Consider the following 115,343-nt stretch of genomic DNA (forward strand, 5'->3'; position numbering starts at 1 on the left):
AGCTCGGCTTCGATGCGCTTGAGCTGGTGCCGGGCCATGGCCAGATTGGACCGGTCACGGTCCAGGACGAGGTAGAGGAACAGCCCGCTGCCGCCGCGCCCCTTGAGCAGCCGGATGAGGTGGTACTGGCTGCCGAGCGTGATCAGGACGTCCTCGATCTCGCCCTTCAGACCCAGGTGCTCCATGGTGCGGACCTTGGCGCGGATCACATCGGTGTTGCCGGCCGCGGCGACGTTCAGGTCGAGGTCCTTGCCGCCGCCGAGCGTGCCGAGTGCCATGCCGCTGGTGTAGTCCACGACGGCGACCCCCAGCGCCCCCTCCACCGCGGTCATCGTCTCCTTCATCGAGATCTCCACATTCGCCATGGCGTTCTCCTGCCGGTTGCACGGGTCCGGGCTCCTCCGGCCCCGTTGGTCCACCGACCGTACGGAGCCCGTCCCCCGACGGGGTGACACGCTCCGGGACTGGACCAAGGAGCTTCGGAAGACGAAGACCTCCGCACCTTTCTGATCGCACAGATATGTGAATTGAGCGGATCGACAGGGGTACGCGGCGACCATGCGGTTCCTCGATCGACGGCAGGCCGGACGGAAACTGGCCGACCCGCTGCGGGCCCGGCAGGAGCGCGGCCTGCTGCCCGACCCCGTCGTGCTCGCCCTGCCGCGCGGCGGCGTCCCCGTGGCCGCGGAGGTCGCCCGGGTGCTCGACGCCCCGCTGGACGTACTGGTCGTACGGAAGATCGGCGCTCCCTTCCAGGAGGAGTTCGGCGTCGGCGCGATCACCGGCGACGACGAGGACGCCCACTTCGACGAGGACGCCCTGGCCGCGCTGGGCCTGAGCGCGGCCGCGCTCACCCCGGTCGTGGAACGCGAACGCGCGGAGCTCCGCCGCCGCGAACGGTTGTACCGGCACGGCCGCCCCGCCCCCGACCTGCGGGAACGCACCGTGATCGTGGTGGACGACGGGCTCGCGACCGGGGTCACGGCCCGCGCCGCCCTGCGCTCCGCACGCCGCCGCGACCCCCGGCGGGTCCTGCTGGCCGTGCCGGTCGGTGCGCGGGAGACGGTGGATCTGCTGCGCGCCGAGGCCGACGACGTGATCTGTCTGCATCAGCCGGCCCACTTCACGGCCGTCGGCCTCTGGTACGACGACTTCCAGCAGCTCTCGGACGCCGACGTGCTGCGAGCCCTGCAGACGGCGGCCGAGCGCTGAGCGGCCCACTGAGCGCCGCGCCGTCGGACGTCCGCGGAGACGTACTGTGTGCTCGCCGGGTCAGTTCTGTGGCAGCCACTTCTCCAGGGCGTCGATCAGACGGTCGAGCGCGGGCTCCTCGGTGGAGCGGTCCGTCATGACCGTACGGCCGTCGAACCGGAGCGTGTACTGGAACAGGTCGGCCGCCCCCATGTTCATCGTGAACGACGGGACGTCGTCGAGCGCCGGATCCCCGAGCAGCGTGCGCAGCTTCGTGAACTGGGCCGCGGTGGTGCGGTGCACCGCGGACTCGCCCTTGTCGGAGGTGCGGACGGTGCCGTCGCCCCGGAGGATCACCTCCTTGTTCACCCCGGCGAAGCCACCGCTGACGGTCATGACGACCAGCTTCTGATCCGGTCCGGTGACGGGCACCGGCGACGGACTCGCGGACGCCGGAACCGACGGGGATGCGGAGGCGGACGCGGAGGGCGTGGGCGGGCCGGCGGGGGACGAAGGGGACGCGGTCAGCGTGGCGCGTGCGGTGTCCGTCGGCTTCTTCGTGTCCCCGCCGTCCCCGCCGTCCCCGGGGGAGCAGCCGACCAGGGCCAGCACGCCGGCCGCGCACACCATCGCCGAACTCCGAGCGAGCACTGCGCACTCCTCGCGTGTCGATGCCTGAGTAACCGTCATATCAGAGTGCCATGCTGTGCGTTCCGCCGTCTCCCGGGAGGAAGCATGTCCCAACCGTCCGTTCTCGCCGCACTGGTGTCCGCGCTGCGCGGTGGGTCCATCGAAGTCGTCGACCTCACCTCACCGCTGTCGTCGTCCACGCCGGTGATCCAGTTGCCGCCCGAGTTCGGCCAGACGGCGGTGTTCGAGCTGGAGGAGATCAGCCGGTACGACGACCGGGGGCCGGCCTGGTACTGGAACAACTTCCGCAGCGGCGAGCACACCGGCACCCACTTCGACGCCCCGAACCACTGGGTGACCGGCCAGGACCTCGACGACGTGGCGTCCGTGCCGGCCGGCCGGCTGATCGCACCCGCCGCCGTGCTCGACTTCGCCGCCGAGGCGGCCGAGAACCCCGACTTCCTCGTGGAAGTGGAGCATGTGAAGGCGTGGGAGGCCGAGCACGGACCGCTGCCCGAGGGCGGCTGGCTGTTGCTGCGCACCGGCTGGGACGCCCGCGGCCACTCCCAGGAGGCGTTCCTCAACGCGGACGGGACCGGCCCGCACACCCCCGGCCTGTCACCGGAGTGCGCCCGCTGGGTGGCGCAGGAGTCGCCGGTGATCGGCCTCGGAGTGGAGACGGTGGGCACCGACGCCGGACGCGGGCACTCGTTCGACCCGGCGTTCCCCTGCCACTCCTATCTCATGGGCAGCGACAAGTACGGACTGACCCAGCTCCGGAACCTGGCCGCGCTCCCGGCCACCGGCAGCGTCGTCATCGCGGGCCCGCTGCCCATCGTCACGGGATCCGGCGCGCCCGCGCGCGTGCTCGCCCTGGTGGAGCGCTCATGAAGGTCGCCGAAGCCGTCGGCCGGGCGCTGTCCGCGGCCGGGGTCCGCCAGGTCTTCGGCGTGGTCGGCTCGGGCAACTTCCACCTGACCAACGCCATGGTCGCCGCCGGGTCGAGCTATGTCGCCGCACGTCACGAAGGCGGCGCGGCGACGATGGCGGACGCGTACGCGCGCGTGAGCGGCACCCTGACGGCACTGAGCGTCCACCAGGGCCCCGGGCTGACGAACGCCCTGACGGGGATCGCCGAAGCGGCCAAGAGCCGTACGCCGCTGCTCGTCCTGGCGGCGGAGGTGACCGAGCCGCGCTCCAACTTCCACATCGGCCAGGAGGCCCTGGCGCGTGCGGTGGGCGCGGCGCCGATGCGGATCACCTCGGCCGAGGACGCGGTGGAGCAGGCCCTGGCGGCGGCGCGGCGCGCGGTGCAGGAGCGGCGCACCGTGCTGCTCGGCCTGCCCCTGGACGTACAGGCCCTGGAGGCGCCGGACGGCGTCCCGGCGCAGCCCGGGCCACTGCCCGCACGGGCGCCGGTCGAACCGACGGCGGCCGATGTGACGGCACTGGCGCACCTCCTCGAAGGGGCCCGGCGGCCGGTGTTCGTGGCGGGCAGGGGCGCCCGCTCGCCCGGCGCCGCGGACGCCCTGGAGGCGCTGGCCGACCACTGCGGCGCGCTGCTGGCCACCTCCGCCGTGGCACGCGGCCTCTTCCACGGCAACCCGTGGTCGCTCGACGTCTCCGGAGGCTTCGCCTCGCCCCTGGCGGCCGAGCTGATCGGGGCCTCGGACACCGTCGTGGGCTGGGGCTGCGCGCTGAACATGTGGACGATGCGGCACGGCGCCCTGATCGGCCCCGGCGCGACCGTGGTGCAGGTCGACGACGAGGCGTCGGCGCTCGGCGCGCACCGCAAGCTGGGGCTCGGCGTCACCGGCGACGTGGAACTCACCGCGCGGCGGGTGCTGGCGGCGGGCGGCGAGAGGCGGCAGGGCCGCCGCACCGCCGACGTCGCCGCGGCCGTCGCGGCCCGGGTGCGGTGGCGGGACGTGCCCTACGAGGACCTGAGCGGCGGGGGCCGGATCGACCCCCGCACGCTGAACATCGCGCTCGACAACCTGCTTCCCGCGGAGCGGGTCATCGGCGTGGACTCCGGCAACTTCATGGGCTACCCGGTCATGTATCTGTCGGTCCCGGACGAGAACGGCCTGTGCTTCACCCAGGCGTTCCAGTCGATCGGCCTGGGACTGGCGACCGCGATCGGCGCGGCCCTGGCCCGGCCGGACCGGCTCCCGGTGGCCGCACTCGGAGACGGCGGCGCGCTGATGGGCGCCGCGGAACTCGACACGGTGCGCAGGCTCGGACTGCCGATGGTGGTCGTCGTCCACAACGACGACGGCTACGGAGCCGAGGTGCACCACTTCGGCCCCGACGGACACCCCCTCGACACGGTCGAGTTCCCGGAGACCGACATCGCCGCCGTGGCCCGCGGGTACGGCTTCGAGGCGGTGACCGTGCGCGAGCGGGCCGACCTGCGGGCGGTGCAGGACTGGCTGTCCGGTCCGCGCTCGGCCCCGCTGCTCATCGACGCCAAGGTGGTCAAGGACCGCGGGTCCTGGTGGCTGGAGGAGGCGTTCCGCGGGCACTGACCACCGTCAGCTCAGACCACCGTCAGCTCAGATCACCGTCCCGACGGCGTAGAGGCTGGCCATGCCCGCGTCGGTGAGCACCCCGAGGCGGCCGCCGACCCAGGTCAGCGCGGAGCGCCGTACCGAGTGCTCGATCGGGAAGCGGAGGAGGGGGTGCAGTTCGGCCAGGTCGAGCACATGGACCTCGTCCCGGTGCGAGACGGCCAGGCGGCCGCCCTCGGCATCGATCGCCAGATCGCCGCGCGCGGAGTCGAACGGCAGCGTCCGGTCCGTGGGGTGCGTCCCGTCGGTGAGGTCGAGACAGTGCCAGCGCCAGGTCCCGTACCGGTCCTGGGCGATCAGTCGCGTGCCGTCCGGTGTGAACAGCAGCTTGGCCACCATCGCGAACTCGCCCGACCAGGTGTGCCGCACCCGGCCGTCGGCCACCTCGCGCACGACCACCTCGCCGGGCCGCGCGCAGTACGCGAGCAGGGCGCCGTCGGGGGAGAGGGCGCCTTCCATCTGGAGCGAGTGTCCGCCGTGCGTCGTCGCCGGGACGGTCTCGCGGAACAGCTCGCTCCCGTCGGTGAGTTCGGTGACGACGACATCGGGCTCGGCGTACCAGACGGCGCGGGTGCCGGCCCCGCCAAGGAAGCTCACCGGGTGCGGGTTGTGGGCGGTCAGGGCCTCGAACTCGCCGAACGGGACCGGCCCGGCGAAGATCTGGTGGTCGCCGCGCACCAGGAGCCGCTTCAGCTCCGGAACATGACGAACCTGCCAGGCCAGCCGGCCGGCGGGCATCGACACGCTGTCGGCCAGACCGCCGTCCTCGTCGACCAGGAACAGCCGCTCACGCTTGTCGGTGTCGTCGAACCGGTTGCACAGCAGCCGTCCCTCCACCGCCTCGGCCACCATGGCGCCGGTGTAGGCGGGGCCCAGATACCGGTGCATGACCGGTTCTCCCGGGGCGGCCGTGGGATCGCTGAGCACGAACCCCTTGCGCAGCCTGGCCCACTCCTGCTTCAGCGCGTACTCCGGCCCGGCCCCCTCCTTCCTCGTCCGCCGCTCCCGGCCGGCGGAACCGGCGCGGGTCTCGACGAAGCCGTCGGCGCAGTGGCTGGTCCAGGTCCGGCCCGTGGCCGGGTCGTTGAGGTGTCGTGTGCGGGGCATGTCTCGATCCTTCACCGAAGCGGGCGGCTCCGACGCGCAGTTGTGTCAGAAGTGTTGACCGGGTCTCTGGAAACGTTTTAACTTCACCTCACTCGGCCCTCGAGGGGAGGAGACTCCGTGGCGACGTTGCTGCGTGAGAACCCCAGTAAGACGGAAGAGAGTAGCTCGTCCCGCCGTTCGATGCGACGGCGAAGTGAGCGGAAACGTTTTCAGGAACGGCGCAACCGGACCCTGTTCCTGCTCATGCTGCCGGGGCTCGTCTACTTCCTGGTGTTCCACTACGGCGCGCTCGCCGGGAACCTCATCGCCTTCAAGGAGTACGTGCCCTTCGACGGCGTCTGGGGCAGCCCCTGGGTCGGACTCGGCAACTTCCGGCGGATGTTCGAGGACACCGGGTTCTGGGACGCCGTCCTCAACACCCTCTGGATCGCGGTTCTCCAGCTCGTCTTCTACTTCCCGGTCCCGCTCGCCCTCGCCCTGCTCCTGCACACCCTCACCTGGAGCACCGTCCGCCGCTTCGTGCAGTCGGTGGCCTATCTGCCGCACTTCATCTCATGGGTGATCGTCGTCGCCCTGTTCCAGCAGGTGCTGGGCGACACGGGCCTGGTGAACGGCTATCTCGGCGACGCGGGCCTCAGCACCGTCGACATCATCGGCAACCCCGACGCCTTCCGGCCGCTCGTCGTGGCCCAGGTGATCTGGAAGGACGCCGGCTGGGGCACGATCATCTTCCTCGCCGCGCTCTCCCAGGTCGACGAGCAGCAGTACGAGGCCGCCGCCATCGACGGGGCCGGCCCCTGGCGGCGGTTCTGGCACATCACCCTGCCCGCCATCCGGCCAGTGATCGTGCTGCTGCTCATCATGCGGCTCGGCGACGTCCTCTCCGTCGGCTTCGAACAGATGCTGCTCCAGCGCGACGCCGTCGGCCCGCAGACCGCCGAGGTCATCGACACCTTCGTCTACTACCGGGGCATCGTCGGCGGCGACTACGGATTCGCCGCCGCCGCGGGCCTGTTCAAGGGCGTGATCGGCGCCCTGCTCGTGTACGCGGCCAACAAGGTCGCCCACCGCCTCGGCGAACAGGGGGTCTACCGTTGAGCGCCCATGTCCGGCCCGGCTGGATGGAGAAGCCGCGACCGCTGACCCAGGCCGCGAAGGCCGTCGCCCTCACCGCGGTCGTCCTGCTGGTCTGCGTGCCCTTCCTGGTCATCCTGTCCACCTCGCTCGCCGCCCCGCGCGAGGTCGTGGCGAACGGCGGCTGGGTGCTGTGGCCCGAGCACCCCACCCTCCAGGCGTACCGGGACATCCTCGACGGAGGCATCGTCACCCACGCCCTCGCCGTCAGCGCCGGGGTCACCGTCGTCGGCACCGCGCTCAGCCTCGCCTGCACGGTCGCCCTCGCCTACGCCCTCTCCCGCCCCGGGGTGTTCGGCGGCCGCCCGGTCCTGCTGCTGATCCTGTTCACCTTCCTCTTCCCACCGGGCATGATCCCCGGCTTCCTGCTGGTCAAGGAGCTGGACCTGCTGGGCAGCTACGGCTCGCTGATCCTCCCGGTGCTGGTCAACGTCTTCAACCTGGTCGTCCTGCGCGGCTTCTTCCAGGGCATCCCCGAGGAGCTGTACGAGGCGGCCCGCCTCGACGGCGCAGGGGACTGGCGGGTGCTGTGGTCCATCGTGCTGCCGCTGTCGAAGGCGGCGCTCGCCGTCGTCGGACTGTTCTACGCGGTGGCCTACTGGAACTCCTGGTTCTACGCCTCGCTCTACCTCGAGAGCGACCAGTGGCCGCTGCAACAGGTGCTGCGCACCTACGTCGTGGCCGGCTCCGGCCTCACCGACACCACCACCGGCGAGGCCACGGTCAACGCGCCGCAGACCATCCAGATGGCCGTGCTGGTGATCGCCACCGTGCCGATCCTGCTCGTCTACCCCTTCCTCCAGAAGTACTTCACCAAGGGCGTCCTCACCGGCGCCGTCAAGAGCTGAGCGACACCACCGCATTCAAGAGCCGCACGCAGAAAGGTCATTCGTCATGCCCAGCATGTCCCGACGCACGCTGCTGCGATCCATGACCGCCGGTGGCGCCGCCGTCGCCGTCCCCGGTCTGCTCACCGCCTGCTCCACCGGTTCGGACGACGGAGACGTCTCCAACGCGGGCAAGGAACTGAACCCCTGGCCCGCCTACGCGGCGCCCGCCGGACCCCGGCCCGACCTCGCCCCCACCGCAGCGGGCGTCCAGGCCGGCTTCACCTCCTACCCCTCCTCCCTGGTCACCTCGGTCGCCCGGACCCCCGGCGACGGCTCCACCGTGCGGGTCCTCACCGTCACCTTCGGCACCCCGCCCAAACCGGCCGCCCGGAACCAGTACTGGCGGGCCGTCGAGAAGGCCCTCGGTGTGAAGATCGAGTTCACCGTGGTCCCGCAGGCCGACTACCAGAAGAAGATGGCCACCGTCATGGCCGGCGACCCCGACTCCCTGCCCGACGTCATCAACGTCTTCACCGGGGTCACCCTGCCCCGCGAGGCCCAGTTCGTGCAGCGCAGAGCCGAGGACCTGACCCCGCACCTCTCCGGCGCCGCGGTCCGGGACTACCCCAACCTCGCCGGCATCCCCACCCACGCCTGGCACGACATGGGCCGCATCGGCGGACGGCTCTACGGCATCCCCCTCGAACGCCCGGTGCCCGGCTCCACCCTCTGGCTCAACCAGGGCGCGTTTATCGAGGCCGGCATGAAGAACGGCTGGACCTCGACGGACTTCACCGCCGTGGCCAGGAAGGGCACCCACGGCAAGCGGTACGCGCTCGGCGCCTCCGTCGGCTCCCTCTTCGGCAACGCCGTCCACGCCGCCGCCCACAACGCCCCCAACGCCTGGGCCGTCGACAAGAACGGCACCTTCCACCCCCACTACACCGACGACCGCTACAAAGCCGCCGTCGCCTTCCAGGCCCAGCTCCGCAAGAACGGCTCCTACCACCCCGACGCCACCTCGATCTCCTCGGTGGACCTCAGCACCCTCTTCCTCAACGGCACCGTCGCCTCCCTCCAGGACGGCTTCGGCGCCTACCAGAGCCGCTACCCCGACGCCGAGGGCCTGCTGACCCCGGCGCCCGCCCTCCCGTACAGCGTGGACGGCACGCCCGGCGGCATCGTCGCCGCCCGCCGCTCCTTCGGCTACACGATCCTGAAGAAGGCGGGGAAGGAACGCATCCAGCTGCTGCTGCGCCTCCTCGACCACCTCGCCGCCCCCTTCGGCACCAAGGAGTGGGAACTCGTCCACTACGGCCTCGAGGGCGTCCACTTCACCCGCGGCAAGGACGGCTCCCCGCAGCCGACCGAACTCGGCCAGGTGGAGAACGTCTCCAACCTGCCGTTCCGCTACCTCGCCGAGGGCCCCCAGGTGCTGTTCCTGCCGGGCCTGCCCGACGCCGTACGAGCCCTGCACACCTGGCAGCAGGCCGTGGTCCCGGTCGCGATCCGCAACGCCTCCTTCGGCCTGAAGTCCCGCACCGAGACCTCCCAGGGCGCCACGCTCAAGGCCCTGATGGACGACACGATCACCGCCGTCGTCGCCGGCCGCGCCCCGATGTCGGAGTACGACGAGGCGGTACGGACCTGGCGCTCCCGGGGCGGCGACAGAATGGCCGGGGAATTCGCCGAGGAGTACGACGCCGACACCTGAGTCGGCGGCAGCGGCGGACCTGGACACGGCCGAGGGGAACGGGGAGCGACATGACGGCACAGGGGCGGGTGACCATCCGAGAGGTGGCCGAACGGGCGGGCGTGTCCGTGGCCACGGTCTCCCGCGTGCTCAGCGGCAACTACCCGGTACCGCCCGCCACCCGCACCCGGGTCCTGCGCGCCGCCCGGGCCCTCGACTACGTCGCCAACGCACACGCGCGTGCCCTCGTCGGCGGCGGCCGCAAGACGGTCGCCGTCGTCGTGCGCCAGGTCACCAGCCCGTTCTACGCGCAGGTCGCCGAGGGCGTCGAGGCGGAGGCCGCCGTCCACGGCCGGCTCTGCCTGGTCGGCACCACCGGCGGCGACCCGCAGCGCGAACTGGAGTTCGTGCAGCTCATGCGGGAGGAGGGGGCCCGGCTGGTGATCCTGGTCGGCGGGGTCGTCGAGGACGACGCCTACCGGGAGCGCGTCGCCCACTACGCCCAGGCCCTCGACTCCGCCGGCGCCCGCCTGGTGCTGTGCGGACGCCCCGCGCCCGACCCCGACATCCCCGCACTCGTGGTCGAGTTCGACAACGAGGCCGGGGCCCACGCCATCACCGGGCACCTGCTCTCGGCCGGCCACCGCAGAATCGTCTTCCTCGGCGGACTGCCCGGCAACACCGCACTGGACGCCCGCGTCCACGGCTACCGGGCCGCCCTCGCCGAACACGGACTGCCGCCCGAGGCCGCCCATGTCGTCGACTGCGGCCTCGGCCGGGCCGCAGGCCTGCGCGCCATGGCCCGACTCCTCGAGGAACGCCCGGAGTTCACGGCCGTCTTCGCAGGCGACGACATGGTCGCGGCCGGCGCGCTGCGCGCCATCGCCGAGGCCGGACTGCGCGTCCCCGACGACATCTCCGTCGTCGGCTACAACGACATCCCGCTCGCCGAGGACTTCAACCCGCCCCTCACCACCGTCCGCACCCCCGCCGAGGAACTCGGCCGCGCCGCCGTGCGCATCGCCCTGCGCGACCCCGAACACGCCGCCGGCACCCACCATCTGCTCGGCACCCACATCGTCGTACGCGACAGCGTCGCCGCGCCCCCACCCGGGCGCGCCCACTGACAGACGGAGGTACCGCCCCCGTATGACCGCGCCGCATCTGTCGGCCGACGCCGGCCACCTGCCGCCCCCCGACCCCGACCTGTCCCCCCGCACCGGCTACACCCGCGCCCACTGGGAGGCCACCGCCGACCGGCTGCTCGCCGCGCTCCGGCCGTACGCCACCCCCGGCCTCGCCCAGTACCGGCTGCCCGGCCGCACCGGCCACTCCGGCGCCTGGTCGGACGGCCTGGAGGGCTACGCCCGCTCCTTCCTGCTGGCCGCCTTCCGCATCGCGGGCTCGCACGGCGCCGTCGGCCCCGACCTCGTCGAGCGCTACGCCGCAGGGCTCGCCGCAGGCGTCGACCCCCGCCATCCCGAGCACTGGCCGCCCATCACCGACCGGAGCCAGCCCATGGTCGAGGCCGCCTCCGTCGCCATCGCCCTGCACGAGACCCGCCCCTGGATCTGGGACCGGCTCGACGACACGACAAGACAGAGAGCGGTCGACTGGCTCGGCGGCTTCGTCGGCGCCACCGTCAACGACTCCAACTGGCGGCTCTTCCAGGTCATCGCCGAGGAGTTCCTCGCCTCCGTCGGCGCCCCGCACGACCGCGCCGAGATCGACGCGGGCCTGGACCGCCTCGACGACTGGTACCGGGGCGGCGGCTGGTACACCGACGGCGACGGCCGCAAGTTCGACTACTACAACGCCTGGGCCCTGCACCTCTACCCCGTCCTGTGGGCCCGGGTCGCGGGCCCCCGCGCCGACCCGGCCCGCGTCGCCGTCCACCGCGCCCGACTGCGCGAGTTCCTCGGCGTCCACCAGTACTTCTTCGGCTCCGACGGCGCCCCCGTCCACCAGGGCCGCTCCCTCACCTACCGCTACGCCGCCGCCGCACCGCTCTGGGCGGGCGCCCTCGCCGACGCCACCCCACTGCCGCCCGGCCGCACCCGCCGCCTCGCCTCGGGCGCCCTGAAACACTTCACCGACCACCGAGTGCCCGACGAACGGGGCCTGTTGAGCCTCGGCTGGTACCGCCCCTACCTGCCCGTCACCCAGCCGTACTCGGGACCGGCCTCCCCGTACTGGGCGAGCAAGGCCTTCCTCGGCCTGCTCCTGCCCGCCGACCACCCCGTCTGGACGGCACGCGAGGAAGCGGGCCCCGTGGACACCGCCGACCGGCAGCTCTCCCTGCCCGCACCGGGCTGGCTGCTGCACTCGACGGCCGCCGACGGGATCGTCCGCCTGGTCAACCACGGCAGCGACCGCCTCCCGCCCCCGCCCGCCGCCTCCGACGACAGCCCCCACTACACGGGCTTCGCCTACTCCACCGCGACCGCGCCCGAGACCCCGCCCCCCGGCGAGGAACCGGGCCCCGACAACCGCATCGCCTTGCTGACCCCCACCGGCCCCTCTCGGCGGGGCCGTATCCACCCGCTGTACGCGGACGGCCGGCGCGCGGCGTCCTGGCACACCCCGCTCGGCGGCCCGGACGGCGACGAGCGCCCGCACCTCACCACCGTGAGCGTGGTGCACGGACCGTGGGAGATCCGCGTGCACCGCGTCGACGCCCCGGCGGGCACGCCCGTCCGGGCCGGCGGCTGGGCCGTGGCCTGCGACGACGCCCCGCCCGCCGGGCAGACCGGCCGGACCTGGGCGGTGGCCCGCCGGGCCGACGGACTGACCTCGGCCCTCGTCGGCCTGCTCGGCTGGGACGCCGCCGTCGCCGAGGTGGCACAGGCCCGCGGCCACAACGCCCACGGCGACCACTCGGCCGTCCCGGTCCTCACCGCACCGCACCCGGGGGGCACGCTGCTGCTGGCGACTCTGGTGGTCCTCACCGCCGACCCACTGGTCTCGGCGGACGGTCCGACGGGCGCGAGCGCGGTCCTCGCCCCCGACGGCGGCGTGCGGCTGCGCTTCCCGGACGGCACGACCGAGAACGACATATATTTTGCGGCCCACGGGACCGGCTACCGGACAAAACGCGCGTATTAATATGCCGTGCTATACTCGTTACTAGTTGCAGTTGTGGTTCCCGAAACTTCAAGTGCCTCGGCGACTGGATGTCGTCGGGCACTTTTGTATCTCCGGTGCTTATCCGGACGGGGTTCATTTGTGGCAACGCAGGGGTTCACACAGAGTGAGCCCGCGGGCACTGCCCCGAAGGAGATCTGACATGGCTACTGGCACCGTCAAGTGGTTCAACGCGGAAAAGGGCTTCGGCTTCATCGAGCAGGACGGCGGCGGCCCCGACGTCTTCGCCCACTACTCGAACATCGCCGCCCAGGGCTTCCGTGAGCTCCAGGAAGGTCAGAAGGTGAACTTCGACGTCGTGCAGGGCCAGAAGGGCCCGCAGGCGGAGAACATCACCCCCGCCTGACGCGGAACAGCATGAAGCAGCCGGGGCCCCCACCCAGTGGGGGCCCCGGCTCCTGCTTTCCCATTAATCCGCTGGATTCTTGTCAGTTTTGCATTCGGCTCGTTCTTGCAATTCATCCGACGCGGTCCTGTCGGGAATTCCTCGATGCGTGCCCTGTCGAGGAAGGTTCGCCATGAGCCGTTCAACTCGCACGAACGACCGTAATCGTCCGCAAGGGGAGTTCGCGCTTCCCGTCACCCTCACCCCGGCGCTCCCCGCGGTGGCTGCCTTCGGCGAACTGGACATGCCCGCCGAGCTGTTGGAGATGCTCACCGGTCACGGCCTGACGGAGCCCTTCCCGATCCAGGCCGCCACCCTGCCGAACTCCCTCGCCGGGCGCGACGTCCTGGGCCGCGGACGCACCGGATCGGGCAAGACCCTCGCCTTCGGCCTCGCGCTTCTCGTGCGCACCGCCGGGCAGCGCGCCGAGTCGCGCAAGCCGCTGGCCCTGATCCTCGTGCCCACACGCGAGTTGGCCCAACAGGTCACCGACGCGCTCACCCCGTACGCCCGGCTGCTGAAGCTGCGGCTGGCCACCGTCGTCGGCGGAATGTCGATCGGCAGGCAGGCGAGCGCCCTGCGCGGCGGCGCCGAGGTGGTCGTCGCGACGCCCGGCCGGCTCATGGATCTCGTCGAGCGCAAGGACTGCCGTCTGGACCGGGTGAAGATCACCGTCCTGGACGAGGCCGACCAGATGGCCGACATGGGCTTCATGCCCCAGGTCACCCAACTGCTGGACCAGGTACGCCCCGACGGTCAGCGGCTGCTGTTCTCGGCCACGCTGGACGCCAACATCGACCTCCTGGTCCGCGGCTATCTCCACGACCCCGTCGTCCACTCGGTCGACCCGTCGGCGGGCGCGGTCACCACGATGGAGCATCACGTGCTGCAGGTGCACGGCGCCGACAAGTACGCCACCGCCACCGAGATCGCCGCCCGCGACGGGCGTGTGCTGATGTTCCTGGACACCAAGCACTCCGTCGACCAGTTCACCCGGCACCTGCTGGGCAGCGGCGTCAAGGCGGCGGCGCTGCACAGCGGCAAGTCGCAGCCCCAACGGACCCGCACCCTGGCCCAGTTCAAGGACGGCCATGTCACGGTGCTGGTCGCCACCAACGTCGCCGCCCGGGGCATCCACATCGACGACCTCGACCTCGTCGTCAACGTCGACCCGCCCGCCGACCACAAGGACTATCTGCACCGCGGCGGCCGTACCGCGCGTGCCGGCGAGTCCGGCAGCGTCGTCACGCTGGTGCTGCCCAACCAGCGTCGGGACATGGCCCGTCTCATGTCCGCCGCGGGCATCCGCGCGCAGATCACCCAGGTCCGCTCCGGCGAGGCCGAACTGAGCCGCATCACCGGCGCCCAGGCTCCTTCCGGCGTCCCCGTCGCCGGCAGCGCGCCGGTCACGGAGCGCCCGCAGCGCGGCGGCGCCCCCTTCCGGGGCATGGGCACCCGCCCGGGGCGGGCAGGCCGCGCAGGCGGCGAATCCCGCCGGGCCGCCGAGGCCCGCCAGACGGCAGAGGCCCGCAAGGCCGCCCGGATCCGCCGCGGCGCATAACCGCGCACGGCGTCCTGCTGCCGCCAACGGATCCGACAGCGGCTCTACTGGGCAGGCCGGAGGCTCGCCGGCCCGGAGGCTCGCCGGCCCGGAGGCTCGCCGGCCCGCCGGGGCGCGGGGCCGCGGGGCCCGGGCGGCCGGGGCTGTTCGCTGTGTCCTCCGCGTGCCTGGCGTATGGACCGTCGACGCCACCCCCATCGCCCCGTGCGGCGGCCGTGACCGCGTCGCCGCTTGCGGCTGGCGCGGGGAGCGGGCAGGGTTCCGTGCCGTGGCCACCTTGCTGATCGTCCATCACACCCCCTCGCCCAACTGCCAGGCGCTCTTCGAAGCGGTCGTCTCGGGGGCGACGGCGCCGGAGATCGAGGGCGTCCGTGTCGAGCGGCGGGCCGCGCTCGCCGCGACGGCATCCGACGTCCTGGCCGCGGACGCCTACCTGCTGGGCACCCCGGCCAACCTCGGCTACATGTCCGGTGCGCTCAAGCATTTCTTCGACCAGGTCTACTACCCCTGCCTCGACACCACCGGGGGCAGACCGTTCGGTTACTACGTGCACGGCGGCAACGACGTCACCGGCGCGGTGCGCGGCATCGAGGCCGTCACCACGGGCCTGGGCTGGCGACGCGCCGCCGAGCCCGTCACCGTCACCGGTGAACCGGGCAAGGCGGAGCTGGCGGCCTGCTGGGAACTGGGCGCGACGCTGGCGGCCGGCCTGATGGACTAGCCGGTCTCAGTTCCACAGCGGGTACGTCACGACCTGCCCGAACTGCTCGGGCCTGGCTCCCGGGTAGGTCAGGGTGATCCGGCTGTAGTGCTGCACCTGCGGGTTCTTCTTCCACGGCTGCGGCCGGTCCAGCTTCACCACGACGGCGTAGGGGTGGAATTCGCCCGCCGCGCAGTAGGGATCGCAGTCGTTGACGACGTTGACCCCGGTGGCCCGCGCGGACTCCGCGCCCCAGCTGTCCCAGTGCAGCGAGACAAGACGGCTGTTGCCGTCGCCGCAGGCCAGGATGAAGTCGCCGGGCCGCACCTGGGCCTTCCAGAAGCAGTCGACCAGAACGGGCGTCGTGGCCTGCCGCACCACGGCCTCGCGCGCCGTGGGCGGCGACGCGGCCGGAACGGCCGAGGCCGAGCCGACGGCCGCCGTGAGGCCCAGCGCCGCACAGAGCATGACCACTGTTCTCGTCGTGTGTCGCATCTTCGCTCCCGCCCGCCCGACCAGGGGCCCGTCGGTGTGCCGTGCCCCGAAGAAGTTCTCTACCGACGCTACGACGACGAGCGGAAGGGGACCACTCGAACGGGCCAGAGCCGAGCTACGGGACATCCGCCCGCGCCGCACGGTTCACTTCCGTCCCGCCGGAGTCGCCCTCTCCCCGGCGGGACTCCGTCACCACCACGACGATGTCGTCCGCGTGGCTCCAGACCCGTCTCTCGGCCTTGGCGGGGTTGAGCCGGACCCCGTGGTCGCGGGGCGCCGCGGCGCGGTCGTGACGGCGGTAGCCGATCGCGCACTCGCCCAGATCGCGGGCGGCCGCCACGATCGTGGCGAAGGACGCGGGTGCGTCCGGCAGCACATAGCGACGCGCCGGACGCAACCGCAGCGTGCTGCCGCCGGCCGTGAACAGTTCCTCGAACACGCCGGCCAGGTGTCTGTTCTGGGAGACCTGCGCCATGAGCAGCCCCGTCAGCTGCCCGCCGACGACGACCTCCGAGCCCGGTCCGAGCGGGGCCAGCGCCCGGTTGCGCTCGTCGGCGAGTTCCGCGACCACCGGCACTGCCCGCCCGGCCTCCTGCGCCAGCGACCGCAGGATCAGCAGCACGACCAGTGTGCGGTCGTCCGGCCGGTCGCCGCACGCACCGGTCGCTGCCCCTGCCCCCGCCCCGGTCTCCGCCCCGGTCTCCGACCCGCTGTCCGGCCCGAGCACGATGACCCGGTCGTAGGAGCCGGGGTCGAGGCCGCGCAAGGACTCGGGGTCGGTCGGATCGGCGGTCTCGAAGGTCACCGTGAGCCCGTCGGCGGACGCCGGATCCTTGCGCGGTTCCGGCACCGGTGCCGGCCGCGCCGACTGCACCTGGTCGGCCGCGTCGGTGACAACGTGCAGGACCGCGCCCGGCCGCGCACCGCGACGCAGCTGGTCGACCAGGTACGGCGCCCGGCGGTTCCAGCCCAGCAGCAGGAACCGCGACGGCTCGTCCGCGCCGGAACCGTGCTCGGCGATCAGCATGGGATCCACCAGATCCCGGCAGTCCTCCCACCGTGCGGTGCCGTCGTCCGGCGCCACGACGACGAGGCTGTCCCCGGGAGCGACGACGGTCTGCGGCGGCGGGTTGAGCAGGGGAGTGCCGTCGGCGCGCACCAGCCCGGCCACGGCGGCGGTCGCGCAGTCGAGCAGCACATCGCCGAAGCGGCGGCCCGCGAGCCCGTGACCGGCGGTGAGGTAGAACTCGTCGCCGTCGAAGTCGAGGAGCTCGCGCAGCACGGGCGTGAGGCCCGGGTGGAGCGCGGAGTGCGCGATCAGCCCGGCCGCCGTCCGGTCGGACTCCAGCACGATCCCTTGCGGGCCCGCGGCCAGCCGGGCCGCGGTCCGGTACCGCTCGTCCCGGACGCAGGCGACGACGGCCGGGCCCGCCTTCTCGCCGAGGACCGCGCGCAGAGCCAGCAGCGCCCGGACGCTCTCGGCGTCCCCGGCGGGCTGCGCGCCCGGCAGGACCAGCACCGCGTGCGCCGCGCCAGGACTGACCAGCCCGAGCGCCTCGGGGTCGGCGGTGGAGCCGCTGCGGCAGATCAGCCGGGTGGCGCCGGTGGGCCCGAGCACGGCCGACAGCGCCTCCTCCATCTCCGTCTTGTCCCGGTCGGCGAGCACCACGACCGCGCCCCACCGCTGGTCGACCCGCGCTGCGACCAGCTCGCCGACCACTGTGAACACCTGTTCCGACCAGCCGAGCACGACCGAGTGCCCCGTCTCCACCACGGTGGAGCGCCCTCTGCGCAGTTCGGTGAGCCGGTCGGTGAGGCCGGTGGTGATCAGACCGATCAGCGTCGACACGTACAGCAGGGCCACCAGACCGAGCAGCACGGACAGCAGCATCCGCAGCGGGGCCCCGGTCACCGCGCCCAGCCGCAGCGTCTCGCCGCTGACCCGCCACACCGCGGCCAGCCGGCCGGACAGCGAGCGGGGCGAGGCCGGGTCCGTCCACACCATCAGCGCGCTCGCCGGAACGACGATGCCCAGGCACGTCACGGCCAGCCATCCGACCAGCCGACCGGTGCTGCGGGCCAGTGTGTTGTCGAACCGGTAGCGCAGCCGCTCCCGTAACGAAACCGGCCCCTGCCGCTGCCCTTCCACCTGCGTCCCCCTGTTCTGCCGCCGACTCCCGTCGCCGTCTGAACTCGCAGGGTGCGGCGCGCAGTGCCGCGACACGCCGTCGAGGTATCCGCATTCATCCTTTCGGGGAAGGGGCCGCGCGCAGCTGCGGCTGAAAACGTGCGCCGAGCAGGGCGAATCCCCAGAAGGTCATGGTCAATTCAAGCCGATGTTTTGGCATTCCCATGACAAACCTGTGCACCCGGTGCCACGCTGCTGCCGAAGTTCACCATTCCTTCACACCCGCATCATGCGGGGCATCCCCCCATTCACCCCCCACCTCCTTCCACCCGCCTGCCGTGCAGCGCTCCGGACCGGCCCCACCCCGTCGGTCCGCCCCCACCTCGGCCGCCATCACCGGCCGACCGTCGCACTGAAGGAGAACCCGTTGCCCCGGCGACCCCGTCCCACCATCCGGCGCAGACGCGCCACCGCCATCGCACTGACGGCCATCGGCACCCTGTTGGCCCTGGGCGCCCCCACCGGCACCGCCGGCGCGGTGCCCGCCGACCCCGGCCCGTCCACCCTCACCGCCACCCCGCGCGCCGGCGCCGCCGCGACGCCCCTGTCACCGGCCCTGCGCGCCTCACTGATCAAGAGCGCGCAGAGCACGTCCGGCGCCACGGCCCAGCGCCTCGCCCTCGGCGCCCAGGAAAAGCTCGTCGTGAAGGACGTCGTCCAGGACGCCGACGGCACCACGCACACCCGCTACGAGCGCACCTACGCCGGACTGCCCGTCCTCGGCGGCGACCTCGTCGTCCACCTCAAGAGCGGCCGGACCACCGTGTCCAAGGCCACGGACGCGACGCTCGCCCCGGCGTCCCTCACCCCGAAGCTCTCCGCGTCGAGCGCCGGCGGCAAGGCCCTCGCGGCCGCGAAGAGCGCCGAGGTCACCGGCGCCGCGGCCGAGCGCGCGCCCCGACTCGTGGTCTGGGCCGGCCCGACCAGGTCCGTCCTGGCCTGGGAGACGGTCGTCGAGGGCGTCCAGCAGGACGGCACCCCCAGCGAACTCCAGGTCGTCACCGACGCGAGCACGGGCAAGCAGCTGCTCGCCGCCGAGAAGGTGCACACCGGCACCGGCACCGGCCAGTACAGCGGCACGGTCCCGCTCGGCACGACCCTGTCGGGATCGACGTACCAGCTCGTCGACCCCGCCCGCGCGAACCAGCGCACCTACGACCTCAACCAGGGCACCTCGGGCACCGGCACCCTCTTCACGGACGACAACGATGTCTGGGGCGACGGCACCCCGGGCAACCGGCAGACCGCCGGTGTCGACGTGGCCTTCGGCGCCTCCGCCACCTGGGACTACTACAAGGACGTGTACGGCCGCAACGGCATCCGCAACGACGGCGTCGCCGCCTACAGCCGCGCCCACTACGGCAGCAACTACGTCAACGCGTTCTGGCAGGACAGCTGCTTCTGCATGACCTACGGCGACGGCTCGGGCAACACCCACCCACTGACCGCCCTCGACGTGGCCGCCCACGAGATGAGCCACGGCGTCACCGCCGCCACCGCCAACCTCACCTACTCGGGTGAGTCCGGCGGCCTCAACGAGGCGACCTCCGACATCTTCGCCGCCGCCGTCGAGTTCCACTCGGGCCTCGCCGCCGACCCCGGCGACTACCTCGTCGGCGAGAAGATCGACATCAACGGCAACGGCACCCCGCTGCGCTACATGGACAAGCCCTCCAAGGACGGCTCCTCGCGCGACAGCTGGAGCTCCACGCTGGGCAGCATCGACGTCCACTACTCCTCGGGCCCCGCGAACCACTTCTTCTACCTGCTCTCCGAGGGCAGCGGCGCCAAGACCGTCAACGGCGTCGCCTACGACAGCCCGACCTCCGACGGCCAGGCCGTCACCGGCATCGGCATCGAGAACGCCGCCGCCATCTGGTACCGGGCGCTGACGACGTACATGACCTCGTCGACCAACTACGCGGGCGCGCGTACCGCCACCCTCCAGGCGGCGACCGACCTGTTCGGCGCCTACAGCCCCACCTACCTCGCCGTCGCCGACGCCTGGGCCGGCATCAACGTCGGCAGCCGGATAGCCCTCGGCGTCAACGTCGCCCCGATCGCCGACCAGACCAGCGGCGTCGGCCAGGACGTCAGCCTGCAGGTGGACGCGTACACCACCAACAGCGGCTCCGGCCTCACCTACGAGGCGACCGGGCTGCCCGACGGCCTGAGCCTCAGCGCGAGCGGGCTGATCTCCGGCACGCCCACGACCCTCGGCACCAGCGACGTCACCGTCAAGGTCACCGACAGCACGGGCGCGTCCGTCACGGAGGCCTTCAGCTGGCGGATCGCGTACGTCTACGCCACGAGCACCCGGGTGGACATCCCGGACAACGGCGCCGCCGTGGAGTCCCCGATCACCATCGCGGGCCGTGACGGGAACGCCTCCGCCACCGCCTCGGTGTACGTCAACATCGTCCACACCTACCGCGGTGACCTGACCGTCGACCTGGTCGGCCCCAACGGCACGGTCTACTCGCTCCTCAACCGCACCGGCGGCTCCGCCGACAACGTCGACCAGACCTTCACGGTCGACGCCTCCGCCCAGCCCCTCAACGGCACCTGGAAGCTGCGGGTCCAGGACCGTGCGTCGATCGACGTGGGCTACATCCAGCGCTGGCAGCTCACCCCCTGATCGCAGTCCGTCCCACAGCGCCGCCCGGGCCCGCCAGGCCCGGGCGGCGTTCGTCAGGCACCCGGGGGCACGCACGACAGGCGGGGCCGGAGGGCTGCGGGACTCAGGCCCGCCTGGGCGCGGGGACGACCCCGCCCGCGAGCTGGGCCAAGGGCGTGCCGTGCGCCCACAGTCGCAGCCGCGGGCCGTCGATCAGATACGTGTGGGCCTCGCGCGATGCCCACACCTCGTCCCGGTGGGTGAACGTGCCCCGGTGCACCACCAACCGCAGCGGGGGACCGGTCCGGCCCCGCGCCAGCACCCGCGCCCGGCAGGAACAGGCCGACTCCTCGTCGGGCAACGGCTCGGCCACCGGACGGAACGCCACGTCGAGCAGCCGCCCCCGGCCGTCGCGGGCGGCGAGATGAAGGGCGTCGTGCCGCGACGGCGGCAGCACCCGCCAGCCGTCCCGCCGAAGCATCCGGGCCACGGCGACCACCAGCGCGGGCATGTCCAGCTCCGCCAGCTCCTCGGCGGTGTAGTAGCCGCCCCGCCGCCGGTTCGGCCGCCGGGACCGACGGAGCAGAACGACGGCCACGACCGTGAGCGGCACGAGGAGCAGCGCACAGGCCGGCCCGCCGAACCTCCGGGAGACCAGCGCGAGTCCCGCGACCGCGCCGCATCCGACGACGACCAGAGCGGCGAGGGCCGGCAGCACCTCACGCAACCGGGGCCCGTAGCGCCCCGCCGCGCGCAGCTCACGCACCGTCCGACGGCGCCGGTCCCCCGCCGACTCGCCGCCTTGCGCCTGCGCCTCCCCCTGCTCCCGCGTGCGTGCCATCAGGGTCGGCTCCCCCCAGCCCGTGCACAACGACGTGTACCGGGTGGATACCCGCCCCGACGGGGATTGCGCCCGTACGCCGCTTTTCCGCCACGGCCTTGGCCGAAGATGCCCCCGCCGGGCCGCGCGGCGGGCCGTTGTCAGTGGTGGGTGACAAGCTGCTGGTCATGGACGAGGTTGAGTTCTTGCGGGGCCGGGTCTACGGCGCCGATCACGACGACGCGGGTCCCCGCCCGGACCGCGTGTACGCCCAACTGGTGGGCGGCCCGCTGGACGGGCTGCTGTTGGACGTCACGGACCGCTCCGCCCACGAACTGCGTGAGGTGGCGCTGACCACGGAGATAGGCCGCTACGGGCCCGGCGGCCGCGCCCTGTACGAGCGACGCGGCGCCGACGACCGCCGTTTCGACTGGCGGGGCGACATCCCATGAGCGGCCGTGGATGCGGCCGCGTCCACGGCCGCGGCGGTGACTGTGATCGTGGCCGTGGCCGTATGCGGCGCTACTTCAGATAGGGCCCGTCGACGCCCACCTTTCCGGGTCCGTTCAGCACGTACACCCGCAGGTTGCCCTTGCCGGGAGCGGACACCGTCAGGGAGCCGTTCGAGACGCTCTTCACATCACCGGTGACGGCGTCGGTGTAGGTGCCGTTCGGGATGCCGGTGAAGCTCGCCCCGCCGGTCACGGTCACCAGGGCGAAGCTGTCCGTGCTCCCGCTGGTGTAACGGCGCTTGAACGCCATACCGCCGCTGATCCCGTCGGTCGAGTACTGGCCCATCTGCAGGGCCGGCACCGCACGGCGAATCTGGTTGAGCCGCTGGAGGTGCTTGACCAGCGGCTGGGCGAGGGTGGTGGCCACCGTGCCGCTCGCACTCGCGACCGTGCCGAAGTCGGACGCCGTGACGGAACCGGCCAGCTGATCGCCGAAGTACGCGCGCCCGGTGGACGCCAGCGGACAGCTCGGCCCGCAGTCGATCTGCTTGCCCTTCTGGAACTCGATCTCCGAGCCGTAGTACAGCGTCGGAATGCCGCGGAAGGTCCACATCAGCGCCATGTTCTCGGCCCAGGCGTCGGTGCCGCCGCTGTAGCGCGTGCTCGACTTGTTCGGGCCGTAGTCGTGGCTGTCCACGTAGACCACGTTGTAGGTGGCGTCGTTGACGCTGTCGTCGGAGTCCTTGCCGTTGCTGAAGGCGTTCTGCGCGTCGCCGAAGTTCATGTGCATGCGCATGTCGATGATGTTCATGCCGGAGAACTGGCTGCGGTCGGGCGTGTGGTAACTGTTGCCGCTCAGGAAGGCGTTGGCCGAGGTCGGCTGGTTGCCGGTGCCCAGGTTGTTCTCGTAGGTGAACTGTTCCAGGGCCGCGACCTCGTCGTCCGCGCTGTACTCCTTGCGCTCCTTCCATGTGAAGAACTGCGCCGAGTGGTTCACGGACCCGCGGTTCCACTTGTCGTTGACGAACGCGCCGACCTCGCCGAAGACGAAGAAGTTCCGCGCCGCGTCCGCGCCGAACCGGGCTGTGACCCGCTCGTAGACGGCGGGCAGGAAACGACGGTTCCAGGTGACGCGCGGGATGTGCACGGCCGTGTCGATCCGGAAGCCGTCCACGCCCATGTCGATGTACTTGTCATAGGCGCCGATGAGGTAGTTCTGCACGGGCGTCGACTCCGTGTCGAAGTCGGCGAGATCCTCGTGCAGCCAGCAGGACCGGGAGTCCTCGCCCTCCCAGTTGCCGATCCAGCACCGGTGGTAGTACGCCTTCGGGAACATGCCCGAAGTGGGGCTCGGCCACTGGCAGTTGTAGAGGGTGTACCCCTCGGCGCTCTTGCCGCCCGTGGGCGTGCCCCAGTTCAGGCAGGTGTTGCCGGTCGGCTCGGCCGTCGACCACAGGTCGCCGTTGTAGTACGACTTCCCGGACTTGGGCTCCACGGTCAGGCCGTCGTACTCGAAGCCCTCGGCCTTCTCGTCGTAGTACCAGCTCCACTGGGTGTCCCGCACGCCGTACACGGTGGGGGTGAACAGGCCCTTGGCGCCCCAGCGCGAGCTGTGGTTGTAGACGACGTCCTGGTAGATCTTCATGCCCTTGGCGTGGGCCGCGTTGATCAGGTCCTGGTAGGAGGCGCCGGCGGACTCCAGACGCGGATCGACCTTGTAGAAGTCGTAGCCGTGATAGCCGTGGTAGTCGTAGTCCGAGCGGTTGAGGACGACCGGCGTGATCCAGACCGCCGAGAAGCCGAGGGCCTTGATGTAGTCGAGTTTCTCGACCAGGCCCTTGAAGTCCCCGCGGAACATCGGGTCGTTGTTGGCCGCGTTTCCGGACTTGGTGTGCTGGCTGCCGCCGCGGTCGTTGCTCGTGTCGCCGTCGTAGAAGCGGGCGGTGAGGACGAAGTAGATGGGGTCCTTGCGCGGATCGGTGCCCAGCGGGGTGCCGGACGCGGGGGCCGGGTCGCGCTCACCGGTCGTCGCGGTCGCCGCGGCGGAGGCCGTCGAGGTGTTCCCGGCCGCGTCGACCGCCTTCACCGTGTACGTGTAGGCGGTCTTCTCCTCAAGGCCCGTGTCGGAGAACACCGTCGAGGCGACATCCGTGACCACGGTTCCCGAGCTGCCGCCGGTACGTGTGACCTGGTACTTCGTCACGCCCTTGTTGTCGGTGGCCGCGGCCCAGCCGACCACGACGGACGTGCCGGTGGCGGAGGCCGTGACACCGGTGGGCGCGGTCGGCGGTTCGGTGTCGGGCGGCTCGGTCGCGCACGGGTTCGCGGCGCCTGAGGTGACCGTGCGGTCCTTCACGGTCGTGGTGCCGAGCGGGATCGTGTAGTCGGCGCTGTTGTTGTTGTCCCAGACGCCGTTGCCGTTGTTGAAGGCGGCCTTGAGGGACGTGGCCGTGCCGATGTCCAGCGTCCGCTTCCACCAGCCGGTGCAGGCGCTCTCCATGCCGACGCCGGGGACGGTGGTCCAGGAGCCGCCGGCCGGCGCGTAGTGGATGTTGGCGGTGGTCCAACCGGTCGCCGCCGTCGAGTAGTAGACGGTCGCCTGGTTGCCCGATCCCGAGCCGGTGTCGGCGCACGGGTCGCTGTGGGCGATCACCCCGTCCTTGACGGTGATCGTCCCGGTACCCAGCGCGTAGTTGTTGCCGCCGTTGTTGTCCCAGGTGCCGCTGCCGTTGTTGAACGTGGCCTGCAGACCGGCGGCGGAGCCGAGATCGACGCTCTGCTTCACCCAGTCGGTGCAGGCGGTCTCCATCAGGACCCCGGGGACGGTGGTCCAGGCGCCGCCGTCGGGGGCGTAGTGCAGGTAGGTGGCCGGCCAGTTCTTCGTCTTCGTGTAGTAGAAGACGGTCGCCGTGTTCGACGCGGCGGCGGCGGTCGGCTGCAGGGAAACGGGTTCGGTTTCGGACGGTGCCGCGACCAGTGCGAACAGCCCGGCCGCCGCCAGGGCGGCGGCGAGCGGACGTGGCGGCCTGCGTCTGCGGGATGTCTTCGGTGCGCGCCTCATGGCCTCTCCCGGTACGGGCGGTGAAGGAGGGAGTCGCCTTGAAAGCAGAACCGGCAACTTCCTGAAAGGGCTTGCGAACGGAAGTTACAGGGACATGACACCGACGTAAAGGGATCCCGCAGCCGGGGGAGCGGGCGGGTAGGGCGTGCCTTTGGCGCGAGAGGGTGATCAAATGTGCGAATGTCGACCGGATTCACGCCTGCCACGCCCGCCGCACGCGCAACTGCCGCACCCGAAGCCCGTCATGGCTGGGGAAAACTCCTGATCGGCCTCTTCCTGTTGAATCGCGCGACGCGCATTCCGGCCGCGATCGACGGCACGTTGGGGGCGAGTCCGTCCGGCTGGTGGATCGTGCTGTGGGAGGTGCTCGGCCTGGTGCTGGCCGCCTTCGCGGTGAGCGAGTGGGAGATCCTCGAGTCGACGGCCTGGCGTATGCCTGTGTCCCAGTGGATCTGCATGGCCGTTTTTCATATCGGACTCATTGGTTTCTTCGTGTTTCTGATGATCCGCCTGCTCTAGCCTGACCCGCGGCGCGGCGGATCTTTGTTCGATCGCACGAACATGACTTCGACAGGGTTACTTCTGTCGTCTGCGCTTGATAGGAAACTTTCCTGTCAGTCAGAACTCGGTCGCAACACGGAAGTCACCCCACCCCCCACTCCTCGTCTGGAGCCCCTGTGGCGCACATATCCCGGCCGGTCGACGGCCCCACCCCCACCCACGCCTCCACCCGCACCTCCCGTCGGGTCTTCCTCGCCCTGACCGGAGCCGTCGCCGGCGCCCTGGCGGCCGTCCCGCTCCTGGACGCGCAGAGCGCGGGCGCGGCGACCTCCGCAAAGGCGAAGGGCCTCGACGATCCGGCGAAGAAGGAGATCGCCATGAAGCTGGTGTCGAGCGCGGAGAACTCCTCGCTCGACTGGAAGGCCCAGTACCAGTACATCGAGGACATCGGCGACGGCCGCGGCTACACCGCCGGCATCATCGGTTTCTGCTCCGGCACCGGCGACATGCTCGACCTCGTGGAGCTCTACGCCGCCCGCAAGCCCGGCAACGTCCTTGCCGAATACCTGCCCGCCCTGCGCGCGGTCGACGGCACCGACTCGCACGCCGGCCTCGACCCGAACTACCCCAAGGACTGGCGCAAGGCCGCCCAGGACACGGTGTTCCAGCAGGCCCAGAACGACGAACGCGACCGCGTCTACTTCAACCCGGCCGTCAGCCAGGGCAAGACGGACGGCCTGGGCGTCCTGGGCCAGTTCGTGTACTACGACGCCATCGTCATGCACGGCGACGGCACCGACCCGACCAGCTTCCGCAGCATCCGCAAGCGTGCGCTGGCCAAGGCGAAGCCGCCGGCCCAGGGCGGCGGCGAGACGGCGTACCTGAACGCCTTCCTCGACGCCCGGGTCTGGGCCATGAAGCAGGAGGAGGCGCACAGCGACACCAGCCGCGTCGACACCGCCCAGCGCGTGTTCCTGGCCAAGGGCAACCTCAACCTCGACACGCCGCTGGACTGGAAGGTGTACGGCGACAGCTACCACCTCGGCTGAGAGCGCCGCCGCGTCACTGTGACATGCCTGTGACGCGGACTTGTGGCCTCCGTCACGGCTGGGGAGCTCGCCTTCCGTCCAAGATCGGCGCATGCCGCGACGCACGACACCGATCGCGCGGCGCCCGACGGAAGGTGTGCCCCAGCCGTGTTGGCCCTGTCAGGAATGGCAACCTTGTTGGCGGTCCCCGTCTGGTGCATCGCGATCGTCGTCAAGCTCGTCTCCGTCGCCCTGCCCGGCAGGCGGCCGGACTGGGCCGTGGACCTGCTGCGCTGGTCGGCGAAGATGGCCGCAGTGGCGGCCGTCGGCTGCTACCTGCTGGGAGCCGGAGCGGTGGCGTTCGCCGAGCACGAGTCCCGGTCCGGCGCGGACTCGTCCCCCGCACCCGCCTGCCGCGGCGAGGAGGTGCCGGCGGAGATCCGCCGACACCTCGTCACGCACCGGGCCTCCTACTTCCCGCCGGGCTTCGATTGTGTACTCGACGACGGCACCACCTACGAGAGCAGCGGCGGCTACGACCGGACGAACGCGCTCATCGTCGTCTTCGCCGGCGGAGCCGGCGCCCTCGCCGCGGCGGCCGGGTACACGAAGGCGCGCCGGGCCCGGACGCCGGCCGTGACCGTGGCCGTGTGAGCGGCGCCCCTGAGGTCAGGGCAGCAGCGGCAGCGTGGAGCAGTTGGAGTTCGCGGGCTTGCCGTCGAGCCGGTCGGTCAGCCAGGAGATCGCATCGCCCTGGTCGACGAGCAACGGCGTGAAGTGGTTGATCAGGGCCCGGCCCAGGGGCAGCAGGATCACCGGCTTGTAGGTGACGTCGGCGCCCTTGGCACACCAGGCCACGGCGAGGGCGCGGGCCTGTGCGTGCGGCACCAGGTCGTCGGCGGTGCCGGTCGCCACCCGTACCGGAGACGTCGGTTCGAGGGCGCCGATGCGCTGGTCGGCCAGGAACGCCTTGAGCGCCGGCTCCGACCGGACGACGTCGCTGATGGACTGCCCGTCCGTGGTCCAGGCGGTGCTGTGCGCCGAGTTGTAGGCGAGCAGCGCGTCGCCCACGCACATCGTCGACAGGTCCTTCAGCGCGGCGCGGCCCGCCGCGTTCAGGTGGGCGTCGGCGATCGGCTTCAGGGCGGGGTCGGACTCCAGGAAGCCGTTCACCGACCAGCCCAGCGCCCCGGCCAGGTCGCTGCCGTCGATGGCCTCGGTGACGGCCGCCAGATCGGCGGGCGGCGCCCCGGCGTAGGTCCCGGAGAGGGTGACGTCGGGGGCGTAGGAGGGCTGGAGTTCGGCGGCGGCGGCCGTGGCTCCGCCGCCCTGGCTGTAGCCGAACAGCGCCACCTTGGAGCCGGCCGTGAGCGACGTCCCGTCGAGGGAGCGGGTCGCGCGGACGGCGTCCAGGACGGCGTGGGCCTCGTCCACCCGGTTGACGTAGGTGTGCAGCCGATCCGTCGCGCCCAGCCCGGTGTAGTCCGTGACCGTGACGGCGATGCCCCGGGCGAGGAGGCGGTAGATCGCCAGGGTCTCGTAACCGACCGACAGGGTCTCCCCGTTGACGAGGAGCGGGTGTTCGAGGCCGAGGGAGGCGGCGCACTGGTCGCCCTGGCCCATGGTGCCGGGCGCGACGACGACCAGCGGCCGCGGCCCGCTGCCCGTCCAGCGGGCCGTCGGTTCGAGGTACGCGCCGGTGACCGCCATGGGCCGGCCGGCGGAGTCCGTGGACTTGTACATCAGGCGGGTCGCGGTGCCGGGCAGCGGTCCGTCGATGCCCGGGAGGCTCAACGCGAGGGGGAGCGGTTCGGACCGGATCAGGGCGCCGTCGGCCGTCGGAAGCGAGGCGGGCGGGTTGTAGAACGTGGGGATGGTGACGCCGCGCGAGACGACGGCGTCCGACCGGGTCGTCGCGTCTGCGGGTACGGCGGTGACTCCGAGGCAGGCGGCAGCGGTGACGGCTGCGGCGAGCAGGCGGGTGGGGGTGGGCATGGCGGACCTCCGGTGAGGGGGAGGCCGAGCCTTCGTCTGCGGCTCGGGTGGCGGACGGCCCGGTGGGGTACGGACCGTGACGACCGAGCGGCGCAGAGCCTCGGTCGTCCACCGCTGCCCCGCACCGCTCTTAGACGAACTGTCAGGACCGTAACGGGGGGTGGGTTACCTCGGGTAGCGGTCGGTAGGTTACGGTTCAGTAATATGACTGATCGGTAACGTGGCGTCCGCCTGCGTCAACGAGCCCGTCCAGGCGGTGTGGTTGACTCTGCCCGTGCTGCACGAATCGGTTTTCCGCACCACGGACCTACCGGTGGACGCGCGGTTCGAGGCGTGGGCGGAGCGCATGGGCGGTACCCACGCGCCCATGCAGCTCACCAGCGAACGCACCGCGGACTACCGCGGCCACCAGCGGGTGATCGGGCTGGGCGACGACGTCACGGTCTGGCCCGCCACCTTCGACCACCTGGTCTTCCGCCGCACGCCGAAGCTCGTCCGGCAGTCCGATCCCGAGACGTACCACCTGTCCCTCCTGCTGAAGGGCGAGGGGGCCGCCGACTGGGGCAGGGAGCAGGCGGCCTACCGGATCAACGACTTCCACACCAACTCCTCCTCCCGGTCCTGGGACATCGCCACCGGCCCCGACCCGGTCACCGTCGTCGGCCTCGAGATCCCCCAGTCCCTGGTGGTCGTGCCCGGCCACCGCGTCGACCGTTTCGTCGGGGGCCGCGTCTCGGGTCAGGAGGGCATCGGCGCGCTGCTGGCGCAGTTCCTCCTCCAACTGGTCGCGGACACCTCGCCCTACCAGCCCTCGGACGCGCCCCGGTTGGGAACGGTGGTCGTCGACCTCGTCACGGCCGTCTTCGCGCAGGCGGTGGACGCCGACCTCCGGCTCCTGCCGGAGACCCACGGCCGCACCCTCACCCTCCAGGCCAAGTCGTACATCCGCCGGCATCTGAGCGACCCGGAGCTGACCCCCGCCAGGGTCGCCGCCGCACACCACATCTCCCGCAGCTATCTGTACCGCCTCTTCCAGGCCGAAGGCCTCACGGTCGCCTCCTACATCCGGGACCAGCGACTGGAGAAGGCCCGCCGCGACCTCGCCGACCCCCGGCTGCACGCCGTGCCCATCCACGCCGTCGCCGCCCGGTGGGGCTTCCCGCGCGCCGCCCAGTTCACCCGGGCGTTCCGCACCGCCTACGGCCTCCCGCCCAGCGAACTGCGCGAACAGGCGCTGACCGAGGCGTAGGTCGTCTCCGCGAAGTCCCTCCCCCCCCAGGGGTGCCCCGGCCCCGCGACGCCCGGCCCGGCACGGACACGACCTGGTGCGGCGGTGTGGACGCTCTGCCAAGTAGCCGTGGACGGTACGCCAACGACACAGCGGGCGTCTCTCCTGCACCATGAAGATCACCGCGGCGCATGCCGCGAGAACGCGGGCCGTGCCAGGACGACGGGGGAGTCCTGGCACGGCACGGACGCCCCGCCGCCGCACACCGGCCGCGGACGAGCGAGCGCCGCGGATGATCGAGTGGTGACGGTCCGGCCGCGGGCGTACCGTCAAACGGTGGACCCGACAGTGGGCACAGCCGTCCGCTGACCTCTCCAAGGGCCCGCCCCCGAGCGGGCGACACGCCATGAGCAGCCTTCCGCAGCCGACTTCAGCGACCCAGGCCTCCGCCCGACAGGGTGGTGGCGGGAACGCGATGGCGCTGCTCGTCATCGCGTCGTGCCAGCTGATGGTGGTCCTGGACATCACCATCGTGAACATCGCGCTGCCGGACATCCAGCGCTCCCTGGACTTCTCCACCACCAGCCTGGCGTGGGTGGTCAACGCCTACACACTGACCTTCGGCGGCCTGCTGCTCCTCGGCGGCCGGGTCGGCGACATCCTGGGCAGACGGCGGGTGTTCATCTTCGGAGTGCTGCTCTTCGTGCTCGCCTCCCTGCTCGGCGGCCTCGCCCAGAACGAGGCCCAACTCCTCGCCGCACGCGCCCTGCAGGGCGTCGGCGGAGCCATCGCCTCGCCGACCGCGCTCTCCCTGGTCAGCACGACGTTCCAGGAAGGCCCCGAGCGCAACCGGGCCTTCGGGGTCTTCGCCGCGGTCTCGGCGGGCGGCGGCGCCATCGGCCTGCTCGCGGGCGGGATCCTCGTCGAGTACCTGAACTGGCGGTGGGTGCTCTTCGTCAACGTCCCCATCGGACTGCTCATCGCCTTCGCCACGCCGCGCTACATCAGGGAATCCGAACGCCACCCCGGCCACTTCGACATCGCGGGCGCGCTGACCTCCACCGTGGGCATGGTCCTGCTGGTGTACGGGTTCATCAGAGCCGCGCAGGAAGGATGGCGGGACGCGCTCACGGTGGCGTCGTTCGTCGCGGCCGTCGTCGTCCTCGCGGTGTTCATCCTGGTCGAGCGGCGGTCCCGGCAGCCGATCACCCCGCTGCACATGTTCGCGGACCGCAACAGGGCGGGCACCTACGGCATCATGCTGTGTCTCGCCGCCGCGATCTTCGGCATGTTCTTCTTCCTCACGCTCTTCGTGCAGAACGTGCTCGGCTTCAGCCCGCTCGCGGCCGGGTTCGCCTTCCTGCCCGTCAGTGCGGTCATCGCAGTCGGCGCCGGCCTCGCCTCACGGTTCCTGCCCACGTACGGCCCCAAGCCCTTCATGGTGGTGGGCGCGATCCTCGCAGCCGGAGGCCTGTCCTGGCTCACCCTGACCGACGTCGACTCCACGTACGCGGGGAGCGTGCTGGGCCCGATGCTCGTCTTCAGCCTGGGCATGGGCATGGAGTTCGTCTCGCTCACGCTGATGGCGCTCTCCAACGTGTCCCCGCTGGAGACCGGCGCGGCCTCCGGACTCCTCAACGCCACCCAGCAGGTGGGCGGTTCGCTCGGTCTGTCCATCCTGGTCACGATGTACGGCACGGCCAGCCGCAACGAGGCGGAGAAGCAGATCCCCGACTTCCTGGCCCAGGCGACCCCGGCCGAGCGGCTGGAGTTCCGACGCACCGGGCTGCTTCCCGACCCCTGGGCGGACGAGGTCCTCACCGCCGGCGTCTCGGCCGCATTCGTCATGGCGGCGATCTTCACGGTCCTGGCCGCGCTGATCGCGGTCGTGGTGATCCAGGTCCGCCCCTCGGACCTGGAACGCCTCAAGGGCGGCACGGTCCCGGGCGCAGGCTGACACGTCGTAGATCTTGACCCTGGTCGGAGCCGGGGCTTAGCGTTCCCGCGTTCACCCATGATTGAAACGATTCAAATCATGCAGGACCACCGGGGGGCGCTCATGCAGCAACCGTTCGCGCAGGAACCGTCCGCGCAGGAACCGTCCGCGCAGCAGCCGTTCGAGCGGGAACCGTTCGAGCGGGAGCTGTTCGCCCAGGGGAACGGCGTGTCGCGTCGGGCGGTCCTCGCCGCCGGGGCGACGGCGGGCATCGCGGCCGGGACCGTCGGAGCCCTGGCGTCCGGGACGACCGCGGCGGCCGCGCAGTCCGCCGCCGACGCGCGCGACACGGACGCCGACTGGTTCGCCGACCCCGCCCGCCCGGTCCGCCCCAAGTTCCGCTGGTGGTGGCCGGACGGTCTGGTGAACCCCGACGAGATCGCCCGCGAGGTCGACGAAATCGCGGACGCCGGATTCGGCGGCGCCGAGATAGCCGCCGTCCACCACAGCGTCAAGGACAAGTCGGTCCTGGACCCCGCACACCACGGCTGGGGCAGCAGACCCTGGCGCGACGGCGTCGAGGCCGCCCTGCGCCGCGCCGCGAGACGGGGCCTCACCCTCGATCTCACCCTCGGCCCGAGCTGGCCCGTCGCCGTCCCCGGCCTCACCCCGGACGACGAGGCCGCCGCGAAGGAACTCGTCCACGGCCGGGCCTCGTTGAGCGGCGGAACCACCTATCGGGGGCCGGTGCCGCCGCCCGTGCACGCGCCCGCCGCCGGCGTCACCCGGCAGCGGCTCCTCGCCGTGCAGGCCGCCCGCGTCGACCCCGCGCACTCCACGCGCAAGGAGACCGGGCTCGACCTCTCCAGCGTCCGCGACCTGACCTCCACCGTCGACGAGGACGGCGCCCTGACCTGGACGGCGCCCGAGGCGGGGGAGTGGGCGCTGATCTCCTACTGGGCGCGCGGCAGCGGTCAGCAGCCCGAGTCCGGCCCGCACTCCGCCCCCGCCGCCCATGTCGTCGACCATCTCGCCCCGGCCGGCACCGCCGCCGTCACCGGCTTCTGGGAGCGGGAGCTGCTGACGCCCGTCCTGCGGGGCCTGCTGAAGGCGGCCGGCGGCGCCTTCTTCGAGGACTCCGTGGAGCTGGAGACGGACGGCCTGAGCTGGACGTCCGCGCTGCCGGACGCCTTCGAGAAGCACACCGGCCGACCCCTGCTGCCGTACCTGCCGGCCCTGATCCTGAGCGACGGCAACCAGGTGTTCGCCTTCGAGGCACAGCTGACCCGGCAGATCCGGCACGACTTCTGGGAGACGTTCTCGGACCTGTTCAACCGTCACCACGTCCGCGCCCTGCGGGACTGGGCCCACTCCCTCGGCATGACCCTGCGCGCCCAGCCCTACGGCCTGCAGACCGACGCGATCGCGTCCGCGGCGATCCTCGACTGCCCCGAGGGCGAGTCCCTCGGCTTCAAGAACCTCGACGACTTCCGCTGCCTCGCCGGCGGCCGGGACATGGCGGGCCGCACGGTGCTGTCCTGCGAGGCGGGCGCGTACAACGGCTCCGCGTACAGCACCACCTGGGACCGCTTCCTGCGCACCATGGGCGGGGCCTACGCGGCCGGCGTCAACCAGACCGTCGTCCACGGCTTCTCCTACGCCACCGTCCCCGGTGCGAGCTGGCCCGGCTTCGCCGCCTTCAGCCCGTACAACGGCGGTCCCGGCTACGGCGAGTCATGGGGTCCCCGACAGCCGACCTGGCGACACATCGCGGATCTCGCCGCCTGTCTCGGCCGGGTGCACGGGGTGCTCCAGTCCGGCACCGCCCGTGCGGACGTCGCCGTCTTCCGGCAGACCGGCTACGCCGCGACCGGCATCGGGGCCTCCTGGTTCACCGCGACCGGCGTCCCGCTCGGCTGGACCCACCAGTTCCTCAGCGGGCCGCTGCTCGACCTGCCGAGCGCCACCGTGTCGGCAGGCCGGCTCGCCCCGGACGGACCCGCCTACCGGGCCCTCTTCGTCGAGGGCGACTTCTTCCACGGCTCCACCCCGACCCTCGCCGCGGCCGACGCCCGCCGCCTGCTGAGGCTGGCCGAGGCGGGGCTGCCGATCGTGCTGCTGGGCGCCTTCGACCAGGCCCTGACCCCGGGGATCCCCGACGACGGCGAGACCGACCGCCTGCGCGGACTCCTCGCCCGTCTCCTCGCCCTGCCCAACGTGCTCCGCGTCACCGACAAGGCCGCCGTGGGCGACGCCCTCGCCCGGCTCGGAGTCACCCCGGACGTACGCCACGCCACCGCCTCCACGCTCCTGAACGCACACCGCGTCACCCGGGACGCCGACTACTACTACCTCTGCAACGGCAAGCACGCCGAGACGGTCAAACCGCCCGTGGCCGCGATCGACCACGAGGTGTCCCTGCGCCACACCCGCCGCACCCGGTACGGGGCGACGATCCCGTACCTGCTGGACCCGTGGACGGGCGAGGTCACCCGGATCGCCCGGTACACCGAGGACGGCGGCGAGGTCACCGTGCGAGTCGCCCTTCAGCCCGGCCAGGCGACGATCGTCGCCCTGGGACGCCCGGGACTCTTCGGCGACCGGAACGGGGCACGGCCGCACGCCCTCGCCACGGACGCGCCCGAAGTGCTCTTCGACGGAAGGGAACTGACGGTCCGTTCGGACCGTGCGGGCGTCTGCACGACACACCTGTCCACGGGCCGTACCGTCACCACGACCATCCCGTCCGTGCCCGCTCCGATCACTCCCAGCCGGTGGCAGTTGGACGTCGAGGACTGGTACCCCGGCTCCTCGGCGACCCGAACCGAACGCGTCCACCGCAGCCTCACCCTCGACAGCCTGGCGCCCTGGTCGCGGATCCCGGAACTGGCCGACTCCGCGGGCATCGGACGCTACCGGACGACCATCGACCTCCCGTCCGACTGGACCTTGGCGCACGGGGCCCGCCTGGAACTCGGCCAGGTCTCCGACACCGTGCGCGTCACCGTGAACGGCGTCGGCGCGCCACCCGTCGACCGGCTCCACCCGGTCGTCGACGTCGGCCCGCTGCTGCGGCGCGGCCGCAACGTGATCGAGGTCGAGGTGGCGACCCCGCTCGTCAACCGGCTCCGCGTCGCCCAGCCGGCGGTCTTCGGAGCCGTCGCCCGGCAGGACCACGGCCTGGTGGGACCCGTACGGCTGATCCCGTACGGGCAGGCCGCCGTCCGGTGAAGGGGCGGGCGGTACGGTGACGGCCCTCCGGACCTGCCGCGTTAAGGTGGGTCGGCCGCGGCAGCCGTGGCAGATGCGGAGGGCGACAACGCCGTATGAGCTACGCGATGTTGGTGGATCCCCGGGCCGAGGTCGAGGGCTCCGCACGGGTGTTGCTGCCCGCCGGGACCGCTCTGAACGACGCCGCCGAGGCCTTGGGGCGGTTGCTGGTCCTGGAAGAGCGCCTGGACCGGATCCTGATCGTCGTGGGCGACGTGCAGATCGGGGTCACGTCGAGCACCTACCTGCGCACCGTCCTGGGGATGCAGCCGACCCGCGGCTCCGGCGACGAGGTGCGCGCCGCGGCTCCCGGGGAGTCGACCCGGTTCAGTGTGATCGCGTTCCGCTGCGCGGTGTGCGGGAGTCACGCCTACGCGGCCTTCTACGACGACCGGTACCGTCCGGTGTGCCAGGCCGGCGAACACGGACCGATGGAACTGAGGTGAGCCCCGCGTGAGCCTCGGGCCCGCCGTCCCCAAGCCGCTCGACGGCTCCGTGAGGTTCTTCTCGGTGGCCTATCTGCCGACGTACACGGCGACGGTGTTCATCCTTCTCCTGGTCTGGGCGGGGGCGCCCGGGAAGGACGTGTCCCTGCGGCGCGCCTGGCGCACCGCCACCGAAGTGGGCGCCGGGGAGGCGGTGTGGATCCTCGTCGGCACCACCGTGATCGCCGTCGTCTTCCAGCCCTTCCAGCTGGCCGTCATACGGCTGTTGGAGGGCGGCCGGCCCGATGCGCTCGGCGCCGGCGTCGGCCGGGCGTTGCAGCGTCGACGCAAGGCACGGCTGGCGGCACGCGCCGAGCTGACCGGGCCGGCGGGGGAGCCGTCCGCCGAACTGGTGCAGCGGGCGGGCGCCGCGGCCGCCGCTCTGCGACGGCGGTATCCGCTCCCGGACCACCTCGTGCGGCCGACGGCCCTGGGCAACGTCCTGGCGGCCCTGCGCGACACGGCGGGCCGGGACCACGGCTGGGACGCCGCGGTCGCCTGGCCGCGGCTGTACCCGGTGCTCTCGGACCGTGCGCGTGCCGTGGTCGACGACTGCCGTGACTCCCTCGACGGAGCGGCACGACTGTGCGTCACCCACGCGGTGACCGCGCTCGTCGGCGCGGCGCTGCTGCTCCGCTCGGGCTGGTGGCTGCTGCTCGCCCTGGTTCCCGCCGCGGTGGCCGCACTCGCGTATCACGGAGCCGTACAGGCGGCCCTCACCTACGGCGACGCCGTCCGCGCGGGGTTCGAACTGCACCGCTTCGACCTCCTGACGGCCCTGCACCTGCCGTTGCCCGACAGCCTCCAGGAGGAACGGGCCCTTGCGGAGGAGCTGTGCCGGCACTGGCGTCAGGGCCTGCCGCCGCCGGATGGGTACGTCCACCCGCCCGACCCTCTCGACTCGACTCCGCCGCCCGGGAGTTGAGGCACCCTGCCCCCGACGGCCCGGCGACCCTATGGTGTCGGTATGAGCAGTGATGTTCCCCGCCGTGGGCGGCCCGCCGGGGCGTCGGTCGGCGAACTGCACCGTCAGGGCCTGTCGGAGCTGGAGCGCTACCACCGCACGGGGGACGTCTCCGCCCTGTGGCGGGCCCAGGACCTGCACGGTCGGGCCGTCGACGCCACCACCGACGGCAGCCCCGACCGGCATGTGCACCTGAGGAACCTCGCCCACGTCGAGGTCGAACTGTACGAGCACACACGCGATCTGCCGACCCTTCGGCGAGCCGCACACCACCTTCGAGGCGCTCTCGACCTGGCCCCCGAGGGCCACCCGTACCAAGGGGTCTACCTCTACGAACTCGGCCGCGCGCTACGACAGTTGCATCACAGAACCGGGGAGCGCGGACAACTCGTCGAAGCCGCCGAGCTGTTGACGCGCTGCGTGGCGCTCCCGCCCGCGATGCCCGGCGAGCGCGCCACCGAACTCGGCGGTCTGGCCGAGGTTCTGGGGGAGCTGTACGACATCGGTCGGGAGCCGGAACGTCTGCTCCAGGCCGTCGCGGCACAACGGCGGGCGCTGTCCGAAACGCCGCCCGGAAGCCCTGAGCGGATCTCCCGACAGGTCAACCTGGCCTCGTTCCTGAGTAGTTGGTACGACCTGACGCGGGAGCGGCCGGCGCTGGACGAGGCGGTGGAGATCCTGCGCGGCGCCCGCGACGAGACGCTCGGGAACGGCGGCGCGCTGCCGTGGGAGTCGGCCTTCAATCTCGCCGGGTGTCTGGTGGACCGATTCCGGCTCGACGGCGCTCTCGGAGAACTGGACGAGGCGGTCATGCTCCTGCGGCACGTCCTCGAGACGGAACCCTCCCTCGATGACTTCAGCCGTCTCATGGTGACCCTTCGGGCAGCGGACCTGTCGGTGGAGCGCGGCGAGTTCTCGGGCCAGGTGCACTGGGTCGACTGGGCCGTGCGGGCCCTGCAGGAGAGCGTGCGGACGCTTCCCCGCGACGACCTGAACCGCGGGGTGCCCCTGCTCGAACTGGGCCAGGCCCACGCGAGCCGGTACGGCCTCACGGACGATCCGGCCGACCTCGAGTCGGCGATCGCCCGACTTCGCGCCGCTCTCGACGTGTTCGGGGCGGACGAGGGCTCCGCGGAGAACGCCGGAGCCGCCGCCTCGGTGCTCGCCGTCCAACTCGCCCACCGTCACGAGCGCACCGGCGACGCGGCCGACCTGGACCAGGCCATCGAACTCCAGCGGGACGCCGTCGGACACGCCTCCCCGGAGAGCCTCAACTTCGCGGCCCTGCACGGGTCCCTGGGCCAGAACCTGCTCCAGCGGTTCGTGGACCGCCACGACCTCGGCGACCTCGACCGGTGCGTCGATCACCTCCAGCGGGCCCTGGCCGTGCTGCCGCCGCACTCGTCGAACGTCCCCGCGCTGCTGTCCGGCCTCAGCAGCGCCCAGCGCGCCCGCTACGAGCACACCGGCCACCGACCGCACCTGCACGAGGCCGTCGAGACACAGCGCGCTGCGGTCGCCGCGTGTCCGCCCGGGGCGTCCCAACGGCGGTTCCTGCTGGGCGGCCTCGGACTTCTGCTGCGGCTGCGCCATGACGCCGAGGGCGTCGGCACCGCGGACCTCGACGAGGCGGTGGGCCTGTTCCGCCAGGTGCTCGCCCTGTGGCCGGGCGACTCCGGGAACGGCCGGATCACCCTCCTCCAACTGGCCGAGGCACTGCGGTCCCGAGCCGAGGCCCGGGGGGACGACGCCGATCTGGCGGAGTGCGTCGAGGTGCTGCGCACGCTCGTCGCCGGCTACCCGGCGAATCACCCGGCACAGATCTCCCCGCGCACCGCGCTCGCCGAGGCGTTGCACGCACTCTTCCTGGCGACGGGCGACGAGCGTCTCCTGGCGGAGGCCTTCGAGGTGGCACGGGCGTCGGTCGAGGTACGCACCGCGCCGGTCGGCGAGCGCCTGCACGCCCGGGGCACGCTCGGGCAGGTGTGCGGCACCCGGCACGACTGGGAGGCGGCGCGCCACTGGCTGACGGAGGCGGTGCGGCTGCTGCCGCGGCTGGCCGCACGCGACCTGGACCGCACGGACCAGCAGTACGTCCTGGCCCGCGAGCACGGCCTGGCGGCCGAGGCGGCCGCGTACGCGCTGGAGGCCGGCCGCCCCGAACAGGCCCTGGAGGTGCTGGAACACGGGCGCGGCGTGCTGCTCGGCCGTCTGCTGCGGTCCCGGGAGACCGATGTGGCGCGGCTGCGGGAACGCGCGCCCGCGCTGGCCGAACGATTCGTGCGACTGCGCGACATGGAGGATCCGGCGCCGCTCGGCGGCGAGACGTACTCCGCGGCACGGGAGCGACAGACCGTCGAGCGGATGTGGACCCGCGAGGCCGAGTGGGACGCGCTCCTGGCCGAGGTCCGGTCCCTGCCCGGCATGGCGGACTTCCTGCGCCCACCGACCGCACAGGAGATCGTGCGGCAGGCCGGGGCGGGACCGGTCGTGGTGATCAACGTCAGCATCCGCTGCGACGCGCTGATCGTGGCCGGCGGAGCACTCGACGTGGTGCGGCTGGAGACCACCGCCGAGGAGGTCCGGCACAGGGTGGCCGGGTTCCTCGCCGCGGTCGGCGCACCCGCCGACCGCTCGGAGGGCCTGGACGAACGGCTGGCCCGCCAGGAGAGCGTCGCGCAGACACTGGAGTGGCTGTGGGAGACGATCACCGGACCGGTCCTGGAACGGCTCGCCCTTCCCCCGCGGTCCGGGCCCGACGGCACTCCCGCGCGCGTGTGGTGGTGCCCGCAAGGGGCGTTGGCGTTCCTGCCGCTCCACGCGGCCGGCTACCACGGCCCCCGGGCCGCCCCGGACGACCAGCGGTGCGTGCCGGCACGGGTGGCGTCCTCGTACACCTCCACCGTCGCCGCGCTCCATCACGCGAGGACACGGCGTACGGGGACCCGCCGGGGCGGATCCGAACAGCTGGTCGTCGGCATGTCGCACACCCCGGGGGCGGGGGACCTGCCGAACGCGGACGCCGAAGTCCAGGCCGTGGGGCGACATCTGACGAACCGTCGGGGACATCGCGGAACCGTCGCGCTCGTCAACGAGAACGCGACCAGGGACCGGGTGCTGGAGGCCCTGCGGGACGCGCGGTCCGTGCACTTCGCCTGCCACGCCGTGGCCGACACACAGGACCCTTCGGCATGCCGCATCCTGACCCACGACCACGCGACCCGCCCCCTCACCGTCACCGACATCGCGGGCCTGCGCCTCGACGGCGCCCATCTGGCGTACCTGTCGGCGTGTGCGACGTCGTCCACCCGGCACGAGCTGGCGGACGAAGCCGTCCACATCACCGGCGCCTTCCAACTGGCGGGCTTCCGGCATGTGGTGGGCACCCTGTGGCCGGTCGGGGACGAACTGGCTCCGGAGCTGGCGACGACCTTCTACAAGGCCCTCGCGGCACGGGCGACGACGGGCGACGCGACAGGCGACCCGGAGAACGACCCGGACGACGACCACGTGGCGCTCGCGCTGCACGCGACGGTGGCCGAACTCCACACCCGGTACGCCTGGTTCCCGTCCCTGTGGGCCTCGCACATCCACGTGGGCGTATGACCCGCACCGTCGCGTACGGCGTTCAGGCGTCGCCCTCCACGACCAGCCGCAGGTTCGCCCGGGCCCGGGCGGTGCGCGGGTCACCCGGCCCGAAGCGGCGCTCGTACGCGGCGACCACCTGGCGGCACAACGCCTCCGCCTGCGCCCGGTCGCCCCGGCGGTGCACCATCGCGGCCAGGTTGCTCATGCTGGAGACGGTTTCGGGATGGTCGGCCCCGAAGACCTCGGAGTACCCCTCCACCACCGTGCGCATCAGCGCCTCGGCCTCACCCGTACGGCCTGCGCCGTGCAGGACCGAAGCCAGGTTGAACTGCGTGCCCAGCGTGTCGACATGGCCCGCCCCGTTGTTGCGCAAGCGGAGTGCGACGACGGCCCGGTAGTGCCGCTCCGCCTCCGCCCACCGGCCCTGATGGGCGAGGACGGCGGCCTGGTTGGCACGCGCGCTCACACTGACCGGGTCGTCCTCGCCGAACAGCCGCCCGGCGTCCTCCGCGACCTCCCGGTACAGCCGCTCGGCGTCCTCCTGCCGCCCCTGCGCACGCAGCGCCCCTGCCAGGTCGTTGCGGCTCGCCAGGGTGTCCCGGTGCCCCGGCCCGAGGACCTGCTCACGGGCCGCCAGCGCCTGACGGGTCAGTTCCTCGGCCTCGGCCGGCCGGTTCAGCCGGCCCACGATGCGAGCGAGCCGGGCGAGGTTCGTCAGGGCGTCCGGGTGAGCGGCGGCGGACGCCCTGACGTACTCCGCCCACACCGTCCGGGTGAGCTGCTCCGCCTCGGCGAACTCGCCCAGCTGCTCCAGCGCCCGCGCCAGGAACGACGTCGCCGCCAGGGTGTCGGGCCGGCCGTGTCCGACCACGCTGCGACGGCCCGCGACGACATGGCGGAGCAGTTCGACCGCCTCGTCCGTGGACCCCTGCTTCCACAGCACCTCGGCCAACTCGTAGGCCGCGGTGAGGGTTTCGGGATGCGTCTCGCCCAGGTCCCGGTAGGCGGCGCTCAGCGTCCACCGCGCCTTCGCCTCCGGCGTCATCGTGAGCGCGATGTTCACGAGGGGCACATCGCCGGCGCGCTCACGCCTCGTGATGCTGTACGAGACGCCCTCGCCGAGTTCCCCGGTCCCGAGGCTCTCCGGCTCCGCGGGCTCGGGCTGCTGCTCCGCCTTCCCCCGACGCCCCCGCCTTCGCCATCCACCGCTCATCGACCGCCCCTCCCCCTGGTGCGATTCCTGATCCGTCCTCCCATAGTGGCGCAACGGCCCTCAGGAGCCCAGGCGGTGCCCACGACGCGTCCCGGGCGAGTCGTTCCTCAGCGCACCGGGAAGCCGAACGAGTACCCCTGCTCCTTCAGCCACGGCAGCACCTCGCGCAGGGCGGTGACGGTCTGCGAGCGGTCCCCGCCGGCGTCGTGGAAGAGGATGGTCGGACCGTTGGACACCTCGCTCTGCACGGTGGCCACGATGGCGTCGGCGCCGGGCCGTTCGAAGTCCTTGGTGTCGACGTTCCAGCCCAGCGGACGCATCCCGCGAGAGGCGGCCAGGGTGCGGCTGTAAGGGGTGAAGGCACCGCCCGGCGCCCGGTAGTACATCGGCCGGACACCGCCGGAGGCCTCGGTGATCATGCGTTCGGCGTCCAGGATCTGCTGCGACTGGTAGGACTCGGACTTGGTGTCCATGGTGGTGTCGTGCGAGACCGTGTGGTCGCACAGCCGGTGCCCGTCCGCCACCACCGCCTTGACCAGGTCCGGGTGGGCCTGGGCCTGGGTGCCGACCATGCAGAACGTCGCCTTGACGCCGTTCTCCCGCAGCACCTGAAGGACCTGCGGTGTCCAGCCCGGGTCCGGCCCGTCGTCGATGGTGATGTTGACGCCCCGCGCGCCCTGGTCCGAGGCGTGGGCGATCTCCACCGACACCGCCGCCAGGGCGCGGGCGGCGGCCGGCGCCGAAGGGCCGGCGGCGGCGCCCGCTCCCGTCTGCGACCCGCCGACGGATCCGGCCTGCGCGGTCCAGACAGAGGTGACGGCGGCCATCGCCGTCACCCCGATCGCCGCCGCGAGTACTCGGCCGTGCCATCCCCGCCCGCCATGTCGCGCCATGTCAGCCCTGTCCTCGTCCTGGTGGTTGATCCCGTGCAGCTGTCAGGACGACGAAAGTGCCGCGCGGGATCCGCCTGTTACCGATTGCGGACACTTACGGGCAGGTTCGGGGACGGACGGGCTCTGTCAGGGCCGTAGCGGGGCGCACAACAGGGCGGCGGGGCCGGGGGTACTGCCGAGGCGGGTGGTGAAGGCGATGCCGGCGGCGTACTCGTCGGCGGCGCACTGACCCTTGTAGCGGCCTTGGGCGAAGTCCCCGCCGCCGTCGGCCGGCCGGTTGTCGGACCGGTCGAACCAGACGGTGCGTCCGGCGCCGCCCAGCGGAGTTCGGGCGGGCGCGCAGAGCGCCGCCGACACCCGCTCGCCGCGGCGGCTGTAGCCGATGAGGAACTGCCCGGAGGGGCACTGGAGTTTGGTGTAGCCGCCGGCCCAGTCGCCGCCCGACGGGACGTGACGCTCGTCGGTGACGACGGTCTGGGCGTTGCCCGGGGCGCGCAGGTCGCCGCCCGTCTCGTCGGTGCACAGTCCGCGGCCGCCGGTGTGGCTGAGGCCGGTCAACCGCAGGCCGTCGGGGCAGGCGGCCTTGGACGCCCCCGGATCCCAGTCCCCGCCGGCCCGTACCCGCAGCGACTGCACGGAGTCGCCGTGGTCGGTGGCGAGCATGCGGCGGACAGCCGTCGGCGCGACGGGCCCGGTGAGCGAAGGGGACGTCGTCAGACGGCTCCAGGCCGTGCCGCGCCAGTCGCCCTGGTCGAGGATGCCGTACCGTCGCCCGGCCGTGTCGTAGCGCAGCAGCGCCCAGTCGTCGTGGCCCTCCCAGCCGACCAGGGGCCAGTAGGCGAAGTCGGCGTCGTGGTCGGCGAAGTAGTCGGTGAGGTCGCCGAACCAGGTGCGGGCCGCGGCGCCCGTCTCATTGCCGCCGACGCCGAACTCGCTGATCCACACGGGCGCCGTGTAGTGCTGTCCGTCGGCCGTGACGAAGAAGGCCTGGTCGGTGAGGACCTGGTACAGCTGGTCGCGGGTCAGGTCCTGGTAGCGGGGATCGTGGGTCTCGCCGATCCCGGTGGCGCCGCTGTGCCGGGGACCGGTGTAGCCGTAGAAGTGGGCGGAGTAGACCAGCTTGTGCGTGTCCACCAGGGTGTGCGAGAGCGTGCGCACGGGGGCGAGAGTGGGGCGTTCGTGCGGCAGCCCGTCCACGGGCAGCCCGGTCCAGTTGATTCCCTCGACGACGATCAGGAGAGCGGGGTTGGCCTCGGTGAGGATGCGGTCCGCGGCGAGTTGGGCCGCGGCGTACCAGTCGTGGTCGTCGCCCAGGCCCCAGTTGGGGTCGTCCAGGATGTCACGGCGCACCTCGTTGTAGAGGTCGGCGCCCACGACCCGGGGATCTGCGGCGTAGCGGCGGGCCATGAAGACCCAGTCGTCGGCCCACCGCGCGGTGGTCTGACCGCTGTTCCAGCGTTCGTTGCCGTCGATGCCGCAGCACCAACGGGAGGTGTTGGTGTGGTTGTTGAGGACGACCGCGAACCCGTCCTGGGTGAGGGCGGCCACGACGGCGTCGTAGATCTGCAGGGGCGTCCGGCCGCGCAGTTGCGGGTTGGCCGTGACGGCGGCGTCCGGCACCGCGGCCGTCGCGTGGATCATCTCGTTGGAGAACGGCAGCCGGATGCTGTTGATGCCGAGCGCGTGGAAGTCGGCGAGCAACTGCGGCAGCGGGGCGCGGTCCAGGCCGAGGGGTATGCCGTAGGAGTTCTGGCCGGCGTGGTGGTTGGCGGGGTCGGCCGTGCTGCCGCTTCCCGTCCACGAGCCCTGCGCGCCGTCCCAGTTGGCCGACTTCAGCCGGAACCGGTTCCCCCGGGCGTCGACGATGTAGCGGCCGCGGGTGGACAGGGGCGGCTGCCAGGTGTCGGCGTCGGCGGCCGGGGGAGCGGCCTGGGCCGGCGCGTCGGCGGCCCCGGCGGCCGGCGCCGGGGCCAGGAGAGCGAGAAGCACGGCAGGTGCTGTCAGGTACTTGACAAGTCTGGCGAATCCGTTGGTCGGCATCCGGTCCTCTGTGGGGGGTGGCGGGAACGCGAGCGGCGACCGTCAGCCTACGAGGACTCGGCCGCGATGTCCCCACGCAGGACATCGCGGCCCGGAGGTGTCACCAGGAGTGGGCCACGTCCACCACGACATGGCCGGGCAGCCGCAGCACCTGGAAGGGCAGCCGCGCGCGGACGCCGAGCCCGAACTGCGTCACGCCCTCGAAACTGCCGGCGTAACGGGTGTCCCGGAACGTGGCGTACCCGGTGAGGTTCACGCCCGGCAGGGGCTGGGCGACCCTCCCGGGATAGGTGGAGGCGCCGGTCTCGACGTTGTAGGCGGGCGCGTTCACCCGGACCTCGATGACGGCGCCGCCGCCGACGGCGATAGGTCGGCCGGATCCGTCCTGGTAGAGCTGGTCGACGTAGCCCACCGAGTAGCCGAGCTCGGCGCTGCTCGTGCCGGGGACGTCGATGACGAACCGGTCGTAGCAGTCGTGGCGGCCGGTCCTGACGTTCGTCACCGGCGTCGACGTGCCTGCGAAGGACGTCTTGTCGAGGCTGCCCCAGCCGGTCGGGCAGGCGGCGGCGGCCCGGGTCGCGGTGGTCGGCGCGGCCACGGCCGGGGCTGCGGCCACGGCCAGCGTGGCGGTCAGCAGGGCGGCGGTCGCCCAGACGATTCTGGTTCGTACCATGATCTCCCCCGAAGCTGTGTCTGTCGGATATCTACTGAGACAACCGGATTGACCCGAAGGTTGCGCTGAGATTCGGCCGAGGTGCTCCGGGCTGTGACTTCTCCCACCCGCTCTTGCCCAAGCGAGGAAGGGTTACCTACGTTCGGTCGCATGTCCTCCGATTTCGCCATCGATCTGAGCGCGCACGAAATGCTCCGGCGCGCCCATGTGCTGGATGCCCTGGGCCCCGACTGGGATCCCGGCGAGGCCCTGCGCGGCGAGCAGGAGGCCTACGCGCTGCTGTACTCCGGCCTCGACGCGGGCCAGCAGCGCGTCTACGACGAGCTGGTCGAGGCCGGCGTGCTCCCCCCGCGAGGGGACGGCCATGCTGCCCCTTGATCCGCAGGCCGACATCGGCCGTCGCGCCTGGGTCGCCTGCCCGAACTGCGACGACCGGCAGGGCTGCGTCCCGTGCGCCGACGGCCGCAGCTGCTCCACGCACTGGCGCTATCTGCTCTCCAACACCGGCAGCCTGCTGCATCTGCAATGCCCCTCCTGCACCCACACCTGGACGCACGAGACCCGGTTCGGCGCCACCCGCTCCCGCTGGGAGCGGGTCGTCAGCGGCCTGTGGCCACGCTGACCAGGACATCGGCAGGGCGGTGAGGCCGGACGGCGGAGCGAGGCCTGCTTTCGGATGACCTCACCGTCTGTCGGCGGCGGCGGTCGCCCGGCGCACCAGAGGATCGCAGTCGGCCGGGGCGTCCCGGCGTGCCCCTCGTCCGCCTGGAGACAGCTGTGCACATCCTGCTCGTGGCCGGCGCGTTCAACAGCCTCACCCAGCGTGTCCACGCCGAGCTCCGCGACCGCGGCCACCGCGTGGCGGTGGAACTCGCCCTCCCCGACGGCTCGCTGCCGGCTGCCGTCCGGCGGCACGACCCACAGCTCGTCGTGGCGCCGATACTGAGGACGGCGATCCCCGAGGAGGTGTGGACGGCGTACACCTGCCTCGTGGTGCATCCGGGGCCGGTGGGCGACCGCGGACCCTCCTCGCTGGACTGGGCGATCCACGAGGGCGTCGACGCGTGGGGCGTCACGGTTCTGCAGGCCGACGGGGAGATGGACGCGGGCGACGTATGGGCCTGTGTGGCGTGCCGGGTGCCCCCGGTCGCCAAGAGCGACCTGTATCGGGGCGAGATCGCCGACGCCGCCCTCGAAGCCGTCCTCCTCGCCGTGGACCGCTTCGCCGGCGGGACCCATGTGCCGCGCCGACAGAGCGAGCTGTGCGCCCAGGACGGCCTCCTGCGCGTCCGCCCCTACCTCGACCAGAGCGTCCGGCGCATCGACTGGGCCGAGGACTCCACCCGGACCGTCGTGCGCAAGCTGCGGGCCGCGGACTCACAGCCCGGGGTGCTCGACGTGCTGCTCGGCGGCGAATGGTATCTGCACGGCGGCCACCCCGAGGGCGTGCTGCGCGGCAGCCCGGGCGAACTGCTGGCCACCCGGGCCGGGGCGATCTGCCGGGCCACCACGGACGGCGCGGTGTGGATCCCCGAGCTGAGGCCGCGCCGGCTGCCCGGGCGGCCGCCCACGTTCAGGCTCCCCGCCGTGCAGGCGCTGGGCGACCGGCTGCCGCCCCTGCCGGAGCACGCCCCGCCCCCGCTGCCCGACGCGGGGGACCCCGGGTGGACCGACATCCGCTACCGGGAGGACGGGAGCGTCGGCTGCCTCTCGTTCTCCTTCCCGGGCGGCGCCATGAGCGCCGAGCAGTGCCGCCGCCTCCTGCGCGCCTACCGGGAGGCCTGCGCCCGCCCCACCTCGGTCCTGGTCCTCGGGGGTGAGCGCGACTTCTTCTCCAACGGGATCCACCTCAACGTCATCGAGGCCGCCGCCGACCCCGGTGCCGAGTCCTGGGCCAACATCGACGCCATGGACGACCTCGTCGAGGCGGTGCTGACCACCACGGACCGCCTCGTCGTGGCCGCCGTCGCGGGCAACGCCGCGGCCGGCGGGGCGATGCTCGCCCTGGCGGCGGACGAGGTGTGGTGCCGCTCCGGGGCCGTGTGGAACCCCCACTACGGCCTGATGGGCCTGTACGGCTCGGAGTACTGGACGTACACCCTGCCCCGCAGGGTCGGTCCGGCGGTGGCCGAACGGCTCATGCGGGACATGCTGCCGGTGAGCTCGGCGCGCGCCGAGGAGCTGGGGCTCGTCGACCTGGTGGTGGACGCCGACCCCGACGCGTTCGCCGCGGACGTCCGCCGCCTGGCCGCGTATCTGGCGGGGCTGCCCGCGACGGAGGCCCGGATCGCCGCGAAGAAGCGGGAGCTGGAGCTGCGGGAGAGCGCGGCCCCGCTCGCCGGGTTCCGGGAGCGTGAGCTGGCCCGGATGCGGCAGACCTTCGACGACCCGGACGCCCCGTACCACGCCCTGCGCCGGGCCTTCGTCCGCAAGGAGCGTCCCCGGCACACCCCGCCGCATCTCGCCTAAACCACTCGGGGGCCGTCCGCCGTCGGATTCACCGGAACGGCCCCCCATGGCGTCTCGTCGCGGCCGAACGGCTGATACGAAGAAACATGTAGGACTCCGCAGAACATTTAGGGCGAATGCTCGCCTTGATCCCATACCTCCCCGGGAGGCGATCCCATGACTGAGGCGGCGCCGAAGACGGCCGAAGAGACACCCACGATCCACATCCTCTGGATCAACGCGGGGCTGAGCTGCGACGGTGACTCGGTCGCGCTGACGGCGGCCATGCAGCCGAGCATCGAGGAGATCGTCCTCGGTGTGCTGCCAGGGCTGCCGAAGATCGCCGTGCACTGGCCGCTGATCGACTTCGAGTGCGGTCCGGTCGGCGGCGCGGACACGTTCATCGAGTGGTTCTTCAAGGGCGAGCGCGGCGAGATCGATCCGTTCGTGCTGGTCGTCGAGGGGTCCGTCCCCAACGAGGCGATCAAGCCGGAGGGTTACTGGTGCGGCTTCGGCGACAACCCGGAGACCGGCCAGCCGATCACCACCAGCGAGTGGATCGACCGCCTCGCGCCGAAGGCGCTGGCCGTGGTCGCCATCGGCACCTGCGCCACCTACGGCGGCATCCACGCCATGGCGGGCAACCCGACCGGCGCCATGGGCGTGCCGGACTACCTCGGCTGGGAGTGGAAGTCCAAGGCCGGCATCCCGATCGTGTGCGTCCCCGGCTGCCCGATCCAGCCCGACAACTTCGCCGAGACGCTCACCTACCTGCTCTACCAGGCGGCCGGCTCCGCCCCGATGATCCCGCTGGACGACAAGCTGCGCCCGACCTGGCTGTTCGGGAACACCGTCCACGAGGGCTGCGACCGCGCCGGCTACTACGAGCAGGGCGAGTTCGCGACGACGTACGACTCGCCGAAGTGCCTGGTCAAGATCGGCTGTTGGGGTCCGGTCGTCAAGTGCAACGTGCCCAAGCGCGGCTGGATGAACGGCATCGGCGGCTGTCCGAACGTCGGCGGCATCTGCATCGCCTGCACCATGCCCGGCTTCCCCGACAAGTTCATGCCGTTCATGGACGAACCCCCCGGCGCCAGGGTCTCCACCACCGCCAGCGGCGCCTACGGCGCCGTGATCCGACGGATGCGGTCGATCACGGCGAAGACGCTGGACAAGGAGCCCAAGTGGCGCCGCACCGGCGAGAAGATCACCACCGGCTACCGGCCCCCCTGGTGACCCGCCACCGCACCTGAGCACCCGACGCACCGGAACTCCGACGCACCGGAACATCCGACCCTGACCCGCTTCTGCTTCGGGCACCCCCACACCCGATACCCCCCGCAACGAAGGGCACGGCAAAGACGATGGCAAGGACGAAGGCGGCCGGCGACGGCAGCGGCCTGGTGGAGATGTCCTGGGACCCGATCACCCGGATCGTGGGCAGCCTGGGCATCCACACGAAGATCGACTTCAAGCAGAAGCGGGTCGCGGAGTGCTACAGCACCTCGTCGGTCTTCCGCGGCTACAGCGTCTTCATGCGCGGCAAGGACCCCCGCGACGCGCACTTCATCACCAGCCGCATCTGCGGGATCTGCGGCGACAACCACGCCACCTGCTCGGTGTACGCGCAGAACATGGCGTACGGCGTGAAGCCCCCGCACCTTGGTGAGTGGATCATCAACCTCGGCGAGTCCGCGGAGTACATGTTCGACCACAACATCTTCCAGGAGAACCTGGTCGGGGTCGACTACTGCGAGAAGATGGTCCGGGAGACCAACCCCGGCGTCCTCGAACTCGCCGAGCGCACCGAGGCCCCGCACGCCGCCGAGCACGGCTACCGCACGATCGCCGACATCATGCGCTCCCTGAACCCCCTCGAAGGGGAGTTCTACCGCGAGGCGCTCCAGGTCAGCCGGTACACGCGCGAGATGTTCTGCCTGATGGAGGGCCGCCATGTGCACCCCTCCACGCTCTACCCGGGCGGCGTCGGCACGGTCGCCTCCGTGCAGCTCTTCACCGACTACACGAGCCGTCTGATGCGGTACGTCGAGTTCATGAAGCGCGTCGTCCCCCTGCACGACGACCTGTTCGACTTCTTCTACGAGGCCCTGCCCGGCTACGAGGAGGTCGGCCGCCGCCGCGTCCTGCTCGGCTGCTGGGGCGCCCTCAACGACCCCGAGTACTGCGACTTCACCTACGCCAACATGACCGACTGGGGCCGGCGGATGTTCGTCACGCCCGGTGTCATCGTCGACGGCAAGCTCGTCACCAACGACCTCACCGAGATCAACCTAGGCATCCGCATCCTGCTGGGCAGCTCCTACTACGACGACTGGGAGGGCCAGGAGCAGTTCGTCACCCACGACCCGCTCGGCAACCCCGTCGACCCGCGCCACCCGTGGAACCAGCACACCATCCCCGCCCCGCAGAAGCGGAACTTCGACGACAAGTACAGCTGGGTCATGTCCCCGCGCTGGTTCGACGGCAAGGACCACCTCGCGCTGGACACCGGCGGCGGCCCCATCGCCCGCCTGTGGTCCACCGCCCTGTCCGGGCTCGTCGACATCGGGTACGTCAAGGCCACCGGCCACAGCGTGGTCATCAACCTGCCGCGCACCATGACCAAGCCGGAGACCACCTTCGAGTGGAAGATCCCGAAGTGGTCCAACGCGCTGGAGCGCAACCGCGCCCGCACCTACTTCCAGGCGTACGCCGCCGCCGTCGCCCTGCACTGCGCCGAGAAGGGCCTGGCGGAGGTCCGCGCCGGACGCACCCAGACCTGGGAGAAGTTCGAGGTCCCGGACGAGGGGCTCGGCGTCGGCTTCACCGAGGCGGTCCGCGGCGTCCTCTCCCACCACATGGTGATCCGCGACGGCAAGATCGCCAACTACCACCCGTACCCGCCCACCCCGTGGAACGCCAGCGTCCGGGACTCCTACGGCACGCCCGGCCCCTACGAGGACGCCGTGCAGAACACCCCGATCTTCGAGGAGAACACCCCGGAGAACTTCAAGGGCATCGACATCATGCGCGCCGTCCGCAGCTTCGACCCCTGTCTGCCCTGCGGCGTCCACATGTACGTCGGCGGCGGCAAGACCGTGAAGTCCATGCACGTGCCCACCGGCCTGAGCGGACTCGGCGGATGAGCGCGAGCACATCGGCGGCGGCCCGGCCGGCGAACGCCGAGCAGACCGGGCGCCGGATCGAGGAGGTCCTGGACCGGCTGGCCGCGAGCGGCGACCCGGCCGCGGCGGCCGCCGCCGAGGAACTCGTCCGGTCCCTCATGGACTTCTACGGCTCCGGCCTCGCCCGCGTCCTCCAACTGCTGTCCGCCGCGCCCGGGGGCATTCCGGGAACGCTGCTCGGCGACGAACTGGTCGCGAGCCTGCTCGTCCTGCACGACCTGCACCCCGAGGACCGCGACGCCCGGATCGCCCGGGCCCTCGACAGCGTGCGCGAACACGGCCTGGAGGCCGTGGACTTCGACACGGCGAGCGGCGCCCTGCGGCTGCGCTCACGGGCCGCCGGCGGCTGCGGATGCGGCTCCGGAGCGGACGCCCAGGAGGCCGCGCGGGCCGCCCTCGCCTGCTTCGCGCCGGAGGTCACGGAGGTAGTCGTGGAATCGGCGCCCGCGCTGCTCCAGATCGGTTCCGGTCCGGTGGGGAGCCGATGAACGCGCTGGGCCTGCGCAGATTCCTCGTCGACCGCCCGCCGCGACCCGAACGGTGCGAACTGTGCGCGGCGGCGGTGCCGGACGACCACCGCCACCTCGTCGACACCGAGAAACGCGCCCTCGCCTGCGCCTGCACCGCCTGCGCGCTGCTGATGGAGGCGCCCGGCGCCGCCGCGGGCCGCTTCCGCGCGGTCCCGAACCGGTATCTGACCGACCCGTCCCACCGCCTCGACGACGGTGCGTGGGACGCCCTCCAGATCCCGGTCGGCGTCGCCTTCTTCTTCCGCAACGCCGCCCTCGACCGGCTGGTCGCCCTCTACCCGAGTCCGGCCGGCGCCACCGAGAGCGAACTCGAACCGGCCACCTGGACCGAGGTCCTCGGCGGCAGCCGGCTCGCAGAGCTCCTCGAACCGGATGTCGAGGCCCTGCTCCTGCGTCGCGCCGAGGGCCGGATCGAGTGCCATCTCGTCCCGATCGACATCTGCTACGAACTCGTCGGCCGCATGCGGCTGTTGTGGCAGGGCTTCGACGGCGGGGCCGAGGCCCGGGCCGCGCTGGACGCCTTCTTCGACGACGTCCGGCGGCAGGCCCGACCGGTGGAGGAGGCGGTCCGGCCGTGACCGAGTTCTCCTTCGCCTGCACCGGGGTCCGCGCCGACCGGTACGCGGCCGGCCCGACCCTTGTCTTCCGGCTGCGTGTCACGGCCTCCGGGAACGCCCCCGTGCACGCCCTCGCGCTGCGCTGCCAGTTCCGGATCGAACCCGCCCGTCGCGGTTACGCGCCCGCCGAGGCCGACGGCCTCAGCGACCTGTTCGGCGAACGCTCCCGCTGGGGCAGCACACTCCAGCCGGTGCAGTTCGCGCAGGTGTCGGTGATGGTCCCCAGCTTCACCGGAGAGACCGACGCCGACCTCGTCGTCCCCTGCACCTACGACATGGACATCGCCGCGACCCGTTACCTCACCGCCCTCACCGACGGCGAGGTCCCGCTGCTGATGCTCTTCTCCGGCACGGCGTTCACCGGAACCGGCGGCTTCCAGGTCGAGCCCGTCCCATGGGACCGGGAGGCGACCTTCCGGATGCCGGTCACCGTCTGGCGGGAGATGCTCGAACAGCACTTCCCCGGCTGCGGCTGGATCCGACTCCCGAGCGACACCATGGACGCCCTCCTCGCCTACCGCTCCCGGCACGCGCTGCCCTCCTGGGAGGCGACGCTGAAGGTGCTGCTGGACAACGCCGACCCGTCCGTGCGCGACCCGTTCCGTGCGCTCACCGGAAGGACCGACCCGTGACCGTGACCGCGTTCGCCCCCGAGACGGAGGAGCGGTTCGCCCTCGCCCGGCAGGTGGCCGACGCCGTGCTCTTCGAGGGCTACGTGCTCTACCCGTACCGTGCCTCGGCGGCCAAGAACCGGCTGCGTTGGCAGTTCGGGGTGCTCGTGCCGCCCGGCTGGGGCGCCGAGTGCGAGGAGCACGACTTCCAGTACACCGAGTGCCTGATGGAACCGAAGGCGGGCGCGACCCTCGCGGTCGAGGCACGCTTCCTGCACGCCCGGCGGCGCACCGTGCAGCGGATCCGCGCGGACGGCGACTACGAGACGGTCCCCGAACTCCACCTCGACGACCGGGTGTTGGTGCCCTGGGACGAGGGCGGCGAGGAGCGCGTCGAGGTCGTGGCCCAGGTGGCGGACCTCCTCGGCGATGGCGTCACGCACCCCTTCCGACGACCCGCCCGGGAGGACGCCCAACCGGTCCTGGACGCCGCCGGCCGCACCGTCGGCCGACTGCTGCGGCGGTGCGAGGAGATCAGCGGGCGGATCAGGCTGTCCGCCCGCGAACTCGACGGCCCCTACCGGACCCTGCGGCTGACCGCGGTCCTGGAGAACACCAGCGACTGGACGGCTCCCGAGGGACGCGGCGCCGACCGGGACGCGGCGCTGCCGCACTCCCTGGTGTCCGCGCACCTCCTCATGGCGCTCAGCGCCGGATCCTTCCTGTCGATGACCGATCCCCCCGAGTGGGCGAAGGGCGCCGCCGCCGCGTGCCGCAACCTGCACACCTGGCCCGTGCTCGCGGGCGAACCCGGCCGCGCCGACCTCGTGCTCTCCTCGCCGATCATCCTGGAGGACCACCCGGCCATCGCCCCCGAGAGCCCGGGCGCGCTCTACGACGCCACCGAGATCGACGAGATCCTCGCGCTGCGCACCGCCGCCCTCACCGACGAGGAGAAGCGCGAGGCCCGGGGCACCGACGAGCGGGCCGCCGCGGTGATCGACCTCGCGGACTCGATGCCGCCGGAGGTCCTGGAACGCCTGCACGGCGCGGTGCGGAGCCTGCGGGAGGTCACCGGGGAGACCGGGGAGACGACGCCCGGCTTCCCCGACGAGCACGGGGTACAGCGCCCCGACACCCCCTGGTGGGACCCGGCGAGCGACGCGGGCTTCGACCCCGACCAGGACACGGTCGTGGTGGACGGCCGGCCGGTGGGCAAGGGCAGCCGCGTCGAGCTGCGGCCCGGTCTGCGCCACACCGACGCGCAGGACCTGTTCCTCCAGGGGCGCGCCGCGACCGTCGAGGCGGTGCTGCACGACGTCGACGGCACGGTGCACCTGGCGGTCACCGTCGAGGGCGACCCGGGCGCCGACATCCGCCGCGAACAGGGCCGCTACCTCTACTTCCAGCCGGACGAGATCCTCCCCCTGGAGGACCGGCCATGACCCGGACCCTCGTGGCCGGCATCGGCAACATCTTCCTCGGCGACGACGGCTTCGGCGTCGAGACCGCCCGCCGGCTGACCGAACGGCAGCTGACCGAGGCGGGACTGCCGCCGCACGTCGAGGTCGTGGACATCGGCGTGCGCGGGGTGCACCTCGCCTACCAGCTCCTGGACGGCTACGACACCCTCGTCCTCGTGGACGCCACCGCACGCGGCGAGACCCCCGGCACCCTGTACCTGATCGAGCACGACGGCCCCGGCGACACCGCCGAAGGCGCCGCACCCGCGATCGACGGCCACCGCATGACCCCCGACGCCGTCCTGGCGCTGCTGGACACCCTCTGCGCCGGGACCGGCGGCGAGCCGCCGCGGCGCGTCCTGATCGTCGGCTGCGAGCCGGCCTCGGTGGCGGAGGGCATCGGCCTCAGCGCCCCGGTGTCGGACGCCGTGCCCGAGGCCGTGCGGCTGATCGAAGAGCTGCTGCGGGACGGCGCAGCGCCGCCCGTGGCGCAGGCCTCCACCGATGGGGCCTCGACCTGAGGAGAGACGGATGAAGAAGATCATCGCTGGTGGGGCGGCCCTGGTCGTGGCCGTCGTGGTCGTCGAGGTGCTCCCCGACGTCCGGCGCTATCTGCGGATCCGACGGATGTGAACCAGGGGTCGGGTGGGGCGAACGGCGTACCCACCCGACCGGTCACGGCGTGCCTGGCCGCCGGATCCGGACCTCGCACCTGTAATGAAGTCGGTTCCGGGAGGACGGAGAGACCGACCCATGCACGAGATGTCCGTGGCGCTCGCCGTGATCGACCAGGTGGAGGCGGCCGCCGCCGAGGCCGAAGACGTCACGGCCGTGCGCTCGGTCCGGCTCCAGGTGGGCGAACTGGCCGGCGTCGTACCCGACTCGCTCGCCTTCTGCTTCGAGCTGGCCTGTGCCGGAACCCTGCTGGAAGGCGCCGAACTGGTCACCGAAGCGGTGCCCGGACGGGCCCGCTGCACGTCCTGCGCGCACGGCTGGGCCGTCGGCATGCCGCCCCGGCTGACCTGTCCCGCATGCGGCGGGACGCAGACCGATCTGCTCGCGGGCCGGGAACTGCAGATCGTCGAGGTGCGCTGGGACGAAGACGGCGAGCCGACGCCGGCGCGCCCGCCCACCCGCGAACCGATCTCCGAGGAGTGCTGAACCATGTGTCGTGCCGTCGACCTCCGGCAGGCCGTACTCGCGAAGAACGACGCCGGCGCCGAGGCGCTGCGCGGCAGCCTCGCGGCCCGCGGCACCACGATCGTCAACCTGCTGTCCAGCCCCGGCAGCGGCAAGACCGCGCTGCTCGAACGCGAACTGCTGCTGGCCCGGGAACGCTCCCTGCCGGTCGCGGCGCTGACCGCCGACCTCGCCACCGAGAACGACGCGGCGCGGCTGGCCCGTTCCGGGGTCCCGGTCAAACAGGTCCTCACCGACGGACTGTGCCATCTGGAGGCCGGCATGCTCGCCGGGCACCTGGTGGGCTGGCTGCCCGACGACACCCGGCTGCTGTTCGTGGAGAACGTCGGAAACCTGGTCTGCCCGGCCTCCTACGACCTGGGGGAGACCCTCCGGGTCGTCCTCGCCTCCGTGACCGAGGGTGAGGACAAGCCGCTCAAGTACCCCACCGCCTTCGGTCTCGCCCACCTGGTGGTGATCACCAAGACCGACATCGCCGAGGCCGTCGAGTTCGACGAGCACGCGTTCCGCGCGAACGTGGAGCAGGTCAACCCTGGGGTGGAGATCGTCCGCACCTCGGCACGCCGGGGGCAGGGGGTCGGCGCGGTCCTCGACCGGGCGCTCGCGGCGGCCTCGGGAGCACCCGTCCACCAGCCGGTCATGGCCCGTGCGCCGCACCCGCACCCGCACCCGCACCCGCACGCGCATCCGCAGGCGGTCGGCGGCGATCTGGCCGACGTCCCCTCGTGAGCACCCCGTCGCTGCGTCGGCGGGTCGTCGTCCGGGGCGTGGTGCAGGGCGTGGGATTCCGGCCCTACCTGTACGGCCTCGCCACCGAACTCGCCCTGGTCGGGCATGTGACCAACACCCCGGAGGGCGTCGTCGCCGAGGTGGAGGGAAGTTTCGCGGCCGTGGCCCAGTTCTGCGACCGGATCGCGGTGCAGGCGCCCCCGCTGGCCCGGGTGGAGTCCGTCCACCACCAGGAAGTGGCCGCGGCGGGAGGCGACGCGTTCACCATCCTCGCCTCGCGCGGCGACGGCCCGGCCCGCACGCTCGTCTCCCCGGACACGGCCACCTGCGCCGACTGCCTCGCCGAGCTGGCCGACCCGGCCGACCGGCGGTACCGGCACCCCTTCGTCAACTGCACGCACTGCGGCCCCCGCTTCACCATCGTCACCGGCGTCCCCTACGACCGGGCCGCCACCACCATGGCGGGCTTCGCGATGTGCGCCGAGTGCGCCCGCGAGTACGACGATCCGGCCGACCGGCGCTTCCACGCACAGCCGGTCGCCTGTCCTGAGTGCGGGCCGAGGGTGCGGCTGGTCGGCGCGGGGGCGGACGGTGACCCGGTCGCCGAGGCGCGGGCGCTGCTGGCGCGCGGTGCGATCCTCGCCGTGAAGGGGCTGGGCGGCTACCACCTGGCCTGCGACGCCTCGGACGACGACGCCGTCTCCCGGCTCCGGCTCAGGAAGGCGCGCGGGAACAAGCCGTTCGCGGTCATGGCCAGGAGCGTGGACGACGTCGAGCACCTGGTGCGCCTCGGCCCCGAGGAACGGCGGCTGCTCGAGGACGCCGCCCGGCCCGTCGTGCTGCTGCGCCGACGCGCGTCGAAGGTGGCCGCGGCCGTCGCGCCCGGCAGTCCCGACCTCGGCGTGATGCTGCCCTACACGCCCCTGCACCACCTGTTGCTCGGCCTGCCCGGCGACCCGGACGGCCCTCGGCTGCTGGTCATGACCAGCGGGAACGTCTCCGGGGAGCCGATCGTCATCGACGACGCCGAGGCGCTGGAGCGGCTCGCGCACCTGGCCGACGCCTGGCTCGTGCACGACCGGCCGATCCATGTCCCCTGCGACGACTCCGTGGTCCGCGTGTGCGACGGGGAGCCGCTGGTGATCCGCCGTTCCCGCGGCTATGCACCGCTGCCGGTCACGCTGCCGCTGCCCGTCCGGCCGGCCCTCGCGGTCGGCGGCGACCTCAAGAACGCCTTCTGCCTCGGGGCGGACCGCCGGGCGTGGCTCTCGGCGCACATCGGCGACATGGACGACCTCGGCACCCAGGTCGCCTTCGAACGCGCGGTGGCGCAGCTGGAGTCCATCACCGGGGTGCGGCCCGAGGCCCTGGCGGCCGACCGGCATCCCGGATACCGCTCCGCACAGTGGGCCGACCGGAACGCGGCCGGCCGGCCCGTCGTACGCGTCCAGCACCATCACGCCCACATCGCCGCTGCCATGGCCGAACACGGGCTGGACGGCGGCCGGCAGGTGATCGGCGTCGCCTTCGACGGCACCGGTCACGGTGACGACGGGGCCGTGTGGGGCGGCGAGTTCCTGCTGGCGGACTACGACGGCTGCACGCGGTTCGGGCATCTCGCCTACGTCCCGCTGCCCGGCGGCGACGCGGCGGTGCGCCGGCCGTACCGCATGGCGCTCGCGCATCTGCGGGCGGCCGGCCTCGACCGGTCGGCCGACCTCGCCTGCACGGCCGTCTGCCCGCCCGACGAACTGCGCGTCCTGGAACGGCAGTTGGAGCGCGAGCTGAACTGCGTCCCCACCTCCAGCATGGGCCGGCTCTTCGACGCCGTGTCCTCGCTCACGGGAGTGTGCCACCGGTCCGGATACGAGGCGCAGGCCGCCGTCGAGCTGGAGAACGCCGCACTGGGCGCACCCGCCGGGGACACGACGGCGTATGTCTTCGGCCTGCGCTCGCACGGGGACGGCCCCCTGGCGGCCGACCCGGCGCCCGTGCTCGCCGCGATCGTCGCCGACCTGCGGGCGGGCGTGCGACCGGCCCTGATCGCGGCCCGGTTCCATCGGGGGGTCGCGGGCCTGGTGCGGCGGGTGTGCGGGCGGGCGCGTGAGCGGCACGGAACGGAGACGGTCGCCCTGACGGGGGGCGTGTTCGCCAACACGCTGCTGTCCTCGGCCTGTGCCGCCCTGCTGCGCGAGGACGGCTTCACGGTCCTGCGGCACCGTCTGGTGCCGCCGGGCGACGGCGGGCTGGCCCTGGGCCAGCTGATAGTGGCCGCCCGTGCCGCTGCCGCCACCGATGCCACCGATGCCACCGACTGACCAAGACGCGCCACAGCGAGGAGAGGCTCATGTGCCTGGCGGTACCCGGCAGAGTGCTGGACATCGAGGAACGGGACGGCACCCGGATGGCCACCGTCGACTTCGGCGGGGTGGTCAAGGAGGTGTGCCTGGAGTACCTGCCGGACCTTCAGGTCGGCGAGTACGCCATCGTCCACGTGGGGTTCGCCCTGCAACGGCTGGACGAGGAGTCGGCGAAGCAGACCCTCGAACTCTTCGCCGAACTCGGCCTGCTCCAGGAGGAGTTCGGCGACCCCTGGGAGACGGCGGGGGCGGAGGCGGGCGCGGGCCCGGTGGAAGAGGTGAGCAACCAGTGAAGTACATCGACGAGTTCCAGGACCCGGACCTGGCGCGCCGGCTCCTGGACGACATCCACGCCACGGTGACCAGGCCGTGGGCGCTGATGGAGGTCTGCGGCGGGCAGACGCACAGCATCATCCGGCACGGCATCGACCAACTCCTCCCGGACCAGGTGGAGTTGATCCACGGGCCCGGCTGTCCCGTGTGTGTGACCCCGCTGGAGGTCATCGACAAGGCCCTGGAGATCGCCTCCCGGCCGGGCGTGATCTTCTGCTCCTTCGGCGACATGCTCCGGGTGCCCGGCACCGGCCGGGACCTGTTCCAGGTCCGCGGCGAGGGCGGCGACGTACGGGTCGTCTACTCGCCGCTCGACGCGCTGCGGATCGCGCAGCAGAACCCGGACCGCGAGGTGGTGTTCTTCGGCATCGGCTTCGAGACGACGGCGCCGCCGAACGCCATGACGGTCCATCAGGCCGACAGGCTCGGCATCCGCAACTTCAGCATGCTGGTGTCCCATGTCCGGGTGCCGCCCGCCATCGAGGCGATCATGTCCTCGCCGAGCTGCCGGGTACAGGGCTTTCTCGCCGCCGGGCATGTGTGCAGCGTCATGGGCATGGCGGAGTATCCGGAGCTCGCCGAGCGCTTCCGGGTGCCGATCGTCGTGACGGGCTTCGAGCCGCTCGACATCCTCGAAGGCGTGCGCCGGACCGTGCGCCAGCTGGAACGCGGCGAGCACACTGTCGACAACGCCTACGCCCGCGCCGTCCGCCCGGAGGGCAACCCGGCGGCGAAGGCCATGCTGGAGGACGTCTTCGAGGTCACCGACCGTGCCTGGCGGGGCATCGGGGTGATCCCGGACAGCGGCTGGCGACTGTCGTCGAAGTACCGCGACCACGACGCCGAGCACCGCTTCTCGGTCGAGGGCATCCGGACCGAGGAACCGGCCGAGTGCCGCGCCGGCGAGGTGCTCCAGGGGCTGCTCAAGCCTCATGAGTGCGCGGCCTTCGGCACGCTGTGCACCCCGCGGACGCCCCTGGGAGCCACCATGGTCTCCAGCGAGGGCGCCTGCGCCGCCTACTACCTCTACCGGCGGCTCGACCTGCCCACCGCGAAGGCCCGGGAGGCGACCCCCGTTGTCTGACACCACCGATCTCCCCGCCCCGGCCACGGCCTCCGCCCCTGCCACGGCTACGGCCCTGGACATCGAGGCGTGGACCTGTCCCGCGCCGCTGCGCGACCGGCCCCGGGTGGTCATGGGCCACGGCGGCGGCGGGGTCCTCTCCGCCGAACTGGTCCAGCAGATCTTCGCCCCCGCCTACGGCGGCGAGGTGCTCTCCCAGCTGGGCGACGCCGCCGCCGTGTCCCTGGGCGGCGCACGGCTGGCGTTCTCCACCGACTCCTTCGTGGTGCGGCCGTTGTTCTTCCCCGGCGGCAGCATCGGCGACCTCGCCGTCAACGGCACGGTCAACGACCTCGCCATGAGCGGCGCCCGCGCGGCCTACCTGTCCTGCGGCTTCATCCTGGAGGAGGGCGTCGAGCTCGACGTGGTCGCCCGGGTCGCGGAGGCCCTGGGCGCGGCGGCGCGCACCGCCGGCGTCGAGGTGGCCACCGGCGACACCAAGGTGGTCGAGGCCGGACACGGCGACGGGATCTTCATCAACACCGCGGGCATCGGGCTCGTCCCCGAAGGCGTCGATCTGCGCCCGCAGCGGGTCGTGCCCGGGGACGTGGTGATCGTCAGCGGCGCCGTCGGCGTCCACGGTGTGGCGATCATGAGCGTCCGCGAGGGCCTGGAGTTCGGGGTGGAGATCGAGAGCGACTGCGCGGCGCTCGGCGGCCTGGTCGACGCCATGCTGGCGGTCACCCCGGATCTGCACGTGCTGCGGGATCCCACCCGGGGCGGCCTGGCGGCTGCCCTCAACGAGATCGCCAAGGCGTCCGGAACAGGGGTCGTCATCCGGGAACGCGCCGTCCCGGTCCCGGCCGCCGTGGCCAACGCCTGCGCCATCCTGGGCCTGGACCCCCTGTACGTGGCCAACGAGGGCAAGCTGGTGGCCTTCGTCCCGCGCGAGCACGCCGAAGCCGTCCTCGCGGCGATGCGGGCCCATCCGCTGGGCGCGGACGCGGCCGTCATCGGTGAGGCGGTCGCGGCGCATCCCGGCATGGTGGTGGCCCGGACCGGGCTGGGCGGCACCCGGGTGGTCGACCTGCCGATCGGGGAGCAACTGCCCCGGATCTGCTGAGAGCGGCCCCGCCCGTGGGCGTAGGGCCCCGCCGCTGCGGCCCGACCCGTCGGCGGGGCCTACCCCGGACGCGGTCCGCACGGCGTCCGGACGGCGGGTCGTGCGGGGCCGCACCGGTCGCGGGCGGCGTCCGCGGCGAGGGCGTCCTCCAGCTGTGCGGTGTCCCCGGACCGGGCAGCCGCCAGGAACGACTGAACGAGACGCCGATGCGCGGCGGCGTCCACCGGCCGCCTGCCGCGATCGGCGGCGAGCCGCTGGTGGGCGCGGGTGTTCAGCTGCCTGGTGTTGGGGACGGTGAGGCGCAGGAGGTCGGAGATCCGGTCGTACGGGTAGCCGAATCCCTCCCGCAAAACGTAGGCTGCCCGTTGACTGGGCGTGAGTCTCTCCATCAGGAGGAGAACCGCTTCCTCGACAGCGTCCTGCTGCTCTACCAGCACTTCTGGGGTCTCATGGATGTCTGTGCGTTCCGGGAGCCAAGGAGTCGCGCAGGACTCCCGGCGTCTCCAGGCGGACTGGACGACATTGATCGCCAGCCGGGCGGTCGTCGTCCTGAGCAGCGCCGACGGATTCAGGACGACCGTTCGGTCGGTGCCCTGCCAGCGCAGCCACGCCTCCTGGACGACGTCCTCGGCCTCGTTCGCGTTCCCGACGATCCGGCCTGCGATCCTGAGCAGCCCCGGTATGTCGCGGACGAACACGGAAGTCGCCCCTTCCAGGTCGCCGACCCTCGGGTCGGGCGTGTGGCCGGACCGCTCGCGCACTTGTCCGGCAGGGGCGATGTACGTGTCCACGACCGGCTCCTTCGTTCGGGGGTCCGCGGCTCGAAGGCTGGTGACAACCAGCCTGACGCCGGGGCGCACCCTCGCGCACCCCGGGAAGGCCGTGGTCGGCTCCGTGGTCGTGCGTGGGCGGGTCCGTGGCCGAACGGGTACCGGTGAGGAGGAGGCTGCGATGACGGGCCGTGGTCCACGAGTCGGCTTCCTCGGGCGGCAGGACGAGTGCCGGACCCTGGACGGCCTCCTGGAAGGCGCCAAGGGCGGACGCAGCGCGGTCCTGGTCCTGCGCGGTGAGGCGGGGATCGGGAAGACCGAACTGTTGAACCGCCTCCAGGAACGCTCCACCGGATGCCGCGTCGTCCGTGCCGGCGGCGTCCAGTCGGAGATGGAGCTGTCCTACGCCGGTCTGCACCAGCTCTGCGCCCCCCTGCTGGCCGGACTCGACCACCTTCCCGAGCCGCAGCGCGACGCACTGCGCACGGCCTTCGGGCTGCGGGCGGGCAACGCGCCCGACCGGTTCCTGGTGGGCCTGGCCACGCTGAGTCTGCTCGCGGACGCCGCCGGGGACCAGCCGTTGGTCTGCCTCGTCGACGACGCCCAGTGGCTGGACCACGTGTCGGCGCAGACCTTGGCGTTCGCCGCCCGCCGACTGCTTGCGGAATCGATCCTGCTCGTCTTCGCCGTCCGCGAGCCCACCGCCGACGAGATCCTCGCCGGTCTCCCCGAGCTGCCGGTGAGAGGGCTGACCGAGAGCGACTCCCGGACCCTGCTCGACCTGGTCGTCGCCGGCCCCCTCGACCAGCGGGTGCGCGACCGCATCATCGCCGAGACGCGCGGCAACCCGCTGGCCCTGCTGGAGCTGCCTCGCGGACTGTCCACGGCGGAGCTGGCCGGCGGCTTCGGGCACCCCGACGCGCAACCGCTGGCGGGCCAGATCGAGCAGGGCTTCCTGCGCCGCGTCCAGTCGCTCCCGGCCGGGACGCGACGCCTGCTGCTGACCGCCGCCGCCGAGCCGATCGGCGACGTGCCGCTGCTGCGGCGGGCGGCCGCACTGCTGGGCATCGACCTGGAGGCGGCAGCGGTGGACGCCGAGGCGTCCGGGCTGATGACACTCGGCACCTGGGTGCGCTTCCGGCACCCGCTGGTGCGCTCGGCGGCCTACCGCGCGGCGGACCTGTACGACCGTCGCGAGGTGCACCGAGCCCTGGCGGACGCGACCGACGCCGAGCTCGACCCCGATCGTCGGGCCTGGCATCTGGCCCGCGCGACCGCGGGACCCGACGAGAGCGTGGCCGCCGAGCTGGAGCGCTCGGCCGGCCGGGCCCAGGCGCGCGGCGGAGTCGCCGCGGCGGCGGCCTTCCTCGACCGGGCCGCCGAGCTGACCCCCGACCCCGTACGGCGGGGCACCAGACAGTTGGCGGCGGCACAGGCCAAGTACCAGGCCGGCGCGTTCGACGCCGCGCGAGAGCTCGCGGACGCGGCGGAGCTGAGCGCCCTGGACGAACTGGAGGCCGCACAGTCCGAACTGCTGCGCGGCCGGATCATGTCCGCGTCCCGGAGCGCCGGCGCGGGCATCCCGCTGATGCTGGAAGCGGCCAAGCGGCTCTGGCCGCTCGACGCCCGTATCGCCCGGGAGACCTACCGGGACGCGATCTATGCGGCGCTCACCGCCGGCCGGCTGCCGAACGGCGGGGTCCTCGAAGTGGCCCAGGCCGTGCTGAGCGCACCGACGCCGGTCGCACCGACACGCGACGATCTGCTGCTGGACGGCGTCGCCAGGATGATCACGGAGGGCTACGCCGTCGGCGCGCCGCTGGTGCTCCGGACGCTGAACGAGTTCCGCACCGACGACGTCTCGCGGGCGGAGGGGCTCGGCTGGCTCCCGCTGGTCTGCCGGATGGCCCACAGCACCTGGGACTTCGACACCTGGTCCGTGCTCTCGGCACGGCTGGTCGACATGGCACGTGAGACGGGCGCCCTGTCCGTGCTGCCGTCGGCGCTCCTGCTGCGGCTGTCGAATCGCGTCTTCGCCGGCGATCTGGCGGGCGCCGACTCCCTCGTCGTGGAGGCGTCCGCGATCGGCGAGGCCACCGGCAGCAGCTTCTTCGCGCACTACAGCGCACTGGTCGTCGAGCCGTGGAAGGGCCGGGAGCCCGCGACCCGCCAGGCGATCGACGCCATCACCCAGGACCTCCTGCTGCGCGGGGACGGCAAGGTGATCACTGCCACCCAATGGGCGGCGGCGGTGCTCTACAACGGCCTGGGCCGCTACGAAGAGGCCTTCGCGGCCGCCCGGCGCGGCTGCGAGAACCCCCAGGAACTCGGCCTGTCGATCCAGTCCACGGCAGAGCTCGTCGAGGCCGCGGCACGGCTCGGCAGACCGGCCGACGCCGCCGAGGCGGTCCGCAGGATCAGCGACATGGCACAGGCCGGCGGCACGGACTGGGCCCTGGGCGCCTCGGCCGTCGCCCGTGCCCTGGTGAGCGAGGGAAAGGCCGCCGACGCCCTCTACCGTGAGGCGGTCGAGCGGCTCGGCGCCACCCAGGTGCGGATGGACACCGCCCGCGCCCGACTCCTCTACGGCGAATGGCTGCGCCGCGAGAACCGCCGCGCCGACGCGCGGGCCCAACTGGGCGCCGCCCACGAGATGCTCGGCCACATGGGGGCGGAAGGCTTCGCGGAACGGGCGCGACGCGAGCTCCAGGCCACGGGGGCGAAGGTCCGCGGACGTCGTACCGCCGCGACGCAGGCCGCCCTCACCCCGCAGGAGGCGCAGATCGCCCGGCTCGCCGGCGAGGGGCTCACCAACCCCGAGATCGGCGCCCAGCTGTTCATCAGCCCCCACACGGTCGAGTGGCACCTGCGCAAGGTGTTCTCGAAACTCGGCATCACCTCCCGCAAGGAGATCGGGACCCTGCGGGAGGAGGGCGGGGCGTCGTGCGCGTAGCCGTCCGCCGGTCTCGCCCGATCAGTAGGTGACGGGTAGCGCCAGCAGGCCGCGGGCGCGCATCGCCGGTCGGCGGCGCAGTTCGTCCGGGGGGACGGCGAGGGACAGCCGGGGGAACCGGTCGAGGAGGGCGGCGAGGGCGATCTCGGTCTCCAGCCGGGCCAAGGGCGCGCCCAGGCAGTAGTGGATGCCGTGACCGAGGGCGAGGTGGCCGGTCGCGTCGCGGCCGAGGTCGAGCCGGTCGGGATCGGTGAAGCGGGCCGGGTCGCGGTGGGCGGCGGCGAGGCCGAGCAGGACGGTCTCGCCCGCGGGGACGGTGACACCGCCGATGGTGAGGTCCTCGGTGGGAAAGCGTCGGATGGCGAGCGGCGCCGGGCCGTCGTAGCGGGCCAGCTCCTCGACGGCGGACCCCAGCCGGCCGGGGTCCGCGCGCAGGGCGGCCAGCTGGTCGGGGTGGCCGAGGAGCGCCACGGTGGCGTTTCCGATGAGGTGGACCGTGTTCTCGTAGCCGGCGAAGAGGATGAGGAAGGCGAGGGACATCAGCTCGTCCTCGCTCAGCCGGTCCTCCCCGTCCGCCTTGCCGTCCGCCTCCCCGTCCGCCTCGCCGTTCTCCTCGTCGCGCACCGCGATCAGGGCGGACAGCAGGTCGTCGGCCGGGTTGCTCCGCTTGTCGGCGATGAGCCGGGTGAAGAACGCCAGCATGCTGCCCACGGCCTGCTTCGTCCGGGACGGCTCCGCCGGGTCGGGGGCGACCAGCGCGTCGGTCCAGGACCGGAAGTCCCGCCGGTCGTGCGGGGGCACGCCCAGCAGATCGCAGATCACGGCGATGGGCAGGGGCGCGGCGTACGAGGCGATCAGGTCGGCGTGGCCGAGCGGTTCGATCGCGTCGAGCAGCGCGTCGGCGGTCTCCCTGATGGGTGCGCGCAGGGCGGCGACGCGGCGTGGGGTGAACGCCTGGGACACCAGACGCCGGATCCGGGTGTGGTCCGGCGGGTCCATGTTCAGCAGGTTCGCGTCCAGCGCCGGCGGCAGCGCGAGCCCGCGGTAGCCGCCCGGCTTGGCGTTGCGTTTGTCGAGCGAGAGCCGGGGGTCGGCGAGGGCCCGGCGCACGTCGTCGTACCGGGTGACCAGCCAGGCCGGCAGCCCGTCCGTTCCGGTGATGCGGTGGACGGGGCCCGCCTCGCGGAGTCGGGCGTACGCCGGGTACGGGTCCGCGATGAGCTCGTCGTGCTCAACCAGGGGCGGCTGACCGGGTGTTGTGGTGACCATGGCTCCAGCCTAGGGACCTTCGTCGAGGTCCGCGGCGTCGAGGAACATGGACTCCAGTGCTTCGGGCGACCGATCGCCCAGGCCGTCCGGGCCGCCCGGGCCGTTGGGGCAGACGAGCGGCTGTTCGGTCCAGATGCACTTTCCCGTCGGGGTGTAGCGCGCGCCCCACCGTTCGGAGAGCGCCGTGATCAGCTGGAGTCCGCGGCCTCCCTCGTCGGTCTCCGCGGCGCGCCGGATCCGGGGCATCGTCTGACTGCCGTCGAACACCTCGCAGATCAACTCGGCCCCGTACAGCAGCCGCAGCCGCACCGGGCCCCTGGCGTGCCGGACGACGTTGCCCACGAGCTCGCTGACCAGGAGCTCCGTCGTGGGGGCGAGGTCGTCCAGGTCCCAGACGGCGAGTTGCTCGCGGACGTGACGGCGGGCCCGGCCGGCCGCTATCGGCTCGTCGGGCAGCGGCCAGGAGGCCATCCGGTCGGGAGACAGGGAGTGCAGCCGGGCGACGAGGAACGCCGCGTCGTCGGCCGCCTGCTGTTGGGTGGGCAGCAGACCTGCCGTCAGGGTGTCGCAGAGGCGTTCCAGATCCGCCTCGGTGCTGACGGCGCCGCCCGCGTGCGCCGTGCTCAGCATCCGGGCCAGCTCCGCCATGCCCTCGTCGATCTCCCGCTTCGCCGACTCGACCAGGCCGTCGGTGTAGAGCACGAGCAGACTGCCCTCGGGCACCTCCAACTCGACGGTCTCGAACGGCGGTTCGGCCGCGCCGAGGGGCGGATCGGCGTCCGTCTTCGGGAAGTGCACCGTGCCGTCGGGATGGACCAGCGCGGGCGGTGGATGCCCGGCGCGGGCGATCGAGCAGACCCGGGTCGTGGAGTCGTAGAGCGCGTACAGGCAGGTGGCGTACGACGCCTCGCCCATGCCGCCGACGATGTCGTTGAGGTGCCCCATGATCTCGTCGGGGGGCAGTTCGAGGTCGGCCAGGGTGTGCACGGCGGTGCGCAGCCGGCCCATGGTGGCCGCCTCCGGCAGACCATGGCCCATGACGTCGCCGACGACGAGCGCGACCTGCCCGCCGGAGAGCGGGATGATGTCGTACCAGTCGCCGCCCACGTCCGCGCCCTGCCCGGCCGGGAGGTAGCGGGCGGCGGCCGTGCACGCGGGCAGGACGGGCAGTTCCTGGGGCAGCAGACTGCGCTGGAGCTCGCGGGACCGGGTGTGCTCGGCGTCGTAGAGCCGGGCCCGCTCCAGGGACTGTGCGACTAGGGCGCTGATCGTGGTCAGCAGGGCACGTTCCTCGTCGGTGAGCAGCCGCGGCCGGTCGAACGCCACGACGCACACCCCGAACGTGCGGCCGGACGCGGTGAGGGGCAGGAACGCCCACGCCTGCTTCCCGGCTCGCTGCGGCAGGCCGGTCAGCTGCGGTGCGCGTGCGGTCAGCTCCTGGGGCGAGGCCAGGAACAGCGGGGCGCCGGAGGCGATGACCTCCCAGGCGGGGTCGCCGGGCGTCCGGGTGCGGTAGTTGATGCGTTCAAGGAAGTCGTCCGGGTAGCCGACGGCTCCGACGTAGTGCAGCCGCTCGTCCTCGATGACCTGCACCAGGAGCCCGGTGGCGGCGAACGGCGGCAGCACCCGCCGGGCGACCGCGGCGACCACGTCCTTCGAGGTCGACGCCTTGGCGAGCTCCGTCGTCAGTTCCGCGATCCGGACCGCGCGCTCGGCCGCGGCCCGTTCGGCGGTCCGCTGCTCCTTCTCCAGGCGCCGTTTCTCGGTGACGTCGGTGAAGTAGAGGGTGCGTCCGTCGGGGCCGGGCACCAGCCGCAGATGGAACCGCCGCCCGGAGTCAGGCATGTCCACATCGAAACCGGCCGGCTTCTCGCTGGCCGCGGCCTCCCGGCACCGGTGCTCCAGGTCGGGAGCCTCCCGCACGGAGGGCAGGTCCCACAGGAGACGCCCGAACAACTCCTCCTCCGAGAGGCCCAGCAGGCGTTCCGCCTCCAGGTTGGCGAAGGTGATGCGCCAGGCGTCGTCCACCGCCAGGAAGCCGTCGCTCATGTGCCGCAGGGCCCGGCCGAGCGCGTCCCGGGCGGTGCGGGACTCGTTGCTCTCCCAGCCCACGCCGACCATCCGCAGGGGTTCGCCCTGCTCGTCGTAGGTCGCCCGGCCACGGGCCTGCGTCCAGCCGTAGGTGCCGTCGAGGCGGCGGACCCGGTACTCGGCCTCGTAGACGGTATGGCCGAGGATCGCGCGCTGGGCCGCCGCGAGCGTGGGCGCCAGGTCGTCGGGGTGGACGATGCGCATCCAGTTCTCGATCTTGCCGGTGAAGTCGGCGGGCAGCGTGCCGTACAGCTCCAGCGCCGCCTCGTCCCAGATCAGGTCGCCGCTGCGGACGTCCCAGTCCCATGAGCCGACCTGGACCTCCTTGAGGGCCTGGCGCAGATGCTCGGCGCTCGGCTCCGGCTGCCCGGGCCCGGAGGGCGGGGGCGCCTGGGACATCCGGTCCTCGGTCCAGTCGACGACGGCCCGCAGGAAGTCCCAGTGCTCCGGCTCGGGTTCGCCGCGCTCGCCGGCCAGGACGGTCAGCGCGCCGACACTGCGCTTCCCGCTGAACACCGGCAGGGAGGCCAGTCCGGTGCCGGGCCAGGGCACCTCCGCCGTCGCCCCGACGGGACCGGCGCCGCCGCCGGGGCCTTCGGAGCGCCGTGGCACCCACACGCCGGTGCCCTGCTGGAGGGCGCGCGCCGGGGCGAGCGGTCCCTCCTGGTCGACGATCTCCCAGGGGCGGGTGAGGGCGGGCGGCAGACCGACGGCGGACACCAGACGCAGGGCGGACATCGGACCGCGCAGATGCATGGTTCCGCCCAGCGCGTCCAGCTCGCTCACCGCGTGCTGGAGTGCCAGCCGGAAGACCTCGCTCTCGGTGACACCGGGGGCAACCGTGCCGAGCAGAGCGAGTCGTGCATTCATGGGGGGAAACCTATCGTTCCCGGTCGGTTCCGAAACCTGTTTCACAGATTCCACCTGCGGTCCCCGGAGCCGCCCTGTACGACAACACCCGTGACCCCGAAGGCAGTTGTCGACAGGTGCGCCGCGTAGCGTGCCGCCGCACGGGTTACGCTCCGATCATGGACATCGGAGTCTTCATCCCCATCGGCAACAACGGCTGGCTCATCTCCAAGAGCTCTCCGCAGTACCTGCCGACCTTCGAGCTGAACAAGGCCGTCGTGCAGAAGGCCGAGGAGCACGGACTCGACTTCGCCCTGTCGATGATCAAACTCAAGGGCTTCGGCGGCGAGACCGAGTTCTGGGACCACTGCCTCGAGTCGTTCACGCTGATGGCGGGCCTGGCCGCGGTCACCGAGCGGATCAAGCTGTACGCCTCCACCCCGATCCTCGCGCTGCCGCCGGCCATCGTCGCGCGCATGGCGACCACCGTCGACTCCATCGCCCCCGGACGGTTCGGCGTCAACATCGTCACCGGCTGGGCTCCCGGCGAGTACGCGCAGATGGGCCTGTGGCCCGGGGACGAGCACTTCGGCAACCGCTACGCCCGGGCCGTCGAGTACGTCACCGTGCTGAAGGAGCTGTGGAGCGACGGCGTCAGCACCTTCAAGGGCGACTTCTACGAGATGGACGACTGTGTGCTGTCCCCGCGGCCGGCGAACGGGCACATCGACATCGTCGCCGCCGGGCAGAGCGGCACCGGGATGAGGTTCGCCGCCGAGCACGCCGACTACAACTTCATCCTGGGCAGCGGGGTCAACACCCCGCTCGCGTTCGCGGACACCACGGCCACGCTCATGGACGCCGTGCGGGAGACCGGCCGTGACGTCGGGGCGCTGTCGCTGTTCATGGTCATCGCGGACGAGACCGACGAAGCCGCCCGGGCGAAGTGGCAGGACTACCACGACAACGCCGACCGCGCGGCGCTGGCCTACATGGCGGGGGAGTCGGCCACGGACACGACCGCGGACGACTCCTCCACCGCCCGGACCATCGTGCTGCCCGAGGGCGCCGTGAACTTCAACATGGGCACGCTCGTCGGCTCGTACGAGACCGTCGCGGGGATGCTCGACGAGATCGCCGGGGTGCCCGGGACCAAGGGGATCATGCTGGTCTTCGACGACTTCCTCGAAGGACTCGAGAACTTCGGCACACGGATCCAGCCCCTGATGAGGTCCCGGGCGAGCGGCGAGCCGGGTCAGCGGTAGCAGGTGGTGACGCCCGGCCGCCACGGACAGGCGAGGGCCGCGAAACCGCCGTTGGCCACGACGTCGACGCTCAGCGTGTCGCCGCCGCGCAGGACCTGACGGTCCTGGACGAGCCCGTCGGCGCCGTCCCGGATCGTCTCGACCAGCCACCGCCCGGGCGCCAGGGACAGCGGCACCTGCGCGGTGCGGGCCGCGCCGGCGTACACCCCGCCCAGGAACCAGCGGTCACCGCTGCGGCGGGCGAGCACGGCCTCCTGCCCGGGTTGCCCGGCGAGCAGCCGGGTGTCGTCCCAGGCGGCCGGGACCTGGTCGAAGTAGGCCCGGGCGAGCGGGCGTTCGTCGTACGACCCGGGGGTGCCCGCGAACATCTGCAGGCCCGACTCGTAGGCGACGGAGAGCCCGACCTCGGCCGCGTCGGAGTTGGGACGCAGGCCGACGCGCTGGAAGGCGCCGGGGGTGAAGTCCATGGAACCGATGACGTTACGGGTGAACGGCAGGGTGGTGAGGTGGGCGGCGGTGTTGGTGCGCTTCTCCTCGCCGCCGACCCCCTCCAGGGTCATGACCTGCGGCCAGGTGCGCTGGATGCCCTTGGGGATCGTGGAGCCATGGAAGTCGATCATGAGATGGTGGGCGGCGGTCTCCGGGAGAATGGCGTCGTACCACCGGAGCATCGACTGCGCCTCGGAGTTCATGAAGTCGATCTTGACGCCCTTGACGCCCCATCGCTCCAGCGTGGGCAGCCACTGGGCGCGCTCCTCGGGCGTGTCGAGGTCGCGCTGGTGGATCCAGACGATGATCCCGACGCCCTTGGCGCGCGCGTACTCGACGAGTTCCGGCATCCAGCTGCTCGTCTGCCAGTCCGGGTCGGTGGTGTCCCAGGCGTCGGTCTTGAAGTACCAGCCCGCGTCGACGGCCTCGTAGGGCCAGTTCCGTTCGGCGGCGTAGTCGACGTAGGCCTTCTGCGCGGCCAGGCTCTGCCCGGCCTCGCGGCCGCCGGCGAGCCAGGTCCACAGCACGGTCCCGGGCCGGATCCAGGAGGGATCGGCGATCGCGGAGGCGGGCGCGAGGTCGTCGGTGAAGGTGGACCGGGTGACGGTCGCGAGATCGCCGGTGACCATCGCCCGCCAGGGGGTGGCGAGCCGGCCGTCGGTGCGGACCCGCTCGTCGGCGAGTTGGATCCGGTAGCCGCCGCTGCCCTGGGCGTGGGCGAGCCGGGCGCCGGAGTAGGCGCCGGTGAGGTCGGACTCGGCGAGCAGGGTGTAGCCGCCGGGCGTGGCGAAGAGCGCCTGCTCCGAGTACGCGGCAGTGGGGGCGCTCGCGGCGGTGTACTGGACGAACTGGCCCTCGTTGTCGACCCGGTAGGTGCTGAGCCAAGCGCTCGCGTCCGGCGGCAGGTTGAAGGCGGAGGTCTCGCCGAGCACGTCTCCGTACCCGCCGGGCAGGACGTACCGGTAGGCGACGCCGTCGGCGGAGGCACGGACGACGAGGTCGAGCCGGGCTCCGGCGGCGGAGGCGAACGACAGCCGGGTCTCGTTCATACGGACCTTGCGGTCGAGGCGCTTTCCGGACTTCGCCCGGTAACTCTCCTCGATCCGGCGGTCCTTGCGGTGCAGGAAGCGTAAGTCCTTGGAGAGATCGGCCTGTTCGGTGACGATGCCGACGGGCGACGGCTCGAGGACCGTGCGGCCGTCACGGGACACCGTCAGACTCAGCGAGCCGGTGGTGTCGTCCAGGGATATCTGCGCCCGCGGCGCGTGTGCCGCCGCGGACACGGTCCACGCGCGCTGGTGCGCACCGGAGTCCTGCTCCGCCCTCGCGGGCGCGGTCGTGAGGAGTGTGGCCAGCAGCCCGGCGCAGAGCGCGCCGACCGCCGTCCTGATCGGAACAGCCATGAAAACCCTCCCTGTTGTGCGTCCGTGCGGACGGTCGGCTACGGCAGTCCCCAGGCCGGGCCCGGTTCGCTGACGGCGACCGGCGCGATGACGAGGTCGGGCCGGGAGCCCGAGTGGACGAGCACCTCGCGGCCCTTGGGCAGGTCGATGCCGAGGACGCCGTCGCCCAGGTCGTGGGTGCGGGCCGGGGTGCCGTCGTCCAGCACGGCCGTGATACGGCCGGTGAGCCCGTGCCGCAGCTTGAGAGGCTCGCCCGCCAGGCTCCTGATCCGGATGAACCGGGTCGTCCCCGCCTTGCGGACGGCGCTGACCAGGAACGCCCCCTGGGTGCGGAAGTCGTGCAGCGTGACGTCCGCCCACGCTGCCGGGACGGCCGGGAAGACGCGGAGCACGCCGCCCCAGCTCTGGCAGAACATGTCGTGCAGCGACTGGGAGGCGGACAGCGGCGTCTCGATGACCGGACCGGCCTCGGTGTAGTGGGTGTTGGGGCGGCACGGGTAGCGGGTGGTGGTGTCGAAGAACTTCCGCAGATAGGCGATCGCGGTGTCGCCGTCGCCGGTCATCGCGTACAGCGAGGCGGCCCCGGTGTAGCTGTAGCCCCGGTGGGCGCCGGTCAGCGCATGCCAGTGCTCGACGGACTTCGTGATCAGCTCACGGCTCTCCGGCTGGTCCCAGTTGACCAGGTACAGCGGATAGACCATCAGCAGGTGCGAGTAGTGCCGGTGGGACTGCGCGTACGGGGTGTCGGCGCCGATCATGAAACCGTTGTCGTCGACCGGGTACGGCGTGAGCTTGGCCAGCACCTCCTGCCAGCGCGGGGTCAACTCGTCCTCGATGCCGAGCAGTTCGGCCGACTCGATGAGCGTCTGGCAGCCCCACCGGATGAGGGCCAGGTCGTAGTTGGTGTCCTGCGGCGGCACGACCGGGTACTCGGGGGAGAGCGTGCTGGGCAGATGCAGCCTGCCGTCGCTGCCCGGGGTGAGGAAGTGCAGGTAGTAGTTGATCGTCCGGCGCAGCACCGGGTAGACCGTGTCGCGCAGCAGGGCCCGGTCCATGGAGTGCCGGTAGGACAGCCACACGTTGTGCAGCGCCCAGGCGAGGTCGCCGGTCTCGGCGCCGGTGCCGGGCCGGCCGACGCCCCGGTTGGCGAACATGTCGGAGCTGCGGCCCACCCCCGAGCTGTCCGCGCGGTAGGCGGCGGGCACGTTGGCGATGAGCTGTTCCTGGTTCTGCCGCAGGGTGGTGGCGAGGGCGTCGAGTTCGAGGTGGTTGGAGCCGTGGATCAGCCAGTACTCCAGCTGGATGTTGAGGTTCCACCACACCGCGGGCCAGGGCGTCGGCTCCAGCCACGGCCCGCAGGTGGCCATGACGGGACCGTCCGCGCGACTGGCGGAGGCGACCTTGTAGAGCTGGATCCAGTGGAAGCTCTGCAGCCGCTGGTCGGGGAACGAGACGAAGCTCTTCGGGTAGAACGCGTGCCACCAGCGGGTGTGCCGTCGCCGCAGCGCGCCGTACGACGCCGCGCGGCGGAGGTTGCGCAGCGAGTCGGCCTCGGCGGCGGTGTCGGAGGGCGAGCTGTGTCCGACGCTGAGCAGCAGCTCGTCGCCGGTGCGGCGGTAAGAGGTCGCGGTCTGTCCGCCGCCGACGAGGGGCTGCAGCACCTGCTCGGTGCCGTCGGCGGTGGTCCGGGTGGTCCAGGGCGGGTTGGCGGTGTACCCGGCGGGCGGGGCCTCGCTGATCTGCCGGGGGCTGACCGCAGCCTCGGGGTGGAACGTCCAGACGGCCTGCTCGTCCCCCTCGGCCGTCACGCGGACGGCCAGCACCTCGTCGTGGATGAGGGCGGAGAGGGTGAGGGTGCCGGCGGTGGTGGTGACGGTGCCGGTGAGCTCGGCGTTCCACAGGCTCAGCCGCCAGTCGACTGCGGTGACCGTGCCGACCGGTTCGAGGGTGAGGTGTCCGACCGGCAGCCGGCAGGTGCCCCAGCCGCTGCCGAACTCGGGCCGGTGGTCCTGGACCCGGCCGTGCTGGACGGTGAAGCGGATCTGATTCACGCCCGGTTCCTGGTAGATCATGCTGCCCAGCAGCCCGTCGCCGAGGAACGGACCCTCGTACCAGCGGGTGGGCAGCGTGCTCCACAGGAGGTCCTGGTCGCGCAGGAACCGGCTCCAGGACTGGTCGGAGGTCATGCTGTCGCGGAGCTTCCAGGGATGCCGGTCGAGCGCGGTCCCGGCGGTCCCGGCGGTGGCGGCCGCTTCGGCGGTGCCGGGCAGTGCGGCGACCGCGGCACCGCCGAGAGCAGTGCCGATCACCGCTCTCCGGGGCAGGCCTGAGGGGTTCCCCGACTGCGAGGTCATCATCGTCCTCCAGCTCTGACGGATCATCGATACATCGGATACATCGGGTGTATGCCGGGACCGTAGGGAGGGTTCACGGACATGTCAAGGGTTCAAGTCCTTGACTCCTCCGATGTATTGGCGTTGTCTGCTGGCGTGTTCCTGACATGGTCCATACCTGGGAAAGGATGCGCGATGAACCGGAGAACCCTCTTACGGGCGGGCGGCGGTCTGCTGGCCGGCGGCGTCATGACGGCGGCGGCGACCCCGTCCGCCGGCGCCGCGCCCGCCGCCGACCCGACCGACGGCTGGACGCAGACCGCGTTCACCTACAGCTGGCAGAAGCCCTGGAACCTCGACCTCGCCGACCGGCACAGCTACAGCGGCGGCGTCCATCGCATGTGGGTGTACGCCACCGACGAGCCGTTCGAGGAGGACAGCACCACGGACCCGCGCACCGAGATGCGCTGGAAGAACGACTACAAGACGGGCGACCGCATGTGGGACGCCGACGTCTATCTGCCGTCCGGCAGCGACGGCGCGTCGTTCGTGCAGATCCTGCGCGGGGTCCATCCCGCCGGTACCCCGGCCACCGACATCATGCTCAACGTCTACGACACCGGCGGCGGCACCGTGCGGCGCTACGACGGCACGGTGCTCAAGACCGACGCGTACGACACCTGGTTCAACGTGAAGATCGCCCACCAGGCGACCAGCGGCACCGGGACGATCAAGGTCTACTTCGACGACTCGCTCGTCCTGACGGTCGCCGACCGGGGCCCCGCCACCCGGTACTTCAAGAACGGCGTCTACAACCATGGTTCCGGCCGCGTCGAGGCCCGCTTCCGCGACATCCTCTACTGGACGCGGTGACCGGACCGGGCGAGAGCCGACCGACAGCCCGCCTCGGCGGGCTGTCGCTGCGTGTGCCCGCTCCCGTACAGTCCGTGGGGTCAGTGCTCCGCCGCGGCCGGGCACACGGGTCGACCAGGAGAAGAGACATGGACACCGAAGCCGGACCCGGCTCCCTCGCGCCCGCCCCCGCAACGGGGCGGCCCCTCCCCGAAGCCGACCCCGCACTCGTGGCCGGGTGGCGTTCGGGGGGAGGCGAGCTGGTCGAACTGCTGGCCCAGGTGCGCGAGCGGCTCGGCGGGGTCGCCGCCGTCCGCCTCGGGCCGGCCGCCGCCCCCACCGTGCTCGTCACCGACCCGCAGGCGGTCCAGCATGTGCTCGCCCGGCACCCGGACCGGTACGTCAAGCGCTCCCACCGTGCCCGTCTGCTGATCGGCGACGGCGTCCTCGCCGCCACCGGCGCCGCGTGGAAGCGCCAACGCCGCCTGCTGCAGTCCCAGTTCACCGGCACCGGGATGCGCCGCTACGAACAGCGGATCACCGCGGCCGCCCGCACCACCGCGGCGCGCTGGGAGGGGTACGCCCGCACCGGGCAGAGCCTCGACGTCGGGCGGGAGATGCGCCGCTTCGCCGTGGACGCCATCTGGCGCTCCCTCACCGGGCACCCCCTCGACGACGCGACCGAGCACGAACTGGCCGCCGTGGCCGCCGTCGCGGCAGCCCTCCCGACCCTGCCCGCCGACGCCACCGACGCCCGGGACGCCGTGGCCGCCGATCTCGCCCGGATCGACACGGTCGCCCGGCACGCCGTCGAGGCCGCCCGCAGCGGGACGGCGGGACCCGACGGCCCGGGTCTCCTGCACGTCCTGACCGACGCCGCCGCCGAGCACCCCGAGTACACCGACCGGCTGATCCGCGACGAGCTGGTCACGCTGCTCGTGGCCGGACACGAGACCACCGCCACCACGCTGACCTGGCTCTACCTGCTCCTCGACCGGAACCCCGCCGCCCGGGAACACGCGCTCGCCGCCGGCGGCGAAGGCTCGGCGGGGCGCCGCCAGGCCCTCCAGGCCCTGGTCCACGAGACGCTCCGGCTCTACCCGTCCGCCTGGATCCTGCCCCGCCACGCCACCGAGGACGACACCCTCGTCGGCTATGCCGTCGAGGCGGGCACCGACCTTCTCGTCAGCCCGTACCTCACGCACCGCGACCCCGAGCTGTGGCCCGACCCGGAGCGCTTCGACCCCCGGCGCTTCACCGCCGCCGACGGCCGCCCCACCCACCCGGGCGCGTACTACCCCTTCGGCATCGGTCCCCGCGCCTGCATCGGTCTGCAGTTCGCGCTCCGCGAATCGACCGTCCTGCTCGAACACCTGCTGCCGGCCCACACCCCGGTCTTCTCCGCCACCCCCACCGGCACGACGTACGGCATCACCGTCCGCCCCGACGGTCCCGCCCCGGCGACTCTGGAACCGTTCCGCAGCTGAACGCGGGACGTGCGAGCCCGGAGCGCACGGGTACCGCCCGCGGCCGGCCGGGGTGCTGTCCCCGGCCGGGCGGGCGGTGCGAGGCCACTGTCAGAGCTGACCGGACGCGGAGATGGTGATCTTCGCCGAGGTCTTGCCGCTGCCGGAGCCGAGCGACTCGATCTTCCGGACGAGGGCCATGCTGTCCTCGTCGGCGACCTCGCCGAACACCACGTGCTTGCCGTCGAGCCAGCCCGTCACGACCGTGGTGACGAAGAACTGCGAGCCGTTGCTGTTCGGGCCCGCGTTGGCCATGGACAGCAGGCCCGGACGGTCGTGCTTGAGCTTGAAGTTCTCGTCGGCGAACTTCTCGCCGTAGATGCTCTTGCCGCCGGTTCCGTTGCCGCGGGTGAAGTCACCGCCCTGGAGCATGAAGTCGGGGATCACCCGGTGGAAGGAGGAGCCGGCGTAGCCGTAGCCCTTCTCGCCGGTGGCGAGCGCGCGGAAGTTCTCCGCCGTCTTGGGCACGACGTCCTCGAAGAGGTTGAAGTTGATGCGGCCGGCGGGCGCGTCGTTGATGGTGATGTCGAAGTAAACCTTGATCGTCATGGCTCTATCCTGCACGGTCCGGGGAGTGCTGTCGCACAGTGGGTCTCGTGTCGGCCCTCGTACCCCCTCTGGCCAGTCAGTCCACCGGCCAGGTATGGGCGGGAGCATTGAGGTGCATGTAGTCGATGTACTGCTGGGTCATCCGCCGCAGCGCCTCGTGGCGGTCGGCCCCGGCGGCGGTGATGCGGTGGAACGTCTCCTTCTGCCAGACGGCCCCGTTGCGGCCGGTGACGCACCGCTGCTCGATGATGCCGAGCAGCGGCTCCCGCCAGGCCGCGTCCATGCCGGAGCGCTCGAGCCCCCGGTGCGCCAGCGGCAGCAGCCGCCGCAGCACCAGCTCGGGCACCGGCGCCTCGCCCATCCCCGGCCAGTACAGCCGGGCCTCGATGCCGTGCCGGGCAGCCGTGTGCAGATTGTCCTCGGCGGCCCGGAAGGACATCCGTGACCACACCGGCCGCTCCTCCTCCACCAAGGCGCGGGTGAGCCCGTAGTAGAAGGCGCCGTTGGCGAGGGTGTCGGCGACGGTCGGACCGGCGGGCAGACAGCGGTTCTCCACCCTCACGTGCGGCCGGTCGTCGGCCACGGCGTAGACCGGGCGGTTCCAGCGGTAGATGGTGCCGTTGTGCAGGGTCAGCTCGGGCAGCTCGGGGACGTCTCCGCCCGCCAGCGTCTCGCGCGGGTCCTGCTCGTCGCACAGGGGCAGCAGGGCGGGGAAGTAGCGCAGGTTCTCCTCGAAGAGGTCGAAGACGCTGGTGATCCACCGCTCCCCGAACCACACCCGGGGCCGTACCCCCTGGGCCTTGATCTCCTTCGGGCGGGTGTCGGTGGCCTGCTCGAACAGTGGGACACGGGTCTCGTGCCAGAGCTCCTTGCCGAACAGGAACGGCGAGTTGGCCGCCAGCGCCACCTGGACGCCGGCGATCGCCTGCGCCGCGTTCCAGTAGGCGGCGAACTCGTCGGGGGAGACCTGGAGATGGAACTGGGTGCTGGTGCAGGCGGCCTCGGGGGTGATTGTGTCCGCGTAGGTCTGCAGCCGGTCCACGCCGTCCAGCTCGATGTGCAGATCCTCGCCCCGTGCCGCGAAGACCTGGTCGTTGAGCAGCCGGTAGCGGGCGTTCTCGGACAGCGCCGACTCGCCCACGTCCGTCTGTCGCAGGGTGGGCAGGATGCCGATCATGATCAGATGCGTGCCGACCGACCTGGCGCGCTCCTCCGCGTGATTGAGCGCGGCGCGGATCTCGGACTCCCAGGCGTCGGGGCCACCCTCGGTCAGCCGGCGCGGCGGAACGTTGATCTCCAGGTTGAAGCGGCCCAGCTCGGTGGACCAGGCGGGATCCGCGATCGCCTCCAGGACGTCGCTGTTGCGCATCGCCGGCTCGGCCCGGTCGTCGACCAGGTTCAGTTCGATCTCCAGGCCCACCTGGGGCCGCTCGGACTCGAACCGTGACTCGCGCAGCATCTGCGCGAACACCTCGAGGCACTCCTGCATCTTGATCCGGTACCGGCGGCGGTCCTCGCGGGTGAAGACCAGCGCCGGGACATCACGTCCCATCGGTCCTCCCGTCCGTCGTCGGACGCCTGCTGCCTCCAGCGTCGCACCACCGGACGCCCCCGACCAGGCGGGATCGGACCTGGGGAGCGGCCTCGGGAGCAGCCTCGGGAGCGGATCCCGGTCTACCCGGCGGGTCCGGCCAGGCGTTCCACCTCCCGGGCGGCGTTCTGTGCGGCCCGTTCGGCGCGGGTCACGGCGGCAGCGGCCGACCGGCGCCGTTCCCCGGCTTCCCTCTCCTCCCGGCTTGCCTGCTCGAGCTCCTCACGTGCCTGCCGGAGCCGCTCCTCGGCGGCGGACAGCTGCCGTCCGGCCCGGTCGTGCAGGTCGTGCGCCTGATGCAGCACCTCGTCGGCGTCCGCCTGCTCGGCGCGCAGATCACGGAGCCGTCGATCGGCGGCCTTTGCCGCCCGGCGCGCCGCGCGGAGCTGCTCCTGTCGCTGTCGGCGCCGCTCGGCGAGCTCGTCCTTCGCCCGTGACCGCGACGAGGGCGGCGGTGTCGCATCGGCGGGCTTGCGCGGTCCAGCGGCGGCCGAGGCGGCGGCCGCCGGAAAGTCCGCCGGCGGGGTGAGGGCGCTCTCCAGACGTCCGGCGGCCCACCGGTCCGCCGCGTCCTCATCGGCGAGCACGGCGCGCAGCGTGGATTCGACGTCCCCACGAGCCGCGTCGGAGAGCCGGTGTCCGGCCTCGACCGCCAGGTCGGTAGCCTGCCGGGACAGCGCCGAGACGACATTGCGGCGCTGCCCGGACAGCTCCTTGATCCCGTCGGCGTCCAGGGTCCGGTAGGCCTCGCGCAGTGCGCGCCCCAGCTCCAGGAACCGTCGGCTCTCCTGCGGCCGCGAGCGCAGCAGCAGGTTCGCCGCCCAGGCCGCGAGCGTGGGGCGGCGGGCGGCCCGGATCCGACGGGCGTCCTCGGGGCGTCCGTCCGCCTTGGCCGCCGCGGCCAGCTGCTCGCGCCGGGCGACGAAGCCGGAGGGCGGCGTGGTGTGGAGCTCGTCGAGAAGCCTCTCCACGTCGTGCTCCGCTCCGCGCCGCACACCCTTGCGCCCCATGATCGTCAGCTTCCACCCGGCCGGTCCGCCGCGCACCTCGGGCGGCCGCACGCGCCGTGCCAAGACGGCTGTCTCAGCGGTTGGCCAGGCGGTCCAGGTCGTCCTGGGTGCCGTTGAAGACGTCCGCGGTGGCCGGGGCCCTGATGCCGTCGAAGAGCGCGGACGCGGTGTACTGCCACATCAGCCAGGTGCTGGAGCCGGTCGGCAGCGGGGGCTCGGCGATCGACCGGCGGTAGTCCGCGAGCTGCAGCGGATACCCGGCGAACGCGGTCGTCGAGCCCAGGCAGTCGTCGAGGAACGACTTCCAGGTTGAGACGGCACTGCAACTCCTTGACGTCGACGCCCTTGGCGCCCTGGCGCAGCACCGGACGGGCGGTCGAGTGCCCGCAGACGGAGGCCTGTCGGACGCCTGCCGCTCCCGCGGGTGAGCACGGCTGCGGATGGGCGGCCCATGAGTTGAGCGCGGCCCAGGTCAGGGGGCCGATCTCGCCGTCGGCGGTGAGTCCCGCACAGTCCTGAAACGTCCTGACCCGTTCCTCGGTGGCGGGTCCGAAGGAGCCGTCCACCGCGATCGGCGTATGGCTGCCGGTCTTGGTCGCCAGGTTGATCTCGCACTGTGCTTCGAGCGTGGCCTGGCCGGTGGACCCTCGCCGGAGCGGCGGCTGTTCGGCGGTGTGACCGCACACGGCGACCGCGGCCGGGGCGTCGACCTCTGCCGGGGCGTCGACCTCTGCGGCATCGACCGCTGTGGTCCCTAAGCTGAGCATGATCAAGACACTTGCTGAGGCCAGGCCTCGTCTGAGCGTCCTCGGTCCCATTCGTTCCTCCTGAGATTGCCGGTGTGAAGGCGTCGGCCGTGTCGGTCGCACCGGTCCCGCTCGAAGCGTGCGGTAACCCGGACAGGCGCAGGCCAAGGGTTCTACTCTTTGTCGTGCCTGAGTGAGGCCCGGGAGAGGGCTGAGACGGTGCGGAGCGCCGGGGGGCGGGAGCAGTGGACAGAGGGCTTTTACGGGGCTTATGTGCCTTTTCGGCGGGCGGCTTACTGCTGATCGCAGGATGTTCCGGCGGCGGCGGATCCGGCGACGGGAAGTCCACGGCGAAGCCGACGAAGACGACCACCGGAACGGTCGCACAAGGGGAGGACGCCCCGGGCGACCCGGCCGACGGAGCCTCGGCCGCCCCCAGTGCCGCGCCCACCGCGCTCGACGTCACCCTCGACCCCGACCGAGCCCCGAAGACCCGCGCGGACGCCGTGCGCCTGGCCGAGAAGGTCGCCGCGGGTCCGGAGCTGTGGGGAGCCGGCTTCGTCATCGCGTCCCCGGACAGCGATCCGGGCTCCTGGCCGGTCCTCGACAGCCAGTGCGTCTGGCAGCGTGAGCCCGTGCCCGACGATGTGCTCGCCAGCATCACCCGCTACAGCGAACTCCCCGCCGCCGACGGCAAGGGCCCGATCAGGGTCGCCACGACCGTCACCGTCCACAAGGACGTGGACGGCGCCGACTGGGAACAGGCAGCGACCCTCGAAGAGGCGCTGCGCTGCCCGGAGCAGACGCTGCGCGCGGGGGAGAAGGTCTCCGGCCTCAACTCCGTCGGCATCCCGTTCGGCACGAACGGCAACGAATACGCCGAGGACGCGCTCTACGAGACCGGCGACTACCAGAGCGACTCCTTGGGCGGTCCCTACTCCTACATATGGACCCAGGCCCGCATCGGCCAGGTCACCGTCGCCACCACCGGCCGGGTCTCCCAGGGCCACTCCGGGGAGGAACTGAGTTCGGCCGTGGCCGAGACGCAGAGTTCCATGCTGGTCCGCCTGGAGACCGAGCTGGAGGTGGCCGAGTGACCGGCCCCCTGCTGCCCTCCGACCCCTCCCGCCTCGCCGGGTACCGGCTGCTCGGCCGGCTCGGCGCCGGCGGCATGGGCGTGGTCTACCTCGGCCGCACGGACGACGGCGCGCCGACCGCCGTAAAGGTGATCAAGGCCGAATACGCCGACGACCCCGAGTTCCGGGCCCGTTTCCGGCGTGAGGTCGAGGCCGCGCGACGGGTCAGCAGTCCCTGGGCGGTGCCCGTGGTGGGCGCCGACCCGGAGGCCGCCGAGCCCTGGCTCGCCACCGCCTTCGTCCCCGGGCCCTCGCTCGCCGAGGCCGTCGCCGCGTGCGGGCCGCTGCCCGTGCGCAGTGTGCGCGTTCTGGCCAAGATGCTCGCCGGGGCGCTGGCGGAGGTGCACGCGGCCGGTCTGGTGCACCGGGACGTCAAGCCCGGCAACGTGCTGCTCGCCGTGGACGGGCCGCGGCTCATCGACTTCGGGATCGCGCGGGCCGCCGACGACACGGCGATCACCTCCGCCGACATGATCGTCGGCACCCCCGGCTTCCTCGCGCCCGAGCAGGCCGAAGCCCGCGCCGACGCGCTCGGCCCGGCCGGCGACGTCTTCTCGCTGGGCTGTCTGCTGGCCTACGCGGCGACCGGCCGCCCGCCCTTCGGCACGGGCGCGGTCGACGCCCTGCTCTACCGCACGGTGCACGACGATCCCGACCTCGAAGGCGTCGACGAACAACTGCTGGTCCTGCTGCGGCCGTGCCTGGCCAAGGACCCGGCCGAGCGTCCGTCGGCGGCCGGGCTGCACGGGCTGATCATGGAGGACACCCCGGGCGAACCGGCGGGCTGGCTGCCGCGGGACGTCGTGCGGATCATCGCCGAGAGGTCGGCCGCGATGCTCGCCCTGCCGGACATCGAACCGACCGTCGCCGAGCCGCCTGCCACAGCCGAGGCCTCGCCGAGCCGGCGGCGGTTCCTCGTCGCGGGGGCGGCGGGCGCAGTACTGGTGGCGGGGGGTGGTGCGGCGGCGGTCTGGGCGGCACTCCGCGACGACGGTGACGGTGACGGGAAAGCGTCCGGAGCGGGAACGGGCGGGTCCCGGGAGTGGATCGTCGGACTCCAGGCGGATCTCAGCGGCCCGGCGAAGGCCCTCGGCCAGGCGCAGGAGCGCGGGGCGCGGCTCGCCGTCGAGCAGTTCAACGCCCGTAAGGACAAGCCCTTCACACTCACCCTGAAGACGGCCGACGACCGGGGCGACGCGACCCGGGCGGGCACCGTCGCGCGCGCGTTCGTCGAGGACAAGGACGTGCTCGCCGTCCTCGGCCCGACGTCCGACACCCCCGCCCGCGCGGTCCTCGCCGTGTACGACGAGGCGCTGCTCCCGCTGATCTCCGTGTCCGCCGGGGCGAGCATCCTGACCACCGCGGAGAACCGCTCCTTCCTGCACGCCCGCCCCAACAACCTCGAGGCCACCGGGTCCATCGTCATGCTCCTGACCGCCGGCGGAGAGGCACTGGGCGCTCAGTACGCGTCCAGTGCGACGGCCGGCGGCCCCTCCCGGCGGCCCGGTCTGCTGCTGGACCGCAGCGCGGGCGACTACGCCTGGGAGAGCGTCGGCTCGGTCAACGCGCTGGTACGCAACGCGGGCCTCACGCCCTACCCGAGGGTCGTCCCGGCCGGCACCGACGCCTTCCGGCCCATCGTCACCGACATGCTCGCGGCGGGCTCCGACGCCTTCGTCTACGGCGGGTACGCGCCGGGCGCGGCCGTCTTCGCCCGCGCCCTGGCCGCGGCCGGCTTCGACGGGCCGGTGTACACCCCGGGAGCCGTGCTGACCACGGAGTTCCTCCGAGCGGTGGGCGCGGCCGGCGACGGCTGGCTGATCACCGCCACCTGTGTCGACCCCACCGAATTGCCCGCGGCCGCCGACTTCACCGCAGCCCATCGCAAACGGTTCGGCAGCGCCCCCGCCTACTTCGGTGCGGAGGCCTACGACGTCGTCAACCTGATCGCGGACGGCCTGCGGAAGGCCGGGAAGCGGCCGACGCGCGCCGAGCTGATCAAGTCGCTGCGCGCGACCGCCTATCAGGGCGTGACGAAGACCTTCGCCTTCACCCCCGACACCGGGTCCTTCGTCGCCCCCGCGAGCGGCGCGGTCTTCGGCTACCGGGTCGACGGCGGCAGGTTCCGTTTCCTGGGCCCGGCCCCCGTACCCTCCGCGTCGTCCTAGGGCTGCCGCACCGTGCCCGTCGCCGCCCTGCGTCCCGGGGACCCGCCCGTCATCGGCGGTCACCGGTTGCTGGGCCGGCTGGGCGCGGGCGGCATGGGCGTGGTGTACCTGGCCCGGACGCCGGGCGGGGCACTGGTCGCGCTCAAGGTGATCCGCGCCGAGTACGCAGCCGACCCCGCCTTCCGGGTGCGTTTCCGGCGCGAGGTGGAGGCGGTGGCCCGACTCGGCGAGCGAAGCGAGACGGGGGTCCACCCGGCCGAAGGCCGGGGGGAGGTCGCGGGGCGGCCCGGCGGACGCTGGCTGGTGCCGGTGACCACCGCCGACCCGGAGGCCCGCGAGCCCTGGCTGGCCACCGCGTACGTCCCCGGGCCGCCGCTCATCGACGCGGTCGCCCGGTACGGGCCGCTGCCGCCGGAGAGCGTACGGGTGCTCGGCGCCCGGCTGGCCGAGGCGCTGGCGGAGGTGCACGCGGCCGGACTGACCCACCGGGACGTCAAGCCCGGCAACGTCCTGCTGGCCCTCGACGGACCGCGCCTCATCGACTTCGGCATCGCCCGCTCGGCGGACGCGACCGCGCTCACCGCGAGCGATGTGGTGATCGGCTCCCCGGGCTATCTCTCGCCCGAGCAGGCCCAGGCGGGCGGTCGGGAGCGGGTCGGCCCGCCGAGCGACGTCTTCTCGCTGGCCTGTGTCCTCGCCTTCGCCGCCACCGGCCACCGCCCCTTCGGCACCGGCACCCCGGCCGCCGTCATCTACCGCACGGTCCACGACACCCCCGACCTCACCGGCGTACCGGACCCGCTGCTGCCGCTGCTGACCGCCTGCCTCGCGAAGGAACCCGGCGCCCGGCCGTCGGCGCGGGAGGTGCACGCGGCCCTCGACCCCGGCGGTACGGCCGAGGAGGATTGGCTGCCCGTTCCCCTCCCGGGGCTGATCGCCGAACGGGCCGCGCGGGTACTGGAGTTGCCGGCGCCGCACCCGCCCGACCCGGACGACACCCAGGTGGACACCCGGCCCTCACGGAGGCGCCTCGTGATCCTCGGGGCGGCCCTGGGGGTGCTCGGCGCGGGCGGCGGCGTGGCTGCGTGGGTGTCCCGCGGCAGAGCCGGTGGGCCCACCGGCCGGGCGGGGGTCCCGCTCCCCCGGTACACGATCGGGCTGCACGCCGATCTGAGCGGCGGGCAGAAGAGCCTCGGGCAGGCCCAGGAGCGGGGCGCGCGGCTCGCCGTGGAGCACCACAACGCCCGTACGGACCGGGACTTCGACCTCGTACTGCAGGTCAGGGACGACGGCGGGAAGCCGGACCGGGCGGTGCGGACCGCCGCCGCCTTCGTGGCCGACGACACGGTGTACGCGGTGATCGGCCCCACGGCCGACGCGACCGCCGTGGCCGCCAAGGAGACGTACGAGAAGGCCCTGCTGCCCGCGCTGATCGTGTCCGCCGGGAACGAGGAGCTGTCCGACAGCGCAGCCGAGGCGATCTACCAGCTCAGGCCCAGCGACAGCACCCTGACGGCACCGGTGCTGTGGTACCTCACCCGCGTCGAGCCCGTCCACCGGACCGCCGTCGTCGACGACCGGGCCGCGGGAGAGGCCGGCTGGAGGAGGGTCAGGTCGGTGAGCGAGTTCCCACCCTCCAACGGCACCACCACCCTCCACGCCGTCGCCGCCGACAGCGAGGACTTCCGCACCGCCGTCGACGCGGCCCGCGCCGCCGGCGCCGAGGCGCTCGTCTACACCGGAGTCTCCGCCCACCGGGCCGCCCTGTGCGCCCGCGCGGTGCGCGAAGCGGGCTTCGCCGGCCCGTGTACGGCCCTGGAGCCGGTGCTGGGGCCGGCCTTCCTGGCGGAGGCGGCCGAGGACGCCGAGGGTTGGGTGTTCGCCGCCGCCCATGTGGATCCGTCGGCCCTGACGACGGCGAAGCCCTTCGTGGCGGCCTACCGCAAGCGCTACGGCGTCGCCGAGGTGGGCGCCTACGCCGCCGAGGCCTACGACGCGCTCGGCCTGGCCGCGGAAGGGCTGCGGCTGCTCGGCCCGGACGCGGTCGAGCGGGGCGGCATGACCCGCAGGCTGCGCACGCTCACCTACCGGGGCGTGAGCAAGGAGCTGTCGTTCAACAGGACGACGCTGCAGATCCTTTCGGGACCCGGGCTCTTTCTGTACCGGGTGGAGGAGGGACGCGCCCGCTTCCTGGGGCAGTACGAGACGGTGAAGTGAAGGCTCAGGGAGCGCCGGAACGCCCCACCGGTTCAGCGCATGCGTCGTCGGTCCAGCCGGGTCAGACTGAAGTGGTGACTGGCATGTACACCAAGCGCCCGGCGGGAGGCGCGTCCGCAGGGGGTGGTGCGCCTTCGCAGTCGGTGGCGCTCGCGGCCATGATGTTCGCGGTGGCGATGACGTTCATCGACCAGACCATCGTGTCGATCGCGACGCCGGACATCGTCGACGAACTCGGCCTCTCCGCCTCCGGCATGCAATGGGTCGTCAACGCCTATCTGCTGGCGCTGGCCGCGTTCTTCGCCCTCGGCGGACGGCTGGCGGACCTCCTCGGTCCTCGCCGGATCGTCGTGACGGGCACCCTGGTGTTCGTGGTCTCGTCGGTCCTGTGCGGCTGCGTCCCCCGCGGCGACGCCGCCCTGACCTGGCTCATCGTCTTCCGGACCACTCAAGGGCTGGGCGCCGCACTGCTCTTCCCCGCGGCGCTGGCGGTCGTCGTGGCGGTCTTCCCGGTGGAGCGGCGCGGGCGCGCGCTGGCGCTGTTCTTCGGCGTCACCGGGGCGCTGACGGCCCTCGGGCCGCTGCTCGGCGGCTGGCTCACCGACTGGACCTGGCGGGCGATCTTCTGGGTCAACGTGCCTGTGGCGATCGTCGCGTTGATCCTGACGGCCATGGCGCATGTGTCCGATCGCCGCCGCGACGAGCCCTTGGACGTGCCGGGCGCCGCGCTGATCGCGGTCGGCATGGGCGTGAGCGTGCTCGGCTTCCAGCAGGCGTCGGCGTGGGGTTGGGACAGCGCGGTCACCTGGGCGTGCATCGTCGGCGGCCTCGGGGTGCTCTACGTGTTCTGCCGCTACGAGCTGCGCACGGCCCATCCGTTGGTCAGGCTCGCGGTCTTCCGGGACCGCGCGTTCGTCGTCGACTCCTTCGTGCTGTTCTTCGCCATGCTGGCGTTCGTCCCGCTGTTCTACTTCGCCTCCGTCTACGCGCAGGTGTCCCTGAGCGCCTCGCCCAACCAGGCGGCCCTGTACCTGCTGTACTTCTTCGCGGGCTTCGCGCTCGCCTCCCAGTGGGGCGGGCGGATCCTGGACAAACAGGGCGCGCGGCCGGCCATGAAGCTCGGCTGCGCGGTCGGCGCGGTCGGCTTCGCACTCTGGGCGGGCAAGCTGACCGACCTGTCCATGCACGACCAGTGGCCCTACGCGGCCCTTGCGGGGGCCGGCATCGGCTTCATCCTCGCGCCCGCCTCGACGGACGCCGTCAACCGGGCGATCGACGCCTCGTACGGCGAGGTCACCGGCGTCACCCAGACGATCCGCAACTACGCCGCCAGCGTCGGTCTCGCGCTCTTCGGCACGCTGTTGACCCACTCCATGACCGACAGGGTCACGGACACGCTCGAGTCGCGCGGGGTGCCGTCCGAGGCGGCGGGCGACGCGGCCAGGGGCGTCGCGGAGGCGGTCACCGGCACCGCCGACGACCAGCGGTTCAGCGGTGGCGGTGCGGTCGCGGACACCGTGCGGGAGTCGATGTCCGCGATCCGCATGGACTTCGCCGAGGCCAACCAGCGGGTGTTCTACGGCATGGCCATCGCCCTGGGCATCGGTTTCCTGGGAGCACTCCGGCATCCCGGCGGCACGCAGCGGTCCGAGGAGACATCGGACGACTCGCGGGCCCGCCGTTGAGCCGGGGAAGCGGGACGGCCGCCCCGGCTCCCGTGCCTCAGCGGCTGCGCAGCGCGCTGGTGGTGAAGAATCCCATGGCTGCGGCGCTGACCAGGGCGCAGACGGCGAGGAGAGCGGTACGTCGCATCGAAGGGCCTTTCCGGTGATGAAGGATGGGTGCTGCAGGCTGGTTCTGAAAGTTGCTCTGCAGGCTGATTGCCGGTTGCTCTGCAGGTTCTGCACAACGTCCGTCGGCCCCGCCCCGCTTCGCCCATGGACCGAACCCACCCGTACGGCTGCGGGTGTTCACCTGCCTGCCGGTACCGGCCGCCGCAGCAGATAGGCGGCCGCGGTCGAGACGAGGACGGCCATGCACGCGATGAACACCAGCCCGGCGCCCTCCAGGCCCATGGGCTCCGCCAGTACGCCCACGCCGATCACCGGCACCGAGATGCCCGCGTAGGCCACCACGAAGAGCGTCGAGATCACCGCCGCGCGCCGGTCCGGGGGAGACGCCCCGGCCACCGCGGCCAGCGCCGCGCGAAACGCCAGCCCCTGCCCCGCCCCGCCGACGATCGCGCTGAGCACCACCAGCGTCAGCGAGTCCCAGCGCAGCGCGCCCGCGAGCAGGGCCAGCCCGGCCAGCAGCGCGACGCAGCCCAGCGGCAGCGAACGCCCGACCCCGACCCGGCCGACGGCCAGTTGTCCGGCCGTCGAGGAGAAGAAGGCCAGCGCGACGACCAGACCGCTGACGGCGTGGTTGTGCACGTCCAGGGACTGGGCGAGGAACGCGGGGCTGACCGAGGTGAACACGCCGAACAACGCGAACCCCACGAACGAGGCGATCGCTGCCGGCCCGAACACCGGGCGCACCGGTGCGGGCAGGCCGGGCCGTTGCGGCCGGACGGTGCTCAGCGGTCTGAGGTCGTGCACGGTCTCCGGCAGCCGCAGCACGACGACGGCCGAGCAGACGACCAGGGCGAGATGCACGACGAACGGCAGATACAGCGGCCAGGGCGCGTACTGGGCGAGGACACCGGCGAGCAGCGGACCGCAGCCCAGTCCGCCCATGTTGGCGGCCGTCGCCACGAACGTGGCCCGTGAGGCGCCGCCGGGCGGGGCCAGGTCCATCACGTACGCGGTGGCGGCGCCGGTGAACAGACCGGCGGACAGCCCCGACAGCAGCCGCCCCGCGTACAGCCAGCCCAGCCCCGTGGCGCACAGGAAGCAGACGGCGCTCGCCGCCGCGCATCCCAGGCCCCACAACAGCACGGAACGTCGGCCCACGGTGTCCGAGGCGTTGCCCGCCAGCAGCAGCACGCCGATGACCCCGAAGGCGTACACCGCGTACACGACGGTGACCGTCAGCTCGGAGAAGCCGAACTTCTCCTGGTAGAGGCCGTAGAGCGGGGTCGGCAACGTGGTGCCGACCATGCACACGGCGAACACGGCGCCGGCCAGCAGACAGGGCAGCCACCCTCGGCGATCACGGTCCATGCCGGCGACAGTAACGCCGTGCGCGACCCCGGCCGGGCCCCCGTCCACCCGGCGAGTCGGGCCGCTTCCGCTCAGCCGGCGAAGACACGGTTTTTTGAATCGTCCATCCATGCAAATGTTGACTTTCGGCTTGATGAGCCAGAGGATTCCGGAGGTGACGCACTCCGCCTCCGGGCCCGTCGGCCCGGCACTTCCCGCGGCTCTCGACGAGGCGGCCCACCGCTGCCTCGTCGCCGGCTTCGACGGCACGACGACCGTCCCCGACCCCCTGAAACGGCTCATCGACCGTGGACTGGGCGGGGTCATCCTGTTCACCCGCAACATCCGCGACGCCGACCAGGTCCGCGAACTCACCGGCACCCTGCGGGCGTTGCGCCCGGACCTGCTCATCGCCATCGACAACGAGGGCGGCGGCATCGGACACCTGGTGGCCGCGGGCGCACCCGAGGTGCCCGGCTCCTGGGCGCTCGGCGTCGCCGACGATCCGGCGCTCACCGCCGCCTGCGCCGACGCCCTGGCCGGGCACCTGCTCTCGCTCGGCATCACCGCGTCCTACGCGCCCGTGGCCGACGTCCAGAGCCGGCCCGAGAACCCGATCGTGCGCACCCGTGCCTTCGGCGCCGACCCCGAGCTGGTCTCCCGGCAGCTGCGGGCCTGGATCGGGGCCACCGAGGCGCGCGGGGTGGCTTCTTGCGCCAAGCACTTCCCCGGCCACGGCGGGACCGTCACCGACAGCCACCACGAGCTCGCGGTCGACCCGCGGCCGTACGACCGGCTCGACCTCGCGCCGTTCCGGGCGGCCGTCGAGGCGGGCGTGCCGATGCTGATGAGCGCCCACGTCGTCTTCCCCGCCCTCGACCCGGACCGGCCCGCCACCCTCAGTCCGCGCATCCTCTCCGAGCTGCTGCGCGGCGAACTCGGCTTCGACGGCGTCCTGGTGAGCGACGCCCTGGAGATGAAGGCCATCGCCGACCGCTACGGCGAGGCGGCCGGCGCGCGGCTCGCGCTCGCGGCGGGAGCGGACCAGGTCATCGTCGCCGTACCGGACCTGGAGGTCACCCTCGCCTGCCGGGACGCCGTGCTCGACGCCCTGCGGTCCGGTGACCTGGCCCCCGAGCGGGTGACCGAGGCCGCGGCGCGGGTACGGCGGCTCGCGCTGCGCTACGCGGTGCTGCCGTACCGCCCGGACGACGTGGCCGCCTGGGACGAGGAGGCCGGGCTCACGGCGGCGAGAGCGGCCGTGCGCAGCGCGGGGTCCCTGCCCGAGCCGGTGCACGGCGCCCATGTCGTCGACTGCTTCCCGGCCCCGCACCCCGCCCTCAACTGGGGCGGCGAGGACCTTCTGACCGCACTGCGCGCCCTCGACCCGACGGCCACGGGGACGGCGGTCCTCGGAGAACCAGAAGACGCCGAGGATCTCGTGCGGGAGGCGCTGCGGGCGGCGCAGGGGCGGCCGTTGGTCGTCGCCGAGTGCGACGCGGAGCTGTACCCGTGGCAGCGGCGGATGCGGGACGCGCTGTTGGCCGCCCGGCCGGACGCGGTGCTCGTCTCCACCGGGTTGCCCGAGCCGGGCGGCCGCGTGCTGTGCGCGTACGGCAGGGGACGGGTGAACCTGCGGGCGCTCGCGGAGGTCCTGACCGGCGCAGCGGGCTAGACCTTGAGCAGCTCCGTGATGCCCCGGGCCGCCAGATGGGACGGGTCCTGTGCGCGTTCCGCCAGGACCACCGCCGGGCGGACGCCCTCCTGACGAAGCCGCATCCAGGTCTCGAAGAACGCGCCGCCCGGACCGGAGACCGAGCGCGTGGCCGGGGTGCAGTCCAGGACCAGGGCCGTGGTGCGCGGCGGCGCGGGGGCGGGCGCGGCGCGCAGCTCGGCCACCGTGGCGGACAGGGCGTCCGCGATCGGCTTGGGGCGGCCCGTGGAGTCGAACAGGCCCAGCGTGTACTCCAGCTCCGGGAAGTCGGCCAGGGCGCGGTCGACGTCGTGCGAGCACCACCAGGTGACGCCCCACAGCCGCGCGCAGCCGGCCGCGTTGCGCAGCGTCGCGCGGGCGAAGTCGGGGGCGTCGGCCGCCGGGATGTGCGGCTCGGGCGCCCCCGTCTCCTGGACCCAGACCGGGCGGGCCGGATCGGTGGCGTAGGCGGCCGCCAGTTCCGTGCCGTACTCCGCGAGGTGGTGCACCTGCGGCGAGCGCGGGCCGTAGCGGCGGGCGCAGTCGGCGGAGAACACCCAGGGGTGGACGGTGGTCAGGTCGCCCTTGCGGGCCGAGGCCTGCGGGGTGAACGGGTGGTCGTCGCCGTACCAGGCGGCGTCGTACGCGGAGTGCGTGACCAGGCCCGCGTCCGTGCCCAGCCCGTCCCGTGCGGCGGCCAGCAGGGTGTCCAGGTAGTGGTCCACCTCGGCCGGCGACACCGGGTTGTGCTCGACCAGGTTGTTGAGCTCGTTGCCGAGCTGAAGGCCGATGAGGCGAGGATGGCCGGACAGGGCACGGCCCAGTGTGCGCAGCAGCAGCGCCTGCGCCTCGACGGCCTCGGGGTCGGTGAACACGTTGCGGTGGTGCCAGCTGCGCGTCCACTCCGGGTAGAAGTCGAAGCTCGACAGATGGCCCTGCACGCCGTCCACGAGGACGTCGAGCCCGCATTCGCCCGCCAGGTCCACCAGACGGACGAGCTGGTCCACGGCCGAGGCGCGCACCAGGGTGCGGTTGGGCTGGAGCAGCGGCCACAGGTGGAAGACCCGGACGTGGTCCAGGCCCAGCCCGGCTATCTGCGCCAGGTCCTCGCGCGCGAGCCCGGGGTCGAAGTCGTGCCAGGCGTGGAACCAGCCCCGGCGTGGGGTGTAGTTGACACCGAAGCGGAGCGCGGGTGCGGGCGGGGGCGTGTCGATGGGGTCCTCCTCGCGAGACGGACTCTGACGGGCCCTGCCGACGGGTCTTGCCGGCGGGCCTTGTCTGAGGCGAATGTATCAACCACCATGGGGAGCAATGAATAGTGATTTGAACCAGGCTTTGGTGGTCGGCCTCGACGCCGGCGGCACCCGTACCCGTGCCGTCCTGGCGGACCTGGGCGACGGCCGCGCGCTGGGCGAGGGCACGGCCGGGCCCGGAAACGCGCTCACCGTGCCCGGACCGGAGCTCGCCGACCACCTCACCGAGGCGCTCGCGGCCGCCGTCCCCGCACCCCTGCGCGGCCGGGTGGCGGCGGTGGCGGGCGGTTTCGCCGGCGCCGGCCATCAGGGCCAGGGCGCGGACGAGCCCGGCCGGGTGCGCGCCCACATCGCCCTGGCCGCCGCACTCGCCCGGCTGGGCATCGCCGCCGGGGCCGAGGTCCACAGCGACATCGAGATCGCCTTCGCCGCCGCCCCGGGACACCCCGCCGACGGCCTGCTCCTGGTGGCCGGCACCGGCGCGGTCGCGGCCCGGATGGACACCCGGGCCCCGGCCGCGACCTCCGGCGGCGACGGCTGGCTCCTGGGCGACGACGGCAGCGGCTTCTGGATCGGCCGCTCGGCCGTGCGCTCGGCCCTGCGGGCGGCCGACGGCCGGGGCGCGCCCACCGTCCTCGTCCGTGCGGTGGGCCGGGAACTCGGGCTGCCGCCCGGTGTCCTGCCCCCGGAGGGCTACGGCGTCGCCGACGCCGTCCCCTGGAGCGCGACCCTGCGCACCGCCTACCGGGCGCACCTGCTGCCCGCGGTGATGGACCGCCCGCCGGTCCGGCTCGCCGACCACGCCCCGCTGGTCGTGGCGGCGGCCGAGGAGAAGGACGCCGTGGCCGGGGAGATCCTGCGCGAGGCCGCCCGGCTGCTCGCCGAGACCGTGACGGCACTGGCGCCCCGTCCGGGCGAACCCCTGGTCGTCACCGGCGGCCTGCTCGCCCCCGACGGCCCCCTGCTGTCCCCCCTGGCCGGACACCTGGCCCCCTTCTCGCTCACCGTCACGCCGGTGTCCGACGGCGCGCCCGGAGCGGTGGCCCTGGCCCGCCTCGCCCACGGCATCGGACGCTGACGCCGATGACCCCGTACCCGTACCCGTATCTCGACCCGACCGCCCCCCTCGACACCCGCGTCGCCGATCTCCTCTCCCGGATGACACTGCGCGAGAAGGTCGGCCAGCTCAACCAGCGGATGTACGGCTGGGACGCCTACCGCCGCACCCCGGACGGGGACTTCGAACTCACCGAGGCCCTGCACGCCGAGACCGAGCGGTTCGAAGGGCTCGGCGCCCTGTACGGGCTGATGCGCGCCGACGCCTGGTCCGGCGTCGACCACGGCCACGGCCCCGGCGCCGAGGACAGCGCCGACCTCGCCGACCTGGTCCAGCGCCACGTCCTGGAGCGCAGCCGGCTGGGGATCCCGGCCCTGTTCGTCGAGGAGGTGCCACACGGCCACATGGCCCTCGACGGCACGGTCCTCCCCGTCAACCTGGCGATCGGGGCCGCCTGGGACCCCGCCCTCTACCGGCGGGCCGCCGCCCACGCGGCCGCCGAACTCCGCGCCAGGGGCGGCCATGTCGCCCTCGTCTCCGCCCTGGACATCGCCCGCGACCCGCGCTGGGGCCGCACCGAGGAGTGCTACGGCGAGGACCCGTACCTCGCGGCCCGGCTGACGGAGGCGCTGGTGCACGGCATGCAGGGGACGCCGGCCGAGCACTTCGCCGCCGACAAGGCCGCGGTCGTCCTCAAGCACTTCGCCGGACAGGGCGCCACGGTCGGCGGCCGCAACTCCGCCGAGTCCGAGCTGGGCCCGCGTGAGCTGCACGAGATCCACCTGCCCGCTGCCCGGGCCGGCGTCCGCGCCGGGGCCGCCGCCCTGATGGCCGCCTACAACGAGGTCGACGGCCTGCCCTGCTCCGGCAACCGCGCCCTGCTCACCGGGCTGCTGCGCGAACGCTGGGGCTTCGAGGGACTGGTGATGGCCGACGGCCTCGCCGTGGACCGGCTCGCCCGGATCACCGGCGACACGGTCTCCGCGGGCGCGCTCGCGCTGAACTCCGGTGTGGATCTCAGCCTTTGGGACGAGGGCTTCACGCACCTGACCCAGGCGGTCGAGCGGGGACTGGTGAGCGGGACGGCCCTCGACACCGCCGTCGCCCGCGTCCTGCGGCTGAAGTTCCGCCTCGGCCTCTTCGAGGACCCGTACACCCGACGGGCGCCGCTGCCCGACGGCGGACGCGAGCTGAGCACCGACCTCGCCCGGGCCTGCGTCACCCTCCTGCACAACCGCGAGCGCGTCCTCCCCGTCGGCCCGGCGGTACGCCGGGTCGCCGTCCTCGGGCCGCACGCCGCCACCGCCGCCCACCAGCTCGGCGACTACACCGCGCCCCAGCGCCCGGGGACCGGCGCCAGTGTCCTCGACGGCCTGCGCAGGCTCGCCCCGCCCGGCGTCGAGGTCCGCCACGCACGCGGCTGCGCCCTCACCGGCGACGACCGCGCCGGCGTTCCCGAGGCGGTCGCCGCGGCCGCCGACTGCGACCTGGCCGTGCTGGTGCTCGGCGGCAGCAGCGCCCGGACGCCCGAGACCGAGTTCGACGCCAACGGCGCGGCCCTGACCGCCGTCTCCGAGATGACCTGCGGCGAGGGCGCCGACCTCGCCGGACTGCGGCTCGGCGACGCGCAGTACGCGCTCCTGGACGCCGTCGTCGCGACGGGCACGCCCACGGCGGTGGTCCTGATCCAGGGCCGCCCGCACCTCGTGCCGGACACGGCCGCCGCGCTGCTCACCGCCTGGTACCCGGGCCCGTGGGGCGGCGAGGCGATCGCCGAGGTCCTGCTCGGGCTCGCGGAACCCGCGGGCCGGCTGTCCGTCTCCGTGCCTCGCTCGCCAGCCCAGCTCCCCGTCCACTACAACCACAAGGACACCGAGTACGGCGGCTATACGGACGGGAGCGCCGAGCCGCAGCACTCCTTCGGCCACGGGCTGTCGTACACGAGCTTCGCGTACGGCGAGCCCCGGCTGACGGGCCGCACGGTCGAGGTGGAGGTCGCCAACACGGGGGAGCGGCCCGGGCGTTCGGTCGTGCAGGTGTATCTGCGGCGGTTGATCACGTCCTCGTGGCCGCGGACCCTCGAACTGTGCGCCTTCGACGGTGTCCGCCTCGCCCCCGGAGAGCGCCGTACCGTCGCCCTGACCCTCGACGACGGACAACTGGCCGGGGCCGACTCCGTCGAGATCCGTGTCGCGGAGTCGGCCCGGGCGGCCCTGACGACCGTGCCCGTCGTCCTGGACCTCAGAGCTTGACCGCTCCCGACGACACGCCCTTGTAGAACCACCGCTGCGTGATCACGAACAGCACCAGCACCGGGACGACCGAGATCACCGACCCGGCCATGACCACCCGCTGGTCGTAGCCGAACGACGAGCTCTGCAGCCGGGACAGACCCAGCGTCAGCGTCATGTGCTCCTCGGAGCGCAGCACGATCAGCGGCCACAGGAAGTCGTCCCAGGCGCTGATGAACGTGTTGATGACGACCACCAGGATCGCGCCCCACGCGGACGGCAGATACAGATACCGGAACCGCTGCCACTCGCCCGCTCCGTCGAGCATCGCCGAGTCCTCGATCTCGCGCGGCACCGCCAGGAACGCGCCCCGCATCAGCAGGACGTTGATGGCGCCGACGAACCCGGGCAGCCACACGCCCACCAGGTTGTCGACCAGTCCCAGGTCGCGGATGCTCAGGAACAGCGACACCATGATCGACTCGAAGGGGAACATCATCGAGGCGATCAGCACCACCCAGACCGCCCTGCGGCCCTTCCAGCCGGGCTTGGAGAGCATGTAACCGGCCGTGGTCGAGAACACCAGCTGGCTGGTGATCGACAGGACGACCACGATCATGCTGTTCCTGATGTACGTGGCCACCGGCACCTGTTCGAAGACCTGCCGGTAGGCGCGCAGCGTCGGATGGTGCGGCAGCAGGGAGGCGTTCGCCCCGAAGACGTCCTCGCTGGTGCTCTTCAGCGAGGCCAGCAGCTGCCAGACCAGGGGGCCGACGGTGAGGCCGAGGACGAACAGCAGCAGCAGATAGCGGACCACCAGCTCGCCGGGGCGGCCGTAGTCCCGCCAGCGCGGCAGCAGGCGGCGGCGTTTCTCCACGGCGGTCGTCATGACTCGTCCTCCTTCGTCAGACGCTGCGCCAGCAGGGTCAGACCCAGCGTCAGCACGAACAGCGCGACGCTGACCGCCGAGCCGTAGCCGGCGTTGCCCGTCAGCGGGTCCAGGCCGACGTCGCGGATGTAGAAGGGCAGGGTGCGGTCGGCGCCGCCGGGGCCGCCGGTGGAGCTGCCCAGCATGTAGATCTCGGTGAACACCCGCAGCGAGCCGATGCCGGTGAGCGTGCCGACCAGCATCATGGCCTGCCGTACGCCGGGCACGGTGATGTGCCAGAAGCGGCGGACCGCGCCGGCGCCGTCCATGGAGGCCGCCTCGTGCAGTTCCTTCGGCACGTTCCCCAGCGCGGCCAGGTAGAAGACCATGTACCAGCCGAGCCCCTTCCAGAGCGTGAGACCCATCGCGGACAGCAGGATCAGCCAGGAGTCGGACAGGAACGGGATGGCGTCCTTGATCAGATGGGACTTCTCCAGCCAGGTGTTGATCAGGCCGTCGTCGGCCAGCAGCCACTGCCAGCTCAGACCCACCACCACGCTGGAGGCGAGCACCGGCGTGTAGAAGGCCGACCGGAAGAAGCCGATGCCGGGCAGGTTCTTCTCCACCAGGACGGCCAGCATCAGCGGCAGGAACACCATCAGCGGCACGACGATCACCGCGTACAGCACGCTGTTGCGGGTGGCGAGCCAGAAGTCGTCGTCGCCCAGCATCCGGCTGTAGTTGTCCAGGCCCACGAAGGACGCGGCACCGCCGAGCGGCTTGGCGTCGGTGAACGACAGCAGCAGCGTGTTGAAGAAGGGGAAGACGCCGAACACCACCGCGCAGAAGACCGCGGGGGCGGTCCACAGCCACGGCAGCCACCAACGGCGGTACAGGGCCGCCCCGTTGGCGCCGGGAGCGGGGCCGGGCAGCAGCGCCCGGCCGAGGCGGCGCATACGGGACGGGGCCGGGCCCGCCGCGGAGGCGGTGCGCTCCGCGGCGGGCCCGGACGCCGGCTTCACGATCTGGGTCGCCACGATCAGCCCGCCTGCTTCAGCAGCTCGTTCGCCTTGTCCTGGGCGTCCTTGACGGCCTGTTCGGGGGTCTTCTTGCCCTGCATGGCCAGCTGCACCTGGGACACGATGGCGTTCTGCACGGCCGGGGAGAGGCTGGTCTGGTACGCGGTGGTGGTCTTCAGCTGCTCGGCGACCAGCTTGCGGGCCTGGGAGAACGGGTCGTTCCCGGTGACGTCCTGGAAGAACGGGTCGTTCAGGGAGGTCGTGGTCGTCGGGAAGATCACCACCTTCGGGTCCTTGCACCAGGCCGTCTGGTTCTCGGCGTTGGTGAGGAACTCCGCGAACGCGAGGGCGGCGGGGGCGTTCTTGCTGGTCGAGGCGACCCCGATGTACTGCGGGGCGGCGGTGACATGGCCGAGCTGGTCGTACGGCTGCTGGCCGACGCCGGTCTTGGCGTAGACCGACGGGCTGTTCTGCTGCACGAAGCGCACGAAGCTCGGGTTCGTCGAGCCGTAGGCGACCTTGCCCTGGCTGTACAGCGTGGAGGGGTCGTTGCTGGAGGACAGCGAGTCCTTCGGCATCGCGCCTTCCTTGTACAGCTTCGCCATCCAGGCGACCCACTCGACAGTCCTCGGATCATTCGCGAAGACCGCGGACCTGCCGTCGGCGGACAGCGTCTTGATGTCCATCTGGTCGAAGTCGGCCGGGATCCGCCAGATCGGGTTGGCCATCGTGGCGAAGTACTTGCCCTTGGCCGCCTTGGCGATCTTCTCGTAGTCGGCGAACAGCCCGAACACGGTCGTCGGCGGCTTCGCCGGGTCGACGCCGGCCTTCTTCAGCAGCTCGGTGTTGTACGTCAGCAGGATGCCGCCGGTGTACCAGGGGAACACGGTGTGCGCCGACGCGCCCGAGGCGTCCTTGAAGGTGCTGGAGTTCCAGAACGCCGGCACGAACGGCTTCGCGGCGTCGGGGTCCTTCACGCCCAGGTTGAGCAGATAGCCCGCCTTGGTGAGGGAGGTCGCCGTCTCGGCGTTGAGGTTGAGCACGTCCGGCAGGGTGCAGGCCTGGGCGTCGGCGACGGTGCGCGAGGTGAACGTGTTGTCGCCGGGGTCGTCGATCCACTTGACCGAGGCGTCGGGGTGGGCCTTCTCGAACGCCTTGATCACTCCGTTGAAGAAATCCCCGAAGTCTTTCTTCAGATTGGTCGTCTGGAAGGTGATCCGGCCCTTGACGTCCCCCGTGAGCTTCCCGGAACCGACGTTGCCCTGGTCGTCCTTGCAGCCGCCGGCTGTGGAGTCCCCGCTGTCGGAGCCGCCGCCCGACAGGCCGCAGCCGGCGGCGGTGAGGGTCAGGGCTATGACGCCGGCCACGGTTCCGGTCAGTCTGCTCGCGCGCATGGTGCCTCCTGTTGCTGGTTCAAATCACCAACTTGGACTCCGATTGATGAAAAGGTGGACCAGAATTCATCGGAGGTCAATGGCTTGCCGTGTTGCTTTTCTGTTCCGGGCGGTTACCGGCGCGTCAGCGGCCGCCACCGCGACGGCGTCAGTGCCGGTGCTCGTGGTCGGGGTGGGACGGGTCGCCCGGGTGCTCGTGGCCGGGCGCGTACGCCACCTCGGTCCGGGCCCGGTCCAGCCACCCGAAGAAGGCCTGCCGGCCCATCGCGCGCCGCAGTTCCCGCACCACCTCGTCGCGGACGTCCTCGTACGGCAGGACGTCGGCGGGCCCCAGCTCGCCGTAGGGGTCGGCCCCGAGCCGCAGCGCCTCACGGGTGAGGAAACGGTCGCGATTGCGGACGTAGTAGTCCCGCACGGCCCGTTCCGGCACCTGCTGCTCGGCCTCCAGCGCCAGCAGCAGGGCACGCGCGGCGGGGGAGTGGGCCAGCGCCACCGCGACGATGCTGCCCAGGTCGGCGACATCGGTCCCGGACACGGCGAGGACCCGCGCCGGGGACACCTCGGCCGGCGGCGCCAGACCGCGCTGCGCGCAGGCCCGGCGGGCGAGTTCGTCCGTGACCACGACCTGCGTGGCCCAGCGTCTGCGCTGCCGCTCGGCGCGCGCCAGGGCCTCCGGCCGGGTCTCGCGGTCCCGGGCCGGGACGGCCGCCAGCAGGGCGTCCACCCGCGCCGCCGGCACCTCGTCCCCGCTCACCACCGCCGCCACCGCAGGCCCGCCCGTACCGTGGCCGCCGGCCAGGTCGTGCGCGTGCGGGCCGGGCGGCAGGGGCTCCGGAGGGGCGCCCCGGTGCTCCGGGGGTACGGCCCTGCCGCCGGCCGTGGTCGATCTGCTCATGACGTCGCCTCCGCTGCGGCCGTGTGCGTGTGCGTGTGCTTGTCCGTGGGCGTCCGGTCGCCGGTCGGTGTCGGTCCGCTCATGGCGTCACCTCCAGGACGACCGCCTCCGAGTAGGCCACGCAGCCGTGCCAACCGGCCTTCGTCATCAGCCAGTACGACCCCGGCGCCAGCGCCGAGCCGTCCACCTCCACCTCGCACACCGTGCTGTCCCCGGCGGCCACCACGAACCCCTGGCAGCCCGGTCCGACCCCGGCCCAGGTGCCCCAGGACGACAGCGCCCACAGGGTGCCGCTCACCGGCCCCCGGGTGGTGTTGCGCAGGCTCACCGGCACCCGCACCCGCTCGCCCCGGCGCACCCGGACCCGGTCGACGCCCAGCTCCATCAGCAGACTCGGCCCGGTCCGCCCGTCGGGGCCGCCCTCCGCGGCCTCGCCGGGCACGTCCAGGGCCACGACGTCCTCGTAGGTCTGGCCGCCGTACGTCAGCCGCGCGGCCAGCCGATGGCGGCCGGGCACGGCGTCCGGCGGCGGGGTGACGGTGACCTCGGCGAGCGTGAAGCCGCCCGGGCCGAGCGCGTACGGCAGTTCGGCTGGCTCGGCGCTCCAGCCGTCCGGCACGTCCACCGTCACCGTGCCCGACACGGGCGCGTCGGTCAGCTCGGAGGAGACGCGGACGGTCGCGGTGACCGGGCCGTCGACGGTGAGCACGCCCGGCGACAGATAGACGGCCAAGGGCAGGTTCCCCCTGGGCGCGGGGCCGGAGTTGTGCAGCCAGTAGCGGGTGTACACCGGCTGGGCCGGCTCGTGCGCGGCCACCCCGGCGCCCTCGACCGGCCGCCCGTCGACCGGTACGGCCAGCACGGTGGCCACCTCGAAGCCCGTCAGGTCCACCTCCAACGCGCCGTCCCCGTCGGGGGCCAGCGGCTCACCGGGCCGCTCCAGCACGTCCGCCCGAACGCCCTCGGCCCACGCGGTCGGGCCGGTCAGCCGCGCCCGCACCGGCCGGCCGTCCACTTCGTGCGCCCGCACCGCGACCCCGCGCGCGGGGTCCACCGGCGTGGTGCCGCCCCGGGCCAGTGGCGATCCGGCCGGCTTCAACGCGTCCAACAGCACCCGGCCCTCGGGCCGCAGCGTCAGCAGAGCCGTGGACCTCGGCAGGCCGGCCGGTGTGTCGCCCGGCTCCCGCAGCCGTGCGGTCAACGGACGGTTGAAGGCATGCCCGGCGCGCGGCCAGCCCAGGTCGCGCCAGTCGCCCTCGCCCGCGACGACCGCGTACTCGAAGGTGTGCGACCAGCGCTGCAGCTGGAACGCGGAGCCGTCCGGGGCGGTGCGCCGGGGCGGGTCGACCCAGATCCCGGAGGGCCAGCCGGTGCACGAGCGCATCAACGACATGTAGAGGTCGCCGGAGGAGGTGACCACACAGCCCGGCGTGCCCCGGTTGAGGACCGCGAAGCCCCGGCCGTCCCAGGAGTCGCCCGGCGGCAGCGCCTCGCCGCCGCCGGCCGCCGTGGCCCGTACGGTCGCGTCGTCCAGGTCGGCGATCAGCGCGTCGACGGCCTTCGCGTCGTCCTGCGCGCCCGCGCCCGCCACCACGAGCAGCGGCAGCCGCTCCAGATCGCGCAGGTCGGCGCCGGGCACCCACTCCTCGCGCAGCGAGGCGCGGGGTGCCACCCACACGGTGGCGAGGCCGTCCTCGGCCAGTTGGCGGCGCAGCTCGCGGGCGGCCGCCGGGTCCCATCCGAGGGCCTCGGCGACCACCGGGTTGCGCTCCGGGCCGCCGACGGCGATCCGGATGTCGGGCAGGTTGGAGTCGACCTCCAGATCGCCGTAGCGCGGGCCGCCCGCGATCGTCGAGGTCGCCGTGACGCCCGTCCGCACCAGGGCCGCGGCGAGTGACGTGCCCAGTGCGCCGGCGGTGTCCCAGTCGGCGAACACCAGCTCGGCGACGCCGATGGAGCGGTGTCCGAGCAGTGCGCCGACGCCGTCGTGAACGGCGACCCGGGCCGTGGAGCCCAGCCCGAACCAGGTGTTGGCCGGGTTGTCCAGCGTCCATGGGAACTGTTCGCTGTCCACCTCCACGAACCCGAAGCCGCGCCCGATCACCGCGTCCGCGACCTCGTGCACCGGCAGACCGCCGCGCACGTCCGAGGGCCAGCGCACCCGGATCAGCCGGTCGGCGCCGTCGTAGCCGTCGACGGTCGTCGTGACGTCCAGCCGGTCGACGCCCGCCCACAGGGTGAGCCGCTGGGTGTAGCGGAACAGGCCCAGGTCGGCGCGGACGGTGATGCGGGAGCCGGCCGGGGAGTGCTCGACATCGATGTCAGCGCTGACGTCCCGGCTACGGGCGGCGGTGGTGCCGGTCGGGGTGAGGTGCCAGGGCCCCTCGCCGAACCGCGGGTGCCTCGGGTACTCCTCCTGCACGACCAGTTCGTTGCCGATGTCCCCGGGGCGCAGCAGCTCCCGGCCGCCGTCGCCTCCGGTGCGGGCGCGCAGGGTGCTGACGCCGCCGCCGCGCGCTGGGTCGACCGTCACCTCGTAGAACTCGTTGCGGATGGTGGTCCCCTCGCCCGCGGTCCAGCCGGGCACGCGGCCCTCGGCGAGGGAGAGCGCCCGGAGGCCCATGCCGGGCACATCGGGCACGACGACCCGCAGCACGCCGTCCTCGCGCACCGCGGGCAGCGGCAGACCGGTGACGTCCAGCGGGACCAGGCCCGGGTCGTCGACGCTCAGCACGTCCCGGCGCCGCCAGGTCGCGGAGTTGAAGACGACCAGGTCGGGCGCGCCGCCGGGCAGTTCGACCACCTGGCGGGCCAGCGCGTCGGTCGCGTCGGCGTGCACGGCCTCGGCCAGGTCGTACAGCTCCCGCCAGCCGGTGAGCAGGTCGATGTAGACCTGGTCCGACTCGGAGCCGGTGATGGCGTCGTGGTGGGCGCCGTAGATCAGCTGCCGCCAGGCCTTGTCGAGGGCCGCGTCGGGATAGGGGCGTCCGGTGACGAGGGAGGCGAGGGTCGCCCAGGCCTCGGCGTCGGCGAGCAGCGACTCGCCGTGCCGCTGGGCCTGCTTGGTGTCGATGTAGGAGACGTCCTTGCCGGTGTACACGGGGTTCATGTCCCGGGTCTGCGGGGACGCCGTGCGTCCCTCCCGCTCCAGCTCGTCCCGTACGGCGGCGAAGAAGTCCCGGGGGATGCCGCTGACGAACCGCGGCCACACGTACCGCTCGTTCCAGTCGCGGTGGATGCCCATCACCCAGCGGCACGGCGGGGCGTAGTCGCCGCCGACCGGCAGCAGGACGTTGCGGGTCAGCGCGACCTTCTTCAGTCCCTGGAAGAGCCTGAGCGCGGCGGCCTCCGCCTCGGGCAGCGTGGGCGCGTTGTCGATGGCCCAGCCCGCGCCGTAGTGGTTGACCATGTAGGCGGTCAGCAGCCCGCGCCCGGAGGGGGCGATCCAGCTGAACTCGGCCGGGAACTGCATGCGTCGAGGATCGCGCGGCTCCTCGCCGAACACCGACAGGGTCGGCCCCCACTGGTGGAAGGGCCCGCGCGCCCAGGAGCTGGAGGTGACCCCGGCGTCCGCCATCAGCCCCGGGAACTGCGGGTCGTGCCCGAACGCGTCCAGCTGCCAGGCGGTCTCCGGCGCGGCCCCGATGATCCCGCGCTGGAAGCCGTCGCCGTACAGCGCGTTGCGTACGGTGGCCTCGGCGCCGGTGAGGTTGGTGTTGGGCTCGTTGTAGGTGCCGCCCATGATCTCCACCCGGCCGGTGCGGATCAGCTGGCGCAGGAAGGACCGCTCCTCGGGGAAGGCGTCCCAGTAGGGCTTGAGATAGTCGACCTCGGCGAGCACGAAGGTGTAGGCCGGGTCGCGCCGGGCCAGGTCGCAGTGGGCCCGCACCAGGCTCATGCCGCTCTGGCCGCGCGAGTCGAAGGTGCGGGCGGCCAGGCCCGTGCGGGCCGGGTCGTCGGCGACGTCCCAGGTCTCGGTGTAGGCGGCCTGGGTGTTCCACCAGACGGGGTCGTAGTGGAAGTGGCTGACCATGAACATGGTCCAGCCGGGTTCGGCGACCGTGAACTCGGCGGTGTGCCGGGCCAGTAGAGCGCCGTCCTCGGCGGTGACCGTGATCTCGCGGCGCTCGCCCGGGGCGAGGCCGTCGGCGGCCACGGATATCTCGGCACGCACGGTGCCGTCCTCGCCGACGGTGACGACGGTCTCCCCGACGCTGTGCACACCCGGTCCTGCCACGCTCAGCCGGACCGGTCGGCCGGGGTCGTGCTCGACGTCGACGGCGACCACCTGACGCGGCTGGTCCTCCGTGCCGGTGAAGAGCTCGGTCGACTCGACAGACATGACACGCATGGGGCTCCTAGGAGTGCGCGGCGGAGCCCCATCCTGGCATCGCGGGGTGGTTCAATCAACCATTTCTTGCCATGTCGGTTGGCTCATCCATGCATGCCGGGTGTGCGCCGGTCGGTTCAGCGGGTTCGCCGGGACTTCACCGCATGCGCCCCGGCGATGTGGTCCGTCAGCGCCAGGGAGGCGCTCGCCCGCTGGTAGGAGAGCTGGCCGACCCGCACGTAGAGGCAGTCGATGAGCATCAGCGCGGAGTGCCGGGCGCCGATGCTGCCGGTGCGGAAGCTGGTCTCCGAGGAGGACGAGATGAGCCGTACGTCGGCGGCGCGGGCCAGCGGCGAGCGCGAGTCGGCGGTGAGGGCGATGGTGGTGGCGCCGCGCTCCTTGGCCAGCTCGAACGGCTCGATCGTCTCCCGGGTGGCCCCCGAGTGGGAGATGCCGATCGCCACGTCCGCCGGGGTGAGCAGGGCGGCCGAGGTGGTGGCCCCGTGCACCTCGGTCCAGCCGCGCACCGCGCAGCCGATGCGGAACAGCCGGGTCTCCGTCTCCTGGGCGACCGCCCCGCTGCCGCCGACCCCGTAGACGTCTATGCGCCGGGCGCGGGCCACGGCCTGGGCCGCGCGCTCGATCGCGTCCAGGTCGATGCGGTCGATGGTCTGCTGGATGGCCCGCAGATCGGCGGTGCCCACCACCTGGACGACCCGCTCCAGGCTGTCGTCGGGGGAGATGTCCGGGCCGATCTCGGCGCTGCCCCAGTCGGAGGCCTCGCCGCGGCCGCGCTCCTGGGCCAGTTCGATCAGCAGATGCTGGTAGGAGTCGAGGCCGATGGCCCGGCAGAACCGGGTAACCGTGGCCTGGGAGGTGCCGGTGCGGCGGCCCAGCTCGGCGGCCGAGCAGTGGGTGACGGCGGCCGGATCCTCCAGGATCAGCTCGCCGACCTTCCGCAGCGAGCCGGCCAGCCGGGGCAGCTCGGTGCGGATGAGAGTGGTGACATCGGTCGAGGGCATGCAGAGAAGGTATCAGCCACCCGTTAGAGGCACGCCTGAATACCACGACCGGAAATCGCCCGCTCCGCCCGGGGGCGAACTGGGCCATTGCCCGCGCTGCCGAGCCTGTGATTTATTGATTCACCGGTAGGTGAGTACGGGGTGGTTCAATCCACCAGTGGGGAGTTCCAGGTGTCTGTCGAGAACGCTGACGAATCCGTGACCGAGCCGGTGGGCGAGACGATGACCGAGCCGGTGACCGGGCCGGTGAACGCCGACCGCTTCGCCCGCGAGAGCCTGGCCGTGCTGAACGACCTCACCGAGTCCGCGCGCGCCGACGTGAGAGCCGCTGCCGCGCTGGTCGCCGACTGCATCCGTCAGGACGGCGTCCTGCATGCCTTCGGCACCGGTCACTCCCAGGCCATGGTCCTCGAACTCGCCGGCCGTGCGGGCGGACTGGTGCCCACCAACCGCCTTCAGATGGCCGACCTCGTCCTCTTCGGCGGCGATCACCCCAGCGGCCTCGACAACCCGCTCCTGGAACGCGAGCCCGGCGTCGCGCTGCGCCTCTACGAGCTCGCCGAGCCCCGCCCGCAGGATCTCTTCGTCGTCATCTCCAACTCAGGCGTCAACAACGTCATCGTCGAGATGGCCCTGCACGCCAAGGAGCGCGGTCACCGGCTGCTGGCGATCACCTCGCTGGCCCACACCCGGTCCGTGCCGGCCACCCACCCCAGCGGCAGGAAGCTCGCCGACCTCGCCGACGTCGTCCTCGACAACAAGGCCCCCCGTGGTGACGCCCTCCTCGAACTCCCCGGCGGGGGCGCGGTCTGCGCCCTGTCCACGCTGACCGGGGTGCTGCTGGTCCAGATGACGGTCGCGGAGACGGCCGCGCAGTTGCTCGCCTCCGGCGACCGTCCGCCGGTCTATGTCTCCGCCAACGTGCCCGGCGGCTTCGAGGGGAACCTGGAACTGGAGCGGCGGTACGCCGGACGGATCCGGCGCACCGCGAGTTAGCTCCGCTGGTTGGGCGTGATCGACCTGCGGGCCGGTGGGGGCTGGGCGCGCAGTTCCCCGCGCCCCTGGGCGGCGTGTCCCCGACCGTCAGGTCACAGGTACCGGAGTGATGGCGACGGCCAGCGGATAGGCCCCGGTCGGCAGCGGGGTTCCGGTGGTGCCGGACGCCGTGTCGACCGGTACCAGTTTGTTGCCGTCCGCCGTGGTGACGTAGATCGTCTTGCCGTTCCAGTCGGGGGCCACGTCGAAGGCCGAGCGGCCCACCGTGACCGGCGTCCCCGGGGCGCCGGTCACCGTGTCGACCGGCGTGACGGTGTCCCCCGTGCTGGGGCTGACCCACAGGGTCCGGCCGTCCGGGGAGAGCGCGAGGCCGTAGGCCTGGCCGGCGACGAGGAAGGTCGGACCGGTGTCGTTCGTGGCCGTGTCGATCGGGGTCACCGTCGAACCGCCGGAGTTCGACACGTACACGGTGCTCCCGTCGGGCGACGCGACCACGTTGAACGGGGACGGACCCACGGGGATCGCCGCCCCGGCCGTGCGGGTCGCGAGGTCGAGCGGGGTGACCGTGGCGTCGTGGATGTTCGCCACGTACAGGGTGTCCCCGTCGGGCGTGATCGCCATGTTCTCCGGACCCGAGCCGACGGCGACGGCCGCACCCGCCGTCAGCGTGCCGGTGTCGACGGGCTGCACGGTGCCGTCCGTGTAGTTCGCCACCCACAGCGTGCGGCCGTCGGGGGTGAGGGCGAGGCCGGCCGGGACCCGGCCCACCGCGACCGTGCCGGTGACCGTCCCGCTCGGCACGTCGATCACACTGACCGTGTTCGACCCCTGGTTCGCCGCGTACGCGGTGCGCCCGTCGGCGCCGACGACGACCTCGCCCGGGTTGGCGCCCACCTTGATCTCGGTGCTCGTGCCGGCGGCGAGGTCGATCGAACTGACCGACGCGCCGCTGAAATCGGCGGTCAGCGCCCGTGGGCTTCCCGCGCCGTCGGTCACCTGGACGGGCAGTGCCCGGGTGAGCACCCCCGAGCCGCCCGAGACCACGACCGGGCGGACGCCCGCCGAGGCGTCCGGGGCGGCCGTGAACGTGACGGTGGCCGAGGCGCTGCCGCCCGCCGGGACGGTGACCGTGCCGCCGGCCGGAGACGCCGTGACGCCGGCGGGCACGGTGAGCCGCCACGCGACGGACCGGGCGGCGGTGGAGCCGTGGTCGGCGAGGGCGAGGGTGACCGTCGCGCTCGCGCCGGGCTTCAAGGACAGCGAGCCGGGGGAGAAGGACGGGTCCACGCCGGGGTCGGGGGCATTGTGGATCATCGCCGTGTAGAGGAACTGGTCCATCACGCCCGGCGACACCTGTTGCGGTATCGCGTCCAGCGTCTTGCGCTCGCTGCGCAGCCGGTTCCAGTACGTCGACACGGCCTCGGCGTCGCCGCGCTTGTCGGCGAGGAGCAGCTCGACGGCGGTCAGCCCGGCCTTGCCGTAGGAGCCCAGCTTGTCCAGCCAGGCCGAAGTCTCGCTCAGGAACCCGGGGTCGGCGAGACGGGCGCGCAACTGCGCGGGTGCGGCGGCCATGTCGGTGAAGTAGGACCGCAGCGCGGCCGCCGCCCGGTCGAGGCCGCGGTCCTGCTCGTACGCCGTGCGGAAGGCGGCGATGAGCCCGGTCAGCGTCGGGGACTCGGTGGCGTCCAGGAGGGAGGAGTAGTTGTTCTCGGCGAAGATCCGCAGCCATTTCGCGGCCTTCGCCGTTCCGGCGAGGTCGTCGACCGAGGCGAGGAAGGCCGCCCGGGGGTCGTAGCCGTCCGGATTCCACAGGTAGGCCGCCGAGGTGAACAGCGCCAGCCTGCTCGCCTCGCCCTGGACCATCGGGTTGGCGGTGACGCCGACGGCCTCCCGTGCCACGTCCGCCTCCCTTCCGGTGTAGGGGCCGAGCAGCAGACGGCTGGTGACGTAGTCGTTGACCGGGTAGTTGTCCCAGAGCAGGATCGGGTGCCCGTAGACCGTGCGGGCCTGCCGCAACTGCGCGGCGGTGACGGTGGGCGCGATCACGCCGACGCCCGTCCACTCGACGACGACGTCGGGGTCCAACTGCTCGCGGAGCGCCTTCTTGTAGGGGGTGTCGGCGAGGTCGGAGTACTCGGTGGGAACCATTTCCAGCGGCTGGAGACCGGTGCGGCCGGCCGAGAAGTCGTGCCACACCCGGTTCAGCAGTTCGGCCTGCGCGGCTCCGGCCGCCCCGCCCCCGCTGCCGAACCTCTCCTCGTCGGCGGGGCAGTTCCACTTCGTGTAGCTGATGTCGTCCAGCGGGATCGCGAAGGAGCGCACGCCGATGTCGTACAGCGAGGCGAACTTGCGGACCAGCGCGGCTACGTCGGCGTCCGAGGAGTAGCAGACCGACAGGCCGGGGGAGAGCGCGTAGGTGAAGCGGACGTGGTTCGCGGCCGCCCGGTCGACGAGTTCGCGCAACCGGCCCAGCTCGGCGGCGGGGTACTCGTCGCGCCACCGCTCGCGCAGGTAGGCGTCGTCCTTGGGGGAGTAGACGTACACGTTCTGCTTGGTGCGGCCGTAGAAGTCGAGTTGGCCGAGCCGCTCGGCGTGTGTCCACGGCGTGCCGTAGAAGCCCTCGACGACCCCGCGCAGCCGGGCCGTGGGCCAGTCGCGGACCGTCACCTCGGGCAGGCGCGGGCCGGTGAGGAGCTGACGGAGGGTCTGAGCGGCGTAGAAGGTGCCGGTGGCGTCGACGCCGGACAGGGCGAGCAGGGCGCGTCCGGAGTGCCGGCCGGAGGCCAGGACGTATCCCTCGGACGGCAGTCCGGCGGGCGACCGGACGCCCAGTTCCTTCAACGCCCGTGCGGTGGCCGGGTTTTCGCCCGGGCCGCCGACGAAGACGGTGAGCCCGGCCGCGGGCGGGCGCGCGCCGGAGGGGACGGTCACGATCCGGTCGGCCCCGGCGGCCCGCAACGCGGCCTCGACGACCCGGCGGGCGGCGGGGTCGGTGTCCGGTCCGACGACCTCGACCACCCGGTCGGGGACGGTGAGCCGACGCCCGTCGGCCTCAAGGTGCCGGGGCGTCGGCCACACCTGGGGAACGGCTGCGGCGGCGGGCTCGACCGGTGCGGCGGCGGCCGACGGCAGCGAGGGGAGCGTCAGGCCGAGGGCCAGGAGCAGGGCCCGGTACAAGTGCCGGGGTCTGCGCGGAGGTAGGGGGCGGCGGAACGCTTGGGTGAATGAAGTCACCAGAAGAGGCTAGGGATGCTGAATCGAGCCTTCAAGAGGGCGGTGTCGGCGCGACGGCAGGGGGCTGACGAGCCGGTTCCGTTTCCCGTGACGGCACGTTCCGGCGCAAAACGGTGCGTCCCGAGCGGGATGTGACCTTCTCCATTGCACAGACGCCACAGGAGCCGCGAACCTCTCCTCGCACAACTTTCCGAAGAACTGTTATCCGGTGCTCCCGCGGAGATCCCCGAAGTGACGGACAGCATCGTTCGGCGTCGAGGACAGGGAAGCAGCAATGACTGAACGGCACACGGTGGAGGCGGCGGCGCTGGTGACCGCCGCCCGAGCGGGCGACCACGCGGCACAGGACGCGCTCGTCAGCGGGTACCTTCCGCTGGTCTACAACATCGTGGGCCGGGCGCTGAACGGCTCGGTGGACGTGGACGACGTCGTCCAGGACACCATGCTGCGCGCCCTCGACTCGCTGGGCTCGCTGCGGGAGCCCGAGAGCTTCCGCTCCTGGCTGGTGGCCATCGCCATGAACCAGGTCCGCGCGCACTGGAACCGCCGACAGCCCGACCGGGGCGCGGTGGAGGAGGCCGACGCGGTGGCCGATCCGGGCGCCGACTTCGTGGACCTGACCATCGTGCAGCTCCAACTGTCCGGCCAGCGGCAGGAGACCGCGCGCGCCACCCGCTGGCTGGAGCCGGACGACCGGGGGCTGCTGTCCCTGTGGTGGCTGGAGTGCGCGGGCGAGCTGACCCGGGCGGAGACGGCCGCCGCCATGACGCTGTCGCCGGAGCACACCGCGGTCCGTGTGCAGCGGATGAAGGCGCAACTGGAGGCGGCCCGCGTGGTCGTGCGGGCCCTGGACGCGCAGCCGCCGTGCCAGGAACTGCGCGGCGCTCTCGCGGGCTGGGACGGCCGGCCCTCGGCGCTGTGGCGCAAGCGCATAGCCCGGCACGCGCGCGGTTGCGCCCGCTGCTCGGGCCTGTGGAGCGGACTGGTGCCCGCGGAAGGCCTCCTGGCCGGTCTGGCCCTGGTCTCGGCGTCCTCCGCGCTTCTGTCGCACACGCGCTCGGCCGTCGACACCGTCGCCCTGGCCGCCGCGGAGTCCCCGGCCGCCGGGGACGTGGACCTCGGGGTGTCCGTGCGGTCGGGGCGGCGCGGCGCCGCGGGCGAGCGGACCGCCTCCCGCACCGCGGCCCGTCGCAGGCGGCGCACCCGCCGGCGGGCGGTCGGCGGCGCGGTCGTGGCGGCCTGTGTGGCCGGCGGCGGCTTCTACTACTTCGGCATGCAGCCCGAGGGCGGGACCGGGGACAGCGCCGCCGTGCAGCCCGCGAGCGACGAGACCGTCTCCGACAGCCCCACACCGGACGCCGGCCGTACGGGCTCGCCGTCCCCCTCGCCTTCCCCGACGGTGTCCGCGTCGGCGTCCAGGTCGCCGAGCGCGAGCCCCTCGCCGAGTCCCGGCAAGAGCAGGACCGTCGCGGCGTCGGCGCCGGCGAAGACCTCCGCGCCGAAGCCGTCCGCCTCGAAGACAGCGTTCGCGCAGTCGGGTTCGTCCGACCTCGAGAGCCAGGTGATCGCCCTGGTCAACAAGGAGCGGGCGACGGCGGGCTGCGGCGCCCTCACGGGAGACGCCCTGCTGCGCAAGGCGGCCCAGGGGCACTCCGACGACATGGCCGCCCGTGACTTCTTCGACCACACCAACCCCGACGGCGCCGATCCCGGCCAGCGCATCACGGCCGCCGGCTACCGCTGGTCCACGTACGGCGAGAACATCGCCAAGGGGCAGCAGACGGCCGAGTCGGTGATGACCTCCTGGATGAACAGCGAGGGCCACCGCGCCAACATCCTCAACTGCGACTTCAAGAACATCGGCGTGGGGATCCATGACGGGGCCGGCGGCCCGTGGTGGACCCAGAACTTCGGCACCAAGCTGTGAGCCCGAGGGGTCCACTCGGGCAGTCGGCTTGTCCGGGACGGTCGAGTTGGGGTCGGCGGCGGAACTTCGCGCGTTGCTGGGGGAACCCCAGCCTCTCGTGATCGACAAGGTGCACGCGGCAGCGAGGTGCTCCGCGTCAACGGACGGGCCCGGATCCTGACCGACGCCCCGTTCCTCGACGACATGGCCGATCGCGGCCTCGGACTGTCCTCCGTCACCGAGGGACTGCTCCTGCTGTTCCCCGAGGAGACCGACGGCCTCTACCAGTGGAGCCAGGGCAGCATCAGCCAGAACGGCTTCGACGGGATCGTCCAGATGACGCCCGTGGCCCTGGTCGGCCTGGCCGGACTGCTGCTGACGGCCCGCCGGGTGGACGCCCTGGCCCTCGGCGACGAAGCCGCCCAGGGGCTCGGCGTCCCCGTCCGGAGCACCCGGATCACCGTCTGGTCTGCACCGCCGACATCGTCGGCCGGATCGTGATCGCACCGGCACAACTGGGCGCCGGCCTGATGACGGCCGTCATCGGCACGCCCTACTTCCTGTACCTGCTCATCCGCACCCGCGGTCTGCGGACACCGTCCGGCTGACCGCGGGTGACGTTCCGTCAGGCACCCCCTGTCAGACGGCCGTCCGGGTCCCGCAGGCGGCCGGCGTTCGCCGCGTCGGCCAGCAGACGGCGCACCGCGGGGGCGGGCATGCGGATGACGACGGGCTCCGGCAGGGTGACGTCCTGCACGGCCGTCGATCCCCGCCCCGACACGCGGTCGGCCACCTGCGCCACCACCCGCATGTCCAGCGTGAACTGCACCAGCACCGACTCGAACTTGGGCTTGTGCAGCGGCATCGAGCCGGCGGCGTTCGCGGCCGTGTCGGTGGCGCTGCCGCTGCCGTCCATGACGCCGAGCAGCTGGTTCATCCGGAACTCGTCGGCGTTGAGCGTGCCCGCGCCGAACAGTCCGCGCGCCGACTTGCCGTGCTCGTTCGCCTGCTGCCCGTCGCCGCCCGTCGGACGGGGCGCGTCCAGCCCGCTCTGTGCGACGGTCTCGAAGGTCATCTTGTCGCCCACGTCCAGCACCCGGCCGGCCCGCAGCCGGGCGTGCAGCGAGGTGTGCAGGTCCTGGCCGGACGCGCCGGTCGCGTGCACCGGCGGGAGGTCGACGCCCGCGGCGGTCAGCAGCGGCAGCGCCGCGATCAGCCACTCCGTGGAGACGGCCTCGCGCAGCAGATGGAAGGCCGCCTCGCCGCTCGTGCGGAACCGCGTGCTGCCGCCCGCCCGCTGCACCGCGTCGTCCACGGCCTGCTGCACCCTGGGCGTCCCCCGGAACCCGTTGACCTGGGCCTCCATGGGCAGCCGCACCCCGGTGTCACGCCACGGGCCGAGCCGGTCGGCGCCGGCCTCCGTCGCGGCGGCGGCATGCGCGCCGACCTGCTGGGGCGGCACGGGCGCGAGCCGCGACAGCGCGCGCAGATCCGCGGCCAGGACGCGGTGGGTCAGGCTGAGGCCGTCCAGCCGGTCGAGCGCGATCCGGCGGTTGCCCGCGAAGACCTCCAGCCGCGCCTCGATCGGCACGTTCATCCGGGCCGACGGCGCGGCCGACGCCTCCGCGACGGTCTTCACGCCCAACTGGGCCCGCCCGACGCTCACGGAGCGGCGCGAGTCGCTCGACGACACGCCGAGACCCGCGGCCGCGCCCGCGCTCTTCAGCTGCCCGGCGCCGCCGTCGGGCTTCCCGGAACCGGCGACGACGGCCTCGACGCCCCGCGTGTCGCTCTCGTCGTGGGCGCCGGCCCGCTGCGCCGCGGCGGAGGTGATGTACTCCATGTCCCGGCCGTCGGAGGCCGTGTCGAGGTATGTGCCCCGCCCGGTCCTGCGGATGCTGAACACCGCCCGGTACGGCCGCTTGCGCCCGTCGAACAGCTCGACGCCCACACCGCCGTCCATCGCGCTCGACAGCAGACCCGCGGAGCCGTCCCGGTCGAGCACCCGCAGCAGCCGCTGCACGTTGTCGTTGCGGTCCTTCAGATGCGTGCGCGGCAGCAGCTCTTCCGCGAGCGCGTCGCCGAGCCTGCCGCGGATCCCCGCCAGCAGGGGCACGAAGTCGGGCAGCTCCTCGATCATGCCGAAGCCCAGCGGGAGGCTCTGGGCCAGCCCGGGGGCCGGCGGCGCGTCCGTCGGGGCGTGGCCGGAGCTCTCCGCGACCTCCCCTTCGGCCGCGCGCGTCCTCGTGGTCCCGCCGTCGCCCTTGGCCGCCGCCTTGGCGCCCGAGCCGGAGGCCGCGTCCTTGTCCTGCTTCTCGCCGGGCACCGGCAGCCCGGCCGCCCGTAGCTGGGCCGCCGTCAGCCAGACGGAGACGGCGGCCGGGACCGTACGGCCGCCGCGTGCCACGTACGGGCCGCCGCCCGTCACGGCGACCTCGGCGACCATCCGGACCACCAGGTCGCACTGGACCAGGTAGAGCGGGCTCTTGCGCGAGGTGTGCGCGTTGCGCTCGACCGTGCCGACGAGCGTGGAGGCCGTGGTGTCGCCGCTGCCGAGCGTGCGACCGGCCGAGACGCCCTCGGCGATCCGCCACTCGGTGCCGTTCTCCGCGCCCGTCAGACCGCCCTGCACGGTGGTGCTGTTGCTCTTGCCCTCCTGGCCGGTCACCTGGTGCCCGCCCAGGACGAAGGTCTCGGTGCCCGCGCCGGTGCCCTGGTGCACGACCCGCGGCGCGGTCAGCGCGAAGCGGGTGCCGACGGCCCCGTTCAGCTCGGCGAGCCGACGCGCGTACCGCAGGTTCTGCACCACCCAGCCCGCGGAGACCGCCTGCCGCAGCGCCGCCGTCACGGCCTGCGGACTGAACCGCTCCTCCACCGCGAGCCGCGGCGCGAGCCCCTCCGTCTCCAGCGCCCGGTCCCTGCGCGGCCGTTGCCCGGCCTCCGCCTGGTTGCGGGCGGCGGCCCGCGACAGCAGATCGAACGCCAGATCCCGCACCGGCTGCCCGTCGCCGACGGTCTCCACCAGCGTCCAGTCGCGTACGCCCCCGCCGCCCAGCGCCTCGGGGGCCAGACCGGCCAGGTCGCCGATGCCCGCCGCCCCGAACTGGGCACGCGCGTCGAGGTGTTGTGCCTTGCGTGACGTGGTTCCGGTGTCCAGTCGCTGCTTGGCGGCGGCGTCCATGGTGAACGCGGTGGGAGTGAGCAGCCGCACGTCCTGGGCGTCGAACGGGAGCGTCGCGATGTCCTCGGGCGTGGGCACGTCCCGGCCCAGCGAACCCGGCGTGAGGGAACGGGTGACCTTGCGCTCCCGGCTCGTCATCGTGACGCCGACGCCCAGGCTCAACGCCCCGCCGAACACGCTCGCGGTCTCGGAGCCGTTGGTGAGGACGTCGGTGCGCAGGGTCGGCCCGGCCTGCCCGCGCCGGGTCGTCGTACGGCCCTTCTCGGCCCGCACCGACGCGGTCAGGGCGCCGGGGATCAGCCGGAACTGACCGAGCGCCATCCCGCTGACGGTCCGTGAACTGGCCCGCCCGCTCTGGACGTTGCTGGTGACACCGGCATGACTGCGCACGAGCCAGTCGCCGGTGTCACCGAGGTAGCCGGTCTCCCGCAGCGAGCCGGTGACCTTCACCTGCACATCGTGCGTGTGGAAGCGGGACTTGCGGCGCATCCGCACCCGGATGCCGGTGGACAGCAACTGGTCCTTGTTGACCCGCAGATTGGTCTCGGACAGCGCGGCGACCAGCTCGCGGTAGTTGCGCCGCTGGACCTCGGCGTCCTCCGCACTCGGCTCGTGCGCCCGGTCCTCGTCGCCGAAGGCGGGCAGATAGCCGACGAGCCGCGCATCGGTGGCGAACAACTGCTGCACGGCCCGCATCATGGGCGCGGTGTCCAGCCGGCTGATCGCCACGCTGGACCCCATGGCCCCGAACGGCAGATGCCGGACGAGGTGCTCGGGCGGCGTGTCCCCGGCCGTCTTGCTCCCCTCGGCCCGCTCGCCGCTCTCCAGCTCGTCCTGATCGACGTCCCTGGCCTTCCCCTTGCCCTTCGCGTCCCGCTTCTCCTGCTTCTCCTTCTCCTCGCGCTCGGCTTTCGTCAGGGGGCGCGGCGGCTTCTCGACGAACGCCCCGGCCGTCACGCCCTCCGGCAACGGCAGCCCCAGCTCCTGCGCCTCGTCGGCCCGCAGGGTGATCCAGACCCGCATGGTGTGGTGCGCCGTACGGCCGCCGCCCCGCGCACGGGTCAGGGGCGAGGTCGGGCCGCTGCCCTCGACGGTGAACAGGACCGTGCCCAGATAGAGCACCTTGTCGCCGCGCACCTCCGCGCCCTGCCGACTGGACACGGTCTGCTCGGCCATGGTGAACCGCGTCTTGCGCGCACCGACCACCGGCATGACGGTGCCGCGGACCGCCGCCGCGTTGCCGAGGACGCCGACCCCCAGCGCCGGGCCGACGCCGAAGGCGCCGCCGCGGCCCTTGCCCGCGGTGTCCGTCACCCCGTTCTGGGTCTGCTGGTGGGTGCGCAGCTGCGTCTTGCCGGTGGACCAACCGGGGGCCAGCTCGGTGACCGCGGCCCGCATCCGGTAGGTGCCCGTGGTGCTGCCGTCCCGGCTGGTGAGATCCTCGCCCACCACCCCGTCGCGCAGCAGCCGGGGCAGGTCCTCCAGGACCGTCGCCGTGGCGGTGGCCTCGTACAGCCGGGCTCGGCCGGGGGCTCCGGGCCAGGTCAGGGACGGGTGCAGGGCGGCGGCGACCGCGTCGAACAGCCCGCCGCCGCCCTGATGGGGAGCGGCGCCGTCCGCGACGGCGAGCGGTGCCATGGAGTCGGCCAGCGACACCGCCCGGGCGGTCTCGGCCGACACCGGAACCGGCGCCGGCGGGGCGTCGGCGGCGATCGGCACCAGATGCTCCACCGGCACCCGCATGGTGAGCGAACCGGCGCCGCTGAACCGCTGGGCGGAGCGCGCGCCGTCCTTCTTGATGCGCACGCCGTAGCGCACCCTGCGCGGTACCTCGACGGACCCCTTGTCGCTGC

Annotated in this window: 82 protein-coding genes and 2 pseudogenes (2 of these 84 only partly in view); 53 read left to right on the top strand and 31 right to left on the bottom strand. The window is 72.6% G+C overall.

From position 1 onward, the window contains the following. Positions 1-365, bottom strand: partial view of a roadblock/LC7 domain-containing protein gene (locus ACWD4O_RS24020; protein ID WP_351907201.1) — the 5' portion only. Its footprint begins 10 nt before the window's first position; 365 of the gene's 375 nt are visible here — the first part of the coding sequence; it begins with the start codon at positions 363-365; its stop codon lies beyond the left edge, outside the window. Between the two features lie 193 nt (positions 366-558). On the opposite strand from ACWD4O_RS24020, the gene ACWD4O_RS24025 reads away from it, so the two are divergent. After that, entirely contained in the window at positions 559-1,212 is a 654-nt protein-coding gene (locus ACWD4O_RS24025; protein ID WP_451282677.1) for a phosphoribosyltransferase, read from the top strand. Positions 1,213-1,272: 60 nt separating this feature from the next. Here ACWD4O_RS24025 and ACWD4O_RS24030 read toward each other — a convergent pair whose 3' ends face one another. Continuing rightward, complete coding sequence (locus tag ACWD4O_RS24030; RefSeq protein WP_451282679.1) at positions 1,273-1,842, bottom strand: hypothetical protein; 570 nt, start codon at positions 1,840-1,842, stop codon at positions 1,273-1,275. A gap of 84 nt (positions 1,843-1,926) precedes the next feature. Here ACWD4O_RS24030 and ACWD4O_RS24035 point away from each other — a divergent pair, with 84 nt between their 5' ends. Further along, on the top strand, positions 1,927-2,712 hold the full coding sequence (locus ACWD4O_RS24035) for a cyclase family protein (protein ID WP_451282681.1): 786 nt from the start codon (positions 1,927-1,929) through the stop codon (positions 2,710-2,712). Beyond that, on the top strand, positions 2,709-4,349 hold the full coding sequence (locus ACWD4O_RS24040; RefSeq protein WP_451282683.1) for a thiamine pyrophosphate-binding protein: 1,641 nt from the start codon (positions 2,709-2,711) through the stop codon (positions 4,347-4,349). Before ACWD4O_RS24035 ends, ACWD4O_RS24040 begins: the two co-directional genes overlap by 4 nt. 27 nt (positions 4,350-4,376) lie before the next feature. On the opposite strand, the gene ACWD4O_RS24045 is transcribed toward ACWD4O_RS24040, so the two are convergent. Beyond that, the gene (locus tag ACWD4O_RS24045) at positions 4,377-5,498 is read right to left on the bottom strand and encodes a WD40 repeat domain-containing protein (protein WP_451282685.1); all 1,122 of its coding nucleotides are present in this window, start codon (positions 5,496-5,498) and stop codon (positions 4,377-4,379) included. Between the two features lie 243 nt (positions 5,499-5,741). Between ACWD4O_RS24045 and ACWD4O_RS24050 the strand changes: the two genes are divergently transcribed. The 8 genes from ACWD4O_RS24050 to ACWD4O_RS24085 all read left to right on the top strand — a co-directional run bounded on the left by ACWD4O_RS24050 (position 5,742) and on the right by ACWD4O_RS24085 (position 14,966). After that, positions 5,742-6,596 carry an ABC transporter permease gene (locus ACWD4O_RS24050; RefSeq protein ID WP_451282934.1) on the top strand — a complete coding sequence of 285 codons (855 nt, stop codon included), beginning with the start codon at positions 5,742-5,744 and terminating at the stop codon, positions 6,594-6,596. After that, entirely contained in the window at positions 6,593-7,480 is an 888-nt protein-coding gene (locus ACWD4O_RS24055) for a carbohydrate ABC transporter permease (RefSeq protein WP_450947561.1), read from the top strand. The genes ACWD4O_RS24050 and ACWD4O_RS24055 overlap by 4 nt, the downstream gene beginning before the upstream one ends. Before the next feature lie 46 nt (positions 7,481-7,526). Next, the gene (locus tag ACWD4O_RS24060) at positions 7,527-9,176 is read left to right on the top strand and encodes an extracellular solute-binding protein (protein ID WP_451282687.1); all 1,650 of its coding nucleotides are present in this window, start codon (positions 7,527-7,529) and stop codon (positions 9,174-9,176) included. Positions 9,177-9,226: 50 nt separating this feature from the next. Beyond that, entirely contained in the window at positions 9,227-10,282 is a 1,056-nt protein-coding gene (locus ACWD4O_RS24065) for a LacI family DNA-binding transcriptional regulator (protein WP_451282688.1), read from the top strand. A 22-nt stretch (positions 10,283-10,304) separates the two neighbouring features. Further along, a complete protein-coding gene (locus ACWD4O_RS24070; protein ID WP_451282690.1) occupies positions 10,305-12,260 on the top strand; it encodes a DUF2264 domain-containing protein in 1,956 nt (651 codons plus the stop codon). 181 nt (positions 12,261-12,441) lie between these two features. Further along, positions 12,442-12,645, top strand: a complete 204-nt coding sequence (locus ACWD4O_RS24075; RefSeq protein ID WP_351907225.1) for a cold-shock protein — start codon at positions 12,442-12,444, stop codon at positions 12,643-12,645. Positions 12,646-12,817: 172 nt separating this feature from the next. Further along, positions 12,818-14,245: a DEAD/DEAH box helicase gene (locus ACWD4O_RS24080; protein WP_450947565.1), complete on the top strand. Its 1,428-nt coding sequence runs from the start codon at positions 12,818-12,820 to the stop codon at positions 14,243-14,245. Between the two features lie 268 nt (positions 14,246-14,513). Further along, entirely contained in the window at positions 14,514-14,966 is a 453-nt protein-coding gene (locus ACWD4O_RS24085; RefSeq protein ID WP_451282693.1) for a flavodoxin family protein, read from the top strand. Between the two features lie 6 nt (positions 14,967-14,972). On the opposite strand, the gene ACWD4O_RS24090 is transcribed toward ACWD4O_RS24085, so the two are convergent. Both ACWD4O_RS24090 and ACWD4O_RS24095 read right to left on the bottom strand, forming a co-directional pair. Further along, positions 14,973-15,440: a hypothetical protein gene (locus ACWD4O_RS24090; RefSeq protein WP_450947566.1), complete on the bottom strand. Its 468-nt coding sequence runs from the start codon at positions 15,438-15,440 to the stop codon at positions 14,973-14,975. Positions 15,441-15,555: 115 nt separating this feature from the next. Further along, the gene (locus ACWD4O_RS24095) at positions 15,556-17,589 is read right to left on the bottom strand and encodes a CASTOR/POLLUX-related putative ion channel (protein WP_451282695.1); all 2,034 of its coding nucleotides are present in this window, start codon (positions 17,587-17,589) and stop codon (positions 15,556-15,558) included. A 406-nt stretch (positions 17,590-17,995) separates the two neighbouring features. Between ACWD4O_RS24095 and ACWD4O_RS24100 the strand changes: the two genes are divergently transcribed. After that, entirely contained in the window at positions 17,996-20,266 is a 2,271-nt protein-coding gene (locus ACWD4O_RS24100; protein WP_451282697.1) for a M4 family metallopeptidase, read from the top strand. Between the two features lie 103 nt (positions 20,267-20,369). Here ACWD4O_RS24100 and ACWD4O_RS24105 read toward each other — a convergent pair whose 3' ends face one another. After that, positions 20,370-21,086 (bottom strand): hypothetical protein, encoded by a 717-nt coding sequence (locus tag ACWD4O_RS24105; protein ID WP_451282698.1) that lies wholly within the window; start codon positions 21,084-21,086, stop codon positions 20,370-20,372. 167 nt (positions 21,087-21,253) lie between these two features. Between ACWD4O_RS24105 and ACWD4O_RS24110 the strand changes: the two genes are divergently transcribed. Continuing rightward, complete coding sequence (locus ACWD4O_RS24110) at positions 21,254-21,517, top strand: hypothetical protein (protein WP_358804896.1); 264 nt, start codon at positions 21,254-21,256, stop codon at positions 21,515-21,517. 70 nt (positions 21,518-21,587) lie between these two features. Here the strand turns inward: ACWD4O_RS24110 and ACWD4O_RS24115 are convergent, their stop codons facing one another. After that, positions 21,588-24,578: a carbohydrate binding domain-containing protein gene (locus ACWD4O_RS24115; protein WP_451282700.1), complete on the bottom strand. Its 2,991-nt coding sequence runs from the start codon at positions 24,576-24,578 to the stop codon at positions 21,588-21,590. 180 nt (positions 24,579-24,758) lie between these two features. Between ACWD4O_RS24115 and ACWD4O_RS24120 the strand changes: the two genes are divergently transcribed. From ACWD4O_RS24120 to ACWD4O_RS24130, 3 genes are all read left to right on the top strand, one after another. Next, entirely contained in the window at positions 24,759-25,097 is a 339-nt protein-coding gene (locus ACWD4O_RS24120) for a hypothetical protein (RefSeq protein WP_451282702.1), read from the top strand. 158 nt (positions 25,098-25,255) lie between these two features. Next, positions 25,256-26,128 (top strand): chitosanase, encoded by an 873-nt coding sequence (locus tag ACWD4O_RS24125; protein WP_451282704.1) that lies wholly within the window; start codon positions 25,256-25,258, stop codon positions 26,126-26,128. Between the two features lie 165 nt (positions 26,129-26,293). Continuing rightward, on the top strand, positions 26,294-26,761 hold the full coding sequence (locus ACWD4O_RS24130) for a hypothetical protein (RefSeq protein ID WP_451282706.1): 468 nt from the start codon (positions 26,294-26,296) through the stop codon (positions 26,759-26,761). Positions 26,762-26,776: 15 nt separating this feature from the next. On the opposite strand, the gene ACWD4O_RS24135 is transcribed toward ACWD4O_RS24130, so the two are convergent. Next, positions 26,777-28,102 carry a lipase family protein gene (locus tag ACWD4O_RS24135; RefSeq protein WP_451282707.1) on the bottom strand — a complete coding sequence of 442 codons (1,326 nt, stop codon included), beginning with the start codon at positions 28,100-28,102 and terminating at the stop codon, positions 26,777-26,779. Between the two features lie 274 nt (positions 28,103-28,376). Between ACWD4O_RS24135 and ACWD4O_RS24140 the strand changes: the two genes are divergently transcribed. The 6 genes from ACWD4O_RS24140 to ACWD4O_RS24165 all read left to right on the top strand — a co-directional run bounded on the left by ACWD4O_RS24140 (position 28,377) and on the right by ACWD4O_RS24165 (position 39,591). Then, positions 28,377-29,351: a helix-turn-helix transcriptional regulator gene (locus ACWD4O_RS24140; protein ID WP_451282936.1), complete on the top strand. Its 975-nt coding sequence runs from the start codon at positions 28,377-28,379 to the stop codon at positions 29,349-29,351. A 454-nt stretch (positions 29,352-29,805) separates the two neighbouring features. After that, on the top strand, positions 29,806-31,287 hold the full coding sequence (locus ACWD4O_RS24145) for an MFS transporter (protein ID WP_451282938.1): 1,482 nt from the start codon (positions 29,806-29,808) through the stop codon (positions 31,285-31,287). A 78-nt stretch (positions 31,288-31,365) separates the two neighbouring features. Further along, positions 31,366-34,497, top strand: a complete 3,132-nt coding sequence (locus tag ACWD4O_RS24150; protein ID WP_451282709.1) for a glycosyl hydrolase — start codon at positions 31,366-31,368, stop codon at positions 34,495-34,497. Positions 34,498-34,592: 95 nt separating this feature from the next. Beyond that, positions 34,593-34,982, top strand: coding sequence for a hypothetical protein (locus ACWD4O_RS24155; protein ID WP_451282710.1), 390 nt, complete (start codon positions 34,593-34,595; stop codon positions 34,980-34,982). Positions 34,983-34,989: 7 nt separating this feature from the next. Further along, the gene (locus tag ACWD4O_RS24160) at positions 34,990-35,946 is read left to right on the top strand and encodes a hypothetical protein (protein ID WP_451282712.1); all 957 of its coding nucleotides are present in this window, start codon (positions 34,990-34,992) and stop codon (positions 35,944-35,946) included. Between the two features lie 42 nt (positions 35,947-35,988). After that, positions 35,989-39,591, top strand: coding sequence for a CHAT domain-containing protein (locus ACWD4O_RS24165; RefSeq protein WP_451282714.1), 3,603 nt, complete (start codon positions 35,989-35,991; stop codon positions 39,589-39,591). Positions 39,592-39,613: 22 nt separating this feature from the next. Here ACWD4O_RS24165 and ACWD4O_RS24170 read toward each other — a convergent pair whose 3' ends face one another. The 4 genes from ACWD4O_RS24170 to ACWD4O_RS24185 form a co-directional block, all read right to left on the bottom strand. Then, positions 39,614-40,786, bottom strand: a complete 1,173-nt coding sequence (locus ACWD4O_RS24170) for a tetratricopeptide repeat protein (protein WP_451282716.1) — start codon at positions 40,784-40,786, stop codon at positions 39,614-39,616. A gap of 107 nt (positions 40,787-40,893) precedes the next feature. Further along, on the bottom strand, positions 40,894-41,679 hold the full coding sequence (locus ACWD4O_RS24175; protein WP_451282717.1) for a polysaccharide deacetylase family protein: 786 nt from the start codon (positions 41,677-41,679) through the stop codon (positions 40,894-40,896). A gap of 126 nt (positions 41,680-41,805) precedes the next feature. After that, complete coding sequence (locus tag ACWD4O_RS24180) at positions 41,806-43,719, bottom strand: glycoside hydrolase family 5 protein (RefSeq protein WP_451282718.1); 1,914 nt, start codon at positions 43,717-43,719, stop codon at positions 41,806-41,808. Positions 43,720-43,819: 100 nt separating this feature from the next. After that, positions 43,820-44,392 (bottom strand): AMIN-like domain-containing (lipo)protein, encoded by a 573-nt coding sequence (locus ACWD4O_RS24185; protein ID WP_451282720.1) that lies wholly within the window; start codon positions 44,390-44,392, stop codon positions 43,820-43,822. Positions 44,393-44,542: 150 nt separating this feature from the next. Here ACWD4O_RS24185 and ACWD4O_RS24190 point away from each other — a divergent pair, with 150 nt between their 5' ends. The 17 genes from ACWD4O_RS24190 to hypE all read left to right on the top strand — a co-directional run bounded on the left by ACWD4O_RS24190 (position 44,543) and on the right by hypE (position 60,054). Continuing rightward, positions 44,543-44,770 (top strand): DUF6400 family protein, encoded by a 228-nt coding sequence (locus tag ACWD4O_RS24190; RefSeq protein ID WP_451282722.1) that lies wholly within the window; start codon positions 44,543-44,545, stop codon positions 44,768-44,770. Further along, positions 44,757-45,014 (top strand): hypothetical protein, encoded by a 258-nt coding sequence (locus ACWD4O_RS24195; RefSeq protein ID WP_451282724.1) that lies wholly within the window; start codon positions 44,757-44,759, stop codon positions 45,012-45,014. Before ACWD4O_RS24190 ends, ACWD4O_RS24195 begins: the two co-directional genes overlap by 14 nt. Before the next feature lie 155 nt (positions 45,015-45,169). Beyond that, positions 45,170-46,861 (top strand): hydrogenase maturation protein, encoded by a 1,692-nt coding sequence (locus tag ACWD4O_RS24200; protein WP_451282940.1) that lies wholly within the window; start codon positions 45,170-45,172, stop codon positions 46,859-46,861. 156 nt (positions 46,862-47,017) lie between these two features. Further along, positions 47,018-48,076, top strand: coding sequence for an NADH-quinone oxidoreductase subunit B family protein (locus ACWD4O_RS24205; RefSeq protein WP_451282726.1), 1,059 nt, complete (start codon positions 47,018-47,020; stop codon positions 48,074-48,076). A gap of 128 nt (positions 48,077-48,204) precedes the next feature. Next, entirely contained in the window at positions 48,205-49,986 is a 1,782-nt protein-coding gene (locus ACWD4O_RS24210) for a nickel-dependent hydrogenase large subunit (RefSeq protein WP_450947588.1), read from the top strand. Beyond that, positions 49,983-50,513 (top strand): hypothetical protein, encoded by a 531-nt coding sequence (locus ACWD4O_RS24215; RefSeq protein ID WP_451282728.1) that lies wholly within the window; start codon positions 49,983-49,985, stop codon positions 50,511-50,513. The genes ACWD4O_RS24210 and ACWD4O_RS24215 overlap by 4 nt, the downstream gene beginning before the upstream one ends. Continuing rightward, positions 50,510-51,133 carry a DUF5947 family protein gene (locus ACWD4O_RS24220; RefSeq protein WP_451282730.1) on the top strand — a complete coding sequence of 208 codons (624 nt, stop codon included), beginning with the start codon at positions 50,510-50,512 and terminating at the stop codon, positions 51,131-51,133. The genes ACWD4O_RS24215 and ACWD4O_RS24220 overlap by 4 nt, the downstream gene beginning before the upstream one ends. Beyond that, entirely contained in the window at positions 51,130-51,804 is a 675-nt protein-coding gene (locus ACWD4O_RS24225; protein ID WP_451282732.1) for a DUF6084 family protein, read from the top strand. The genes ACWD4O_RS24220 and ACWD4O_RS24225 overlap by 4 nt, the downstream gene beginning before the upstream one ends. Further along, a complete protein-coding gene (locus ACWD4O_RS24230) occupies positions 51,801-53,228 on the top strand; it encodes a hypothetical protein (protein ID WP_451282734.1) in 1,428 nt (475 codons plus the stop codon). Before ACWD4O_RS24225 ends, ACWD4O_RS24230 begins: the two co-directional genes overlap by 4 nt. Then, positions 53,225-53,767: a hydrogenase maturation protease gene (locus ACWD4O_RS24235; RefSeq protein WP_451282736.1), complete on the top strand. Its 543-nt coding sequence runs from the start codon at positions 53,225-53,227 to the stop codon at positions 53,765-53,767. Before ACWD4O_RS24230 ends, ACWD4O_RS24235 begins: the two co-directional genes overlap by 4 nt. Before the next feature lie 10 nt (positions 53,768-53,777). Beyond that, a complete protein-coding gene (locus ACWD4O_RS24240; RefSeq protein ID WP_398424685.1) occupies positions 53,778-53,879 on the top strand; it encodes a DUF6893 family small protein in 102 nt (33 codons plus the stop codon). 120 nt (positions 53,880-53,999) lie between these two features. Further along, positions 54,000-54,407 carry a hydrogenase maturation nickel metallochaperone HypA gene (gene hypA / locus ACWD4O_RS24245; protein WP_451282738.1) on the top strand — a complete coding sequence of 136 codons (408 nt, stop codon included), beginning with the start codon at positions 54,000-54,002 and terminating at the stop codon, positions 54,405-54,407. A gap of 3 nt (positions 54,408-54,410) precedes the next feature. Next, complete coding sequence (gene hypB / locus ACWD4O_RS24250; protein ID WP_451282740.1) at positions 54,411-55,175, top strand: hydrogenase nickel incorporation protein HypB; 765 nt, start codon at positions 54,411-54,413, stop codon at positions 55,173-55,175. Next, positions 55,172-57,493, top strand: coding sequence for a carbamoyltransferase HypF (gene hypF / locus ACWD4O_RS24255; RefSeq protein WP_451282742.1), 2,322 nt, complete (start codon positions 55,172-55,174; stop codon positions 57,491-57,493). Before hypB ends, hypF begins: the two co-directional genes overlap by 4 nt. A gap of 29 nt (positions 57,494-57,522) precedes the next feature. Continuing rightward, entirely contained in the window at positions 57,523-57,828 is a 306-nt protein-coding gene (locus ACWD4O_RS24260) for a HypC/HybG/HupF family hydrogenase formation chaperone (RefSeq protein ID WP_451282744.1), read from the top strand. Continuing rightward, complete coding sequence (gene hypD, locus ACWD4O_RS24265; RefSeq protein WP_451282746.1) at positions 57,825-58,952, top strand: hydrogenase formation protein HypD; 1,128 nt, start codon at positions 57,825-57,827, stop codon at positions 58,950-58,952. The genes ACWD4O_RS24260 and hypD overlap by 4 nt, the downstream gene beginning before the upstream one ends. Next, positions 58,945-60,054 carry a hydrogenase expression/formation protein HypE gene (hypE, locus tag ACWD4O_RS24270; RefSeq protein WP_451282747.1) on the top strand — a complete coding sequence of 370 codons (1,110 nt, stop codon included), beginning with the start codon at positions 58,945-58,947 and terminating at the stop codon, positions 60,052-60,054. Before hypD ends, hypE begins: the two co-directional genes overlap by 8 nt. 59 nt (positions 60,055-60,113) lie before the next feature. On the opposite strand, the gene ACWD4O_RS24275 is transcribed toward hypE, so the two are convergent. Continuing rightward, positions 60,114-60,845: a sigma factor gene (locus tag ACWD4O_RS24275; RefSeq protein WP_451282749.1), complete on the bottom strand. Its 732-nt coding sequence runs from the start codon at positions 60,843-60,845 to the stop codon at positions 60,114-60,116. Positions 60,846-61,005: 160 nt separating this feature from the next. Here ACWD4O_RS24275 and ACWD4O_RS24280 point away from each other — a divergent pair, with 160 nt between their 5' ends. Continuing rightward, positions 61,006-63,777: an ATP-binding protein gene (locus ACWD4O_RS24280; protein WP_451282751.1), complete on the top strand. Its 2,772-nt coding sequence runs from the start codon at positions 61,006-61,008 to the stop codon at positions 63,775-63,777. A gap of 21 nt (positions 63,778-63,798) precedes the next feature. Here ACWD4O_RS24280 and ACWD4O_RS24285 read toward each other — a convergent pair whose 3' ends face one another. Both ACWD4O_RS24285 and ACWD4O_RS24290 read right to left on the bottom strand, forming a co-directional pair. After that, the gene (locus ACWD4O_RS24285; protein WP_451282753.1) at positions 63,799-65,046 is read right to left on the bottom strand and encodes a cytochrome P450 family protein; all 1,248 of its coding nucleotides are present in this window, start codon (positions 65,044-65,046) and stop codon (positions 63,799-63,801) included. 9 nt (positions 65,047-65,055) lie between these two features. Beyond that, positions 65,056-68,007 carry a SpoIIE family protein phosphatase gene (locus tag ACWD4O_RS24290; protein ID WP_451282755.1) on the bottom strand — a complete coding sequence of 984 codons (2,952 nt, stop codon included), beginning with the start codon at positions 68,005-68,007 and terminating at the stop codon, positions 65,056-65,058. A gap of 158 nt (positions 68,008-68,165) precedes the next feature. Between ACWD4O_RS24290 and rutA the strand changes: the two genes are divergently transcribed. Beyond that, on the top strand, positions 68,166-69,251 hold the full coding sequence (rutA, locus tag ACWD4O_RS24295) for a pyrimidine utilization protein A (protein ID WP_451282757.1): 1,086 nt from the start codon (positions 68,166-68,168) through the stop codon (positions 69,249-69,251). Here the strand turns inward: rutA and ACWD4O_RS24300 are convergent. Both ACWD4O_RS24300 and ACWD4O_RS24305 read right to left on the bottom strand, forming a co-directional pair. Beyond that, on the bottom strand, positions 69,242-71,143 hold the full coding sequence (locus ACWD4O_RS24300; RefSeq protein WP_451282758.1) for a glycoside hydrolase family 97 catalytic domain-containing protein: 1,902 nt from the start codon (positions 71,141-71,143) through the stop codon (positions 69,242-69,244). The two genes, rutA and ACWD4O_RS24300, sit on opposite strands and share 10 nt — an antisense overlap. Positions 71,144-71,181: 38 nt before the next feature. Next, complete coding sequence (locus ACWD4O_RS24305; protein ID WP_451282941.1) at positions 71,182-73,497, bottom strand: glycosyl hydrolase family 95 catalytic domain-containing protein; 2,316 nt, start codon at positions 73,495-73,497, stop codon at positions 71,182-71,184. A gap of 174 nt (positions 73,498-73,671) precedes the next feature. Between ACWD4O_RS24305 and ACWD4O_RS24310 the strand changes: the two genes are divergently transcribed. Together ACWD4O_RS24310 and ACWD4O_RS24315 are read left to right on the top strand one after the other, a co-directional pair. Then, entirely contained in the window at positions 73,672-74,349 is a 678-nt protein-coding gene (locus ACWD4O_RS24310; RefSeq protein ID WP_451282759.1) for a polysaccharide lyase family 7 protein, read from the top strand. A gap of 128 nt (positions 74,350-74,477) precedes the next feature. Then, on the top strand, positions 74,478-75,815 hold the full coding sequence (locus ACWD4O_RS24315; protein ID WP_451282761.1) for a cytochrome P450: 1,338 nt from the start codon (positions 74,478-74,480) through the stop codon (positions 75,813-75,815). A 90-nt stretch (positions 75,816-75,905) separates the two neighbouring features. Here the strand turns inward: ACWD4O_RS24315 and ACWD4O_RS24320 are convergent, their stop codons facing one another. From ACWD4O_RS24320 to ACWD4O_RS24335, 4 genes and pseudogenes are all read right to left on the bottom strand, one after another. Beyond that, positions 75,906-76,403, bottom strand: a complete 498-nt coding sequence (locus ACWD4O_RS24320; RefSeq protein WP_450947608.1) for a peptidylprolyl isomerase — start codon at positions 76,401-76,403, stop codon at positions 75,906-75,908. 76 nt (positions 76,404-76,479) lie between these two features. Then, entirely contained in the window at positions 76,480-77,955 is a 1,476-nt protein-coding gene (locus ACWD4O_RS24325; protein ID WP_451282763.1) for a glutamate-cysteine ligase family protein, read from the bottom strand. 122 nt (positions 77,956-78,077) lie between these two features. Next, a complete protein-coding gene (locus tag ACWD4O_RS24330) occupies positions 78,078-79,004 on the bottom strand; it encodes a hypothetical protein (RefSeq protein ID WP_451282943.1) in 927 nt (308 codons plus the stop codon). Positions 79,005-79,516: 512 nt separating this feature from the next. Beyond that, positions 79,517-79,822: pseudogene (locus ACWD4O_RS24335) on the bottom strand (peptidoglycan-binding domain-containing protein); the annotation flags it as partial. Positions 79,823-79,995: 173 nt separating this feature from the next. On the opposite strand from ACWD4O_RS24335, the gene ACWD4O_RS24340 reads away from it, so the two are divergent. From ACWD4O_RS24340 to ACWD4O_RS24355, 4 genes are all read left to right on the top strand, one after another. After that, a complete protein-coding gene (locus tag ACWD4O_RS24340) occupies positions 79,996-80,847 on the top strand; it encodes a hypothetical protein (RefSeq protein ID WP_451282765.1) in 852 nt (283 codons plus the stop codon). Further along, entirely contained in the window at positions 80,844-83,054 is a 2,211-nt protein-coding gene (locus tag ACWD4O_RS24345; RefSeq protein WP_451282767.1) for a bifunctional serine/threonine-protein kinase/ABC transporter substrate-binding protein, read from the top strand. Before ACWD4O_RS24340 ends, ACWD4O_RS24345 begins: the two co-directional genes overlap by 4 nt. A gap of 12 nt (positions 83,055-83,066) precedes the next feature. Further along, a complete protein-coding gene (locus tag ACWD4O_RS24350) occupies positions 83,067-85,271 on the top strand; it encodes a bifunctional serine/threonine-protein kinase/ABC transporter substrate-binding protein (protein ID WP_451282769.1) in 2,205 nt (734 codons plus the stop codon). A gap of 83 nt (positions 85,272-85,354) precedes the next feature. Next, complete coding sequence (locus ACWD4O_RS24355; RefSeq protein WP_451282771.1) at positions 85,355-86,956, top strand: MFS transporter; 1,602 nt, start codon at positions 85,355-85,357, stop codon at positions 86,954-86,956. A 285-nt stretch (positions 86,957-87,241) separates the two neighbouring features. On the opposite strand, the gene ACWD4O_RS24360 is transcribed toward ACWD4O_RS24355, so the two are convergent. Further along, the gene (locus ACWD4O_RS24360) at positions 87,242-88,432 is read right to left on the bottom strand and encodes an MFS transporter (protein WP_451282773.1); all 1,191 of its coding nucleotides are present in this window, start codon (positions 88,430-88,432) and stop codon (positions 87,242-87,244) included. Between the two features lie 133 nt (positions 88,433-88,565). On the opposite strand from ACWD4O_RS24360, the gene ACWD4O_RS24365 reads away from it, so the two are divergent. After that, positions 88,566-90,086, top strand: a complete 1,521-nt coding sequence (locus ACWD4O_RS24365) for a glycoside hydrolase family 3 N-terminal domain-containing protein (RefSeq protein ID WP_451282774.1) — start codon at positions 88,566-88,568, stop codon at positions 90,084-90,086. Here ACWD4O_RS24365 and ACWD4O_RS24370 read toward each other — a convergent pair. Beyond that, a complete protein-coding gene (locus tag ACWD4O_RS24370; protein ID WP_451282945.1) occupies positions 90,083-91,318 on the bottom strand; it encodes a glycoside hydrolase 5 family protein in 1,236 nt (411 codons plus the stop codon). The two genes, ACWD4O_RS24365 and ACWD4O_RS24370, sit on opposite strands and share 4 nt — an antisense overlap. 97 nt (positions 91,319-91,415) lie before the next feature. Here ACWD4O_RS24370 and ACWD4O_RS24375 point away from each other — a divergent pair, with 97 nt between their 5' ends. Further along, on the top strand, positions 91,416-92,435 hold the full coding sequence (locus tag ACWD4O_RS24375; protein ID WP_451282776.1) for an N-acetylglucosamine kinase: 1,020 nt from the start codon (positions 91,416-91,418) through the stop codon (positions 92,433-92,435). A gap of 5 nt (positions 92,436-92,440) precedes the next feature. Then, positions 92,441-94,666, top strand: coding sequence for a glycoside hydrolase family 3 N-terminal domain-containing protein (locus ACWD4O_RS24380; protein ID WP_451282778.1), 2,226 nt, complete (start codon positions 92,441-92,443; stop codon positions 94,664-94,666). Here the strand turns inward: ACWD4O_RS24380 and ACWD4O_RS24385 are convergent. The 6 genes from ACWD4O_RS24385 to ACWD4O_RS24410 all read right to left on the bottom strand — a co-directional run bounded on the left by ACWD4O_RS24385 (position 94,656) and on the right by ACWD4O_RS24410 (position 104,173). Then, positions 94,656-95,534 carry a carbohydrate ABC transporter permease gene (locus tag ACWD4O_RS24385; RefSeq protein ID WP_451282780.1) on the bottom strand — a complete coding sequence of 293 codons (879 nt, stop codon included), beginning with the start codon at positions 95,532-95,534 and terminating at the stop codon, positions 94,656-94,658. The genes ACWD4O_RS24380 and ACWD4O_RS24385 overlap by 11 nt on opposite strands. Next, on the bottom strand, positions 95,531-96,553 hold the full coding sequence (locus ACWD4O_RS24390) for a carbohydrate ABC transporter permease (RefSeq protein WP_451282947.1): 1,023 nt from the start codon (positions 96,551-96,553) through the stop codon (positions 95,531-95,533). The genes ACWD4O_RS24385 and ACWD4O_RS24390 overlap by 4 nt, the downstream gene beginning before the upstream one ends. Next, entirely contained in the window at positions 96,553-97,926 is a 1,374-nt protein-coding gene (locus tag ACWD4O_RS24395) for an extracellular solute-binding protein (protein ID WP_451282781.1), read from the bottom strand. Before ACWD4O_RS24395 ends, ACWD4O_RS24390 begins: the two co-directional genes overlap by 1 nt. 148 nt (positions 97,927-98,074) lie before the next feature. After that, a complete protein-coding gene (locus ACWD4O_RS24400) occupies positions 98,075-98,821 on the bottom strand; it encodes a peptidyl-prolyl cis-trans isomerase (protein ID WP_451282783.1) in 747 nt (248 codons plus the stop codon). A gap of 79 nt (positions 98,822-98,900) precedes the next feature. Beyond that, on the bottom strand, positions 98,901-103,172 hold the full coding sequence (locus ACWD4O_RS24405; protein WP_451282785.1) for a glycoside hydrolase family 38 N-terminal domain-containing protein: 4,272 nt from the start codon (positions 103,170-103,172) through the stop codon (positions 98,901-98,903). A 116-nt stretch (positions 103,173-103,288) separates the two neighbouring features. Then, on the bottom strand, positions 103,289-104,173 hold the full coding sequence (locus tag ACWD4O_RS24410) for a MurR/RpiR family transcriptional regulator (RefSeq protein WP_351907340.1): 885 nt from the start codon (positions 104,171-104,173) through the stop codon (positions 103,289-103,291). A gap of 222 nt (positions 104,174-104,395) precedes the next feature. On the opposite strand from ACWD4O_RS24410, the gene ACWD4O_RS24415 reads away from it, so the two are divergent. Next, on the top strand, positions 104,396-105,169 hold the full coding sequence (locus ACWD4O_RS24415; RefSeq protein WP_451282948.1) for a sugar isomerase domain-containing protein: 774 nt from the start codon (positions 104,396-104,398) through the stop codon (positions 105,167-105,169). A gap of 87 nt (positions 105,170-105,256) precedes the next feature. Here ACWD4O_RS24415 and ACWD4O_RS24420 read toward each other — a convergent pair whose 3' ends face one another. Further along, on the bottom strand, positions 105,257-108,403 hold the full coding sequence (locus ACWD4O_RS24420; protein WP_451282786.1) for a beta-N-acetylglucosaminidase domain-containing protein: 3,147 nt from the start codon (positions 108,401-108,403) through the stop codon (positions 105,257-105,259). 274 nt (positions 108,404-108,677) lie between these two features. On the opposite strand from ACWD4O_RS24420, the gene ACWD4O_RS24425 reads away from it, so the two are divergent. Next, positions 108,678-110,330 (top strand): sigma-70 family RNA polymerase sigma factor, encoded by a 1,653-nt coding sequence (locus ACWD4O_RS24425; RefSeq protein ID WP_451282788.1) that lies wholly within the window; start codon positions 108,678-108,680, stop codon positions 110,328-110,330. Between the two features lie 183 nt (positions 110,331-110,513). Then, positions 110,514-110,917: pseudogene (locus ACWD4O_RS24430) on the top strand (iron chelate uptake ABC transporter family permease subunit). A gap of 17 nt (positions 110,918-110,934) precedes the next feature. On the opposite strand, the gene ACWD4O_RS24435 reads toward ACWD4O_RS24430, so the two are convergent. Next, on the bottom strand, positions 110,935-115,343 hold the 3' portion of the coding sequence (locus ACWD4O_RS24435) for a hypothetical protein (RefSeq protein WP_451282790.1). It continues 757 nt past the right edge of the window; only the last 4,409 of its 5,166 coding nucleotides appear in the window; its start codon lies off the right edge, out of view — the gene reads right to left on this strand; its stop codon occupies positions 110,935-110,937.

Source organism: Streptomyces sp. NPDC002623, from assembly GCF_053592635.1.

What these genes read in the sequence shown, in the direction of transcription:
- ACWD4O_RS24025 (WP_451282677.1), top strand. Translation starts at nt 559, where the DNA reads ATGCGGTTCCTCGATCGACGGCAGGCCGGACGGAAACTGGCCGACCCG.
- ACWD4O_RS24035 (WP_451282681.1), top strand. Translation starts at nt 1,927, where the DNA reads ATGTCCCAACCGTCCGTTCTCGCCGCACTGGTGTCCGCGCTGCGCGGT.
- ACWD4O_RS24040 (WP_451282683.1), top strand. Translation starts at nt 2,709, where the DNA reads ATGAAGGTCGCCGAAGCCGTCGGCCGGGCGCTGTCCGCGGCCGGGGTC.
- ACWD4O_RS24045 (WP_451282685.1), bottom strand. Translation starts at nt 5,498, where the DNA reads ATGCCCCGCACACGACACCTCAACGACCCGGCCACGGGCCGGACCTGG.
- ACWD4O_RS24050 (WP_451282934.1), top strand. Translation starts at nt 5,742, where the DNA reads ATGCTGCCGGGGCTCGTCTACTTCCTGGTGTTCCACTACGGCGCGCTC.
- ACWD4O_RS24060 (WP_451282687.1), top strand. Translation starts at nt 7,527, where the DNA reads ATGCCCAGCATGTCCCGACGCACGCTGCTGCGATCCATGACCGCCGGT.
- ACWD4O_RS24065 (WP_451282688.1), top strand. Translation starts at nt 9,227, where the DNA reads ATGACGGCACAGGGGCGGGTGACCATCCGAGAGGTGGCCGAACGGGCG.
- ACWD4O_RS24070 (WP_451282690.1), top strand. Translation starts at nt 10,305, where the DNA reads ATGACCGCGCCGCATCTGTCGGCCGACGCCGGCCACCTGCCGCCCCCC.
- ACWD4O_RS24075 (WP_351907225.1), top strand. Translation starts at nt 12,442, where the DNA reads ATGGCTACTGGCACCGTCAAGTGGTTCAACGCGGAAAAGGGCTTCGGC.
- ACWD4O_RS24080 (WP_450947565.1), top strand. Translation starts at nt 12,818, where the DNA reads ATGAGCCGTTCAACTCGCACGAACGACCGTAATCGTCCGCAAGGGGAG.
- ACWD4O_RS24090 (WP_450947566.1), bottom strand. Translation starts at nt 15,440, where the DNA reads ATGCGACACACGACGAGAACAGTGGTCATGCTCTGTGCGGCGCTGGGC.
- ACWD4O_RS24105 (WP_451282698.1), bottom strand. Translation starts at nt 21,086, where the DNA reads ATGGCACGCACGCGGGAGCAGGGGGAGGCGCAGGCGCAAGGCGGCGAG.
- ACWD4O_RS24110 (WP_358804896.1), top strand. Translation starts at nt 21,254, where the DNA reads ATGGACGAGGTTGAGTTCTTGCGGGGCCGGGTCTACGGCGCCGATCAC.
- ACWD4O_RS24115 (WP_451282700.1), bottom strand. Translation starts at nt 24,578, where the DNA reads ATGAGGCGCGCACCGAAGACATCCCGCAGACGCAGGCCGCCACGTCCG.
- ACWD4O_RS24120 (WP_451282702.1), top strand. Translation starts at nt 24,759, where the DNA reads ATGTCGACCGGATTCACGCCTGCCACGCCCGCCGCACGCGCAACTGCC.
- ACWD4O_RS24130 (WP_451282706.1), top strand. Translation starts at nt 26,294, where the DNA reads ATGGCAACCTTGTTGGCGGTCCCCGTCTGGTGCATCGCGATCGTCGTC.
- ACWD4O_RS24135 (WP_451282707.1), bottom strand. Translation starts at nt 28,102, where the DNA reads ATGCCCACCCCCACCCGCCTGCTCGCCGCAGCCGTCACCGCTGCCGCC.
- ACWD4O_RS24145 (WP_451282938.1), top strand. Translation starts at nt 29,806, where the DNA reads ATGGCGCTGCTCGTCATCGCGTCGTGCCAGCTGATGGTGGTCCTGGAC.
- ACWD4O_RS24150 (WP_451282709.1), top strand. Translation starts at nt 31,366, where the DNA reads ATGCAGGACCACCGGGGGGCGCTCATGCAGCAACCGTTCGCGCAGGAA.
- ACWD4O_RS24155 (WP_451282710.1), top strand. Translation starts at nt 34,593, where the DNA reads ATGAGCTACGCGATGTTGGTGGATCCCCGGGCCGAGGTCGAGGGCTCC.
- ACWD4O_RS24165 (WP_451282714.1), top strand. Translation starts at nt 35,989, where the DNA reads ATGAGCAGTGATGTTCCCCGCCGTGGGCGGCCCGCCGGGGCGTCGGTC.
- ACWD4O_RS24170 (WP_451282716.1), bottom strand. Translation starts at nt 40,786, where the DNA reads ATGAGCGGTGGATGGCGAAGGCGGGGGCGTCGGGGGAAGGCGGAGCAG.
- ACWD4O_RS24175 (WP_451282717.1), bottom strand. Translation starts at nt 41,679, where the DNA reads ATGGCGCGACATGGCGGGCGGGGATGGCACGGCCGAGTACTCGCGGCG.
- ACWD4O_RS24180 (WP_451282718.1), bottom strand. Translation starts at nt 43,719, where the DNA reads ATGCCGACCAACGGATTCGCCAGACTTGTCAAGTACCTGACAGCACCT.
- ACWD4O_RS24185 (WP_451282720.1), bottom strand. Translation starts at nt 44,392, where the DNA reads ATGGTACGAACCAGAATCGTCTGGGCGACCGCCGCCCTGCTGACCGCC.
- ACWD4O_RS24190 (WP_451282722.1), top strand. Translation starts at nt 44,543, where the DNA reads ATGTCCTCCGATTTCGCCATCGATCTGAGCGCGCACGAAATGCTCCGG.
- ACWD4O_RS24195 (WP_451282724.1), top strand. Translation starts at nt 44,757, where the DNA reads ATGCTGCCCCTTGATCCGCAGGCCGACATCGGCCGTCGCGCCTGGGTC.
- ACWD4O_RS24205 (WP_451282726.1), top strand. Translation starts at nt 47,018, where the DNA reads ATGACTGAGGCGGCGCCGAAGACGGCCGAAGAGACACCCACGATCCAC.
- ACWD4O_RS24210 (WP_450947588.1), top strand. Translation starts at nt 48,205, where the DNA reads ATGGCAAGGACGAAGGCGGCCGGCGACGGCAGCGGCCTGGTGGAGATG.
- ACWD4O_RS24215 (WP_451282728.1), top strand. Translation starts at nt 49,983, where the DNA reads ATGAGCGCGAGCACATCGGCGGCGGCCCGGCCGGCGAACGCCGAGCAG.
- ACWD4O_RS24220 (WP_451282730.1), top strand. Translation starts at nt 50,510, where the DNA reads ATGAACGCGCTGGGCCTGCGCAGATTCCTCGTCGACCGCCCGCCGCGA.
- ACWD4O_RS24235 (WP_451282736.1), top strand. Translation starts at nt 53,225, where the DNA reads ATGACCCGGACCCTCGTGGCCGGCATCGGCAACATCTTCCTCGGCGAC.
- ACWD4O_RS24240 (WP_398424685.1), top strand. Translation starts at nt 53,778, where the DNA reads ATGAAGAAGATCATCGCTGGTGGGGCGGCCCTGGTCGTGGCCGTCGTG.
- hypA (WP_451282738.1), top strand. Translation starts at nt 54,000, where the DNA reads ATGCACGAGATGTCCGTGGCGCTCGCCGTGATCGACCAGGTGGAGGCG.
- hypB (WP_451282740.1), top strand. Translation starts at nt 54,411, where the DNA reads ATGTGTCGTGCCGTCGACCTCCGGCAGGCCGTACTCGCGAAGAACGAC.
- ACWD4O_RS24260 (WP_451282744.1), top strand. Translation starts at nt 57,523, where the DNA reads ATGTGCCTGGCGGTACCCGGCAGAGTGCTGGACATCGAGGAACGGGAC.
- ACWD4O_RS24280 (WP_451282751.1), top strand. Translation starts at nt 61,006, where the DNA reads ATGACGGGCCGTGGTCCACGAGTCGGCTTCCTCGGGCGGCAGGACGAG.
- ACWD4O_RS24285 (WP_451282753.1), bottom strand. Translation starts at nt 65,046, where the DNA reads ATGGTCACCACAACACCCGGTCAGCCGCCCCTGGTTGAGCACGACGAG.
- ACWD4O_RS24290 (WP_451282755.1), bottom strand. Translation starts at nt 68,007, where the DNA reads ATGAATGCACGACTCGCTCTGCTCGGCACGGTTGCCCCCGGTGTCACC.
- rutA (WP_451282757.1), top strand. Translation starts at nt 68,166, where the DNA reads ATGGACATCGGAGTCTTCATCCCCATCGGCAACAACGGCTGGCTCATC.
- ACWD4O_RS24300 (WP_451282758.1), bottom strand. Translation starts at nt 71,143, where the DNA reads ATGGCTGTTCCGATCAGGACGGCGGTCGGCGCGCTCTGCGCCGGGCTG.
- ACWD4O_RS24305 (WP_451282941.1), bottom strand. Translation starts at nt 73,497, where the DNA reads ATGACCTCGCAGTCGGGGAACCCCTCAGGCCTGCCCCGGAGAGCGGTG.
- ACWD4O_RS24310 (WP_451282759.1), top strand. Translation starts at nt 73,672, where the DNA reads ATGAACCGGAGAACCCTCTTACGGGCGGGCGGCGGTCTGCTGGCCGGC.
- ACWD4O_RS24315 (WP_451282761.1), top strand. Translation starts at nt 74,478, where the DNA reads ATGGACACCGAAGCCGGACCCGGCTCCCTCGCGCCCGCCCCCGCAACG.
- ACWD4O_RS24320 (WP_450947608.1), bottom strand. Translation starts at nt 76,403, where the DNA reads ATGACGATCAAGGTTTACTTCGACATCACCATCAACGACGCGCCCGCC.
- ACWD4O_RS24325 (WP_451282763.1), bottom strand. Translation starts at nt 77,955, where the DNA reads ATGGGACGTGATGTCCCGGCGCTGGTCTTCACCCGCGAGGACCGCCGC.
- ACWD4O_RS24330 (WP_451282943.1), bottom strand. Translation starts at nt 79,004, where the DNA reads ATGGGGCGCAAGGGTGTGCGGCGCGGAGCGGAGCACGACGTGGAGAGG.
- ACWD4O_RS24355 (WP_451282771.1), top strand. Translation starts at nt 85,355, where the DNA reads ATGTACACCAAGCGCCCGGCGGGAGGCGCGTCCGCAGGGGGTGGTGCG.
- ACWD4O_RS24360 (WP_451282773.1), bottom strand. Translation starts at nt 88,432, where the DNA reads ATGGACCGTGATCGCCGAGGGTGGCTGCCCTGTCTGCTGGCCGGCGCC.
- ACWD4O_RS24365 (WP_451282774.1), top strand. Translation starts at nt 88,566, where the DNA reads ATGAGCCAGAGGATTCCGGAGGTGACGCACTCCGCCTCCGGGCCCGTC.
- ACWD4O_RS24375 (WP_451282776.1), top strand. Translation starts at nt 91,416, where the DNA reads ATGAATAGTGATTTGAACCAGGCTTTGGTGGTCGGCCTCGACGCCGGC.
- ACWD4O_RS24380 (WP_451282778.1), top strand. Translation starts at nt 92,441, where the DNA reads ATGACCCCGTACCCGTACCCGTATCTCGACCCGACCGCCCCCCTCGAC.
- ACWD4O_RS24385 (WP_451282780.1), bottom strand. Translation starts at nt 95,534, where the DNA reads ATGACGACCGCCGTGGAGAAACGCCGCCGCCTGCTGCCGCGCTGGCGG.
- ACWD4O_RS24395 (WP_451282781.1), bottom strand. Translation starts at nt 97,926, where the DNA reads ATGCGCGCGAGCAGACTGACCGGAACCGTGGCCGGCGTCATAGCCCTG.
- ACWD4O_RS24400 (WP_451282783.1), bottom strand. Translation starts at nt 98,821, where the DNA reads ATGAGCAGATCGACCACGGCCGGCGGCAGGGCCGTACCCCCGGAGCAC.
- ACWD4O_RS24405 (WP_451282785.1), bottom strand. Translation starts at nt 103,172, where the DNA reads ATGCGTGTCATGTCTGTCGAGTCGACCGAGCTCTTCACCGGCACGGAG.
- ACWD4O_RS24410 (WP_351907340.1), bottom strand. Translation starts at nt 104,173, where the DNA reads ATGCCCTCGACCGATGTCACCACTCTCATCCGCACCGAGCTGCCCCGG.
- ACWD4O_RS24415 (WP_451282948.1), top strand. Translation starts at nt 104,396, where the DNA reads ATGACCGAGCCGGTGACCGGGCCGGTGAACGCCGACCGCTTCGCCCGC.
- ACWD4O_RS24425 (WP_451282788.1), top strand. Translation starts at nt 108,678, where the DNA reads ATGACTGAACGGCACACGGTGGAGGCGGCGGCGCTGGTGACCGCCGCC.